The sequence below is a fragment of the Paeniglutamicibacter sp. NPDC091659 genome, assembly GCF_044756805.1.
GTDB lineage: Bacteria > Actinomycetota > Actinomycetes > Actinomycetales > Micrococcaceae > Paeniglutamicibacter.
Genome location: NZ_JBIVTO010000003.1, coordinates 230,686 through 329,770 on the forward strand (window position 1 = coordinate 230,686; position 99,085 = coordinate 329,770).

Sequence of the window (99,085 nt, forward strand, 5' to 3'; positions counted from 1 at the left end):
TCGGCGCCCTGATGGGCTTGTACACGCTGATCATGCGTTCGCGCCTGAAGGAGACCGAGCAGTTCGAGGAGCAGAAGGCCGCCAAGGCGGCGCAGGGCAACCGCGGACCGTCGGTGTTCTCGCAGATCATTGCCAACTGGCGCAAGGCGCTGCAGGTCATCGGGCTGACCGTCGGGCTGACCGTGGTCTACTACATCTGGTCGATCTCCACCCCCGCCTACGCCATCTCCACCCTGAAGATGGATCCGGCCGCGGCCCTGTGGACCGGCGTTGCCGCGAACATCGTCTTCATGATCGCCCTGCCGTTCTGGGGCAAGCTTTCCGACCGCATCGGCCGCCGCCCGGTGCTGATCATCTCCTGCGTCGGTGCCGCCGCCCTGCAGATCCCGATGGCATCGTTCGTCCGCGGCGAGGCCTGGCAGCTGTTCATCTCGATGTCGGTCATGCTCATCTTCATCGCCGCATCCGCCTCGATCGTCCCGGCCGTCTACGCGGAACTGTTCCCCACCGCGATCCGCACCGTCGGCGTGGCCATCCCGTACGCCATCTGCGTCGCAGCCTTCGGTGGCACCGCTGCCTTCCTGCAGGCGGGCTTCGCCGCCTGGTTCGGGTCGGCCGGCGCCATGGTCTTCTCGATCTACGCCATGGTCCTGCTGCTGGTCAGCGCCTTCACCGCCTACAAGCTGCCCGAGTCCGCGGGCAAGGACCTGAACGGCTAGGCCGCACCGACCCCGCCACAATGACCGGGCACGCACCCCACAGGGGTGCGCGCCCGGTCTCTTTCGGTTCAGCGGGCCGGGCCCGTCACCAATGGCCGGCTACCAGTTGGCGCGCCAGTACTGGGCGGGGAACGGGATGTTCTCGTGCGGTTCGCCAAGTTCGGCGGCCGCGATCGCCGGCCAGTTCGGGTTCTTCAACGCCGCCCGCCCGATCGACACCCCGTCGGCGGCTCCCGTCACCAGGACCTGTTCGGCCTGGGCTGGTTCGGTGATCAGGCCCACCGCCGTGACAAACGCACCGGGCACCGCGGCCTTGACGGCCGCGGCCAGCGGGACCTGGAAGCCCGGGCCGCTGGGCCCGTGGTAGGCCCCGATCCCGGCGCTGGACAGGTCGAAGGCGCCGACGCCCATCCCGAAGGCCTCGGCGGCGAAACGTGAGGTGTCCGCGATGCGCCAGCCTCCCTCGACCCAGTCGTCGCCGGACAGCCTGATCGCCAGCGGCTTGTGGGCGGGCCAGGCCTCCCGCACCGCGACGATGACCTCGCGAGCGTAGCGCGTCCGGTTCTCGTAGCTGCCGCCGTAGGCGTCCGTGCGCGTGTTGGTCAGCGGGGAGAGGAACTGGTGGACCAGGTAGCCGTGGGCCGCATGGATCTGCACGACGTCGAACCCCGCGGCGTCCGCTCGCCGGGCCGCGTCGGCCCAGTCCGCGACCGACGCGTCGATCTGTTCCTGCGTCATGGCCGTCGCCGGGGCCAGACCCAGCACGTCCGTGGCGGACGGGCCGATGGTTTCCCAGCCGCCGTCCCGGGAACGCAGGTTCCCGCGTTGCCCTGCGGCCGTGTGGCCCGGCAGCCAGGCGTAGGTGGATGCCTTCCCTCCCGCATGGGCCAGCTGGATCCCGGCGGCAGCCCCCTGGGAGTGGATGAAATCGACGATCGGTGCCCAGGCTTCGGCCTGTTCGTCGTTCCAGATGCCGGTGTCCTGGTCGCTGATGCGCCCCTGAGCGGTGACGGCGGTGGCTTCGGTGTACACCAGGGCGAACCCGCCCGCGGCCCGGGCTCCCAGATGGGTCATCTGCCAGGCGTGCGGCACCCCGTCGCGCTTGGTGATCGAGTACTGGCACATCGGCGCCAGGAACGTGCGGTTGCGCAGTGCCAGCCCCGTTCCGTCCGGAGTGCCCAGGGTGGCCGGTGCAAAAAGCTTGCTCATGTCAGGATCCAACCGGTTCGCCGGCAACGCTATTCCCCCGGGAGCGGGTGCAAATGACCTGCAGCAGGCCGCTGTCGGGGTGGCCCACAGACAGGACCGTGTGCGGTCCCTGGTCGCGGACCAGCACCTCGTACCCGGCCCGGGCCAATCGTTCTTCCAGGGCCGAAGCGGCACCGGTGTATTCAAGGGTGAAACCGACCTCGGGCACGTCGTTTTCGCGCACATCGACGTATCCGCCATGTTTGGCCCGGTACCTCGCCCGGCCCGTGGCTGCGTCGGCGGCATCGGGCTTTGCGCCGATGTTTGCCAGCGTGGAAGTTGCCCCGGCGATATTGGGCGTTCCCCAACGCGCCACCACGGCCAAGCCGTGGGATTCCAAGCCGGGCGCCTCAGGCGTTCCGGCCGTGAGCAGGGGATCGACGGGACGGGCACTGAAGGACACCCCGTCGGGTGCAACGATTTTCGCGACTTCCACCGAGCCGCTTGCGGTTTCTTCCGTTTCCATGAGCACCGGTGTTCCGTCGCTGATGGTCCATTGCGCAAATTTCTGTACATCGCGCACCTCGAACCCCAGCCGGGTTGCGAACGAGTCCGAATCGGCCAGCAGGATGCGTCCCGCGTCCGCGGCAAAACACCGGCCCCCGGAAACTCCCAGAGCCGTGGCAAGATCTGTGCCTGCGACCCGGATTTCGCCAAGCACCAGTGCCGTGAACAGCGCTGCCCATTCCGCGGCATGGGGTGTGTGCAGAATCGGCCTGACACGCAACATAGGTGTTCCTCCAGGAAATTGGTGGGGGCTTTACATGGCAACTGAGGATTCTGAAATCGTCGAACCGCAGGATCTTGATTCGTTGCCTTACATGGGATGTTAGCAACGCATCCCGGGATTGCCTGCCCCGGGGCGCGTTGCGGTTTTTCTGTTGCTCTGGCCCTGCGGTGTGATGGGATGGTTCCCATGGCAATAGACCTTGAAGAACTCCTGGTACCCAACGAGGACGCATGGCGATCCTGGCTGAACGAGAACCATGCTTCGCACCCCGGCGTGCAGCTGGTGCTCCACAAGAAGGGCGGCAGCGTCACCGAACTCACCTACGCGCAGGCCGTCGATCAGGCGCTGTGCTTCGGCTGGATCGACGGTCGGCGCAACGGCCGCGATGAGGAAAGCTTCAGCAACAGGTTCACGCCGCGGACCACAAAGAGCAAGTGGTCGGCCAAGAACGTGGAGACCATCGCGCGGTTGACGGAGGCCGGACTCATGGCGCCCCAGGGAGTCGCAGCAGTGGAAGCTGCCAAGGCCGACGGCCGCTGGGACAGCGCCTACGCGGGGCAGAAGGACGCACAATTGCCCGAGGACTTCGTGGCGGCGTTGGAAGGGCATCCGGCCGCGCAGGAAAAGCTGGCAACCTTGGGCGGCGCCGAACGCTTCGCGATCTACTACCGGCTGCACACCGTCAAGCGCGAGGAAACCAGACGGAGGAAAATCGCTGAATACATCGCCAAGCTGGACGCCGGACAAGGCATTTTCTAGCTTTTGGCCGACGGGTTCCTGTTCGTCGACTTTGGCCGTCCTCCATGCCTTTGGTGCCCACCCGTCACTATTGCCCAATGCCCTTCTGTCCTGGTCAATCCCGGTCTACGCTGGCATGGGTTAACACCTTCTAACTCAAAATGTTGTTCCGGGGCACCTGCCCGGAACGTATCCACGATGGAGGATTCATGCTGATCACCGATTCCGTAGCGCTTGTCACCGGCGGGGCCTCCGGCCTGGGTGCGGCGACGGCCAAGGCGCTCCACGATGCCGGCGCCTACGTGGTCCTGCTGGACCTGCCCTCGTCCAAGGGCGCGGAAACGGCGGCGGCGCTGGGGGAGCGGGCCCGCTTCGTGCCGGCCAACGTCACCAACGAGGACGATGTCCGCGCGGCAATCGCGGCGGCCCGGGAGATCGGCCCGCTGCGCGTGGTGGTCAACTGCGCCGGCGTCGCCACCCCGGGCAAGGTCTTGGGGCGCGAGGGCGTGCTGCCGCTCGCGAACTTCGAGAAGGTCATCGCGATCAACCTGACCGGCACCTTCAACGTGGTCCGGCTGGCTGCCGAGGCCATGGCAGCGGGCGAACCGGTCATCGACGAGGCAACGGGAACCCCCGAGCGTGGCGTCATCATCAACACAGCCTCGGTTGCGGCCTTCGACGGGCAGATCGGCCAGCCCGCGTACTCCGCCTCCAAGGGCGCCGTCGCCGCGATGACCCTGCCGCTGGCCCGCGAGCTGGCCCGCCACTACATCCGGGTCATGACCATCGCCCCGGGCATCTTCGAGACCCCGATGATGGCATCGCTTTCCGCCGAGGCGCAGGCCTCGCTCGGCGCACAGGTGCCGCATCCGGCCCGCTTGGGCAAGCCCGAGGAATACGCGGCACTGGTTTCCCACATAGTGTCCAACCAAATGCTCAACGGCGAAACCATCCGGCTTGACGGCGCCATCCGCATGGGGCCGAAGTAGGACGACGGTTTGACCGCGGAGGGCCTGTGGCGTTGACGCCGCGGGCCCTCCGCGTATCCGACCGGAAAAAGTTACTCGGGCTGCTGTTCCCCGGCGTTGACCGGGACGGCCAGTCGGTTCCCCGCGGCGGGAGCCGGGCAGACCGCATAGGGCGAGAAAGCCATCGGGTAGTTCAGCGTGCGGTTGAAATCGATGGTGACGGAACCGTCGGCGGCCGGGGCAGGGATGCCGACAAAGCGCCAGGCTGCGGTGCTCGCGCCGTTGGTGGCGTCGCCAAAGGTCAGCACCAGCGAGCCGTTGTCGTTTTGGGTCGCCGCAAGGCGATGGGTCTGCCCGGCGAGCTCGAATTCGACCTCGCCCACCAGCTCGGCGGTGAAGTTCGCGTCCTCGCGGAAGCTACCGATCGGCACCACTCGCGGGGACTCGAATGCGGTGAAACGGCCCTGGACGACGTACACGGGGTCGTACTCAAAGGTCGGCACGCCGGTGAACCCGCGCAGCGTGGGGTGGCTGCGGTTGCGGGTGCGGACCATGTAGCGCCCGTCGCGCACGCCCAGCTCGACCAGGACGTCGCCGACGCGCACAAAGTGGATCGATTCGCCCTCGTCCAGCAGCTTCTCCAGCGTGCCGGACAGCGGCTCGCCGTCCGTGTCGGTGACGTCGTCCCCGGGGGCAAACACCGCACGGGCGCCGTTTGCGTCGGCGCTCCAGAAGCCGGGCAGCAAATCCAGCGCCCCGGGCGTGCCGGGCAGCCACTGGTAGCTGCTCAGGGTCAACCAGCCGAACTCGACGGCCAAACCCTCATTGCGCATGCGTCGCCACTGGGCGAAATCTGTTGGTGCACTCATGGCTCCAGTCTGCCACCTCCGGCGATCCCACCCCGGGGCGAGCCCACGCATTAAGCTGGGGGACATGCCTTCATACCGTGCACAACTGAACATCATGGGCCTGCGCCCGGGACATGCCCCGGAAGCCGTCATGGACGCAGCCGTGGCGGCGCTGGCCGAACGCCACCACGTGGATGCGAACCAGCTCGATGTGGTCGCCGGGGTCCCGCGCATCACCGTGCGCTACACCGTGGAGGACGACGGGCAGCCCGATGCCCGCGGCATCGAATCGGCCGCGCTGATGCGCGCGTCGGTGGAGCGCGTGGCGGTGACCGAAAAGCTTGTGGTGTTGCGCCGGGTCAAGGGCCGCTGGGTGGTGCTCCGGCACTAAGTGCCGGGCGCTGGAACTCCGCGTGTCAGAACTCCGTGCGCTTGCCGCGGGCTGCCCGGTGCTCGGCATGGCTGATCTGGTAGCGGCGGTTCTCCGTGGCCACCAGCACCACGAATCCCGCCATGGCGGCCAGCACCGCAACCCAGACCGACCGGTCGGGGCCAACCAGCCGTGGCACCAACAGCCAGAACATGCCCCAGGCGAAGCCCGAGGCCAGGACGATGCGCCCGCGTTCGGTCCTGGAGAGATTTGTGGCAACGTAGCCCAGGCCCAAAACGATCAGACAGGCAAAGACGTCAGGGAACACGAACACGTTCCAGGACTGCAAAAGCTCGGCAAAGGACGCGGCCGACACCACCAGGAAGAAACCGGCCATCAGCCCCGCCGGGGCGTCGGTGAGCATGCGTTCCATGTCGCTCCGGGCCGTGTGGCTGTTCAGCTCACGCACCGTCACCCGCAACAACCCTGTGGTCAGGGTGGCCGCGCAGAAGGCAAGGATAAGGGACCCTGCGTTCACCGACACCAGCCACAGCACGGATGCGGCCAGCGCCAGCGGGAAGGTGCGGCCCACGGCGCGCTGGCGCACTGCCGAGCTCTGGGAGGGCAGCCACGCATACAACGCGGCCGCGAGCGACCAGAAGGCAATCACCGGCACCAACGTGTAGGCGGCGGGCGCCAGGGACAACAGCGTGTCGTGGCCGGGAACGGATCCCGACACCAGCGCACCGATTCCGAGGATCGACACGATGGCCATGATTGCGGCGGCAAGCGTGAAGAGTGAGCGCCGGATGGTGTCCTGCGCGGTGGCCTCCGGGTTGGGGGAGGTGTCGGGCAGGGTATAGGGGGCGACGTAGAGCGGTTCGACGAGGGCCTGCTGCCGGTCGATTGCGGCCTTGGCGCTTGCCACCAAGGCCGCAAGCTCGTCGGGAGTCGCCGGTGTCCGGGTCGGTGCCGGCCGTGGTGCGTCGACCAGCGGTGCCGCTGCGGATTCCTGGACGGGGATGACGCGTTGCTGTTCCAAGCGTTGCTGTTCGAGACGCTGTTGCTCAATGCGCTGTTGTTCGAGACGCTGTTGCTCAAGGAGCCGCTCTCGGCGTTCCTCCTCGAGGAGCTGCCGTTCGGCGAGTTCCTGCTCGGCACGGAAGCGGGCGGCGTGTTCTGCTTCGTCGCGTTTGGCCGCCTCGGCCAGGGCCTCGGCATGGGCGGCATCCATCAGCCTGGTCCGTTCGCGAGCCTCGACCATCCGCGCGCGTTCGGCCCGTGCCCGGACCAGCCGGGCCTTGAACCTTGTGGGGGTTGCGTAGATCTTGTCGCCGATCTGCTGCCACTCCGGTTCGGGCAACGAATCCAGCCACTGGTTGACCGGCGAGAAGCCTCCGGAGACAGCTGCCGCCTCGCGCGTGCCGAGCGGGGCGGGGGGATCCGTCGGCGGCGCAGTGCCCGGACCGGCCGCGGGAATCAGCGGGGCCGTGGATGGCTTGGGCGGGATCGTTGCCGCCCTGGCCATGGATGCTTCCCGTGGTGCCGGATCGTGCAGGGCGCGTGGATCCGCATCCTCGTTTTCGCCTGGATTGGAACCGGACTGCCGGTCCATGTGCCTGAAGGGCGGTCCCGAGTGAGATTCCGGGTGCTCGGGGTGCAGGAGTTCGTCGAGGTCCTGCGGAACTTCTTCATGGTGCGGTACTGGGTGGGCGATGCGTTCGGAGATCCGGTCCGTTGACGGCCGGTCGAGGGCGGGCACTGCCGGAGCATGTTGTGCCGGCGGGTCCTTGGCGATTTCCGTCGGCTCGTTTTCGGACCCGGACGTGGCGTTGCGCAGGCGGGCCAAGGCCGCAGACGCGGCAGTCGTGTGGGTGTCAGATGTGCTCATGCTCAGCCCCTTCGTCGCCTGTACATGGTCAGTACCCCGGCCAGTACGATTCCGACCAGCGTACCGAAAATCATGCCCACGATGGTGGAACCCCAGACGGGAAATCCCGTGACGCTGGCGCTCAGGCGTCCCAGCAGCAGCATCCAGATCGCCCACAGAACGGCTCCGACCGCCGCCAGGGGCGCAAAAACACGCCAGGTGATGCGGGCGATTCCGGCCGCAGCCATGGAGGCGCTGCGTCCGCCGGGCAGGAACCGCATGCCCAGCAGCGACGCGTAGGTGCCCCCGGTTCCGAGCTTGAGCATCAGGCGGGTCATGTTTCGGTGCAGCCAGCGACCCCACCCGTAGCGGGTCAGGAATCGCCCACCGTGTTTGAACAACACGTAGAGCGCAACATCCCCGGCGAAACAGGCGCCTGCGGTGACGGCAACCGCCGTCACCGGATTCAGCAGCCCCGCTGCGACCATCGGTCCGGTGCCCATGGCCAACACCTCGCTGGGAATCGGCGGAACCAACGCGTCCAGGGCCACCAGGATGAAAAGCACCGGGTAGAACAATTCCCCGCCGGCCAGCAGGGAATCGAGCAAGTCCCCGAGTGTCGATTCCATGCCGGCGAGCATCCCTGTGTCCGGACCTAGCCCCGGGCCAACCCGGGCCCACCCGGGGCCTGCGGCGCCGGGGACTCGGAGAGCTCGAGCCGGGAGGTGTAGGTGACGGGCTCCCCGCTGATCGGATCGACAAAGGAGATGGAACGGGCCAGCAGCTGCAGCGGTCGGGTGTAGTCATCCGGCGCCAGGTCCAGCAGCGTCGGGTAGAACGGGTCGTTCAGGATGCCCAGGCCCAGCGCCGCAAGGTGCACGCGCAGCTGGTGGGTTTTTCCCGAGTGCGGGCTCAGCCTGAACTTCGCGACCTTCAGCCCGGCGAAGTTTCCGGCGGAGGGCCCGACGCCCAGCAGTTCGACGAGCGATTCGGCGTTCGGTTCCCCGGCCTCCACCAGCGAGCGCAGCTGGCCCTTGATCTTGCTCATGCGGTTCCGGTAGACAAGCGGCAGGTTTTCCAGCGCCGTCTCAAGCCCCGCGGAATCCAGCAGGCTGTTGCCCGGGCCCGCGGCGCCCGGAACGAAGTTGCCGCTGCGGTCCTCCGCCCGCCCGCCGAGCCCGCCGACTCCCATGACTTCTCCCGCCGGCCGGCCGTCCACGTGCTCCAGGGCGCTGACGGCCTCATAGGTCTTGGAGATTTCGCGGCGTTCGAAGAGGGTCTGGTAGTCGCCGCGGGTGTCCGGGTTGGTGGAGAAAAGCAGCACGCCGGCGGTCGCCCGGTCCAGACGGTGCATCGGGATCAGCTCCGGGTTGTCCACCCTGTTGCGCAGGCGCACCAGGGCCGATTGCTGGATGAAGCGCCCGCCGGGGGTGGTGGGCAGGAAGTGCGGCTTGTCGATGACCAGCAGGTGCTCGTCGTGGTGAAGGATCGACTCGGTGAACGGGATTTCCGTCTCCACGGGAAGGTTCCTGTAGTACCAAATGAATTCGTGCGCGCCCAGCGGCGTGGACAGCTCAAGCGGCACGCCACCCAGGCCCACCACCTCGCCGGTCTCGAAACGCCGCACGATGCCCGCCTCGTCCACGTGCCCGAACCTGTGCAGCATGTAGTCGCAGACCGTCTCCCATTCCCCGGCGGAGGGGATGCGGAGCCGGGTTGCGTTGACGCCGTTGCGCACGGGCAGGGGGGAGAGCATGGCCATGGAATCCAGTGTGTCATGCTTCCGCCCGGGAGCCCGGCCGCGGACCGACGCAGCCCGGGCTGTCATCGGAGCAGCCGGGCAGGGTCCCCCCTGGACCTGTGATGCGCTAATACGCTGTTTCACTCGTGGGAACGTAGACGTTCTGGCAGTCCGGGCAGAAGTACACGTCACGTTCGGCACTGCGCGGGGATTCGGCAAGTGAATCCTTGTGCAGCAAGCCGCCGCAGCGCATGCATGGCAGGCCGTCCCTGCCATACACCCAATAGGGGTTCATGCCGTCGGTGCCGGTTGTCACCCGGCGCGCCCGGTCCTTGTTGGCGTGCAGCAGCCGGTGGGCAATGTCCACCAGGTGGCCCAGGTCCTCGACCGCGCCCACCGGGGTGCGCGGGTGCACCCGGGTGACAAAGAGCAGTTCCGAACGGTAGATGTTGCCCAGCCCGCTGATCAGCCTCTGGTCCAGCAACGCCAGGCCGATCGGCCGTTCGGGGTTGCTCATCAGCCGGCGCACCGCCTCGTCAGGATCCCACGAGTGTCCCAGCGGATCGGGTCCGAGGTGCCCAATGACCTCTACCTCGTCGGTGGTGCGCAGCACGTGCAGGAACCCCAGGTCGAAGCCGACCGCGGTGAAGGCCGGATTGCCCAGCACCGCGCGGGCCTTGAAAGCGGGGGTGCGCCAGCGCTCGCCGGTGGCATAGACATCCCAGTGCCCGTCCATGAGCAGGTGCGAGTGGATGCTCAGCGGAGGCGCCGCGACCTTTGCCGGCGGCCTGACGCGGATGAGCAGATGCTTGCCTCGTGAAACCACGGACTCGACCATCCAGTCCACGATTGAGAGTGTCGCGTGTTCCGGAACCCGGAAGTCGCTCACACTCAACCGCCGGCCGGCCAGCGCGGCTTCCAATCGACGTGCCGTGCGAAAAACCGTATCCCCTTCGGGCATTGTCTTTACCACCAATCGCCTAGTCGGGCACCCGACCCCCATAGTCGGGTGACCCTGATCACTAGACTAGCCCGAGATTCCCACGGGTGGGGGAAATTCTCCGGAACTCAGCTTCTAAAGCGAAGCCCACTAGGCGTGGAATAGAACCCAGCGCGGCGTAATGCAGCGCCCCAGGGTGAATCGGAGACCGGTTCGCCGTTGACCTTGAGAATCGCAAGCTTCTCGATGCCGGCCCGGCGCAGGGCCGCAACGAGCTCGACGGCCGCGGCGTCGCGCATGTTTTCCGCCGTGGCGGCCCCCGGGAAATCGAGGACGGTCTTGCCGCCGCGCTCCACGTACAGGGCCAACCGTCCGTCCAGCAGCACCACGATGGCCCCGGCCTTGCGCCCCGGGCGGTGCCCTCCGGGCGCCTGCGGCCAGGCCAGCGCGGCGCCGTAGGGGTTGGCCGGGTCTGTGGCCGCCAGCGCCAGGGCGGCGGGCGGAGAAGCCTCAGCCCCCGCATCGCGCACGAACGTGCGCAGCCTGTCGATCGTCGGGGAGGTGGAGAACTGCGCGGCCCCGAGCCTTTCGACGAAGTAGCCCCGGCGGGCATGGCCGGCCTCCTCCAGCCGGCCGAGCACCCGGTAAAGCTGGCCGAAGCCGCCGGGCACGGATTCGGCTGCGACGGATCCCCGCGTCACCACGCCGTAGCGTTCGAGCAGGAATTCGGCGCTCGCGTGCGCCCTGATGGTCGTGTCCCCGACGGGGTGCGGCAGCGCCGCCCAGCGGCCGGTGCCCGATTCCGGGACCCCGCCGAACCCGGAGCGCGGGCCCAGCTCGCGCCCGTGCAGGCGCATGACCGAGGGATCGCCGGCACCCGGGGCCTCGAACCCGGCCCGCCCCTGCCGCAGCATGGCCATCCGCCCGAGCCGAGCCGTGCGTGCCCGGGGCGCCAGTGCGGGTGCCCGGTGCGCGGACTTGCCGCCGGAGAGCAGCCCGCGGACGGGCGCGAGCGTGTCGGGGGAGACGGCGCCGGCCCAGAACAGCTCCCACAAGGCCTCGAGCACCTCCTCGGTGCGCGGCTCGGTTCCGGCCATGTCGTGCGCCCCGGGGACGATGGAGGGGCTGGCCGCCGGATCCGGCACCCCGGCCACCAGCCGGGCCAGTTGCGGCACGAAGTAGGCCCCGCCCGCATCGAGCACCACCAGCAGCCTGCGGGCCAGCGGCCCCAGGTTCTCGCGGTCCGGTTGCGGCAGGCTCAGCGGCGCGTTTTCCGCGGTGTGCAGCGCGACCCAGCCGTCGGTTCCGGCCAGCGCCCCGGCGCCCGAGACCAACACCTCCCCGGCGCTCATCAGCTCGTCGAGCATGCCCAGGGCGTAGTTGCGCACGCGCACCGGCAGCACGAAGGATTCGACGGCCGAGGCCGGGACGGGCACCCCTGCCAGCTGTTCGATGACAGCCAGCACCCCGTCGACGCCGGAAAGCCCCTGGCCGATGCCCTGCCAGGCCGGCAGGAACCTGGCGAACGTCGGCTGGTCGACGGGCTCGACCTCGGCGCGCAGGGCCGCGAGCGAGCGGCTGCGGATCATCCGCAGCACCCCGGCCTCGCAATACTCAAGCTGCGTGGAGCGGAACCCGGAGGCATCCTCCGCCAGCAGCTCGGCGGGCCTGAACGCCCCGGTCATGACCCGGTTTTCGGACACCAGCCGGTCCAGCGCCGCCTTGGCAACAGCGACGCCCAACCCCAGGGCTGCCGCGACATCCGCCGCGGTGAAGGGCCCGTGGGTCCGGGCAAAGCGCGAAACCAGGTCTCCGACGGGGTCCTCGACCGGGTCGATGAAGGCCAGCGGCACCCCGTGCGGCAGCGGCACGCCCAGCCCGTCTCGCAGCCGCGGCGCATCCTCGATGGCGGCGAAGACCGTGCCGCCGCCGAGCCGCACCTCCAGCGCCCGGTTGGCGCGGACCAGGCCCTGCAGGTGCGTTTCGACCAGGGCAAGGTGGGCGAGGCGGGCAGCCTCGGAGCCTGGTCCGGTCCCGGGGGCCTTGCTCCCGGCGGGCTGCGTCTCCTCGGACACGGACTCGGACAGGGTCTCGTCGCGCAGGCGCGCGGCAACGGCCTCGATGCCCAGCGGGCCGAGCATGCGCAGCAGGTCCGCGGCGCCCTCCATCCCGGCCAGCTGCCGGCCCGGGGCCAGCCGCTGCAGTTCGGCCTCGGTGCGGAGGATGACCTGCGCGTCCAGCAGCTCGCGCAGCTCGGTGCGTCCCAGCAGCTCGTTCAGCAGTGCCGGGTCCAGGCTCAGGGCGGCGGCGCGGCGCTCGGCCAGCGGGGAATCGCCCTCGTAGAGGAACTGCGCCACGTAGCCGAAGAGCAGCGACTGGGCGAAGGGCGAGGGCAGCCGGGTCTGCACCTCGCGCACGGAAATGCCGCGCGAGCCCATGAGCCCCAGCAGGTTCTTCAGCGCCGGCAGGTCATAGACGTCGTTGAGGCACTCGCGGACGGTCTCCAGGATGATCGGGAAGTCCGGGTACTTGCGGGCGACGTCCAGCAGCTGCGCGCTGCGCTGGCGCTGCTGCCACAGCGGGGTTCGCTTGGCGGGGTTGGTGCGCGGCAGCAGCAGGGCGCGGGCCGCGCATTCGCGGAAGCGGGAGGCGAACAGCGCGGAGTTGCCCACCTGCGCGGTGACGAGGTCCTCGATCTCCTCGGGTTCGAACGCGAAGAGCTCGGCGCCCGGCGGTTCGTCGTCCATCGCCGGGACGCGCAGCACGATCCCGTCGTCGGCGGCCATCGCGGAGCCGTCCAGGCCGTAGCGCTCGTGCAGGCGTGCCCCCACGGCCAGCGCCCACGGCGCGTGCACCGGCAGGCCGAAGGGCGAGTGCAGGATGACCCGCCAGTCGCCGAGCTCGTCGACGAAGCGCTCGACCACCAGGGTCTTGTCGCTGGGCACCACGGAGGTCGCCTCCGCCTGCGCGCCCAGGTAGTTCAGCAGGTTGCCGGCGGCGAAGTCGTCGAGCCCGATCGCGCCCAGCCGTTCGCGGGCTTCGGGCCGCGGCAGCTTCACCAGCTCGGCGGTGAACCTGCCCAGCGCCGCGCCGAGTTCCACGGGCCGGCCCTGGGTGTCGCCCTTCCAGAAGGGCAGCTTGCCGGGTTGCCCGAACGCGGGGGAGACCAGCACCCGGTCGTGCGTGATGTCCTCGATCTTCCAGCTGGTCGCCCCGAGCGCAAACACGTCCCCGACCCGGGACTCGTAGACCATTTCCTCGTCGAGCTCACCCACCCGGCGCCCGCCCTTGGCCCCGGAGTTTTCCTCCGAGCCCACCAGATACACCCCGAAGAGCCCGCGGTCCGGGATGGTTCCGCCGCTGATGACGGCCAGCCGCTGGGCGCCGGGGCGCCCGGTGAGGGTGCCGGTGTCGCGGTCCCAGACGATGCGCGGGCGCAACTGCGCGAACTCGTCGGACGGGTACTTGCCGGCGAGCATCTCCAGCGTCGCGGTGAACGCGGCGCGCGGCAGCGAGGCGTAGGGCGCGGCCCGGCGCACGGTGTCGAACCAGGCCTCGACCTCCAGGTCCTCCAGCGCGCAGGCGGCAAGGGTCTGCTGCGCCAGCACGTCCAGCGGGTTGGCCGGGATGTGCAGCGCCTCGATCTTTCCCTCGCGCATGCGGGAGACGGTCAGTGCGGTGGAGAGCAGGTCCGCGCGGTGCTTGGGGAAGAAGGTGCCGATCGAAGTCTCGCCGACCTGGTGCCCGGCGCGGCCCACGCGCTGCAGGCCCGAGGCCACCGAGGGCGGGGATTCGACCTGCACCACCAGGTCCACCAGCCCCATGTCGATGCCCAGTTCCAGGGAGCTGGTGGCGACCACGGCGCGCAGCACGCCGGTCTTCAGGTCGTCCTCGATCTGCGCGCGGGTCTCCTTGGAGACGGAGCCGTGGTGGGCCCGGGCCAGCGGGACAACTCCGCCGCCCTCGGCGTCGCCTGCCCCGGAGACCATTCCGGCCTGCGCCATCATGGCGGCGGGCATGCCGCTGCCCGGCTGGACGCGCTTGACCGGGGTTCCTGCCGTCATTTCCGCGCCGGTGGAACCGATCCCGTTCGGCGCAAAGCCGGATTCGGCGTCGGTTCCGGTCACCCGGGATTCGTGGATCTCGTTCAGCCGGCCGGTCAGCCGCTCGGCCAAACGCCGGGAATTGGCGAACACGATCGTCGATCGGTTCGCCTCGATCAAATCGACGATCTGTTCCTCGACGTGCGGCCAGATGCTCGCCTGCGGGGCCAGCCCGGAGCCCGGGCCCAGGTCGTGCGCGGCCGCGGCGGCCGGAAGGTCGGTCATGTCCTCCACCGGCACCCGCACGCTCAGGTCCCAGGTCTTGGTGATCGGCGGGGCGATCACGGACACCGGGGCTCCGCCTCCCACAAAGCGCGCCACCTCCTCGCGCGGCTCGACGGTCGCCGAAAGCCCGATCCGCTGCACCGGCGCGGCCAGCAGCGCATCCAGCCGCTCCAGGGACAGCGCCAGGTGCGCCCCGCGCTTGGTGCCCGCCACCGCGTGCACCTCGTCGAGGATCACGGTGTGCACCCCGGCCAGCGACTCGCGCGCCCGGGAGGTCAGCATCAGGTAGAGCGACTCGGGGGTGGTGATCAGGATGTCCGGCGGGTTGGTGACGAGCTTGCGGCGCTCGTTCGCCGGGGTGTCGCCGGACCGCACGCCCACGGACACCTGCGGCACGGCCAGCCCCAGGTGCGCGGCGGTGGCCTTGATGCCCACCAGCGGGGCGCGAAGGTTGCGTTCGACGTCCACGCCCAGGGCCTTCAGCGGCGAAATGTAGAGCACCTTGGTGCCGCCGGAATGGGTGGCGCCGGTTTTCGGGCGGCCGCCGGCTTCGGTCGTGCCGCCGGCCTCCAGCCCAGGCAGCGGGGGGGCCGTGATCTCGGTGGCCGCGCGCGCGAACGAATCCAGCGCCCAGAGGAACGCCGAGAGAGTCTTGCCCGATCCCGTCGGGGCGATCACCAGGGCGTGCCGCCCGGTGGAAATCGCATCCCACGCGCCGATCTGGGCGGGCGTCGGCGCGGCAAAGGCACCCTCGAACCAGGCCCGCGTGGCGGGCGTGAATCGTTCGAGGACGTGTCGCGGATCAGGTTGCTTGGCCATCGAGTCCCAGCTTAAGCGCCCGCGCCGCCAAAATGCCCCGCGGCGTCACTGACGTGAACTTTTAGACGTGGTGGTACTTGCCGCCGCCGGCGATTTCCTGGGCCCGGTAGAGCTGTTCGGTGAGGATCAGGCGCACCAGCTGGTGCGGGAAGACCAGCTTGGACAGGCTCCAGATAAAGTCGGCGCGGTTGTGCACCGATTCGTCGACGCCGTAGGCACCGCCGATCACCACGGTGATGTTGCGCGAGGTGTCCAGCGGGCGCTGCAGCGTCGTGGCCAGCGCGGGGGAGTCGATGTTCTTGCCGCGCTCGTCGAGCAGGATCAGGAAGTCCTTCGCGTCGACCTTGGCCAGGATGCGCTCGGATTCCTCGGTGCGCGCGGCGTCGCCCTCGCGGGAGGAGTGCGGCAGCAGCTGCCACTTCACGTCGAAGGGCTTTTTCATGCGCTTCTCGTAGCGGTCGATGCCCTCGGTCACCCAGGACTCGTGTTTCTTGCCGATGGCCAGCACGCGGATTGTCATGGTTCCATCTTCCCGCATCCGTTGCCTGCCGCCGTATCCGGGCGTCCTCCCAGCGAGCTTCGAGCCTGCGACAGGTTCGGAAGCTACGCTGATAAGCATGAACGCCCACAAACGCCGCGGATCCGGACGCGCCCCAAGCGCCGGTTCCATCCTTTTGCTGGTCCTTGCCGTGGTGCTGGGTCTCTTGGGCGTTGCCCGGCGCCTGTGGGTTTCCGCGCGGATGGGCGCAGGCCTTGGAAGTTGGGACGTGCCGACGCTTGAGTGGATGGTCGCGCACCGAACACCTTTCGGCACGAATGTTGCCTGGTTCTTCTCGGCGCTCGGAAGCACCTGGGGCATGACGACGATCGCGCTCATTGCCTCCGGGCTGTTGTGCTGGCGGACCCGCAGCTATTGGCCGGTGGCGCTGATCGGATCCACCGCGGCGGGCTCGGTTGCGCTGACCGTGCTGCTGAAGAACCTGACCGCCCGGGCGCGCCCGCCGCTGCCCGAAGCCCTCGAGCCGGTGCCCACGTCCTACGCCTTCCCCAGCGGCCACACGCTCAATGCCACCGCGATTCTCGGGGTCGTCGGCTACCTGCTTGTCCTTGTCCTGCGGAGCCACTTTGCCCGCATGTTGAGTCTGATCGCCCTTGTCTCATTCGTGCTGGCCATCGGATGGAGCCGCATCTATCTGGGACACCATTGGCTGACGGATGTGCTGCAAGGGTTGTTGATCGGCGGCGCCTGGGCGGCCGTCGTCATCGTGCTGCACCATTACGTGGTGCTGAAGAACCGCCGTTTTGCGCATTGGATCATGGTCTAGGTTTGCTCGCGGCCCATCGGACTGGTCGTCAACGACAAAAGCGGTCGTTGCCCTCGAATCGGGCTTGGCTCACGGGTAGTCTCAGGGCATGAAAGTCATTGTCCTGGGCGGGAACGGAACCATGGGTGCCCGCGTCGTCCGGCTTCTGGAAATCGCCGGTCATGAGGTCGTTGCGGCCAGTCGGTCAACAGGCATCGACGCGTACACCGGAGCCGGGTTGGCAGACTCGTTTGCGGGTGCCGACGCGGTGGTCGACTGCCTGAACATCGTCTCGATGAAGGCCGGTGCCTGCGTCGATTTCTACGAGACGACCGCCCGAAACGTGATCCGGGCAGCCGAGGACGCCCGGGTGGCACATCTCGTGTGCGTGTCGATCTTGAACGCGCGCAACTCCGAGATCAACAGGCGCATGGGCTACTACCGTGGCAAGGCGGCGCAGGAAGCTCGATACCAAAACGCCCGGATTCCAACCACGATCGTCCGGACGACACAGTGGTTTGAACTTGCGGAGACACTCATCAACCAGATGCGTATCGGTCCGCTTGCAGTGATGCCGCGCATGATGAGCCAACCCGTTGCCGCTGATGCCGTCGCCCGGCTGATCGTCTCCGTAGTGGAATTGGGTGTTGAGGCCCCTGCCGGCGTTGAGCTGGCGGGCCCGCAGCCTCGGGATCTGGCGAAATTGGCACGGAAGGTCGCGCACAACAATGCCGTGGTCCACAACGGCGGACCACATCCTCGGGTTATTGCCATCCCGGTGCCTGGAATCAAGGTCTTGAACGGCGGGTTGCTGCCAGGCGTCGGGGTCGCGAAAGACCCGACTTTGTTCGAGGAGTGGTTGGCCAACGGAAGAACCGCATAGGGCGATCGACAAACTTTGATTGCTGAGTGAATCACTAGGTAGTTCGCGATTTCCGCGTGAGGCAAATCTGCCTGTGGATAACCATTCCCGCGATATAAGGTTCGGGTCTAGGATGTCGATCAAATGACTCCGACCTGAATTGTAGGCCCGGCATGATTGGCAAAACCAAAAGCGTCATCGTCGCCTTATGCGCGGGTGCATTCGTGATGGGAACTGCGGGATGTACGGCGTCGGCAGATCCTGCCGGGCCCTCCAGTTCACCACCAGCAGCATCGACCAGCGCACCGAGTGCATCGCCCATTCCCACTGCCAAACCAACTCCAAAACCGATCCCGGCAAGTTCGAAGGGGCCAGCGCAGAACTGGCCGGTTCCGAAAATGCCAGAGGCCGCAAAGGAGAAATCAGAAGAAGGCATTGTTGCGTTCACGAAGTACTGGTTTGAACTGGTTGATTTCAGCGTATGGACCAACGATACGAAACCGATCAAGGCTGTTACTGAACGATCCTGCATCGTATGTGCTGAGCAGATTATTGATCCAACTGACCGAAATCACGAGTATGGCGGGTGGCACGCTGGAGGGAAAACTACGGTCGCTGTGAATATGGCTGTGCTACGTGATGGCGTTGGAATTGTCGGATTTTCAATGAAGCGTGACGAGTTAGAAATGTATCTGCCCAGTGGCAAGCTGACTGGAACCGTTCCCGAGACGGAAAAACCACTTCCGGGAACTCTGTACCTCACATATGACAAGAATTGGTCGGTTTCACGTATTGAATTTATTGACCCAGGTGGAAACTAACAATGTCTAGAATCGTTAGTTCGATCGTTGCGTTGGTACTGGTATCCACGCTGCCTGCGCTGAGCTATGAAAACCGAGCCCGCATTGGCGAAGATTGCTTTTGGGGCGCACATTTTGGTGGAAGTAGCGGGCACGTAAACTCATCGAGCTGCAACGAAGGAGGCCAGGCCAGTGTCCCTGGCTATGCGTCGGTACCGTCAAAGGCTCGGCAAGTAACCTTTGGGCCAAAACTGAAGTATCGCGTTGAGTATTTACGACAATGCGAGCCGGCGCTGATGCTGAGTCTCGGATGCGATGCAAACCCGGATCCTCCGTGTAGCGACGGGAGCTACCCGCTCATTCGCATGATTTATGCAATTAATGGGCCGCGCAAAGGCCAATTGGTGGGAACGAGTTCGTACTGCACAGTCGAACCAGCTATCGACATTCCCGGAGCCGAGCAAGACATCGCGAAAGTAACCCCAGAACGGTTCCGCGAGCTTCCGATTCTGGCTTCGACGATCAATAGCCAGCCTGAGAGTTTTTCGCTTCGAAATGGCCATGCACACCTGTATGCAGACTCGAAAAACCAGAATTTTGACATTGTGCTTTTTGACCAAGACGTACGAGTGCGCGCCATCCCAACTTCCTATTTGTGGTCGTATGGCGACGGTTCGTCCCGCTCCTTGGAGTTCCCCGGCGAACCACAAGCCAATCGCGGATTTGATGCGCCGACATCAACCAGCCATGTCTACAAGGAAACCGGAGACTTCGGTGTTGGTCTCACGACCAGATTCCGTGGGGAGTATTCCACCGAAGGCGGGCCGTGGACACCGATCCCAGGCGTAGCCAATGTGCCGAGCACAGCGGTGACCATGAGCGTTTGGCGAACCAAGAAAGTCCTTGTCGCAGAAAACTGCCAAGCGACCCCTGACGGTCCAGGATGTGCATCGATCTTTGAGTAATTGTTGACCGAAACCAAACGAAGAAGGTTCCATGGCCAAGCTCATCTACACGGCAATCACCTCGCTTGACGGCTACGTAGCCGATGCCGAGGGAAATTTCGATTGGAGCATGCCCGACGCCGAGGTCCATGCTTTTATCAACGACCTCGAGCGAGGTATCGGAACGCAACTGATGGGCCGGAAACTCTACGAGGTCATGATTTTTTGGGAGCCGCTTTACGGCCAAACGGACCTGCCTCCATTTATCGAAGACTTCGCCACCATATGGCACGATGCGGATAAGATCGTCTACTCCAAAACCTTGCGGGAAACTGAAAGCAAGCGAACCAGGATTGAATCGACCTTTGATCCGGCGGAGGTCGAAAGAATGAAAACCCAGGAAACTGCCGACCTCTCCGTGGGTGGCGCAGACCTTGCCGGTCAGGCACTGAATGCCGGTTTGGTCGATGAGATCCATTTCTTCGTGTCCCCGGTTGTTGTCGGAGGAGGCAAACGGGCTTTGCCGCATGACATTCGCTTGAATCTGGCCCTGTTGGGGCAGCGCGCTTTCCCGAATGGGGTCACGCATCTTCACTATCAAGTCTTGAAAGGTGACCCAGATTCAGGACCCGTTGCGGAAGCCGAGGCTTAATCGACTGAAGGGTTCCAACTCCTTGCGGAGTTGGAACCCTTCAAACTGGCGGTGACGGAGGGATTTGAACCCTCGGTACGGGGTTACCGTACACAACATTTCGAGTGTTGCACCTTCGGCCGCTCGGACACGTCACCAGACCTGAACACTCTATCGGAAGAATGGCGTACAACAAAAACGAGGGATCTTCGGGGCAGAATGTAGCCATGATGCCGACGACCGAAATTCCGCAAATTGCCACGGAAAAGCTCACTCCGGAGTTCCTGCGCGCCTGGTCATGGCATAGGCAGGGCCTTGACGGGGCACTCGTGGGGAAAAGTGCCGCAAGCGTGCTGGATCGTGTGGGATGGGCCCGTTCCGTGGGAGGTGCCAACACCTACCTGACGCTCTTTGCCAGGGCTGGCATCGGGAGGGAATCCGCCGATCGGTTGGCGGCAACGCAGGAAATCCATGAATTGCCCACGGCACGCGGGTGTACCTACGTTCTGCCTGCTGCCGACTTCGCCTGGGGATTGCAGTTGGGAGGAGCCTCCGCGGAAGCCTCAGTGAAGGTTCTCCTGCGGTTGGGCGTCGAACGGGAAGAGATTGAACGACTGGCCGAATCCGTGATGGAAGTCCTGCTGCGTGCCAAGGCGGCCGGTGAGCCTCCGATGGATCCGCGCGAGCTTAAGGACGTGTTGGGTGACCAGGTTCGCAACATGGGCGAGGAAGGCAAGAAGAAGGGTGCCACCACGACTTTGCCCGCGGCGCTGGGATTGCTGCAGGCCGACGGACGAATCCGACGGGTCCCGGTGAACGGCCGCTTGGACCAGCAGCGCTACTCGTACGTGGCGTGGGAGCTTCCGGCCACGGGGGAGACCGACGATGTGGTGCGGTCGCGGATGGTGGAGAGATTCCTGGGATGGACCGGCGGGGCGACGACGGGACAGATTCGTTGGTTCACGGCGTTCACCGTTTCGCAGACCAAGGTAGCGCTGGCCTCGATTGGCGCGGTGGAGGTGAAAACCGCCGGCGAAGACGTGCTGTGGATGATGCCGGAAGACGTGTCCGTGATGGCTGCGTTCGAAGTGCCGGCCAATGAGGACGTGCAATTGCTGGCCGGATCGGATTCCCTGATGTTGCTTCGCCGGAACTCATGCGACGCATTCGATGCCGTGGGACGGGACGCCGTCACGGGAATGGGCGGATCCGCGTTGGCGGCCGATTTGTCCGACCACCCGATCGTGGACCGCGGAAGAATCATCGGATTGTGGCAATACGATCCGGAGAATGAACGAATCGCGTGGTGGACGTTCGAGCCGGCGAGCGAGAAGGTCCTGAAACGCATCGCCGAGGTGCAGGCTTGGATCGGAGAGGATCTGGGGGACTTCAGGTCGTTTAGCTTGGATTCGCCGAAGTCGCGCTTGAAGAACATCGCCGCGTTGGATATGTTGCGGAGTAAATGAGCTAACAGGGTGCATCGCCCGGTAACCGAATAGGGGCCTGAAATATGTTGCTTGCAGGACGAATTCCCTTGCAGTCAGTGATGCGTCAGCTGTCCGAGGAACGCCAGGTGTTTCATTCCGAAGGCGACTTGCAGCATGCCTTCGGTCGTGCGATTTGGAAGCTTGATCCGCGGATCAAGGTACGCATGGAAGTGAGGCACCAAGGCAGCGATGACGCCCGGGAAGTCCTCGACATGCTCTGTTTCACGCATGCCGGGAGCACTGCCGTCGAGTTCAAGTTCCATCCGACCGCAGGGCAAGGCAAAGACCTCAGGGGCGAGGAATTCAACCTCCGCGGCCAGGGGCCGGATGAACTGTTGCGGGAGGGGTTCGCACAAGACATCTTCCGCCTTGAAAGGTTCTGCCAGGAACGACCCGCGGGCAACGGCCTGGCGCTTCTGGTCTCCAATGCTCCGGCACTGTGGATCGAATCAGCGAGGGCGGACCAGCGCGACCACCACAAGGGGTGGACCCTGCAAGGGAACTACGAGCTTCGATGGGACGACTATGCCCCTCCCGTGGAGGGGCTTGGGCAGTTCAGGTACCTGGCCGTCGAGGTTGAACCGAATCGGCTGCCGGCGGGCTGAGCAGGGCTTGTCCGGCCGTCCGGGTTCTAGCGCTTGGCGCGAAAGAAATCAGTGAGCAGCTTGGCGCATTCTTCTTCCCGGACACCGGGATAGACCTCGACCCAGTGATTGAGCCGCGGTTCGCGCAGGATATCGAACACCGAGCCGACGGCCCCGGCCTTCTCGTCCCAGGCCCCGAAGATGACCTTGGGGATGCGGGAGAGCACGATGGCCCCGGCGCACATGGCGCAGGGTTCAAGGGTGACCACCAGCGTGCAGTCCTCGAGCCGCCAGCCGTCGTCGTTCCCGGAGGCACGCAGCGCTGCGGCGGCCGCGCGAATGGCGATCACTTCGGCATGGGCGGTGGGGTCCCCGTGGGCCTCGCGTTCGTTCCGTCCGGTGGCAAGGACCTGCCCGTCCGGGCCCAGGATGACGGCGCCGATGGGCACGTCGGCCGTGGCCAGGGCGGCACGTGCCTCATCCAGGGCTAGTCCCATCAGGGCATGGTGGGCGGCATTTGGGGCGATCACCATGCCAACTTTAGTTTGGCCGAACCGAAGAAGTGCATTCCTCACGGAATGGCAGCGTCGGTGTCCACATCCGGGACGGCAATATTGTGGTTCAGTCGCAGGAGGTTTTGCGGATCGTAACGGCGCTTGAGCGCGGTGAGCCGGGCCAATTTTTCGGCGCCATACACGCCAAACGCGTCAAACCCATGCGGGGCCCGTTCGTCGTTGCTTGAGAAGTTCACGTATTGCCCACCGGTGGAGAAGCGCTCCATTTGGTGGGCGAAGCCGCGCACGAATTGCACGTGATGCTCGTCCTGTTCCTCGTCGGTCCAGAATCCGTAGATGTTGAGCCAGAACGCGGAGGAACGATCCGGAAAAGCGGTGGCCTCGGCGGGCACCCGACCCATGGCCCCGCCCATGATGTGGATGTCGAATGCGGTGCCCTGCCACGTCTGCTCGGCTCCCCGGGCGATCAGGACGTTGATGACTTCCTCGCTCAGGCTGTCGAAGGCGGTGTTCTTCCAGTAGGCGCGAACTCCCTTGGGGAATATGGAATCGGAGACGGACTGCCACTCCGGCCAGGTGACGGTCGAAACGTCCTCGATCTCGGGAGGAGCCAAGCGGGTGAAACGCTCCACGCAGGCAGCCCCGGCATCGTGGTCCGGATCCGCCCAGAGGAAGCCCACCACGAGGATGGGCTCATCGCCCATGTCCCATTCGGGCGGCGGCACCATGACGTTGGCGATGACGGTCATTTCATCGGGCAGCTCGGTTGCCCAGTCTCCCAGCGCCACCAGGGCCTGGTGCCAACGGGCACGGTGGTAGATCAGGTTCCCCGCATAGAGCGTCGGCGGCAGCGGGTGCGCCGTGAACGTGAAGGAGGTGACAACACCGAAGTTGCCGCCTCCGCCGGTGAGCCCCCAGAGCAGTTCGGGGTTGGCGTGGGCGTCGGCATGCACGGCTTCGCCTTCCGCGCTGATGAGGTCCGCGGCCACAAGGCTGTCAACCGTCAGCCCGTATGTCCGGGTGAGCCACCCGAACCCGCCACCCAGGCAAAGCCCCGCAACGCCGGTTTGCGAGATGACCCCGACGGGGACGGCCAGGCCGTGGGCGCTGGTTGCCCTGTCGAGTTCGCCAAGTGTTGCCCCGCCGCCGACCTGCACCAAGCGGCGTTCCGGATCGACGGTGACCTCGTTGAAAGCCCGCAGATCCAGCAGGAGCCCTGCTTCCACAGTGCCGTGTCCGGCCACGTTGTGGCCGCCTGAGCGCACTGCCAGCGGGAGCGAGTGCTTGCGTGCGAAGGCAAGCGAAACGGCGATATCCGACTCATCGGCCGCCCTGACAATGAGTGCCGGGCTTCGATCGATCATGGCATTCCAGACCCGTCGAGCCTCGTCGTATTCGGGGTCCGCCGGTGTGATGACGGAGCCGTGAAGCCGGGCGGCCAGCTCCTTGACTGCGGATGGCTGGGGGAATGCTGGCGCGCTCATGGTGTCCGCCTATATCCGTGGCCGGTTCGGCTGACCGGCATCTAGCCCATTGTCCGTCCGGCCCCGAAGGCGGTCAATGGTGGGAATCACGGGATAAATCGGCCCAAAAACGGGTTTTTGGGCTCCCGCGACTGGTAGATTTTGCTTCATGCGCGTACAGGTAATTGACCACCCGTTGGTGGCCCATAAGGTATCGGTCCTTCGAGACAAGAACACCCCGTCGCCGGTATTCCGGCAGCTGACCGACGAGTTGGTGACCCTGCTGGCCTATGAGGCAACGCGCGAGGTCAAGACCGTTACGGTCCAGATCGAGACCCCGGTGGCAGTGACCACGGGCATCGCCTTCGCCAAGCCGACCCCGCTGGTGGTGCCGATCCTGCGCGCCGGCCTGGGCATGCTTGAGGGAATGACCCGCCTGGTTCCGACCGCAGAGGTCGGCTTCCTGGGCATGGCCCGCAACGAGGAAACCCTGGACATCATCACCTACGCCGAGCGACTTCCGTCGGACCTGACCGGCCGCCAGGTGTTCGTGCTCGACCCGATGCTTGCCACCGGCGGCACGCTGATCGAATCGATCAAGTTCCTCTTCGACCGCGGCGCCGAGGATGTCACGTGCATCTGCCTGATCGCCGCACCGGAGGGCCTGGCCCGTCTGGAAGAGGCCTACGGCGACAACGACAAGGTGCACCTGGTGCTCGCTTCCCTGGACGAGAAGCTGGACGAGAATTCCTACATCGTTCCGGGCCTCGGCGACGCCGGTGACCGCCTGTACGGCGTGGCCCACTAGCCCGTAGCTTTTTGGGCCGTGGCGTCCGTTTCCGCCTCCCTGAAATGGGGGTGGAAACGGACGCCGAGGTGTTTAAGCCGGATGCAGGATCAAGCCTTGGACTGCCTGGCTGATTTTGCAGGCTTGGGCGAAACCCCGGAGGGCAACGGCAGACGCACGGTGAAGACCGTCTGTCCGGGCTTGGACGCAACGGAGATGGTGCCGCCGTGGGCCTCCGCAATGGCCTGCGCAATGGGCAGGCCCAGCCCGGTGGTGCCGTCCGCCCCTGACCGCGCGGAATCCGCGCGGGTGAATCGCTTGAAGACGTGGGGCAGGAATGCCGGGTCGATGCCCTCCCCGGTGTCCTCGACCCGAAGCACGGCCTCTTGGGCGGCGGAGTCGATGTCCAGCGCCACGGTGACGGTGTTTCCCGCAGAGGTGTGCTTGCGGGCGTTGGCCAGCAGGTTGGTGATGACCCTGCGCAGCGAGCTGGCATCTGCCGATACAACGACCGGGGTTTCCGGCACCAGTGTGACCCAGTGGTGGTTGGGGGTGGTGATGCGGAAGTCCTCGGTGATCTCCGAGGCGAGCTGCCCCAGGTTTACCGGTGTCTTCTTGAGCTGGTGCTTCTCATCCAGTCGGGCCAGCAGCAGAAGGTTCTCGACCAGCGAGCTCATCCGGGTGCTTTGTTCCAGCACGCGGTTCAGCGAGCGCTGGCCGTCCTCGCTGAAATGCTCGGTTGCGCTGATCAGCTCGGTGTAGCCGCGGATGGCCGAGAGTGGGGTTCGCAACTCGTGCGAAGCATCTGCCACGAACTGGCGCATCTGCGCCTCGGAGGCCTCGCGTGCGGCGAAGGCCGTTGCCACGTTGTCCAGCAGTGCGTTGAGCGCGTTGCCGACATCGCCGGATTCGGTGCCGGGAACCGAATCCTCCGGCGCGACCCTGACCTCCAGCGCCGCGGTGCCGGCATCGAGCTCCGCATTGGCCACCGATGAGGCAACTGCCGAAACACGCTTCAGCGGTGCCAGGGAGCGGCGGATGATGATCGAGCCGGCCAGCCCGGTGGCGGCCAAGCCGGCAGCCGAGATGATTAGGGTGAGCCAAGTCAGGGAGGCAATGGTTCGCTCGTTTGGTTCCAGGGGGAGGCCGGTGATCAGGATGCCGCCGTTTGCCGGATCGAGCTGGGCAGTAAGCAGGTAGTCGCCGATGCTCAGGTGCTTGACCACGGGAGGAGCGCCGACCACCAGTTGGGAAAGCGGTGGCGCATCCGTGCCGATGAGGTCCTTGCGCTCGCCGGTCTTTTCGTCCAGTACACCTGCCGCAAACAGGTAGCCGGAGACGATTTTGGCGTTGAGGGTTCCCGAGGCCTGGCCGGGCGCAAAAAGGGGCGCCGGATTCGTTTGGTGTCCCTGTGAGCGGGAGTATGCTTCGGCGCGGTCGGCGGCATAAGTAAGCTGCTCGTTGAGTTGGCTGGCCAGTGTCTGGCGCATGCCGGCGTTGATGAGCAGGCCGATCACCGCGCAAATCAGTGCGAGGGAGCCGACGAGGGCCAGCAGCAGCCGGCGCTGCAGGGTCAGGTGGCCGAAGCGCCCGGACACCGAGTGTCCGGCGGGCGGATTTGCCCGGGAGGGATCCTCGGTGGGCGCGTCGGGTGCGGGCGGGGTCCCGGGCAACGACGAAGGTTCCGTCGGGGTCTTGGCAGTGCCGGCGGCCGGGGGCGAAACGGAAGCCGACGGCCTGTCCTTCGTGCCGGGTTCCGTCTCCGGTGCCGGTTCTGCCGGCTGGGTGATCCGGGGCCGTGCGTGGTTGCTCATTGCGCGGGCTTAAGCATGTACCCGGCGCCGCGCACCGTGTGGATCATGGGGGGCCAGTCGGCCTCGATCTTCTTGCGCAGGTACGAGATGTAAAGCTCGACGATGTTGGCTTGGCCGCCGAAATCGTAGTGCCACACGTTGTCCAGGATCTGGGCCTTGGAAACCACCCGGCGCGCGTTGATCATCAGGTAGGACAGCAGGTCGAACTCCGTGGCGGTCAAGCTGATGGGAACACCGGCCCGCGTGACGTCGTGCGAATCGGTGTTCAGGACCAGGTCGCCCACGACGAGTTCGGCGGTATCGGCGGCACTGGCGCCGGAGCGTTCAACCAGCTTGTGCAGCCGCAGCAGAACTTCCTCGAGGCTGAAGGGCTTTGCCACGTAGTCGTCGGCCCCGATGCCCAGCCCTTCGATGCGGTCCTCGACGGCGTCCTTGGCGGTCAGGAAGAGCACCGGCACGTCGGGAAGGAACATGCGGACCTTGCGCAGCACCTCAGGGCCCTCGAAACCGGGCAGCATCCAGTCCAGGACCAAGACGTCCGGTGTGGAGGTGCGTGCCGCTTCGACGGCGCTGGGCCCGTCGTGGGCAACCGTTGCTTCCCAGCCGAGCATGCGCGTGCCCATGGAGACCAATTCGGCAAGGGAAGGTTCGTCGTCAACCACCAAGACACGGATGGGGGTTCCGTCCGGGTGGGTGAGGCGGGGCAACTGGGTGGGAGAAAAGCGTGAGGCTGGCATGTTTCTACTCTCCATCCGGGGTGTAGGACGCGACTGTGATGACTCTGTGAGCGGCCTGTGAACCGTGTTGACTACAGCTTATTGCCTGCCTTGCGGGGCATGCGCAGCGTTTCTAAACTGGGCGTTTGAATTGCCCGTTGTATGGATCCTTTTCCGGGTGTAAGACTGCCCACGCTTGCAGGGTTATACGCTTGATTGATCACTTTGCACATGCTTTCGCAAATGACCGGGCATACCGTGCCCCGCGCGGCTTGCCTGTTGCATATCTGTGCAATGTGATGCTGATCACTTTCAATACGGTTTGTCTCAGCATGTGGACGGAATCGAAGTTTGTTACTTGCGGGTTCCGTTTATTACGAGGAAACTGAACATTGTGAATAGCGCAGCAACAGCAATCCAGGGCCTCCGCGGAGGCGTGGTGATCACTCACCTCCAACGCTGTTGTCGAATGCCCAGCTGAGTGTCGAACCCATTTCGACGCTCAGTGAAACTCGCATCGGTCCCGACTCCGCACCGGCGGTTTGGGGACACCTAAGCATTCGCGCCATTCCGTGGCATTCACACGAGTTAGAGGTAAAGCAGCATGTCGGTAACGTCCGGATACGTCCATGTCTCCATCCGCAACGCCCAGTCCCGCGCCGCAGCAGCGCAGCGCACGACGACTCCCGGCGGCTACGCCCCGGCCGGCTATCGCCAGCTCCATGCGGTGCCAGCTACCCATGAGACTCGACCGATGACCGCTCCAACCCCGATCGTTGCCCCGAGCGGCACCCCGGGTCCGCAACCCGTGGCCAATGACACCACCGCCCGAGGCTTCGTGCTCTACGTCGGCCTGGACGAATCGGTGGCGCAGGCGCAGGGAACCTCCCTGGGCAAGCTGGCCACCCAGGTCCGAGCCTTCCTTGCCACGCTCTCCCCGGAGGCGCAGACCCACGCCGCCGTCGCACTGGCCCCGGCCAGCGCACAGGGCGAGAACATCGACGTGGTCCGCCACGCGCTGGGTGACCCGACGGTCAACCGCCGCCCGCGTGCCGACGCCCGTCCGGCAGCGCCGCGCCCCTCCGGCGTGCTGATCGACCTTTCCCGCCGCGAGGTCCACCTCGACGGCGAGACCCTGAACCTCACGTTCAAGGAATTCGAGCTGCTGAACTACCTGGTGGAAAACGGCACCCGCACCGTGGGCCGCGACGAGCTGCTCAGCAACCTGTGGCGCAACGCCGAAGAGGTCCCCAACGAGCGCACCATCGACGTGCACATCCGTCGCCTGCGCTCGAAGCTGGGCCGCCTTGCCAACACCGTGCGCACCGTGCGCGGCCAGGGCTACCGCTTCTACGAGCACCCCGAGGTCGTCGTCTGGGCCGCCCCGGAATACACCATCTAGTTCCAGGTTCCATCCCGTTGGGGGCGCCGCATCCGTTGATGCGACGCCCCCAACGGCGTTTAACCGGCCTAAGCTGGGTACATGAGTGACCACCACCTGAAACGACTCGTGTTGCTGCGCCACGCCAAGAGCGACTACCCCATGGGCGTGGGCGACCACGACCGCCCGCTGGCAGCGCGCGGAAACCGCGAGGCGCCGGCGGCCGGGGCCTGGTTGCGCGAGAACGACGTGGTGCCGGACTTCATCGTCACCTCCGACGCCCTGCGCACCCGTTCGACCTGCGCCTGGGTGATCTCCGAGCTGGGCGAAAAGGCCCCGACGCCGTACCTGGACTCGCGGGTCTACGGCGCCTCGGCGGCGCGGCTGTGCACGATCATCAACGAAACGCCGGAAACCGTCACCACGCTCATGGTGATCGGCCACCAGCCGGTGTTGCAGGAGCTGGCCATGCGGCTGGCAAGCGTCGACTCGGACGAGGAAGCGGTCTACGAGCTGGCCATGAACTACCCGACGCTTGGTCTCACGGTCCTGCAAACCGAAAAGCCGTGGGCGGAGATCGACGGCCGCGACATGCGGGTGACCAACTTCGTGGTGCCGCGCTAGACCGCGCCTTGCCCGCCTGCTTCCTGCCCGCCGACCAGGCCCTCGGTCCGGTCGAACACCTCGCGCAGGAGGCCGGTGAGCTCGGTGACGGCCGGCGAGCCGGCCATTGAATCGCGGTAGACCACCTGGATGGCGCGCCGCTGCGGCACGTCACGCAACGGGCGGGCCACCACCGAGGCATCCAGCGGGCCGCGGCCAAGCCGCGGGACCAGCGCAACGGCCACGCCGGCCGAGGCGAGTGCAACGAGCGTCGCGAACTCCGGGTCCTCGGCCACCACGTGCGGCACCACGCCCAGGTCCGCGAAGAGCCGCATGAGCGCCTCGTGGCAGATGGCCCCGGCCGGGGTCGCCGCCCAGGGCTCGTCGACGAGGTCGCTGCGGTCGACCGCGGGCCGGGACGCCAGCCGGTGGTTCGCCGGGAGCACCACGTCCGCCTCGTCGAACCCGAGGGCCTGCGCGCGCACGCCGGCCGGAATGGCCAGCGGGATCGAACTCCAGTTGTGCACCACCGCCAGGTCGGCATCCCCGCGCGCGACCTGCTGCACCGCTGCCTCCGGCTCGACGCTGCGCAACAGCGTTTCCAGCGGCGCGTGCCGGTCCCCGCTGGATTGGTAAAGGGCCAGTGCCGGGGCGACCAGCCCGCGCATCGCCGTGGAGAACGCGATGACCCGCAGCCTGCGCTTGGCCAGCACGGGGGACTCGACCAGCGTGGTCACGCGCTCCAGCTCGCGCAGCAGTGGGCCGCCCTCCGCGACCAGCAGGCGGCCGCGCTCGGTCAGCCGCACGCCGCGGCCCTGGCGTTCGAGCACCGGTGCGTCCAGGGTCCGCTCAAGCTTCTTGATCTGCTGCGAGACGGCCGAGGCGGTGAAGCCGAGCGCGTCGGCGGCGGCGATCACCGAGCCGTACCGTTCGATGGTCACCAGCGAGCGCAGTGCCTGAAGATCGATCATGAAGCGATGCTACAAGAAACCGTAAAGGATTCGAAGCTGGTGCTACATGGTCCGCGGGTGCCAGAGTGGGTGTGTGAAACCACGCGATACGCTCCTTGCCCTGCTCGTGGCCCTGCTCTGGGGACTGAACTTCCTGTTCATCGACCTGGGGCTGCGCGACACCCTGCCGCTGGTGTTCGTGGCGCTGCGCTTTGCCGCGGTCGCCTTCCCTCTGGTGTTCTTCGTTCCCCGGCCCAAGGTCGGCTGGAAGGTCGTCGCCGGCATCGGGCTGGCCATGAGCGCGGGCCAGTTCGGGCTGCTCTTCACGGCCATGCACCTGGGGCTGCCCGCGGGACTCGCGCCGGTGGTCCTGCAGGCACAGATGTTCTTCACCATCGGCCTCGGCGCGCTCTTCCTGCGCGAGTACCCCACCCGGAAGCAGATCCTGGGCTCCGTCCTGGGCATCGCCGGGCTGGTGGTCGTCGGCTTCGGCCGGGTTGCCTCGCTGCCCGAGGGCGCCGCGCTGGCGGGCGTGCTGCTTCCGCTGCTGATCTGCATCGCCGCGGGGTTCAGCTGGGGCATCGGCAACGTCATCTCGCGTTCCGCCGCCGGTGCCTCCGGGCTGGGCCTGGTGGTGCACTCGGCGCTCTGGGTGCCGATCCCGATGTTGGCGCTGTCGCTGCTGCTCGACGGGCCGGCGGCCGTGGGCGACGCGTTGGCCACCATGGGGCCGGAAACCTGGTGGGGCGTGGCCTTCACGGCGCTGGTGGCATCGCTGGTGGGATACAGCATCTGGAACACCCTGCTGGGCAGGTACCCAACTGCGAAGGTGGTTCCCTTCACCCTGCTGATCCCCGCGATCGGGATGGGCAGTGCCGCGCTGGTGCTCCGCGAATATCCGAACGCCCTGGAAATCGCCGGGGCGGCGGTGCTGGTCCTGGGCGTTGCCGTCGGGACGCTGCGCTTCGGGCCGAGGGCAAAACCGCTGGCGGCGGGGGAGGCTAAACCCGGCGCAGTGGTGCCGTGAACGCCATGACGGCCTCCACGCAGCCCTCCACGGTCCGTTCGGGGTGGAAGACGTGCCGGTCCCTGCCCAGGATCAACGCGGCGCCGAAGACCGCGGTGGCCAGCGCATCGAGGTCCACCGCGGGCGAGCCCGGTGCCGGCGGCCCGTCGACGGCCATCCGCTCCAGCGCGGCGCGCACCAGCGAGATGACCTCGTGGCGCATCTGGGCCAGCGACGCGGCCCATTCGCTCTGGGCCTGCCACTGCTCGGATATCCACAGCTGTGCGAACGAGGGGTACTCGGCGATGAACTCCAGCGCGCCGGCGACCATCAGCCGCAGGCCGCGGTCGGCGTTAGCGTCCCGGGCCCCGTCCTCGAGCCGCTCGAAGAGGATCGCGGCGCCGTAGTTCAGCAGCTCCCCGATCAGCTCGCCCTTGGACCCGAAGTTGTAGTACACGGTGCCCTTGGAGACCCCGGCGGCCTTGGCGATCTCGTCGACGCTCACCTCGCGGTGCCCGCGGGTGCCGATCAGCTCCATCGAGGCGCTGAAGAGGCGGTGCTTCGAATCGGTGACCCGCACGCGGGTGCGTGGGGACGGGGTCTCGGTCATGCGCTCAGCTCCGGGTGAAGGGTTTTCAGTGTCCACGTCTTATGCAACCGTACTGCGACCGTGCTGGCAACCAGACCCAGGATCGTGTAGCCGACCAGCCCCGCGACGATGGGCCCGAGCACGGACAGGTCCGCGCCGTACATCAGGTGGCGCAGGCCGGTCACGACGTGCCCCATGGGCAGCCAGCGGTGAGCCACGTGCAGGGCCTCCGGGGTGGTTTCCCACGGGAAGGTGCCGCCGGAGGAGACCAGCTGCAGCACCATGAGCACCAGCACCACCAGCTTGCCGGGGGTGCCCAGCAGCGCGCAGATGCCCTGGATCATCGCCGTGAACGCCATGGACGCCAGCAGGAACAATCCCCAGGTCATCCACGGGTGCGCGGTGTTCAGACCGAGGCCGAAGAGCACCACCACGTAGAGGATCGTGCCCTGGATCATCGAGATGCCCAGGAACGGCAGCCAGCCGCCGACGGCGATCTTCCAGTTGGAGGCGTTGGAGGCCAGCGCCCGCTTGGTGATCGGGCGCATGATCTGCACCAGGATGAAGGCGCCGATCCAGATGGCCAGGGTCATGAAGAACGGTGCCAGGCCCTCGCCGTACACGCCGGCCTTGGCCTGGTCGACGCGGGAGATGTCCACGGGATCGCCCATGACGGAGGAGATCTGTTCGCGCGTTGCCGCGTCGGGGTTGGGCACCTCGCCGCTGCCGTCGGCCAGCTTGGTGCTCAGTTCCCCGGCCCCGTCCTTGAGCTCGGTGGCACCAGAGCCCAGTTCGCCGACCCCGTCGCCGAGGTCCTTCACGCCGGCCACCAGCGTGCCGGTGCCCTCGTGCAGGGTGTTGGCTCCGGCGGCCAGGGAACCGGCACCGGTGTCGAGCTTCTTGGCCCCGGCCAGGGCGTCGTTCTGGCCGCCGGCCAGCGTCGAGGCGCCGGAAGCCAGCGCCTGTGCGCCGTCGTCGAGCTTCGAGGCCCCGGCCGCGGCGTCGGAAATGCCGTTCTTCAGGGCGGGCATGGCCCCGGCGAGCTGGCCGGTTCCGTCGGCCAGCGTGGACAGGCCGCCGGAGAGTTCCTTGGCGCCGTCGGCGACCTGCGCCGAGCCGTCGGCGAGTGCGGAGATCTGTGACCGGGCGGTGGCCAGCTGCTTCTTGGTGTCGGCCACCTGGGATTCGATGTCGCTGGAGCCGGCGGCCTGGTTGAGCGCGGCCTCGAGCTCGTCGGCCTGTGCCTGGGTGATGACGCCGGACTTGATGAGTTCGGCGGTGCGGGTATCGAGCGTGGCCTTGGCCGCGTCGAGGCGTGTTGCGGCATCCTTCTCCAGGGCGGTGATGGTGTCCGCAGCCTGGCTGACCTTGTCATCCAGTGCCTTGTTGCCCGCTGCCACCTGGGCGGCGCCGGCCGAGAGCTTCTTGGAGGCCTCGGCCGCGGTGTCCGCGCCGTCGGCCAGCTGCTTGGTTTTGGAGGGAAGTTCCTTGGTCTTGGACTTGAGCTCGCCCAGTCCTGCGTTGAGCTCCTTGGTGCCGTCCGCCAGCGTGCCGGCGCCGTCGGCGAGGTCGCCGGCTCCCATGGCCAGCTTCTGCTGGCCGGCAACCAGCGACGAGGTGCCCTCGTGCAGGGTGTTGGCACCGTTGCCCAAGTCCCCGGCGCCGGTGTCCAGCTTGGAGGCCCCGTCGTCGAGGGAACCCACGCCGTCGGCCAGGGTGCCCACGCCGTCGGAGAGCTTCACGGTTCCGGTGTGGAGTTCCCCGGCGCCGTCGGCGGCCTTGACCATGTTGGTGTGGATGTCGGAGAAGCCGGTGAGCAGGGCATCGGCGGTTTGCGTGCCGACCTCCTTGGCCACGGTGTTGTGGACCTGGCCGGCGAGCTTGTCGGCGAAGGTGCCGACCATGTAGTTGTTCGCGTCGTTGGTGGTGATCTTCAGGATGGCCTGCTGGGCCTTCTCGAAGTCGCCGGGCGAGGCGAGGTTTGCGGAGAAGTCCCGGGGGATGGTCATGGCGAAGGAGTAGTCGCCGCTGGCAACCCCGGCTTCGGCCTCGGCCTCGGAGTTCACGACGGTCCAGCCGAAGGTTCCGTCCTCGAGCAGTTCCTTGGTGACGTCGTCGCCGACCTGCAGTTCCTTGCCGTCCTTGGAAGAACCGGAATCCAGGTTCACGATGGCGGCCTTGACATTGTGCAGGTGCGCGTAGGGGTCCCAGTTGGCGTAGAGGTACAGCGCTCCGTAGAGCAGCGGGACCAGGCACATGGCGAGGATTGCCAGCCGCGGCAGGCGGCCGGAGGTCATGCGCTTGAGTTCGGAGAGCGCCAGGCGCAGCGTGGTCATCGGGTTTCCTTCGATGCTGTTGAAAAGACTGGGGGTTCCGGCAAGCCGGGAACTTCTTCCGCGGCTTCTTCGGTGATGGCTTCGGCGTCGGGAACCGCCGGAGGGTCGAACGCGGCATGCTGCTGGACGGAACCGGCGTAGGCGACGTCGCCCTCCCACCAGAGCGGAATGCGGGTTACGACGGCAACCACGGCGGGGGAGCGGCGGCCGGCGGCCACTGTTTGCAGGTAGTCGATCCAGGCTTCCTCGGGAATGCCATGCCGGTCGGGGGAGTCGAAGACGGCCAGTTCAACGTGGTGGTCCTCGAGCGCCAGGTGCGTCAACAGGGCCAGCCGGTCCAGCGGGTCGATCGCGTCGAGCCAGGAGTCGGCCAGGCGGTCCATCCTGTGGCGTTCCATCCAGGAATCGATGCTCTTGCGCCGCCAGAGCGGGCCGGGCTGCAGGGCCAGGTCTTCCGCCACCAGGTCGCGGACCTTGAGGTGGGCCTCCGGCTCGTTGATCTCAGGGGAGTCGACCAGGGCGCTGATTCGCCGCACGGAACGCAGCGCGGTGTCGCCCGACCAGCCAACGGTTCCCGAGGAGGGCCGCATGCGCGCACTCAGTCCCAAGGCCAGCGCGGTGCGGGTCGGTTGCGGTTCGGCTTGCACCAACAGCAGCTGCCCGCGGGCAACGGCAAGGCTTGTTGGTTCCAGCAGCGGTTGGTGGCGTCCGGCGATGGCCAGCGAATTAGCGATAAGCACAAATCCAGAGTAAATCAAACTGACCGGTCAGTACAAATAGTGGGCATGTCCGTTTCGACACTTTCCCGTGATTCGAAGGACGGGGGCGACACAATCATGTATCGATTGGCAACCGATGGCGCCCGCAGGGGCCCGCAGCGGGAAGATTGTCAGATGGGTATCCAGTATTGGGTCGGCGCCTATTCGCCCGATGGAGGCGGAACAAGCCAGGGAATTCGTGCGATCGAGTATCGCAACGGGTCGCTGCACGATCTTGGGTTGGCCCACCCGGCCGATTCCCCGTCCTGGATCATCGCGCACCCGGGGCTTCCCGTTATCTATGCGGCGCTCGAACACCGCGGCGAGATCGCCGCCTACCGGGTCGTTTCCCCCAACCGTGTCGAGTCGCTGGGCCGTCCGGTGGCCGCCGGGGCCCTGCTGTGCCACCTGACCCTCGATGCAGTTGGAAGCACGCTGATCGGCAGTTGCTACGGCGACGGGCGGGTCCTGGCCTACCCGATTGCCTCCGACGGATCACTGGGGGCCCCGCACCTTGCCGTGGCCTCGGAGGATCCCTACGCCAGGGAGGGCCACGCGCCGCGGGCGTCACGTTCCCACCAAAGCACCACGCTGCGCAACGGCCGCATCATCACCACCGACCTGGGCCACGATTGCCTGCGCGTCTGGGACTTGGTGGCCGGGCAGCTGGTGTTGCGCCAACGCATCATCCTGAACAAGGGCGACGGCCCGCGCCACCTGGTGGAGCACCCCTCCGGCCTGATCTACGTGATCACCGAACACAGCGTCGAAATCATCACGCTGGCCCCGAACCCGGAGGGCGGCTACGAGGTTCGCTCGCGCACCGCGTTGGGCGACGCTTTCGTCCCCGGGGAGCACTACCCCTCGGAGATCTCCCTGGATTCGCGGGCCAACCGGATCTATGTGGGGGTGCGCGGTGCGGGATCGATCGCGGTGATGGGGATCGGCGCCGACGGCGTGCCCCTGCCGATCGGCAGGGAATCGTGCGCCGGGGACTGGCCGCGGCACCATGTGCAGTCGGGGCAGGCACTGCTCGTCGCCAACCAGCTCTCCAACACCATCGTGGCGTTCGGCCTGAATGCCGAGGACGGAAGGCCCGACCGGCGGCTGAGCTCCCTGAAGCTCGAGAGCCCGACCTGCCTGGCTGCCCAGGCGCTTCCGTAAGGGGCGCCGGCCCGGTCCGCGGGGCGGCTCGAAGCCGCCGATGCTCGCCTTCGCGCGGATTCCGGGGGATCTCGGGAATACTGTGACCATGACGGTGCGAAAAGTCCAGGCGGGCGGATACACGGTGGTCACCACCGACACGGATGCGGATGACGCGGAGGGGCGCACGTTCCTGCTGGTGCACGGCATCGGCATGGGGATCTCCTACTTCGCCCAGCTGAGCACCGCGCTGGAAGCACATGGCCGGGTGGTCGCGATCGACCTGCCCGGCTTCGGGGACGCGCCGGAGCCGGACCATTCGTTGACCATGGCCGAAATGGGGGCGGTCCTCATCGACTTCGTCGAGGTCGAGGGTCTCGGCAAACCCGTGTTGGTGGGGCATTCCATGGGCACCCAGGTCGTCGCCGAGGCCGCGGCGCAACGCCCGGACCTGTTCCCCGAGCTGGTGCTGGTGGCGCCGACGGTCAACCAGCATGAACGGTCCATCCCCAAGCAGGCCTGGCGCATGGTCCAGGACCTGTACGGGGAAAACCCCCGGGTGTGGGTCATCGGGATGAAGAACTACGCCAAGACCGGCCCGCGTTGGTTCATCAAGAAGCTCAAAAGCATGATGGACCACGACGTGGAGGAGATCCTGCCCAGGATCAAGGCCCACACGCTGGTGGTCCGCGGGAACCGCGACCCGGTCTGCCCGCACGGCTGGGTCGAGGAGGTCACCGGGCTGATTCCAGATGCCCGGATGGTGGAGGTCGAGGGACGCGGCCACGAGACCATGGTCAAGGACGGCGCCTGCGTTGCCGGGTACATCGTCGAACACGTGGAACACGCGGCCCGGCCATGAAACGGGCGCTTCGCCCCTGGTGGTGGCTGCTGGACTACCTGTACGCAGGGTGGCGGCAGTTGGCCGCGGTCTTCAGGCGCGAGGCCCCGCGATCGTACGCCCAGGGGGACCCGGCGCTTCCGGCCATCGTCCTGCTGCCCGGGGTCTATGAAACCTGGCTGTTCCTGGAACCCGCCGCAAAACGGCTCAATGCCGCCGGGCACCGGGTGTTTGCCGTGCCCGGGCTGGGCATCAACAAGCGCTCCATTCCCGAATCCGCGACGATCGCCTCGAAATTGCTGGCCTCACTGCACGCGGAACACGGGGTGGACCGCTGCCTCGTCGTTGCGCACAGCAAGGGAGGACTGATCGGCAAACACCTGATGCTCGACTCCGAGGCCGCCGGCGACCATCCGGTGCGGATTCTGGGGCTTGTTGCCATCGGGACTCCGTTCTCCGGGTCCATTTATGCCAGGTACACGCTCTCGCGCACCATCCGCCATTTTTCACCCACCGATGCCGTGCTGCTCTCACTGAAAACGCAGGAGGCCCTCAACGACCGGGTGGTGTCCATCTACCCCGAGTTCGATCCGCATATCCCCGGGGGCAGTGCGCTCGCCGGTGCGCTGAACATCGAGGTGCCGGTGTCCGGGCATTTCCGGACACTGCGTTCCAGGGCCGTGCTGGATGCGGTCGATGAGGCGGTTGTGCACCTGGCCGGTGCCAACGGGCCGAATGCGGGTTGTTCCTGAAAGAACGGGGCGCCACAAATGCCCCGACCCGCGTCCGGCAGTCCGCCGGGGGGGGGGGGGGGAGCAGGGGGCCTGGGATCCTCCGGGGACCCGACGCCGGAAAGCAGAAGAGCCACGATTTCTCGTGGCTCTTCTTGTTGGTGCGCCCAAAGGGATTCGAACCCCTGACCTTCTGTTCCGTAGACAGACGCTCTATCCAGCTGAGCTATGGGCGCATATTCAATTCGGTGCTTGCCTTGCGGCTCGACCTCGAACAACTATACATAGCTTTGGCCCGCTGGTCGATCCAAACCGGCAAACAGTGCGCGACGTCACGTCAATGCCGGAGAAAATCCTCGAAATTTGCCTCGCCGGCCGATGGCTTTTCGCCCGGAACCGGAGCTGCCCCGGGCGGAAAACATCCAAAAAAGCTTCCCTGAAACGCCGGAGATCCTCCCGCATTTCAACGCCCACAGGGTTTTCCCAAGGTTGTGCCGGGAAAATCACGGGCATGGGAACTGGTGTGGAGCACAAGGCCCGGCCTGCAAAAATCCGGCGGCGACGCTTCATCATCATTCCCCTTGCATTTTTGTGCATACTCGCAATCGGGTTCGGCTACTTGTTGACCACTGTCAAAACGAAACCAAGTGTGCAGTTGGGTGCTCCCGCGGAGGTTCCCGGTGGCATAGCCATGATCACCGGCATCGTCCCGGTGGAACTGGATGGATGGCAGCCTCCCTCTCCTGTGGCTGTCCTCCAGCAAGGTGTCCAGGAGGGCGCACACAGGGTGCGTATCGAGGTGCAGTTCACGGCCATGGACGCGGCCGGTCTGCAGCTGGATCCGGCGGGATTCGTCGTCGACGGACTTGGTTCCGGTAGGCCCGGCCCGCTGTGGTCATCCCCTGAAACCACACTCGTGGGCGAGGGTGAATCCGTCAGTGCCACGATGGTTTTTGAGCTTCCGGACAAGGCGATTGCCTTGGTCCTCGAAGACTCAACCGGCAGTCGGCTCTCACTCGGCAAAGAGCATCATTCCGGTGGCTGATCGTCTGCATTTCATGAAATACCAGTCATCAATTGGGAGGTGACTCGAAATGTCAGTATCAAGGCGGGACCTGATCAAACTTGGCGGTCTTGGGGGTCTGGGGATTATCGGTGCAGGTTTGGTGACGGTGCCGATTTCTACGGTCTCTGCGAAGTCCGCGAGCCAATTGAAGGACGGTGACATGCCCCGGCCTTATGCGGCCGCTTTCGTTCGGCCGCCGGTCCTGAAACCGCAGTACGTCTCGAAGGCCTCCGATGGCGCCAAGGTGAACCATTACCGGATCACCATGCGCCAGGAAGCCGCACAGATCCTGCCGCGGAAGAAGACGTACATTCTGGGTTTCAACGGCATCTTCCCCGGCCCCACCATCGAGCTGGAGCAGGGCACCCGATCAATGGTTCACATGCGCAACCAGCTGCCGAAAAACCATCCGACGCTTGGCCACCTGCTCGCGACCTCCACGCACCTGCATGGCTCGGCGTCCCTGCCGCAGTATGACGGCTATGCCAGCGACGTGACCCTGCCCGGGTTCTACAAGGATTATTTTTACCCGAACTTCCAGGCCGCCCGCACGCTCTGGTACCACGACCACGGCGTCCACTTCACGGCCCAGAATGTCTATTCCGGCCTCGCAGCGCTATACATCATGCATGACAAGAAGGAGCAGGAGCTGCTGCCGCAGGGGACCTTTGACGTGCCGCTGGTCATCAGCGACGCGATGTTCGCGGCGGACGGCAGTCTTGGCTACGATGACCGGGACCGTTCTGGCCTCTGGGGCGACGTGGTCCTTGTCAACGGCAGGCCTTGGCCGGTGATGAAGGTCCTGCCCCGGGTCTACCGCTTCCGGATCCTCAACGCATCGGTCTCACGCTCGTACCGGCCGACGTTGAACACGGGGGATCCCGTCTATGTGGTGGCCACCGACGGCGGGCTGATACCGCGGACCCAGGCCGTCAAGTACTGGCGCCACGGATCGGCCGAACGCTACGAGGTGCTGATCGACTTCAGCAAGTACAAGCCGGGCCAGCGGATCGAATTGCGGAACCTGTCCAACGAAAACAACAGGGACTTCGACCACACGAACAAGATCATGGCCTTCGATGTCGTCGCTCCGCCGAGCGAGGAGGAGATGAAGCTGGACCCGAAGTGGAATTACATCCCCACCACGCTGGTGAACAGCCACGTGATGGAGCTGACCAAGGACGATGCGGACAAGAAACGCCAATTCAGGGTGCAGCGGGGCGACGACGATGGACCGTGGAGCGTCAGTGGCATGACTTGGGAAGACGTCATCGCCAGCAATTTCAAGTTCGCTGGCGCGGATCCCAAGCTAAACGCCGTGGAAATCTGGGAAATCGAGAACAAGTCCGGAGGCTGGTTCCACCCTGTTCACATCCACCTGATCGATTTCCAGATCCTGAGCCGAAACGGCAAGCCGGCAGCTGCCTGGGAGCGCGGGCCGAAGGACGTGATGTACATCGGCGAAAACGAGAAGATCCAGGTAATTATGCAATTCGGTCCGCACAAGGGTCGTTACATGGTGCACTGCCACAACCTCGTCCACGAGGACCACTCGATGATGTTCCAGTTCCGGGTGGGCCTGGGCGTGAATGACCTCGACCCCAATGATCCGATCCTCGCCGCGCCGGCCAAGATCGACCCGGAAACGGGGCCGGAATGAGTGCTGCCAAGACGGACCGCCCCGGCGCGCCGGCCGTTGCCGGTCGGCGCGGGGGAAGGGTCGTGGCCGTGGCCGTCGTCGCGGTGTTCATGGCGCTCGTGTGTCGGCTCTGGATCCTGGAGCCGGTCGCTGTGGAGTCGGACAGCATGGAACCCGCGGTCGGAGCTGGCAGCCTGGTGTTTGTCTTCAAGCCGGGGCCCGAACTCTTCGGCGTGCATTCCGGCGATCTTGTGGTCTTCCCGTCCCCGGCGGACGGTACGCCCGTGATCAAACGCGTGGTGGCCGTCGGCGGACAGCAGATCGAGGTCCAGGACGCCGTCCTGTATGTCGATTCGTCCCCCGTGGCCGAGCCGTTCGTTGACCTGGACACGATCGACGGCACCTACTACCCGCGCACGGAGGTTCCCGCCGGAACCGTTTTTGTCATGGGCGACAACAGGGAGCGATCCATCGATTCCCGCGACTACGGCCCCGTCCCTTTGGAAAGCGTTGACGGCCTGGTCCTGGGACCGAGGCCCTGAGACGCGGCCGGGACATTTGTGCGCGACTGCGCGTCTGAGTCGGGCGGCAACGGCAGGCCCCGAAGCGGGGCGGATGGAAACCAAAAGCAGAAGAGCCACGATTTCTCGTGGCTCTTCTTGTTGGTGCGCCCAAAGGGATTCGAACCCCTGACCTTCTGTTCCGTAGACAGACGCTCTATCCAGCTGAGCTATGGGCGCATATTCAATTCGGTGCTTGCCTTGCGGCTCGACCTCGAACAACTATACAGACGATTTCGGCTTGCGCAAAATCGGGGAGGTTTGGGCCGGTGATTGCGCAGTGTCTCAAATATTGAGGTATACCGGTCTACGTGACCTTCGTCACTAAAAAAGTGGACCCGCTGCGACGGAAGTCGCGAAAAATAGCGGTTTTAGTTCCAGCTTAACCCTGCACCATGGGTTTTTGGCGACCTGAGTCACAGGATTCGCTTTGGTTGGCCACCTAGCATCGAATTATTGCAAATTCAGCCCAATGGAGGGAATGGACATGAGCGAGAGCTCGGACCAGAAGGTCATCGATGCAGCACCGACTACGCATTCAAAGCTGGCAGCTTGGGTGCAGGAAGTCGCGGAACTGACGCAGCCTGACCATGTCTATTGGGTAGATGGCACGCAGGAAGAAAACGATCGACTGACCGCCGAACTCGTTGCTGCAGGCACCCTGAAGAAGCTCACGCACGAATCGTTCCCGAATTCCTTCGCTGCATTCTCCGACCCCAAGGACGTTGCCCGCGTCGAGGAACGCACCTTCATCTGCTCGGAAAACGAGCACGATGCCGGCTTCACCAACAACTGGATGGCCCCGGCAGTCATGAAGGAAAAGCTCAACGGGCTTTTCGCCGGCTCCATGCGTGGCCGCACCATGTACGTCATCCCGTTCGTCATGGGCCCGCTCGACGCCGAGCAGCCACAGTACGGTGTTGAGCTTTCGGACTCGGCCTACGTTGTCACGTCCATGCGCATCATGGCCCGCATCGGCAACGACGTGCTGCGCAAGATGGAAGCCGAAGACGCCTTCTTCGTTCCTGCGCTGCACACCGTGGGTGCCCCGCTGGCCCCGGGCGACGAGGATGTCGCCTGGCCGTGCAACGAAGACAAGTGGATCGTGCACTTCCCCGAAGAGCGCTCCATCTGGTCCTACGGCTCCGGCTACGGCGGAAACGCCCTGCTTGGCAAGAAGTGCTACGCCCTGCGCATCGCTTCGGTCATCGCCCGCGACGAGGGATGGCTGGCCGAACACATGGTCCTCCTCAAGCTGACCAACCCGGAAGGCAAGAGCTACAACGTGGCTGCAGCCTTCCCGTCGGCCTGCGGCAAGACCAACCTGGCCCTGCTGGATCCGACCATCGAGGGCTGGAAGGCCGAAACCCTGGGCGATGACATCAACTGGATGCGCATCGGCAAGGAAGGCGAGCTTCGCGGCATCAACCCGGAATACGGCCTGTTCGGCGTTGCCCCGGGTACCGGTTGGTCCACCAACCCCAACGCCATGCGCGCCATCACCAAGGGCAACAACATCTTCACCAACGTTGCGCTCACCGATGACGGTGGCGTCTGGTGGGAGGGCATGACCGACGAGGCTCCTGCGCACCTGACCGACTGGCTGGGCAACGACTGGACCCCGGAATCCGGTCGCGTTGCGGCACACCCGAACTCCCGCTTCTGCACGCCGATCGACCAGATCGACATGCTTTCGCCGGAGTACTACAACCCGGAGGGCGTGGAAATCCATGCCATCCTCTTCGGCGGCCGCCGCAAGACCACCATCCCGCTGGTCACCGAGGCCCGCAGCTGGACCAACGGCATCTTCATGGGTTCGACCCTGTCCTCGGAAACCACTGCAGCCGCAGCCGGTGCCGTGGGCGTTGTCCGCCGCGACCCGATGGCCATGCTGCCGTTCATCGGCTACAACGCCGGCGACTACCTGAACCACTGGGATTCCATCGAGTCCAAGGCCAACCCGGCACGCCTGCCCAAGATCTTCTTGGTCAACTGGTTCCGCCGCAACGCCGAGGGCGGCTTCGCCTGGCCAGGCTTCGGGGACAACTCCCGCGTGCTGAAGTGGGCCATCGACCGCATCGAAGGCAAGGCCGACGCCCGCGAGACCCCGATCGGCTACGTTCCGACCGGCGACTCCGTGGACCTGACCGGCCTGGACATGACCCCGGCCGAGGTCGAGGCCGCTGTCGCCGTCGACAAGGACGAATGGATCACCGAGCTGGCCAGCATCGAGGAATGGTACGCCAACTTCGGTGACGCCCTTCCGGCGTCACTGCAGGCCGAACTCGACGGACTGAAGGAACGCCTGGGCGCCTAGTCCCGGCATGTAGGCATCACCCGGCGGGCCGGGGTACGGATTGGTTTCCGCGCCCCGGCCCGCCGTTTTTGTGCCCGGGGGCGGGCAAGGCTCCGGGAAGCGGCGGGCGTGCGTTAGGGTTTGCCTCATGAGCGACAGTACAACCACCCTGATCATCCTTGCTTTGGCAGTTGCCGCGTTCATCTGGAACAAGCTGCCGGTGGAGGCCGTCGCGCTCGGCGTGGCCCTGGCGCTTTTCGGCACGGGCATCGTCAGCGCCGAGGAGGCCTACTCGGGCTTCGGCAGCGGGACCGTGGTGCTGATCGCCTCGCTTTTTATCGTCGCCGAGGCCATCGACGCCGCCGGCATCACCACCTGGCTGGGCGGGCTGCTGATCCGCTTCTCCGGCAGCAGCCGCACCCGTCTGCTGGTGCTGACCATGGGCATCACCGCGGTGCTCACCGCCTTCATCAGCGTCAACGGCGCGGTGGCGGCGTTGCTGCCGATGGTCGTGGTGCTGGCCGTGCGGCTGGGACGCGAACCCGCGCAGCTGCTGATGCCGATGGCCTTTGCCGCGCATGCAGGATCCCTGCTGGTGCTCACCGGGTCGCCCGTGAACATCCTGATCCTCGAGGCGGCCCTGGACTCCACCGGCCGCGGCATCGGGTTCTTCGAGTTCGGGCTGGTGGGCCTGCCGCTGCTGGCCGGCACGATCGGCCTGGCCCTCTGGCTGGGCCCCAAGCTGATCCCGCAACGCGACCCGGACACGCTTCCGCGCGACCTCAGCTCCCACGGGGAAACACTGATGCGCCACCACCTGGGGAACGACGGGCTCAGCCGCCTGGAGGTGCCGGCCGGATCCGGCCTCATCGGCCAGCCCAGCGTGGACCCGCTGGCCGACCACCCGGAGGGACTCTTCCTGATCGGCGTGCAGGACCGCTCCGGGAAGCCCGGCAGCGCGCCGCTGCTGGCCGAGGGCGACCAGGTCATCGTGCGCGGCGAGCAGGGCATTATCGACGCGTTTGCGGCCCGCCACGGCCTGGTCCAGGCCGCGGATTCCACCTGCGGGCTGATCAGCAGCTCCTTCGGCGTCGCCGAGGTAGTGGTGCCGCCGCGCTCGGACCTGGTGGGTACCGAGGCGTACCCGGGCATGATCACGGAGAGTGGCACCCTGGTGGTGCTCTCCCACCAGCGGCCCGGGCACCCGTCGACCCTCGGCCGCGCCCGCATCCACGCGGGGGACACGCTGCTGCTCCAGGGTGCCTGGTCCGCCCTGGATAGGCACACCGCCGACCACCAGGTCATGCTCGTGGACTCCCCGGATGCCGTGCGGCGCCAGGCCGTTCCGCTGGGTCCCGGGGCCGTGCCGGCGTTGGCCGTGCTCGGGGCCATGGTCCTGATGCTGACCACCAACATCGTCCCCGCCCCGATGGCCGCGATGCTCGCCGCGATCGCCATGGTGCTGCTGCGGGTCATCACTCCCGGGCAGGCGCACCGCTCGATGGCCTGGCAGACGCTGATCCTCGTCGCGGGCATGATTCCGCTCTCGCTGGCCATCACCTCCACCGGGACCGCGACGATGATCGCCGAAGGGATGGTCTCGGCCGTCGGCGATTCCGGTCCGTTGCTCCTGCTTGCCGCGATCTTCGCCGTCACGGCCGTGCTCGGCCAGCTGATCAGCAACACCGCCACCGCGTTGATCATCATCCCCATTGGCCTGTCGATCGCGGGGGAGTCGGGCATCAACCCGATCACGATCCTCATGTGCGTTTCCGTGGCTTCGGCGGCGGCCCTGCTGACCCCGGTGGCGACCCCGGCCAACATGATGATCATGCAGCCGGCCGGATACCGCTTCGGGGACTACTGGAAGTTCGGCCTTGCCGTCATGGCGCTGTACGCGGTGGTCGCGTTGTTCCTGGTCCCGGTGATCTGGCCGCTGGGTGCTGCGTAGCCCCGCGCATATACCCCCAATAAGACGAACTGACAAGGGGCAGTAAGGTATGAAATGCGTGGCTTCATGTTGAATCACCGGCTGGATGTGTCAGGATGAAAGCATGATTCTCGCGCGTTTGATCCTCGGGCTCCTGAGTTTGGCACCCATGACCGGGTACGAGCTGAAGAAGCACTTCGATTCCTCGATCAACCATTTCTGGAACGCGGACAAGGCACAGATCTACCGGACCCTGGCCCAGCTGGTCAACGACGGCCACGCCACGGTCCTGACGGTCAGGCAGGCGAACTATCCCGACCGGCAGGTCCACCACATCACGGAGCGTGGCCGCGAGACCCTCGTGCAGTGGCTTGAAGCGGACGTCACGGCGCACGCACCGCGCGAACCGTTCCTGGCACGGGTCTTTTTCGCTGCCGAACTCGAGCGCGACGGCGTGGTGGAATTGATCGAGGCCAGGCGCCGGGCCACACAGGATTTGCTAGACGAATACCTTTCACAACGTGAGGACATCGACATGCGTGCAGCAGCGGACCGACGAAGTTTCCTGATGGCCGCAACCCTCGATAACGGCATCCGCCACGCTGCGGCCGAGCTCGAATGGCTTGAAGCCGTCTCGGAGCACCTGCCATGAGCCGGCACCACGAACCAGCCGCCGGCGGCGCGGGAGCCGACGAGGAATTCATCGACCAGGCCCCGGAAACACCTGCCCCGGTCGATGGCGGGGCCGAGCCGAAGCCGGACAGCAAGGCGAAGACCTCCGGCGAAAAGGAATCGGCCGGGTCGCCGGCGCCGGAGAAGCCTGAACCCGCGAAAGCGGCTGTCGATACTTCCGCAACCGCCAAGGGTGCCGTGAAGGAAAAGCCTGTCCGCCCGCCCAAGGCGCCGAAGTCCGCAAAGCCCCCAACGAAGCCGGCCGTCGCACCGGCCGCTGCCAAGGCCGAGTCGGCCGCCGCCACGGTCGTCGAGCCGGCGTCCCCGGCGGAAAATCTGCCGCGCGACCCGGGTGGATACCCGGAGTTCCACGCCCCAACGCGCGCCAGGCGCGACGGCAAGGCCGCGCAAACCATCGTTTTCCTGCACGGCGGAAACGTCGCAAACTGGAGCTGGGATCCGCAGGTCCGGGCCTTCAGCGACTACGAGGTGCTGACCCCGCACCTGCCGGGCTTCGGCGCCCGCGCCGACGAGGACTGGGCCGGGCTGGACAGCGCGGCCGACGACGTCGCAGCAGTCATCGCAGACGAGGTCTCCAACGGCGGGGCACACCTGGTCGGCCTGTCGCTGGGTGGCGCCATCGCCCTGCGCGTCGCGGCCCGGCACCCCGAGCTTGTCGAGTCGCTGATGATCTCGGGCGTTCCCGCGGCCGGCGTCTCCGCGTCGATGCGTGCGATGAGTCGGATGCAGCTCAAGCTCTTCAGCAGCGAATGGTACTGGCGCTTCCAGGCCGGCGCCTACGGCATGGTTGCCGATGAAAAGGAATTGTTCGCCGACCACGGCACCAAGCTGCGCACCGACAACATGCGCGCCATCATGGACGAGGTCGATCCCGGCGGGCTGCCGGACAAGCTGGGCGACTACAAGGGCCCGGCGCTGGTTATCGCGGGAAGCAAGGAGCCCAAGCTCGTTGCCAAGTCCTTCCCGGTGCTGGAGCGGGCGCTGCCGCAGGCGCAGTTCAGGACGGCCGCCGGCAGGCATCACCAGTGGAACATCGAGGATCCGATCCTTTTCAACGCAACCGTCCGTTCATGGGTTGAAAAGGGCATCGCCCACCCGCGGCTGCAGGTGCCGAGCTCCTAGCCGCGTGACCAGGCCTCGCACAGTGGCTTGTCAAAACGCGAAGGGCCGCCACCGACAAAAATCGGTGGCGGCCCTTCGCGTCATGCGGCCCGGCTAAACATGCCTATCCATGCCGGGCCGGCCGGGGCCCCGGTTGCGGCTTAGGCCGCGAGCCAGAGATCCGGCCCGAACACCTCGTAGTGGATGTGCGTGGCGGGAATTCCCGCGTCGATGGCCTGCGAGCGGACGGCGCGCATGAACGCCAGCGGGCCGCACAGGTACAGCCTGGCGTCGGCCGGAAGGTCGAGGCCAGCCAGGGACATGTAGCCCTCGGTCGCCTCGGTGCCCTCATCCTTGGCGTTGATGTCCTCGAGCCACAGCTTCAGCTCGGCGTTGGGCAAGGCATCGACGGATTCGCGCATCTGCTCCTTCAACGCCCACGCGTCCTCGGTGGCCTCCGCGTGCAGCACGAGCACGCGGCGGTCGGAGCCGGCGGCCGCAAGGGCCGCCAGTGCGGAGGCGCTCGGGGTGCAGCCGATGCCGGCGGTGGCCAGCACGATCGGGGCGCCCGTGGTGTCGATCGTCAGGTCGCCGTAGGGATTGGAGAGCTCGATGACGTCCCCGACGGACAGGTTCCGGTGCATGAACGGCGAGACCTCGCCGCCCTCGTCGAACTTCGTGGTGATGACGCGCTCCGTGGTGGAGGTGACCGAGTCGCTCAGCGTGTACTGGCGGCACTGGCGAATGCCGTCGGACAGGGCCACGCGGACCGAGACGAACTGGCCGGGCGCGGCGACCGTGACAGGGGTGTCGTCGGCCGGAACAAAGCGGAAGGTGATCGAACCGGTGCCTGTCGCTTCCTTGGAAACGAGCTTCCAGTCGGTCCAGATCTTGTCGTTGGCCTGCATGGCGTACAGGCCCTTTTCGATCTTGATCAGCGCGTCGGCCATGAGCCAGTAGACCTCGGTCCAGGCCTCGGCGACCTCCGGGGTCACGGCGTCTCCCAGGTCTTCGACGATGGCGGCGAAGAGGTGTTCGTACACGATCGGGTACTGCTCCTCGACGATGCCCAGCGAGGTGTGCTTGTGTGCGATGCGTGCCAAGACCGCCTCCGGCAGGGTGCCCGGGTTGTTGACCAAGTGGCTGGCGAAGGCCGCGATGGAGCCCGCGAGGGCCTGCTGCTGTGTGCCGTTGTTCTGGTTGGCACGGGAGAAAAGTCCGTCCAGGAGCTCCGGGTGGGCCGCGAACAGCCGTGCATAGAACTTCGGGGTGATGTGCGAGATGCGCTCACCAATGATCGGCAGCGTGGCTTCAATGACCGGACGGGACTTCTCGGAAAGCATCTTGTGGCTCCTTGGCGAAGGCTGGCTTTATCTTGCATCTGATATGCAAGATTGATACTTAAGTTCTACACCCCGTAGAAGTTTGATGCAAATCGAAGGGCGGGACCGCCGGGAACCCGCGGCTGTGCGGGAAATTGGTGATGCGTCAGCCATCCCGGGGCGACGTGCGGATGGCCGCGAGGGGACCTCTTAGCGAACCAGCGGGAAAGGCAAAAGCTTTGTTGCCGAAACGGTAGCCAGGTCCTCGACGCGCAAGGAATCCAGCTCCGCATAGAAGGCCTCCCGTGCGCGGCGCAATGCCGAACGCAGAATGCAGTTGGCTATCAACGGGCAGGGAACCCCCGCCTCGGAAACGCAGTCGACCACGTCGTCGCGGTCGTCCAAATCACGCATCAGCCCGCCGACGCTCAGCTGCAGGCCGTGCGCGGTGATCTGCGATCCGCCATAGCGCCCGCGGGTGACGTCGAGCGCCTGCCGGTTGCGCAATTCGAGCACTGCCTTGGCCACGTGGTTGTAGGGCACGCCGATCTGCTCGGCGATCTCCCGGGTGGTGACCTGTTGGCCACGCTGGGAGCCGAGCAGCATGAGGGTGCGTAGGCACACGTCGGCAAAGGCGCTGAGTTTCACGCCTTCCATTCTCGCAGGTGTTTTTCCATGGGAACTGTGAGCGGGGAACTGTAGCTTTCCTGGCCCGCGAGTCGGCTGTGAAACCATGGCCGACTTCTGGAAATGTGCCGGATCGAAGCCTAGAGTTTGCCTTGGCCCGTGATCGGGAATCAATGAAAAGTCCAGAAGGAAGTGGCGAGCGATGGTTTGGCGCACTGTGGGAACCGTTGATGAATTACTTGGAGCGCTCCGCGACGGCGACCGAAAAATAGAACTGGCCAGCACGCTCTCGGGCATGGGATCGCTCACGCTGCCGCCGGGTGTTTCGCTGCGCGGCGGGGGCCTTGAATTCGCGGCCAAGGGATTGCGGCTCACCAGCAACAACACGATTGAGAACCTCTCGGTGACTGTGCCGGAGCACGAGATCGCGATCTACAACGACGTGTCGGTCAATGACATGGGAACCCTCACCCTGCGCGGAATCACCACGCGCGGCCAGATCTACCTGCAGGCCAGCTACAACGTGCTTTCCGGAATCGTGCATGCCAAAGACATCCACGTCGCGGCTGCCGACACCCGCGACCGATTCGACAGGCCCACGGGGTTCGGGGTCGAGGCCCTGCAGGGTGCCTTTACGCTTTGGAACAGGCAGCCCGACACCGCCGTGGTGCTTCACGCCCGCCTGGAGAACATTTCGGCGGGCAGCGCAGGGCAACCGGTCCGCGGCAGCGGGGTGTTCGTGGGTGGCCACATGGATGGTGCGGGCAAGCCCAACGGCGGGACGGTCGCAGTGGCGCTGCTGAGCACCGGCGAGGTGCATTCCGACGGCGGCATCGCCCCGGGAACCCCTGACCTGATCAGCGGCGGCGTATTCGTCATTTCCGGTGCCGAGGTCGAAGAGGTGCAGAACCTGGGAAGCACCACCACCTACGGCCCAAACGACATGGTGCTGGACAACTGGGGGAGCGTCAAGCGATGGAACGCGATGGCCCCGGTGACCTCGCACGGCCCCAGCGGCATCGGTTTCGTGAACTTCGGGGACATCGGCAGGCTGAACGTCAGCGCGGCCATCGAAACCCACGGGGTCGGTGCCCGTGGATTCAACGTGTACGACGGATCGTTGCAGAGCGCATCCTTCAAATCCATCACCACCCATGGCGACGGCGCCGTGGGCGTCCAGGTCAGCATGGAACTGCCCGAGCTGACGATCGCCCAGGGGATCATGACCAAGGGCGGCACCGGGCGGTCGCTGGTCAAGGGCGTGATGGTGGACCTTTCGGCGATCGCGCTCAGCGTGAAGCCGACGGGCCACGTGGGCAGGATCAGCATCGGCGGGGACATCAGCACCGAGGGTGTCGGGGTCGTTGCCGTGGAGCTCGAGGGCGGCGTCGACGTCATGGACATCGGCGGGCAGATCGAGGCGCTGGGCGCCGGTGCCGACGGCATCCGGCTCAGCGCACAAAACGCCGGCCGGCTGGTGTTGCCGGTGATCAAGGCGGAACACGGCAAGGAAAAGGTGGTCATTCCCTAGGGTGCGGCCTCCGGACAGAAAACCGTAGCCCGGGAGATCTCTTGGATCGTGCCCGGGCTACGGTTTTTTTGCTGCTGGGTGGAACTAGATCCAGACCTGGAGTTCGCCGGCTTCGGCGCTGGGCTCGGAGAAGTCCCATTCACCGGTTTCCGGGTCCGGAGAGGTGTACGGCTGCACGATGGCAACGGCGCCGCCGTCACGGTGCTCGGCCACCACGTGGACCGCGTCCTTGCCCTCTTCGAGCAGGGTCACGTCGGAGACGAAGGCAACGGCGTTGAAGTCGTCGCGCTGGGACTGCAGCAGCTGCACGAGATCGGCCATCATGACCTCGGCGTCGATGTCTGCCTCGGGATCTTCAGGGTCCTCGGTGGGCTGCACGGCCAGCAGGCGGAGCCCCGGCTCGGAGTCTTCCGCCGCCGGCTCGATGGCGATGGCGAAGGGCAGGAAAACGCCCTGCTCCTCGAGCTGTTCGCGGGCCACGCCCAGGGCGGTGCCCAAAACCTTGTTCAGTTCGAGCTGCGCTGCCGCGTCGAGTTCGGCGATCTTGTTTTCGGGGGTGCTCATGCGTTGTTCCTTACGATCTGCAGGACTCCGTCGCGGACGGATTCCATGGTCTTGCGGTCTACTGCTTCGCCGTTGAAACGGAGGAAGGGTTCGGTGTTCGACGGGCGCAGGTTGAACCAGAACGACCCGTCGGTGGCGGCCACGGTGGTGCCGTCCTTGCGGGTGACCTCGACGGGCTCGGACGCGTAGGCTGCCAGCACGCGTGCCACGGCCCCGGCCTTGTCCTCGACCTCGGAGTTGATCTCGCCCGATGCCACGTACGGCTCGTACTCGGCGGCGAATTCGCTCAGCGGGGTGTCCTGCTGGCCCAGCGCCGCGAGCACGTGCATTGCCGCGAGCATGCCGGTGTCGGCGTTGTAGAAGTCGCGGAAGTAGTAGTGGGCGGAGTGTTCGCCGCCGAAGACCGCGCCTTCCTCGGCCATGACGGCCTTGATGAAGGAGTGTCCCACGCGGGTGACCACCGGGCGGCCGCCGGCCGCAACAACGGCCTCAGGCACCGCGCGGGAGGTGATCAGGTTGTGGATGATCACGGGGGTTTCCTCGCCCGCAGCCTTGGCGCGGGCGATCTCGCGCACGGCAACCAGCGCGGTGATGGCCGACGGGGACACCGGGTCGCCCTTTTCGTCGATCACGAAGCAGCGGTCGGCGTCGCCGTCGAAGGCCAGGCCGATGTCGGCGCCGTGCTTGACGACTGCAGCCTGCAGGTCGCGGAGGTTTTCCGGTTCCAGCGGGTTGGCCGGGTGGTTCGGGAAGGTTCCGTCGAGCTTGAAGTAGAGGTCGATGATTTCCAGCGGAAGTCCCGGAAGGATGGCGTCGCCGAGCACGGCCGGGGTGGTGAGCCCGCCCATGCCGTTGCCGGCGTCGACAACGACCTTCAGCGGGCGGATGCCGGAGAGATCGACCAGCGAGCGCAGGTAGTCGGCGTAGTCGGCGAGCACGTCGACCTCGGAGACGGTTCCCTCGGGGCCTTCGGTGGAAACCGGCAGGCCCTCGTCGAGGTACGTCTGGGCCAGGTCGCGGATGTCAAAGAGCCCGGTGTCGGAGGACACCGGAACAGCGCCGGCCTTGGCCATCTTGATGCCGTTGTAGGCAGCGGGGTTGTGGCTGGCCGTGAAGACCACGCCGGCGCAGCCCAGGGACCCCGCGGCGAAGTACAGCTCGTCGGTGGAAATCAACCCGAGCATCTTCGGGTTGGCGCCGCGGTAGGCGGCTCCGCGGGCAAAGGCCGCGGCGAATTCCGGGGAGGACGGACGCATGTCGCCGCCGACCAGGACGTCCTGGCCGGACAGGCCCAGCACGTCGACGAAGGCGGCGCCGATGGCCTCGACCGCTTCGGCAGTAATGGAGGCCCCGACAATGCCGCGCACGTCGTAGGCCTTGAAGGACTCTGAAAGATCGATTTCCACACTCACAGTCAAGAGCTTAGCGGTTGGGGCCCGGCAAGCGCGGATTCTGCGCAGCGAAGGTGAGTAGCACCATAGGACTCGGGCGGCTGTGCGGGGAAGCGCGCTCCGAACTGTCTCCGGACACTGGGATACTGGGGAGCATGGACGCTTACTCACCCAGCATTGAAACGGATCTGCGAGCCCAGGCGACTGCAATTTTGCGGTCCCTGGTCGGCCGGGATGACGCCGATTTCCACGAGGGCCAGTATGAGGCGATCGAGGCGCTGGTTGACGGCGGTCGCCGGGCCTTGGTGGTGCAGCGCACCGGTTGGGGAAAGTCGGCCGTGTACTTCGTGGCCTCCCTGTTGTTGCGCGCCCGCGGTGCCGGGCCCACGCTCATCGTTTCGCCCCTGTTGGCACTGATGCGCGACCAGGTGGCGGCCGCGTCGCGCGCCGGGGTGCGTGCCGAGGCTATCAACTCCGCCAACGCCCTTGACTGGGAACAGATCGCGCAGAAGCTCGCCAACGACGAGCTGGATGTGCTGCTGGTATCGCCCGAACGCCTGAACAACCCGGTGTTCCGCGACACCCAGCTCCCCGCGCTGGTCGAGCGCATGGGTCTGCTGGTGATCGACGAAGCCCACTGCATTTCCGACTGGGGGCATGACTTCCGGCCGGACTACCGGCGCATCAAGGACCTGATCACCGCGCTGCCAAGCACCATTCCGGTGCTGGCCACGACCGCCACGGCCAACGAGCGAGTGGTCCACGACGTCCAGGAACAGCTTGCCGTGGGCGGGGCCGACGTCTTCACCCTGCGCGGGTCCCTCGCACGTGATTCGCTGCGCCTGGGAGTGCTGCGGCTTCCCTCGCCGCGAACCCAGTTCGCGTGGCTGCTCACCCACCTGAACGACTTCCACGGTTCGGGCATCATCTACACCCTGACGGTCTCCGCCGCGGAGGACATCACCCGGTTGCTCTCTGAGGCCGGGCACAAGGTGCTGGCTTACTCCGGGCGCACCGACACCGAGGAGCGCCACCGCGCGGAATTGGCGCTGAAGAACAACGAGGTCAAGGCGCTGGTCGCGACCAGCGCCCTGGGCATGGGCTTTGACAAGCCGGACCTGGGATTCGTTGTCCACGTCGGGGCACCCAGCTCGCCGGTGGCGTACTACCAGCAGGTGGGCCGCGCCGGCCGCGGCAGCATCAACGCCGACGTGCTGCTGCTGCCCGGCACCGAGGACCGCGAAATCTGGCGGTACTTCGCCACCAGCTCCATGCCCGACGAGGAACGCGCCCACGCTGTCCTGCAGGAACTGGGCGCGGCCGCGGGCCCGATGTCGGTTCCGGCACTGGAATCGCGGGTCAACATCCGCAGGACCCCGCTGGAGCTCCTGCTCAAGGTGCTGGCCGTGGACGGCGCGGTGGAACGGGTGTCCGGCGGCTGGATCCGCACCGGGAACCAGTGGTACTACGACGCCGAACGCTACACGCGCGTTGCCGCGGCCCGGGTGGCCGAGCAAAACGCCATGATTGACTATGAGAATTCACGCGGCTGCCGCATGGAGTTCCTGGCCAAGGCACTCGACGACCCCGCGGCCGCCCCGTGCGGCAAGTGCGACAACTGCGCCGGGGTCTGGTTCAGCGACGAAATCCAGGAATCGGCCAAGGACTCGGCGCAGACGGCGCTGGGCCGGGTCGGTGCCCTGCTCGAGGCCCGGCGCATGTATCCCGGCGGCATGGAAAAGCTCGGGGTCCCGCTCAAGGGCAAGATCAAGCCGGAATTCCAGGCCGAAGACGGACGGGCGCTGGCGCGCCTCACCGACCTCGGTTGGGGCGGGCGGCTGCGCGCGCTGCTGGAAAACAGCGACGAGCCCGATGCGCCGATCGCCAAACCCATGCTTGATGCCTGCGTCAAGGTCTTGAGCGAATGGAAATGGGAAACCCGTCCGGTTGCCGTGGTGTCGATGCCGTCGCGGAAGCGGCCCCAACTGGTGGGCTCCTTTGCCCACGGGATCTCGGAGATCGGCCGCCTGCCGTACCTGGGCCAGCTCGAGTACCGGGGCGGGGGACCGCGCGGCGAATCGGGCGGCAACTCCGCCTTCAGGCTCGCGGCGGTCTGGGACCAGTTTGTGGTTCCGGCCGAGATGGCCGAGCGGTTGGCCGGCGCACCGGGCCCCATCCTGCTCATCGATGACCTGGCTGATAGCCGCTGGTCGTTGACCGAAGCTGCACGTGTCCTGCGCGCCGCGGGTGCTCCGGGCGTGCTGCCCTTCGTGCTGGCCCAGGCCGGGTAGTTCCTGCTCTGGAACTGCGTCCGGGACGGGCATAAAATGAGCCGAACGTCAAGCGATTTGTTGCGTTCGTCTTCAATAAGGAAGTGTTGTCATGGCTGAGTTCATGGACGTCCACCACAATATGAAGGGCTTGTCCGAGGCCGATCTCAAGGCCGCGCACGAGGCCGATCTCGCAATCCAGGCCGAGGAAAACGTGCAGTTCAAGCAGGCATGGGCCGACCCGGACAGCGGCACGGTCTTCTGCCTGTCCGAGGCCCCGTCCGCGGAGGCGGTGCAAAGGATCCACGAGCGCGCAGGCCATCTGGCCGATGAGATCCACGCGGTCCCGCTTGTAGTCTGAGCCGGCTCCCGTCCCTGGCGGTTGAACAGGCACGAACCGCTACATGGCAATCGGCCCGCACCCCTTTATCCGCCGTTGCGGCGGAAAGGGGTGCGGGCCGATTGCGTTCGGCGGTAGCAGTGCTAGCTTCCGATGGGACGCAGGCGAAGGCCCTGCATGCCGCCGTCGACGGCCAGGGCCACGCCGTTGGTCGAACCCGAGAGCGGGCTGGCCAGGTAGGCGACGGCACCGGCAACCTCTTCCGCCGCAACCATCCGGCCGTGGGGCTGCCGCGCGTTCAACGCGGCCCGCTCGGCAACTGGGTCTTCCGCCGCATCCATGAGCCGGCCGATCCACGGGGTGTCGGCCGTGCCGGGGTTCACCGCATTGACGCGGATTCCCTCGCGTACGTGGTCGGCGGCCATGGCCAGGGTCAGCGAGTACACGGCGCCCTTGGACGCCGAGTACAGCGCACGCTGCGGCAGGCCCGCGGTCGCGGCAATCGAACAGGTGTTGACGATGGCTGCTGCCTTTGATTCACGCAGGTGCGGCAGGGCGGCGCGGGAGACCCGGGCCATGCCGACCACGTTGATGTTCAGCACGCGCAGCCACTCGTCGTCGGGATTGTCGGCGACGGTGCCCTGGGCGCCGATTCCGGCGTTGTTGATGACAATGTCGATCCCACCCAGGGCAAGGGCGGCCCCGGAGACGGCGTCGTTCACGGAGTCGGAGTTCGCGACATCGCAGGTGAAGGGGATATGTCGGGCATCGGCGGTTGAGGTGTTGATGTCCAAGACTGCAACCGCGGCTCCGCGGTCGGCAAGGGTCGCCGCAATTGCCGCTCCGATGCCGGAGGCACCGCCGGTGACAATTGCGCGCAGGCCGGCCATGTCCTGGGTCGTGGGTGTGGAAGTTGACTCGCTCATGCGTTGACCTGCTCTCGGAAGAATACCTGGCGTTGGCGGCCAAGGTGCTGGATTTCGAACTCCCCGACGTCGCCCTCGGCGAGATACGGGAAGCGGCCGGACAGTGCGACGCCCTCCGGCGTGCCGGTGAGGATGACATCGCCCGGTTCCAGGGCCATGTACTGGCTCAGGTGGTGGACCACGGTGGGCAGGTCGAAGATGAAGTCCGCGGTGCTCGAGTCCTGGCGGATGTCCCCGTTGATCCAGGAGCGGCAGCCCAGGTTGTGCCCGTCGATTTCATCGGCCGGGACCAGGAACGGGCCCAGCGGGGTGGACTGCGGCAGGGACTTGCCCTTGGTCCACTGTCCGGCCGCGCCGGGGATCTGGTATTCGCGTTCGGACAGGTCGTTGGCGATCAGCAAGCCGGCGATGACGTCCTTGGCTGCCTCCGCGGAGGGCAGGTACTTGGCGTGGGCGCCGATGACGATTCCCAGCTCGACTTCCCAGTCGTACTTCTGGGCAGAGGGCGGGATCGGGGCCGGGTCGAACGGGCCCGCAACGGTGTTGGCGGGCTTGAGGAACACCACGGGAATCGTCGGCGGTTCGGCGCCCGACTCGCGGGCATGGGCCGCGTAGTTCATGCCGATGCAGATGACGTTTCCGGGGCGTGCGACGGGCGAGCCGATGCGTTCGCCCGTCGGGGCGGCGCTGAAGGCCTCGTCCTCGGACAGGCTCCAGCCCAGTTCCGGGTAGCTTCCGGCGGCGAGCCCCGCACGGACCGCGGCAATGCCGTCTCCCGCGAGGAAGGCCCCGTTGATGTCGGGTGTGGTGTTGGAAATATCGAAGGCTCGTCCCTCGTTGTCCAGCGCGATGGGGCGTTCCGCTCCGGGTTCGCCGATTCGTGCAAACTTCATTTTGACTCCAAGCATCGGATGATTCGAGTGTGCTGATTCACAACTTTAGCTCAAAGTGAACCTTTGACAACATAAACATCCGATGTCTACTCTCGAAGTAGACGAATGCGATCTTGCCCGCCGGCCCGGCCGGCCCGGGCGAAAGCGGCAACCCCCACGAAACCGCGGGAACCACCACCTGGAGGACACATGAGCACCATTACGGCCTTGAGCACCACCGATGTCCGATTCCCCACCTCTCGGGATCTTGACGGCTCCGATGCCATGAACACGGATCCCGACTACTCGGCGGCCTACGTGGTGCTGGAAACCGACGCCGCGGACGGGCTCGAGGGACACGGTTTCGTGTTCACCATCGGACGCGGCAACGACGTGCAGGCCACCGCAATCCAGGCCCTTGCGCCATTCCTCGTGGGACGAAACATCGAGGAATTGCTGGGCGACATGGGAGCGACCTGGCGTTGGCTGGTTCATGACTCGCAGCTGCGCTGGCTCGGCCCGGAAAAGGGCGTCATGCACATGGCGATCGGGGCGGTCGTCAACGCACTCTGGGACCTCAAGGCCAAGCGCGAAGGCAAACCACTCTGGGCGCTGCTTGCTTCGATGAGTCCCGAGGAACTCGTTGATCTCGTGGATTTCCGCTACCTTTCCGACGCGCTGACCCGCGAAGATGCGCTGGAAATCCTCAACAAGGCGCTCCCGGGCCGCGCGGCGCGCACCGAGGAACTGCTGGCCAAGGGATACCCGGCGTACACCACCACCCCTGGATGGCTCGGATACTCCGATGAAAAGCTCTCCCGCCTGGCGGCGGAAGCCGTTCGCGACGGCTTCACCCAAATCAAGCTGAAGGTCGGCGCGGACCTCGCCGATGACATTCGGCGCCTGCGCACGGCGCGCGCGGTGGTCGGCCCCGACATCAAGATCGCGGTCGACGCGAACCAACGCTGGGATGTCGCCGAGGCCATCGAGTGGATGAGCCACCTGGCCGAATTCGACATCGCCTGGATCGAAGAGCCCACCAGCCCCGATGACATCCTGGGCCACGCGGCCATCGCCCGCGGAGTCCACCCGATCCCCGTGGCCACCGGCGAGCACTGCCAGAACCGGGTGCTCTTCAAGCAGTTCCTGCAGGCCGACGCGCTGCAGGTGCTGCAGATCGATGCAGCCCGCGTGGCGGGGGTCAACGAAAACATCGCGATCCTGTTGCTTGCGGCAAAGTTCGGCGTCCGGGTCTGCCCGCACGCGGGAGGCGTGGGGCTGTGCGAGGCGGTCCAGCACCTGTCCATGTTCGACTTCATTGCCGTGTCCGGAACCGCCGAGGACCGCTACATCGAATTCGTTGACCACCTGCACGAACACTTTGTCGAGCCAATCAACGTCCACTCCGGCGCCTACTGGCCGCCGAGCGTGCCCGGGGCCGGAACACAGATGATTGCCCAAACGCTTGCCGACTTCGAGTTCCCCAATGGTGTTGAATGGGCAAGTGACTTGGCACTCAGTGGTGCTCCGTCGATGAATAGCAACACAGGGACAACGGAGGCCTGAGACCCGATGGAAACCATTGCACTGAACACCCGGCTCAAGCCGGGCAGGGAAGCCGACTACGACCGGATCCACGCTTCGCTTGCGCCCCAACTGCACGCGGCACTCAAGACCGCCGGGGTGCAGGACTGGCGCATCTGGCGCAACGGCCGCGAACTGTTCCATCTGGTCCAGGTCGAGGACTACCGCGCCATGCGCCTTGAGCTCGCCGAGCACCCGGTCAACATCGCCTGGCAGGCCCAAATGGCGGAACTGCTCGAGGTCGGCGACGACTACTCCGGCGACGACAGCGGGATCCCGCTGGTCTGGTCGTTCGCCCAGGACCCGGCGGGGGAGCAACGGTGATGCGCGAGTCCCTGATTGGCCTCGGTTTCGGCGACCCTGATTCCGGGCGGAACCTCGGATTCGGCGCGGCGGCCCTAGGCAATCTTTACCGCCCGATGGACGATGCCGTCGCGCAGGCAACCCTGCAGGGGGCCTACGATTCCGGCGCCCGCTACTTCGACACGGCACCGCACTACGGGCTCGGGCTCTCCGAGTCCCGCCTCGGTGCGTGGATTGGCGGCGGCGTCATCCGCGAGGACCTCGTGCTCTCCAGCAAGGTCGGTCGGGTCCTTGAACCCAACGCCGGCTTTGCCGGGGAGCTCGATGGCGAGGGGTTCGCGGTCCCCGCCACCACCCGCAGGCGCTGGGACCCCTCGGAGGCGGGCATCCGGGCCAGCATCGAGTCTTCCCTGAAGCGCCTGGGCACCGACTACCTGGACATCGTCTTCCTGCACGACCCCGACGCCTACGACCTCGAATCGGGCATCGCCCAGGGCCTGCCTGCGCTCGAAAAGCTCCGCGCGGAGGGCCTCGTCCAGGCCATCGGAGTGGGCACGAACTCCACCGACGCCGCCGTCGAATGCGTGCGCCGGGCCGACCTTGACCTGGTGATGCTCGCCGGGCGGTACACGCTGCTGGAGCAGCCCGCCGCGGCCGAACTCTTGCCCCTGTGCATGGAAAGGTCTGTCGGCATCGTCAATGTGGGCGTGTACAACTCCGGCCTGCTGGCTTCCCCTGTGGTTCCGGAGAACGCGAACTACAACTACGAACCGGCCCCCGCGCACATCCTTGACCGTGCGCGGGCGCTGGCCGCGGTGGCTGCTGAGTTCGGCACGGACCTGCCCACCGCCGCCGTCCATTTTGCGATGCAGCACCCGAGCATCGTCTCGGTGATGCTCGGTGCTTCCACCTCGGAGCAGGCGCGGGCGAACGTGGCCCGTGCACATTCACCGGTTGACGAGGGCCTGTGGGATGCATTGGTCAAACGGGGGTTGCTCGATGGCGCGTTGGCCATCCGCTAGGCGGAACCCGAATACGGAGGGCGCCCCGCGGCGATCCTCCCGTCCACCCCGAGGGGGAAAATGATGGAGCGACTGGACGCACACCTGCACCTGTGGCAGCTTGGCGACCCCGGAGCGTACCCGTGGCTCACCCCGGAGCTGGGGGAGCTGTATGCCGACTTCACCCCGGCCATGGCGGAGAAGGAACTGCGGAACAGCGCCGTCGATGGCGCGATCCTGGTGCAGGCCGCCGACGCCCTGGTCGACACCGAGTTCATGCTCGGCGTTGCGGCCGAGCACGACTGGGTGCTCGGCGTCGTCGGATGGGTGGATCTCGGCTCCCCGCAAGCACTCGAGGACCAGCTGGAATCGTGGCGCGCGTCGGGCCCATTGTGCGGGGTGCGCCATTTGGTGCACGACGACCCGCGGGCGGACTTCCTTGAGCGGCCCGAGGTTTCGGCGTCCCTTGAACTGCTGGCCAAGCACGATATCCCGCTGGATATCCCCGACGCTTTCCCGCGACACCTGGACCAGGCCCTCCGTGTGGCCACGGAACACCCGGACCTGCGGATCGTGATCGACCACCTGGCCAAGCCGCCGCTGGGTTCCGTGGACGCGGCATTTGCCGCGTGGCGGGATTCCCTCGCGCGGCTGGCACAACTGCCCCGGGTTTTCACCAAGCTCTCGGGCCTGCGCATCCCGCATGCCGGCTATGACGTTTCCACGTTGCGGCCGGCCTTCGAGGTGGCGCTGGATGCCTTCGGCCCGGACCGCATGATGTACGGCGGTGACTGGCCGATGACGGTTCCGGCCGGTGGCTATGCGCCGACCCTGGAGGTGCTGGAAGCCCTGGTGGGCACGCTCGCCGTGGCCGAACAGGAGTCCGTCTGGGCAGGGACCGCGCGACGGGTCTACCCAAACCTCCGATGAAAGATCGGATGAATCAAGTTCGAATTTGATTGAAAATGCTATTGTTTGCAGCTTTTGGGTTGCATGTGATCTGATTCACGAGTAGTTTTTTACTAAACATCCGATGTTAGGAGGGTATGGATATGAGCGAGTACTTGCTGGAGATCGACGGGGTCGACAAAAGCTTCCCCGGCGTTCGCGCCCTGGCGAACATGCAACTCAACGTCCGCCCCGGTGAAGTGTTGGCGTTGGTCGGCGAGAACGGCGCCGGAAAATCAACGCTGATGAAGCTCCTGTCCGGGATCTACGTCCCGGATGCGGGAACCTTCCGCATCGGCGGCAACACGGTGGACATCAGCGGCCCGAAGCACGCGCAGGAGCTCGGCGTCAGCATCATCCACCAGGAATTCAACCTGATGCGCGACCTGACCGTCGCCCAGAACATCTTCCTGGGGCGCGAACCCATGCGGGGTCCGTTCATCAACGACTCGGCGCTCAACCGCCAGGCCCGCGAGCTTTTCGATCGGATCGGCGTGGACCTCAACCCGGTCCAGCAGGTTGCCGAACTGACCGTCGCCAAGCAGCAGATGGTCGAGATCGCCAAGGCGCTGAGCTTCGACGCGAAGCTGCTGATCCTCGACGAGCCGACCGCCGCGCTCAACGATGCCGAGGTCGAAACCCTGCACCGGATCATCCGCCGGTTCATCACCCCGGAAACCGGCGCCATCTACATTTCGCACCGCATGGACGAACTCAAGGTCATCTCCAACCGCATCACCGTGATCCGCGACGGCGAATACGTTGACACCCTCGACACCGAGACCACCACCATGCCGGAAGTCATCTCCCTGATGGTCGGGCGCGAAGTCTCCGGAACCGCCCGCCCGGCACACATTCCCGCGGGCAGCGAAACCCGGCTGGAGGTGCGCAACCTTTCCACCAAGGAACTGCTGCACGACATTTCATTCAGCATCGCCAAGGGAGAGATCCTGGGCTTCGCCGGGCTCATGGGCGCCGGCCGCACCGAAGTCGCCAGGGCGATCGTGGGGGCGGACAAGATCAGCTCCGGCACGATCATCCTCAACGGGCAGGCCGTGAGCATCCCGAATCCCGCCAGGGCCGCCCAGCTGCGCATCGGCTACCTCTCCGAGGACCGCAAGCACCTGGGGCTCATGCTGGAGGCCGACGTCGCGCAGAACATCATGCTTTCCTCCCTGAAGGAGATCAGCAAGTTCGGTTTCATCAACGGACGCATGCTCAAGTACATCTCCACGGAACAGGTCGAGCGGTTGCGGATCAAGACGCCGTCGATCCACCAGGAGGCCAAGAACCTCTCCGGCGGCAACCAGCAAAAGATCGTGATCGCCAAATGGCTGGTCAAGGACTGCGACGTGCTGATCTTCGACGAGCCCACGCGCGGCATCGACGTGGGTGCCAAGGACGAGATCTACCGACTGCTCAACGAACTTGCCGCCAGCGGCAAGTCGATCATCATGATCTCCTCCGAGCTGCCGGAAGTCTTGCGCATGTCGCATCGCATCGCGGTGATGTCGGAGGGCCGGATCACCGGTTTCCTCGAAAACGCCGAGGCCACCCAGGAACGCATCATGGAACTTGCCACGCAGAGTGAACGAGGAGTAAAAACAGCATGAGCACCACCACCTCGGTTGAAAACGGCAGCCGCTCGCCGTCGGCCAAGCCGCCCCTGAAACGCAAGGAATCGGACCTCATGGTCCGGGCCCGCGCCAGCATGCAGCAGCTGATGGCCTTCGGCTCGCTGATCGTCCTGGTCATCCTCTTCGGCGTCATCAACCCGCTGTTCCTGACCCCGTCGAACCTCTCCGACATCCTGCTCTCCACGGTGGTCATCGGATTGCTGGCGCTCGGCGCCACCTTCGTGATCATCACCGGCGGCATCGACCTCTCGGTGGGCACCGGCATGTCCCTGACTTCGGTCATGGTCGGCGTGACGCTGACCTACATGGGACTTCCACTCGCCTTCGGCGTGATCGCCGGCATCCTGGCCGGGGCGTTGATCGGCTTGATCAACGGCGTGCTCATCTCCTACCTGCGCATCCCGCCATTCATCGCCACGCTGGCCATGATGATGGTCGCCCAGGGCCTCGCCCTGGTCATCTCCGGCACCAAGCCGATCTACTTCAACGACACCCCCGGATTCAGCCAGCTGGCACTGGGCAAGTCGATCCCGGGCCTGATCATCCCCAACGCCGTCTTCATCTTCTTCATCGCGGCCGTCATCGCCGGCGTCGTGCTGTCCAAGACGCTGATCGGACGCTACACCTACTCGATCGGCTCCAACGAGCAGGCAACGGCGCTGTCGGGCATCAACGTCCGCCGCTGGAAGATGTGGATCTACACCCTCGCCGGCACCTTCACCGGCCTGGCCGGCGTGGTCATCGCCTCACGCCTGAACTCGGCGCAGCCGGGCCAGGGCGCGGGCTACGAGCTTCAGGCCATCGCCGCCGTCGTCATCGGAGGGACCTCGCTCCAGGGCGGCAAGGGATCGATCGTCGGCACTGTGATCGGCGCGCTGATCATGTCAGTGCTCACCAGCGGCCTGCGCATCATCAACGTCCCGCAGGAATGGCAATCCGTGGCCATCGGCAGCGTCATCCTGCTCGCCGTGTACCTGGACATGCTGCGCCGCAAGGACAAGAGCGGCGGCTAAGCGCAGCCTTTAGCCCGGCCGCACCAAGGATTTTCACCACCCCGGATCCCGTTGCCCTACCCGCACCATGTCCGGGACCGAAACACACCCACCATCACCACTCGCAGTACATCCCGCTTTTCCCGTCACGAAATAGGAGTACACGTCATGTTCCGCAAGAAGCTCATTGGTCTGGCAGCAGTGTCGATGCTGGCCCTGACTCTGTCCGCATGTGACACCAGCAGCACACCGGACGCCGGTGCGGCCAGCAGCAGCGACGGCAAGAAGCCATACGTGGCAATCGTTTCCAAGGGCTTCCAGCACCAGTTCTGGCAGTCGGTCAAGGCCGGCGCGGAGCAGGCAGCCACCGAATACGGCGTGGAGGTCACCTTCGAAGGACCGAACACGGAAAAGGACGTGGCACAGCAGATCGAGATGCTGACCACCGCCATGTCCAAGAGCCCGGCAGCCCTGGGCATCGCCGCGCTCGACTCGCAGGCAGCCACCCCGATCCTGGATGAAGCCAAGGCCAAGAACATTCCGGTGATCGCCTTCGACTCCGGCGTCGACTCGACGATCCCAGTGGCGACCGCCTCGACCGACAACAAGGCGGCAGCGGCCGAGGCCGCCAAGCACATGGCCGAACTCATCGGCGGCAAGGGCGAGATCGCAGTGGTCGCCCACGACCAGACGTCCACCTCCGGCAAGGACCGCCGTGACGGCTTCACCGAGTACATGGCGGCCAACAACCCGGACATCAAGATCGTCACCGTCCAGTACGGCGGCGGCGACCAACTGGAATCGGCCAACCTGGCCAAGACCATCATCAACGGCAACCCGAACCTCAAGGGCATCTACGGCACCAACGAAGGCTCCGCCATCGGCGTGGTCAAGGCCGTCGAGGAGCTCGGCCTGAAGGGCAAGCTCACGGTCGTCGGCTTCGACTCCGGCAAGGCCCAGATGGACGCGATCCGCTCGGGCCTGATGGCCGGCGCCGTCACCCAGAACCCCGTCGGCATCGGCTACGAGACCGTCAAGGCTGCTGCTGCGGCCATCAAGGGCGAGACCGTCGAGAAGGTCATCGACACGGGCTTCTACTGGTACGACGCCAAGAACATCGACGACGCGAAGATCAAGGCCAACCTCTACGAGTAGGCCCGCAAAGCTGCCGCCCACTGCGGAAGTTGCACGCTAAGAAGCACGGGTTGCCTCGGCCATGCCGGCCGGGGCAACCCGTGTTCAATATGAAAGCCCGGTTTCACCGTCTCCGCCCGTCTGGCGAGGGGAGAGTGTGAAGCCGGGCTTTCTTGTGCCAAAAAGCGTGGCCCGGGGATCCGCCATGTTGGATTCCCGGGCCACGGAGAAACCTTGCTATCAGCCGGCCGTGGACTGCTTGAGCCAGGTCTCCACGCCGGAGACGTGCGCCGTGACAAGGGCCTTGGCCAATTCGGTGTCACCGGAGCGAATCGCCGAAAGGATCGCTTGGTGCTCGTCCAGTGTGCGTTGAACCGCGTGGTCCTGGGTCAGCCCGCGCCAGATGCGAGCGCGCACGGTGTTGCTGGACAGTGCTTCCAAGAGGGTTCCGAGGTAGGCGTTTCCCGCCGCTTCGGCAATGATCGAGTGGAAAAGCAGGTCATGGGTGACCAGCTCCTGGATATCAGTGTCCGCGGTGACCGCGTGCACGGATTCCTCGAGCCTTGCAAGATGTTCTTCGCTGCGCCGCTGGGCCGCCAAACCCGCCGCGGAGGGTTCGAGGATCCGCCGGACCTCGAGCAGTTCAAGGATTGATGAATCTTGATGCAGCTCGACAACGAACGACATTGCCTCGGTGAGCAGGTGCGGTTCAAGGCTGGTGACGTAGGTTCCGTCTCCGCGACGCACATCCAGGACCCGGATGAGTTCCAGTGCTTTGACCGCTTCGCGAAGCGACGAGCGGGAAAGACCGAGACGCTCCGAAAGTTCCTTTTCCGGGGGGAGCCGGTCTCCGGGCGAAAGCTCTCCGCCAAGAATCATTTCTTTGATGCGCGTGATCGCTGCGTCTGTGACTGCCATGTACCCAGTCTAGACATCGGATGTCTGGACTGGAACCAAGATGACCGTATTGGTCGGCCTGTGGACTCTGTTGACAACCCGAAGTTTCCGGGGTCTCCGGCTTCGCCCTCGACCCCGGAGGGCCGTAGTCTAGAGGTATGGAAACTCTGCTTTGGGTCGTCGTTCCGCTGCTCATCCTCGGTCTTGGCTGGCTGTGGCTGACGCGGCTGCGCGCCAAGAACTCGGCCGAGGTTTCAGTCGCGATCACGCCGGAAACGGCCGAGTCCGCAGCCTTGAGGCTCACGGGTGAGGGGCACCGCGCCGTCTACAGATCCCTGGCGCAGGGCGATTTCATGGCAGCGGTTCAGAATTACAAGGCCATGACCGGCGAAGGATACAAGGCCAGCATCATCGCCGTGCGCAGTCTGGAGCGCTACCCGCAAATTCGCAAGGAACCTGTCGACGGCTTGACCATTTCCCAGCAGCTCGAGAACGAACGCCAAGCCGAACTCGCCGCCAACGAAACCGCCGACAAGGGCACGGACGAAACAAGCCCGAGCGTCGCTGCCTCGATCCCTTCGCTCGACGATTCGGCAACCTCCCCGGTGAACGAGGTTTCACCCCAGGAAGCACTATCCATTCCCAGCGCCCCCGCCCCCGCCATCGGGGACGATGACGCATGGGTTGTGCCCAGCGATTGGGCTCAGGAATTCGGTAGCGAAGCCGAAAAAACCTCAACGCAGTTCAAGGTTTCCTACCTCGTGGACGGGGAACCCCAGGAGTTTGCCAGCGAAGACCTGCCGCCGGCCGAGTACGACCAATTCATGTCATTGGTGCGCGACCATGACTTGCCGGGCGCCGCAACGCTGATTGCCAAGCATTCGGGGCTGGACCAGGGCGAAATACTGCGCATGCTGGTTTCCTCGCCGCTGGGCGGCGGGAACTCGTCATCGGCAAACATCGCAGACTTTAGTTTCGAGGGGCAGGGACCGGACGGAGCCGTCCACTTCAGTGTCAACGATCTGGCTGAGCCCGAGCGCACCGAGTTCCTTGAGCACCTTCGCATGGGCGAACTTGATGAGGCCACCGTGATTGTCGCCCGTTGCACGGGCCTTCCCGATGAGATGGTTCGAACCTTGCTCAACGCATTCGGCGACGGCGACAAGTAACTTCTCCGTGTAGTCCTCCGACACCAGGAACCGCGTTTTTCGGCCCATGATTTGGCCGGAAACACGCGGTTTTCTTGTTCTTGGGGACCTTCTTCGGAATTGCCCCAAGACGCAAAAAAGCCCCCTACCTAAGTAGGGGGCCATTTGGCGGACACGGGGAGATTTGAACTCCCGGTCGAGTTTAACCCCGACACTTCATTAGCAGTGAAGCCCATTCGGCCGCTCTGGCACGTGTCCTTTTGCTGTTTCCAGCTCCCCTAGACTACCTAAAGCGGGCGCTGCTTACAAAACGAGAATCGGCCACGTCACAAAAACGTTGGTTTCCCGCGGATTAATGACGGATCAGGACCCGATATTTCGCCACAGGAACTCGTAGCTGGTGGCCAACATGGTGGCAGAAGCTGCATTGTCGGAGGCTCCTGCATGACCGCCATCGAGGGACTCGTGGTACCTGACGTTCGAAACACCCATGTCCATCATCTTGGCCGCCATTTTCCGTGCCTGGACCGGTCCCACGCGGTCATCGCTCGTGGCGCTCCAAATGAGCGAGGCTGGGTATTCGGTTCCGGCGGGCAACGCGTCGTCAAGCCGGTGGTAAGGGGAGAACGTGCGGATGAACTCCCAATCCCCGGGCACGTCGGGGTCCCCGTACTCGGCGATCCACGAATGGCCTGCGGCCAACCGGGTGTAACGGCGCATGTCAAGCAGCGGGACGCCGCAGGAAACGGCTCCGAAGAGTTCGGGGTAGCCGGTGATCATGTTGCCCATGAGCAGTCCGCCGTTCGAACGCCCGGTTGCGGCAAGGTGCCTGGGCGAGGTCACTCCACGGGCCACGAGGTCCCGGGCGACGGCGGCGAAGTCCTCATAGGCGCGATGGCGGTTTTCGCGAAGTGCGGCACGGTGCCAGCGCGGACCGTACTCCCCGCCGCCGCGGATGTTCGCCACGACGTAGCTGCCGCGGCGCCCGTCGGGGGTGCTGCGGGTCAGCCAGCCAGGCCCCAGCGTGCCCACGTATCCGGGCGTCATGCTTGCCTGGAACCCGCCGTAGCCGTTCATCAGGACCGGGTTCAGCCCGTCGAGGGGCAAATCCGCCGGGGAAACCTGGAAGTACGGAACGCGTGTCCCGTCATCGGACACCGCAAAATGCTGGGACACCTCGAACTCCGTGGCGTCGAAGCGTGCAGGGGCGGCCTTGACGACCCTCGGCGGGGATGCCGGCGCGGACGTGGAACCGATGGTGCCGCGGGCAACCGTCGTCGGGGTCAGGAAACCGGTGATGGTGAGCCAGTAGTCGTCGGCGCACTCCGGGTCAAGGTCGTCGACGGACGAGATGCTGAAGCTGTGCAGCGGCGCCCCCGCCTCGATCGGAGCCAGGGCAAAATCGAGGGAGGGGTCGCAGACCAGGATCTGCGAGGAAACATCCTGCAGGACATTGAGCAGCAGGTAGTTGGCGGTGAAATCGATCGACTGGAGCGAGGTGCTGTCAGTGGGAACGAAGATCTCCCGCAGGGAGGGAGTCCCGGCCATGAATTCTTCGAGGTCGGCCAGCAAGAGCGACCCGGGCACGTGGGTTTTGCCGTAGCGGGTCCAGGAGGTTTGCGGGGAAAACAGCACCCAGTTCCGGTGGAGCGACACCCCGACGTCCGTGGGCACCTCGATATGGACCCACGAATCCCCATGGCGGAGGTAGGTCTTGGCGTTGTAGAAGTCGATCACGTCGTGTGCCACGTCGCGTTCGAACCCGGGAGTGGGGTCGTGCGACACGTAGGCGAGCACGTGGGATTCGTCGATGGCGAAAACCTCGGGTGCCTGTTCCAGCTCCTGGGAGCGCGACAGCCTCCGGACGGTGCGGGCGTACGACGAGCGCGTCAGGGACCCCTCGCCCACCTCGGTTGCCACAAACAGCGTGTCCTCATCCAGCCAGGAAACGTTGGTCTTGGCGACTGGAAGGTCAAAGCCACCGGGCACGAACGAACGGGTGGCAATGTCGAACTCGCGCACCCGGACCTGGTCGCCGCCGTCGGGGGAGAGCTTGATCAGGGCGCGGGCATAGTGGTTGCCCGGTTTCGGGCGCAGCATCTGCGCGCCGGAGAACACCCAGTCGACGTTGTCTTCGGCGGCAAGCGCATCGACATCGAGCAGCACCTCCCACAGCGGGTCCTCGCGCTGGTAGGAATCCCAGGTGGTGCGCTGCCAGAGTCCCTTGGGATGCTCGGCATCGCGCCAGAAGTTGTAGTAGTGCTCGCCGCGCTTGGTCACCATGGGAATGCGGTCGGTGGCATCGAGAACACTGAGGATGGCGTCCCGGCTCGCCTCGAAGTCCGCGTCAAAGAGCTCGGATTCGGTGCGGGCGTTCTGTCCCAGCACCCATTCCATGGCCCGTGGGGAGTCGAGCTCCTCGAGCCACTGCAACGGGTCGGCCGTCTCGTCCGAGGTGGTTCCGAGGTGTGGCTCGGACGGCGGAGTCGGTCCGCTCCCGGTGGCGTCGTGCAGCACCAGCGTCGATGCGTCTGCCGGCGTGGCATCAGGGATGGTCCGGGGCGAAGAAGAAGTCATGTGTTCAGTCTATGGAACTAGGCAAGACGCGTTTGAAATCTTTCCGTCGCAACAGGTGTCATCCCCAATTTGTAGAACTCTGTGGGTAGGTTGAGTGGACCTATCACGCCCATGGAAGGAAGATTGATGCAGTTTGGAGAACGGATCGCCGCACTGGCGACGAAGATTCAGCAACAACGCAGCATTATCGAAACAGAAGAAGCGACGAAGAACGCATTCATCATGCCTTTCATTTCGACGATCCTCGGGTACGACGTTTTTGACCCGTTGGAAGTGGTGCCGGAATTCACTGCTGATATCGGGATCAAGAAGGGCGAGAAAATTGACTATGCCATTGTTCGCGATGGGGAAGTCCAGATCCTGATCGAGTGCAAGAAATCTCCTGCGGGGTTGAAGTACGAACACGCATCTCAGCTCTATCGCTATTTCGCCGCGACCAACGCCCGGATCGCCATTTTGACCAACGGCGAGGTCTACCAGTTCTACACGGATCTTGATGCGCCAAACAAGATGGATTCGAAACCGTTCTTGATCTTGGACATGAACGACATCGACGAAACTCTGATCCCAGAGCTTCGGAAGTTGTCTCGAGATACCTTCGACCTCGATTCCATCATTAGCTCCGCGGGGGAGCTGAGGTACATCGGCGAAATCAAACGAGTGATTGCTGCGAATTTCCAAGAGCCCACACCCGATTGGGTCAAGTTCTTGTCCACCGGCGTCTACGAGGGTCAATTCACCCAGCGCGTACGGGACCAATTTACGGGTTTGGTTGCCAAAGCATCCAAACAATTCCTGAGTGACCAAGTGAACGAACGAATTAAGGCAGCGCTCGGCGAGCCCAACGTGCCCGCGATTTCATCGGCAGAACTTGTGGCAAGCGTGACGAGCACGCCCATCGTCGAGGCGGACCTTGAAGTGGATGACGGCGTCGACACGACGCTGGAGGAGCTTGAAGGATTCCATATTGTCCGCGCCATCGTCTGTAAGGACGTGAAAGCCAATCGCGTAGCCTACCGCGATGCGAAATCGTACTTCGCGGTTTTGCTGGACGACAACAATCGCAAGCCGATCGCGCGACTGCACTTCAACCGGACACAAAAATACCTAGGTATCTTTGGGCCGGACAAAATCGAGACCCGAATCCCGATTCAGAGTCTGGACGAGATTTATGAGCACGCCGAGGCCTTGCGCGCAACGGTTGAAAGCCACATGGCAGCGTAGCCGCTCAACACAGCCTTTCCTTGCGTTTGATCACTTGGGCACATCCGGATTGCAGGGTGTGCCCAAGTGACCCGGACACCCGCGGGGGACTAGGCTGAAACCCGTGAGTGAGCAGCAGAATTCCGGACTAGAACCGTACACAATCGCCGTCGTCGGTGCCGGGCCGCGTGGCACCTCGGTGTTGGAGCGACTTTTGGCCGCCTTGCGTCAGGCCGAAGGCCGAGGCCGGCCGATCCGGCTCCTGGTCTTCGACCAGTTCGAACCCGGTGCCGGACGTGTCTGGTCCACGGCTCAGTCGCGGCTGTTCCTGATGAACACGCCGTCGGTTTTCCCCACCGTCGCACCCGAGCGCACGCACCCGGACGAGCCCGGGTTGAGCTTTGAGCAGTGGCGGGCTTCCGGTGGCGACGGCGCGCTCCTGAGCACCGTCGAGGCCCAGGAAATCGCGGAACTGGAACGCGGGTCCTACCCGCCGCGCGCCCTGTACGGGCGCTACCTGCGACACGTCTTTGAGTCGGTCGCAGCGGCCCTGCGTCACCTGGAACAGGTCGTCGAGGTCCGCTTTGTGCGCTCCGAGGTCCTCAGCCTGGTCCGCGACGGCGCCCGCTACCTACTGGCCGCGCAACCCGTGGACGATTCCTACCCGCATCCACACGCCCAGGGGACACCCGTGGAATTCACCGCGGACGCGGTGGTGCTGGCGCTCGGGCACGTTCCGGCGCACCTGAACCCCGCCCAGTCGGCGATCTCCGAGGAAGCCGACGAGATTGCCCTGACCTACCAAGGCCCGAACGTGCCAAGCGACGTTCCGTGGGAAAAGATCCCGGCCGGGCAGACCGCTCTCGTTCGCGGCCTGGGCCTGAACTTCTTCGACGTGATGGTCGAATTGACCGTGGGTCGCGGCGGCGAATTCCGTGCGGTCAACGGCGGCCCGGGGCAGGCGCTCGAATACTGGGCCTCCGGATTCGAACCCAAGATCGTGGCGGCCTCGCGCCGCGGCACGCCGTACCGGGCCAAGGCCTGCATTGAGGACTTCATTCCGCAGTCGGTTCGCCTGGAGTACTTCGACAGCGAGGTGATCGTCCAGCGGATCGCCGAGCAACGGGTCACCAATCCGGAGGCCACCGCCGAATTCGGGGCCCACGTGTGGCCGCTGCTGCACCGCGACGTGCTGCTGGCCTACTACCGCACCGCCGCCGCCAGGACCCCCGGTCGCTTCACGCTCGACCCCGACGAATTCCTGCGCCGGCTCGTTTTGGTGCTTGACGCGGAGCACCAGGCCGGGTCCCGGGTGTGGCTGTCCGAGGCCCAGAAGCTGGTGGCCGACCACGCCCCGAAACTTGGCTTCCTTGACGTGCCGGGACTCGGGCACCCCTTCGCCGAACGCGGGTTCGGGTCGGCGAGGGAATACCAGAATGCCGTGCTGGAATACCTGGAAGCCGATGCGCTGTCTTCCGCAGGCGGGGAGAAGGACCCGTTGAAGATGGCCATCGGGACGCTGAACGCCGGGCGCATGGAGCTCAAGAACATGATCGCCGAGGGGCTGATCTCCGACGAGTCACGCCTGAACGAGGTCCAGGGCTGGTTCGAGCCCCTGGTTGAGGGACTCTCCTCCGGGCCGCCGGTGCAGCGCATCGAGGAACTGGCGGCGCTCGCGCGTGCCTCCGTCGTCGAGTTCATCGGACCGGATCCGGAATTCGGGATCGACCCCGCCTCTGCCGCGTTCATCGCATCTTCCCCGTGGGTCGATGCGCCCAGCTACACCGCGCCGGTCCTGGTCGAGGCCATGATGCCCGCCAACAGGGTGCTGCAGACGGCCTCGCCGCTCCTGCGCCAATTGCTCGACGACGGGCTTGCCGCGCCGCTGACCATGCGCAATGCCGCAGGCGAACCCATCCCGGGGCAGGGCCTTGACGTGGTGGGGGAGCCGTACCGACTGGTCGATGCCCGCGGGCTGGCGCACCGTGCGGTCTTCGTGCTGGGCCTGCAGCTTTCCTCGGTGCAGTGGGGCACCGCCATCGCCGCACAGGCGGGGGCGCCGCTTGACGGTGCGGCCCGGACCCTGGGCGACGCCCGGGACATCGCCCACGAACTGGTGCGGTTGAGCTACAACCACCCGCTGTAGGACGCCCGCAAGGCCGACGGCCGGCGAAGGTCCGGAAACACAAGAGAGGCAGTCCCCTTGATCAGGGAACTGCCTCTTTTTCTTGAGCGGATGGTAAGAGATTTGAACTCTTGGTACGGGGTTACCGCACACTGGTTTTCAAGACCAGCTCCTTAGGCCGCTCGGACAACCATCCAGACCAAAAAAGTATACGCCAGCAGAGGCGTGCCCGCGGACCACCTGCGATTTGAGCGCGGGCGTGTCGAAATGCGGCGCCCGGTTTCACGCCTGGCGGGTGCGATCATGGGGGAAAAGCGAAACGATCCAGGGAAAGCAGGCGACGATGCGTGCCATTGAATATCGGGGTGCAGGCGGAACTGAAGTCATGGCGGAAACCGAACGCCCGGTTCCCGTCCCGGGGGCCGGCGAGGTGCTGGTGAAGGTGGCGGCCTTCGGACTGAACCGGGCGGATGTGCAGCAAAGGATCGGGGTCTACCCGCCGCCGCCGGGCGCCAGCGACATCCCTGGCCTCGAGGTTTCGGGCATCGTGGAGGCCGTCGGCCGGGAGGCCGACGCATCTCTTGTCGGCAAGCGTGTCTGTGCGCTGCTGGCCGGTGGCGGGTACGCGCAGTATGTCGCGGTGCCCGAGGGCCACGTGCTTGAGCTTCCGGACTCGGTCGACCTGGTGGATGCCGCCGGGTTCATGGAGGTCGCGGCGACGGTCGTCTCCAACCTGTTCCTCGAGGCGAACCTGAGGGAGGGGCAAAACGTGCTGATCCACGGCGGCGCCGGGGGGATCGGCTCGATGGCCATCCAGCTCTGCACCGCGGCCGGCGCCACGGTGTTTGTCACGGCATCCAGCGACGAGAAGATCGCCCATTGCCTGGCGCTGGGGGCACACCACGGAATCAACTACCGGAACGAGGACTTCGTCCAGCGCACCGGGGAACTCACCGGCGGGGCCGGCGTCGACGTCATCCTGGACGTGGTGGGTGCCAAGTACCTGGCAGCGAACGTGCGGGCGCTCGCCGTGGACGGAACCCTGGTGGTCATCGGACTGATCGGCGGGGCCAAGGCGGAGCTGAACCTGGGTGCGCTGATGGCCAAGCGGGCCCGCATCGTCGGCACCACGTTGCGCGCCAGGCCGACCGAACAGAAGGCCCTGATCGTGGACGAGGTGCGCCGGCGGGTGCTGCCTTTGCTCGAATCGGGGCGGCTGGACCTGGCGATCGACCGCCGGTTTACGTTCGATGACGTCCGTTCGGCGCACGAATACTTCGATTCGGGGAATCACACCGGAAAAATCGTCGTCAGGGCCTGACCACGTTTTCCCCAAGGTCTACGGTGGGTGGTGAGTGCAGGGTGTCTTGCGACACAGGGGGGACTACTCCTGCGCCCACAACTCGCACCCCACCCATCTGTACCCCGTGAGAGGAAAACAATGAGTCAGCATCGCAGCACGGCGCCGGATTTGCCTCCGGCAGGTGTAGCCCCGGAGACGATCGAGGCGGAAGCAAGGAAATGGACGCCAACCAAGATCGTGATCTGGGTTGCCATCGCACTGCTGGGCGGCGTCGCCTGGTCGGTGCTGGCGTTCTCGCGCGGCGAGACCATCAACGCCATTTGGTTTGTCTTCGCGGCCGTCTGCACCTACCTGATTGCCTACCGCTTCTACGCCAAGCTCATCGAGCGCAAGATCGCCAAGCCCAATGACTTCCGGGCCACCCCCGCCGAGTACAACAACAACGGCAAGGACTTCATGCCGACCGACCGCCGGGTGCTCTTCGGGCACCACTTCGCGGCGATCGCCGGCGCGGGCCCGCTGGTCGGCCCGATCCTCGCCGCCCAAATGGGCTACCTTCCGGGCACCATCTGGATCATCATCGGCGTGGTCCTGGCCGGTGCGGTCCAGGACTACCTGGTCATGTTCTTCTCCATGCGCCGCGGCGGGCGTTCGCTGGGCCAGATGGCCCGCGAGGAGCTCGGCGTCATCGGCGGCACCGCCGCGCTGATCGCCACCCTGGCCATCATGGTCATCATCGTGGCCATCCTGGCCCTCGTGGTGGTCAACGCGCTGGGCGAATCCGCCTGGGGCGTGTACTCGGTGGGCCTGACCATCCCGATCGCCCTGTTCATGGGCGTCTACCTGCGCTTCATCCGCCCGGGCAAGGTCATGGAGATCTCCGTGATCGGCTTTGCGCTGCTGATGTTCGCGATCATTTCCGGCCGCTGGGTTGCCGAATCGGCATGGGGATCCGAATTCTTCCACCTGGACCGAACCACACTGGCGTGGTTCATCATCTTCTATGGCTTCATCGCCGCGGTGCTTCCGGTGTGGCTGCTGCTGGCCCCGCGCGACTACCTCTCGACCTTCATGAAGATCGGCGTGATCGGCCTGCTGGCCGTCGCCATCATCGTGGTTCGCCCCGAAATCAGCGTCCCGGCGATCTCCGAGTTCGCGGGCACCGACAAGGGCCCCGTGGTTGCCGGGCACCTGTTCCCGTTCCTCTTTGTCACGATCGCCTGCGGCGCCCTGTCCGGCTTCCACGCGCTGATCTCCTCCGGCACCACCCCGAAGCTGGTCGAAAAGGAACGCCAGACCCGCTTCCTGGGCTACGGCGGCATGCTCATGGAATCCTTCGTGGCGATCATGGCCCTGGTAGCGGCGATCTCCATTGACCGCGGCATCTACTTCGCGATGAATTCCTCCGCCGCGGCAACCGGCGGAACCGTCGAGGGCGCGGTGGCGTTCGTGAACTCGCTGGGCCTGACCGGCGTGAACCTGACCCCGGGCATGCTGACCGACCTGGCCGCGGGCGTGGGCGAGGAAAGCGTTGTCTCGCGCACCGGCGGCGCCCCGACCCTGGCCGTGGGCATCGCGCACATCATGCAGCAGTGGTTCGGCGGCGTGGGCATGATGAGCTTCTGGTACCACTTCGCCATCATGTTCGAGGCGCTGTTCATCCTCACCGCCGTTGACGCCGGAACCCGCGTGGCCCGCTTCATGCTTCAGGACACCATCGGCAACGTCATCCCGAGGTTCAAGGACACCTCGTGGCGTCCGGGTGCCTGGACCTGTACCGCGATCATGGTCGCCGGGTGGGGGTACATCCTCATCCTGGGCGTCACCGACCCGCTGGGCGGCATCAACACCTTCTTCCCGCTCTTCGGCATCTCCAACCAGCTGCTGGCGGCCATTGCGCTGGCGGTTGTCATGACGATCGTGGCCAAGCGCGGCAACTTCAAGTACCTGTGGATCGTGGTGCTGCCGCTGGCGTTCGCCACTGTCGTCACGGTGTACGCGTCGTTCCTGAAGATCTTCTCCCCGGTCCCGGCCGTGGGCTACTTCGCGCAGCACAACGCGTTCAAGGGCGCGCTGGAGCGTGGGGAAACCAGCTTCGGATCCGCCAAGAACATCGAAGCCATGGAGGCCGTGGTTCGCAACACCGGCGTCCAGGGCTGGCTCTCGGTGATCTTCCTGGCGCTTTCGGTGATCGTGATCGTCGCGGCCATCATCGCCACCATCAGGGCCTACCCCAACGGGGGCGGCCGCAACACCGAGGATCCGGAGTTCCCCTCAAAGTTCTACGCACCGAGCGGCATCATCTCCTCGCCGTCCGAGAAGGAACTCGAGGCCGCATGGAAGCAGGTTCCGGCGGAGCACCAGGTCATCCGGGGCGGTCACTGACCGTGGGCACCGGGCAGGAATCGGCTCCGGGAGCACAGCGCTCGGTCGTGGCGCGGGCATGTTCCGCGACGTGGCAGGGTGCCCGCTTATTCGTGCGCTACTTCGAGGGTGTGCTGGGCGCGGACAAGTACCGCGTGTACCTCGCGCACCAGGCGCGCACCCATCCCGGCGTGCAACCCATGAGTGAGCGCGAGTTCTGGCGCGACTACACCGACTGGCAAGAGAGGAACCCGCAGGGACGCTGCTGCTAGGCACAAATGCGCATCGGGAGATGGCGGGCCGCCGAACCACGTTCGGAAGCCCGCCATTTCGCTGCCCGGAAGGGGCGCCCGCCGGTCGCGTTCCCGAAACCCTCGGAAAGCTCCCTCCCCGCGGTAGGCCGCCCGTGGCAAGATGGTGCCATGACCGAGCAAAGCGCGCAGATCCCGGAAGACCAGCAGGCAGCAAACCCGCCATCGCCGGGCGCCACTCCATGGCCGTCGGTACCCGGTTTCGCCGCGGGGCAACACAATGTTCCGCAGGAGGTTAAGCCAATACCCATGGGGCGCGGCCCCGCGGACGGCCCCGCACCGGGAGCCAGGCCGGTTCCCTCCGCGCAGCCGGAACGCGACGGCCAGCAGATCATGGGTGTGGGGGAACCCGCGAAGCTCATGCGTATAGGCGGCATGATCAAGCAGCTTTTGGACGAGGTCCGATCCGCGCCCCTGGACGAGCAGGCCCGCGCCCGGATGGCGGACATCCACGAGCGCTCCGTGCACGAACTCGAGACAGGGCTGTCCCCGGAACTGGCCGCCGAGCTGCACCGGATCCGGCTGCCCTTCGGGGAGGGTGAAACACCCACCACCGCGGAGCTGCGCGTGGCACAGGCCCAGTTGGTTGGCTGGCTCGAGGGGGTCTTCCACGGGCTGCAGGCCGCCATGGCGGCACAGCAGCTTGCCAACCAGCAGCTGGCCCAGCGCATGGCCCTGCGCCAACTGCCACCGGGCACCCAGGTTGCCCCGGGCATCATCATCAACGAGCAGGGCGAACCCGAGCGCATGGGCCCCGACGGACTCCGCAGGACGGAAGGCCCCGCGGAGTCCGGGGGCAAGGAACCCCCGGAGGGAAGCAGCGGGTACGGCCAATACCTCTAGACTGGTATTCCAGACGAATGCGGCCCTCACGCCGCCAAGGCGCACGGCCTTGAAACCAGCAGAAGCAAGGGTACAAACGCAGATGGGGCTGTTCTCCACCGCGCGCAATGCGCGTCGTGACGCCAAGGAACTCGGCGACGGAGTGTGGCGACGCGCCTACGACCGGTTTGGCCGCTCGCTGGACCGGGTGCACCAGGTCCTCGAGGGCATTGAGGACGACGACCTGCACAACGCGTTGATCCTGATCGCCAACCATCTGGCGGAGCTGCAATCCAGGGTCCGCGTGATCTGCGTCGAGGCCCAGGCCAAGAACCCCAGCACCGGCGAAAACGTTCCGCACGAGCTCTATGCCGTGCACCGCATGCTGTCCAAGGCAGCCAACGACTTGGCAACCACCGCGCAGGTCGCCGCGATGTCACGCCTGGACGGCGAACGCTGGGGCTATGCCTCGGCCGGACTGGAAAACGTCGCCATGCGCGCCGACCTGGTTGCCGAGGGGATCAGCGCGGCCGAGGCCGAAATGGCCAAGCACCGCTAGACGTTTTGCAATGCACGTGAGCGAGGGGCTGTCGACCGGAGAATCCGGGCCGACAGCCCCTCGCTCGTCGCGAGTGGCGCTTATTTCTTGATGCCCGCGAACTTCACGATTTCCCCGGTGTAAGCACCACAAGTGCCAACCTCGGTGGTCGGCCATGCCGTGAACGTCGTGGTCGGGGTGGCCCCGGTGTCGAGGATGAACTTTGAGTCCCTGCCTTCGGAGAACCAGCCGTCCCGGGGCATGATTCGCAGCGGGTGTTCGGCCACCATGTCATCGGGAAGTACTTCGCCTTCGATCGATCCCGACGCTGTGGAGCCCGCGGGGAAGGACATGATCTTGTTTCCGGACTTTGTAACGGTGGCGATGCAGGAGTGGGCGTCGGCATCGGTGTACGAGTGGAACTCCGATGCCTTGAACCACGCGGGCGCGCTCTTGGGCGTTCCGGTATAGGAATGGGCCAGCTCAAAGGTTGCGAACTGGGCCAATAGTGCGCCGTTGAATTCGTTGTCGGGAATCCGCAGATAGGTTCCGTCCAGGGTCATGAGGCTCGAGGCTTTGTCCCAGGAGCCTGAAGCCAGTTTCTTCGGGTCCGAGACCATGATGCCGTAGGGGCCCGGAACGGGATTGACGAGGCTCAGGTCGGACTGCTTGGTCGCGACAACCACCAGATCGGCTGACTGCTGGTTCTTGCCCAGCAGGGAGGTGTCGCGGCCGCCGAGATCGATTGGAGTCCATGGGCCGTCGGCGTGGTCGGTGATCTCACCGTTGCCCGCGACAGTGAAGGTGTTCAGCAGCCAGCCGGTGCGCTGTAGCACTTGGGGATCCGTTGGAAGTGCGGGACGCAACCAGCCGGTGATGCGCTTTCCGTCGGCTTCCCTGAATGCCGCTCGATGGTCCGGGTCGTTGGCGTCGAATTCACTGCTGGACGGGGAAGGGGACATCGACGGTGTTGGGGCATCCGGTTGCGGGGCGGCCGGTTGTGGGGCATTGCCCCAGGGGCCGAGGACTGCGATGCCTGCAACGATTGCGGTGGAGGCGGCAACGGCCAGGTAAATGCCCCATCGACGTCCCTTCGAAGTGCGATGTGTCGATGAACCGGACATCCGGGTTTCTCCCTTCGTGCCCCGTGCAAGGGGTACGACCTGCTGTGAAATCGAAGGAACATAGGTGCCGGACGGTATGGCGGCACTGGTTGAACGGCTGTGCTCCATGGCTCTGGCCTGATCGTCGGTGAATGGATCCGATGCGCGCAACAGGAGTTCCGCGTGCGGGTCGAGTCCTCCATCCGAGCGGGGGGTTGAATGCGTAGTCATGACCGTGCCACCTTTCCCAAAGAACCAAGCAATGCTGAATCGGATGCAAGCGCCGTGGCGAATGCCTTGCGTGCACGGTGCAGGCGGACCCGGACGGCCCCGGGGCTGCTGTCGAGGATGACTGCGATTTCCTCTGCGGTGAACGAATCCCAGTAGGTGAGCAAGAGCAGCTCCCGTGCCGGTTCCTTCATCGTTGCCAGTGCCTGGGCTACCTGGGGGTTCTCAACCCTTGGGCGCATGTGTTCAAGAGCCAGTGCGCTGCGGAGCCTGGAAGCCTTGGCCGACGTCCGGTATGCGCCGCGCAGGAGGTTCCGGGCAATCGCCACCACATAGGCGGCCTCGGGTTGGGCGCCACCCAGCACCTTTTCCCAGACGATCACGAACACCTCGCCGGTGAGGTCCTCTGCCAGGTGTGCGGGAACGATCCGTCTGGCCAGATATCGGAAGACTGTGTCGTGGCAGTCGGCATGCACGGCGGCGAACCGTTCTTCGGGTGCCGGCCCGGGCCGCGAAAGCATTGTCACTTGGTCCATGCTCCTTCTATGTCCGAAAGCTGCCCGAGTGTTACACACCGCAGCCAAGAATTTTTCTCAAGTTTCAACGAAACCTTGAAACGGTTGCTTAACATTTCGCCCAGCGCTGATCACGGCGTGCAGTTGCCTGCGCTCGCAACGCGCGGTGGCAGGATGAAAACATGACGAACCTTGTTTCCCCAGAGCTCACATTCCACGACGGCAACACCATCCCGCAGCTTGGCTACGGCGTATGGAAGGTCGAAGACACCGTTGCCACAGACGTTGTCCAGCAGGCCTTCGACGCCGGCTACCGCCACATCGACACCGCCAAGATCTACGGAAACGAGGAGGGCGTCGGTCGCGCACTTGCCGCCACCGACGTTCCGCGTGAAGACATGTTCATCACCACCAAGGTCTGGAACGCGGACCAGGGCTTCGAAGAAACCCTTGCGGCCTTCGACGCCTCCATGGAACGCCTGGGCCTGGAATACCTCGACCTGTACCTGATCCACTGGCTGCAGCCCAAGCAGGGCAAGTACGTGGACACCTGGCGTGCACTGATCGAGCTGCAGAAGTCCGGTCGCGTGAAGTCGATCGGCGTTTGCAACTTCACTGTCGAGGCGCTCGCCGAACTCGAGGAAGCCACCGGCGTGCTTCCGGTCATCAACCAGGTCGAAACCCACCCGTACTTCCCGCAGACGGCACTGCGCGAGTTCGAGGCGTCCAAGGGCATCAAGCACCAGTCCTGGTCGCCGCTGGGCCAGGGCAGCGAACTGCTGAGCGACCCGGTGTTGGTTGCCATCGCCGAAAAGCACCAGGCGTCCCCCGCACAGGTCGTTATCGCCTGGCACCTGGAGCTGGGCAACATCGTGATCCCCAAGTCGGTCACGCCGTCGCGCATCGTCGAGAACTTCGAAGGCCTTTCCGTCCGCTTGGATGCCGAGGATGTCGAGGCGATCAACGCCTTGGACAAGGGCCTCGAAGGCCGCATCAGCGCCGACCCGGCCGTCAGCGACTTCGCCTAAACGTCGGTTTTCCTCCCGGCTGCGCCAGGGGGAAGCGTCTTGCCGTGGGGATCCGTTCAGGCGGGTCCCCACGGCAATTTAATGCCGGTGTCGGGCAGCAGTTAGGCCAAGATTGACCACGGCTGCACGGTGCGGTCATCGTCGGCCAAAAGGCTACCCGCCCAATCGTTGCGCAGTTCCCCGCGCAATGCGGCTCCCAGGCGAGCGATTCCCTCGAAGTGGAAGCCCAGCTTCTGGGCGACGCGTGCCGAGCCGAAGTTCCCCGCGTAGGCGTTCCAACCGATGCGGGCCAATCCCAAGCCTGCCGGAGCCGGCGCGAGGGAAAAGTCCAATACGGCGTTGCACGCTTCGGTCAGCAAACCCTGGCCACGGAACGCCGGGTCCATCCAGAAGCCCAAGTCGGCGGATCCGTTGCCTACCCGGTACAGGCCCACAACCCCGGCCAGGGTGCCGGCGGATCGGATGGTCCACGTGTACTCGGTGTCTTCGCTCCACGTCTTGTCGGTGTGTGTGGTTGCGTATTCGATTGCGTGTTCGCGCAAATAGGGAACCGGAATCGGCACCCAGCTCTGGGTTTCGGGATCCTGGCATGCGGCGAAGATGGCGTCAATGTCATCGGCTGCGGGTGGGACGAGGTCAAGGTTCTCGGTCTGCAGCGAAAGTTTTTCCATGGAAAAAGCCTATCGGCTCAACACTGTGAAGAACCCGCGTTGCCAAGCCCAAGCCTTGGTGGCGCCTGCATTGAGGTCGGTGTCCCAAGGAGTGTAGAGGCGGAAGCCGCGCTTGCCGGGCTTCTTGGCTGTGGCCAAGATGCCGGCCTTGGCCAGTTCGTGGGCGGGAAACTTGAAGCATCCGTAGCCGTGCTTGGTTTCGGCGGCGATCCAGAACTCGTCCACGTCGTCCCCTGCGGTGTAGGGCCGGGTAACACCCCCTGCATCGCGCTGCCACAGCGTGACAAACAACCCGGCCTTGGTGGGCGTGACCTTCGCGGAACGGAACACCACGTGGATTTCGGCACCGTGCGCGCCGTTGAGCGCAAGGCTACAACCCGAATAGGCGCGGGCCTCCGGATTCGGATCGGGGAAATACCCGGTGACGCCCTGGCCTGCCGGCAGCGGTGCATGGGCGAGGAGCTTGGCCAGTGCGGGCGGGACGAGCGACGTTCGATGAGGCATCGGAAGTTCCTGCTTCCAGGTTCGGCCCGGTGGCTTCGCCCTGGGGAAGGATTCGAGGTCGGTGTTAAATGAAAAACCCCCGGAATGCCGGGGGTAAATCAGAGCCTCCTGCCAGAATCGAACTGGCGACCTTTTCATTACGAGTGAAACGCTCTACCAACTGAGCTAAGGAGGCACCGTGGCGTATTAGCACCACAAGTGACTACTTTATAGGAGCGGATCGGCAGCGGTCAAAACGACGTGCCGACACGTTCCAAAGACTTCGGTCGCGCGGGTCTAGCAGGTGAGCCCGTCGGCGGGAACCTTGCCGTCAATCAAGTACGATTCCACAGCGTTGGAGATGCATTCGTTCGAGCGGCCGTAGGCTGTGTGCCCGTGCCCCTTGAAGGTCACCAGGACGGCGGAATCGAGCTGTTCGGCTAATGCCTCGGCCCATTTGTACGGTGTGGCGGGGTCCCCGGTGGTGCCGACGACGACGATCGGGGCTGCGCCTGCGGCCTTGAGCACGCCGGGGTTCCCCGTCGGCGGGTACTTCCAGTCCTGGCACCCTATGGCACCAAACGCCGTGTACTTGCCGAAGACCGGTGCAGCAGCGATTAACTCGCGTTCTTGGGCGCGCATGGCCTCGATACTTGGGTTCATGGGGTAGTCGAGGCAGTTGATTGCAGAGAACGCGGCATTTCCGTTGCTGGGGTAGCTTCCGTCTTCCTCGCGGCCGGCGGCAAGATCGGCAAAGAACTGGATGTCATCGACATTCCCGGCAATGACGTTTCGTAGGGCCTCGGTGAGGGCAAACCAGCTGTCATTGTTGTACAGCGGGAGGATGAAGCCATTCATGAAGTCGTTGATCGGCACTTTCCTGCCATCGGTGGCCAGCATCGGAGTGCGTTCGACCCCGTCGAGCACACCCCGGAGTTGTGTCAGGGCCTCCTCGAGGTTGCCGGTGAATGGACAGTTGCCCGAGTCCAGGCAGTCCTGCATGTAGGCGCGGATTTCGTTTTCGAATCCGACGGCCTGGTCCATGGTGATTTCCGGGTCGCTCAGCGTTGGATCCAGCGCGCCGTCAAGAACCAAACGGCCGACGTTGTGCGGGAAAAGCTCTGCATAGTGGGCGCCGAGGTAGGTGCCGTAGGAATAGCCCAGGTAGTTCAGCTGCTTGTCACCGAGCAGGGCCCGCATGACGTCCAGGTCCCGCGCCGCAGACTTGGTGTCGACAAAGCCAAGGGACGGGCCGGTGCGCTGTGCGCACTGCGCAGCGTATGTGGCGCTGGCTTTGCGCAGTATCGCCAAACCGGCATCGGTGCTGGTGTCGAATTCTTCCTGGCGGCTGGCATCCTGTTCGGCAGCTGTCTCGCATTTGACCGGGGTCGAGGATCCCACGCCGCGCGGGTCGAAGCCAACGATGTCGAAGCTGCGTTGTAGATCCTGCCCGAAAAGGGTGGTGCCCGCATCCTTGACGAGGTCAAGGCCAGATCCGCCGGGACCGCCGGGATTGACCAGCAGCGATCCCTGGGCGTCCTTGCCCGGGAGCTTGTTCATGGCAAGAGTCATGGTTTCGCCCTCGGGCTTGGAATAGTCCATGGGCACGGTGATTTTCGCGCACTCGAGGGCCTCGTCGCACTTGGTCCATTTCAGCTTCTGCTTGTAGAACTTCTCAAGGCCGGCGGGGATTGCGTCCGCCGCTGGCGGCCGGGTCGATGAGGTGGCGGAATCCGTCGAGCTTTGTACGGTCGAAGTCGGGTCGGCCGTAGTGACTGGACCACATGCCGTCAGCAACAGGGCCGCAGCGCCCAACGCTGCAATCACGGACACTGGGCGTCTGAAGGCTCTCATGCTGGCTCCTAAGGCTGGTGGGGCGGAATATTCGGTTATTTGCTGGGCCGCAGGGCGACCATCATGGCCTCGACGGCCAAAAGCGGTGCAACGTTTGCACCGATGCGGGTACGTGCCTCGGCGATGGCATCGATCTTGGCCACCGTCGCTTCGGGTCGCGACGCAGCGGCGTAGGACCGCAGGTCATCGGCCAGATAGTCGTTGACAAGTTCGGTGCCGGAGTTCATCTGCAGCATCAGGACGTCGCGGAAAAACGTGGTCAGGTCGATCAGCGAGCGATCCAGGGCATCGTGCGTGGAACGGCGGGCCCGGCGCTTGGCGTTTTCTTCCAGCGCCTTGAACTGGCTGCGCTGCTGGGGCGGAACCGGGGCGTCGGCGTCCAGCCCGAGGGCCGTGCGCAGTGCGGTGGCCTCGGCCTCGGCGCGTTCGGTCGCGGCGGCGGTGGCCTCGGCAGTGGAAAGGTCCACCAGCTCGGCCGCTGCCATCACCGCGTCGGCGACCCCGCGGACGCGCAGCGGCATGCGCACGGTGCGGTCGCGGCGACGCCTGGCGTCCTCGTCGCGGGCAAGACGCCTGGCAATGCCGATGTGCGACTGGGAGATGCGGGCAGCGAAGTCGGCCTGGGCCTCCGAAAGCCCGTCGCGGCGGACCAGCAGTTCGGCAACGGCGGCCCTGGTGGGCACCGAAAGCGACACCGAGCGGCAGCGCGAACGGATCGTCACCAGCACGTCGGCGGGGGAGGGGGCGCACAGGATCCAGATGGTGTGCGGGGGAGGCTCCTCGATGGACTTGAGCAGCACGTTGGTGGTGCGCTCGGTCATCCGGTCGGCGTCCTCGACGATGATCACGCGCCACGGGGCGGTGGAGGGACGGTCCTGGGCCTTGGTGATCAGCTCGCGGACGTCTTCGATCTGGTAGTTGACCTTCTCGGTGGCGATCAGCGCGACATCGGGGTGGGTGCCGGCCAGCACGGTCACGCAGGCCTTGCACTGTCCGCAGCCGCGGTTTGCCGCATCGGGGACCGTGCATTGCAGGGCGGCGGCGAAGGCCCGCGCGGCGTTCGAGCGCCCGGAGCCGGGAGGGCCGGTGAACAACCAGGCGTGTGACGGGTTGCCTTCGGCCACGGCGCGGGAAAGCGCTGTGATGGTTTTCCCCTGGCCCGGCAGGTCGTCCCAGACACTCACGACAGGTACCCGGAGGCTTCCGGAAGGGCGGCGACGGCGCTGCTGATGGCGGCGGCAAGTTCGTCGACGCTCTTTGTCGCATCGAGAACCACGTAGCGCTGCGGGTCGCGGCCGGCAAAGTGGAGGAAGGCCTCGCGGATGCGGGCATGGAACTCGTCAGGTTCCGATTCCAGCCGGTCCTCGGCCACGGGTGCCCCGTCGACTCCGGTGGTGCGTCGCGAACGGCCCGCCGCGGGGGCGACGTCCAGCAGCACCGTCAGGTCGGGGCCAAGCCCGCCGGTGGCGAATTCGTTGATGGAACGCACCGCATCCTCGCCCAGGGCGCGGCCGATGCCCTGGTAGGCCAGGGAGGAGTCGATGAACCTGTCGCAGACCACCATGGTGCCGGCGGCCAGCGCCGGGCGGATCACCTGTTCGACGTGGGCGGCGCGTGCAGCCGCGTACATCAGGGCCTCGGTGCGCGCGTCGACGGTGCCCTGCCCGTGGTCCAGCACCAGGGAACGGAGCTTTTCGCCGATCTGGGTGCCACCGGGTTCGCGGGTTTGCAGGACGGCGTGGCCGTTTTTGCGCAGCTCGGCGCTCAGCAGGGCAGCCTGCGTCGATTTCCCGGCGCCGTCCCCGCCTTCGAAGACAATGAAGCGGCCTGCTGATCTAGGATTCTGCTGCGTCGAACTCACCGTCCTAGCCTATCTCTATTGGGGTGGGACGGTGAGTCGTCCGGACGGGCAGTTGGGCCGTTGGTTCCCGAGTTGGCCGGGCCGGATGGCGCCGCTGCCGAGGCTGTCACAGCGCAGCGGCGGTTCGTCATCGAGCTGGGGGCGCGGGCCGGGCCCGGAGTAACCTGAAAAGCATGACTGCCAGTGACAAGACTTCCTGGGCCCCGGACACCATCGTGGTGGCAGCCGGACGCCCGCCGCACGAAACCGACCAGCCGGTGAACCCGCCCATCGTGCTTTCCTCGACGTTCTACTCGCTGGGGGAATCAGGCGCGGGGGAGAAGGTCTACGGACGGTTCACCAACCCGACGTGGGACCCGCTGGAAGCGACGATCGCACAGCTCGAGGACTGCGAACTGCCGGCCCTTGCCTACGCCTCGGGCATGGCCGCGGTCGCCGCGGGACTCTCGCTGCTTCCCGTCGGTGGAACGCTCGTGATTCCGCGCCATGCCTACAACGGGTCGCTGGCCCTGGTCGCCGAGCTGGAAAAGACACTGGGCCTGACGGTGCGCCGCGTGGAGCTGGCCGACACCGAGGCGACGATCGCCGCGTTCGACGGGGCGGACATGGCCTGGCTTGAATCGCCGACCAACCCGATGTTGGAGGTCGCGGACCTTCCGGAGCTGCTGAAGGCGGCGCGCGCCATGGGCGTGCTCACCGTCGTGGACAACACCTTCTCCACCCCGCTGCTCCAGCGCCCGCTGCAGCTCGGCGCCGACGTCGTGGTGCATTCGGCCACCAAGTACATGGGCGGGCACTCTGACGTGGTGCTCGGCGCCGTGGTGACCCGCAACCCCGAGCTGCACGCCAGGCTGCACGGGATGCGCACCCTGCACGGCGCGATCCCCGGACCGTTCGAGGCCTGGCTGACGCTGCGCGGCATCCGGACCATGGCGCTGCGCCTGGAAAAGGCCGAGGCCAACGCGCGCGAGCTCGCCGCCAGGCTCAGCGGGCACCCGGCGATCTCCCGGGTCCGCTACCCGGGCCTGCCCGACGACCCGGGCCACGCCCGCGCCGCGGCGCAGATGGACGGGTTCGGTTCCATCCTGTGCATCGAACTGGAAGCCGGCGCCGCCGCGGCCGACGCGATGCTGGCGAAGCTGCGCCTGTGGACCCCTGCCACGAGCCTGGGCGGGGTCGAATCCCTGGCCGAACGCCGCCGCCGCCATGCCGGAGAGCCGGAGTCGGTGCCGGAAAACCTGGTGCGGTTGAGCGTCGGAATCGAGAACGTCGAGGACCTCTACCGGGACCTGGACCAGGCGCTGGCGCGTTCCTGACCCCGAAACGCGGAACTCGGCGGGCAGCATTGCGGCACCCGCGGGGTTGATGCGGCTAAGCTGAAACCATGTTTTATGCCCTAGCGTTTGAGTTTTACCTGATGAAAGCGCTCAGCATCGTTGCGGCCGTCATTGCGATCATGGCCCTGGTCGATGCCGTGCGCCGTCCCGCCGCGAACTTCGTGCGCGAGGGCAAGCGGACCAAGCCGTTCTGGATGGCGATGACCGGCGCCGCGGTGCTGGTGTGCGGCCTGACGGCGCTTTCCGCCGGCGGCGGTGGCGGCGTCTTCCAGCTCATCGGCGCCTGCATCGCCTGCGTGTACATGGCGGACGTGAAGCCCGCGGTGTCGGGCAAGGGCGGCTACTACCCGTACTAGACGGGCAGCCTGCCCGCAAGGCGCAAGAATTCGGTCGCGGCGGCGACATCCCGTTTGCGGGGTGTTGCTGCCGCGATTTTTTGCGTTGATGGGTGGTTGACCGGCTGCCGGCCGGGCTCAGCCGGCGTGGGCGAGTGCGCCGGTGCGCGGGGCCACGGCTTCCCAACGGACGGTCATTTCGCCCAGGCGCCAGCGCGCCGCCGAATCGCAGATGGGCCAGCCGGTTGCGCGCAGCGTGCGGCACATTGCCACGAACCGCTGCTTGTTGCCGAACGACGCCAAGGGGGCCGCGGCCAGCCAGGCCGCGTCCGCGGCCCGCAGGAAGTCATGGATCCGCTCGCCCTCGATGTTGCGGTGGATCAGTGCCTTCGGCAGCCGTTCCGCGACATCCGAGGGAAGCGTGAAGGCCCCGAAGCGCAGGGAGATGCTCAGGGATTGCGGTCCGTCCCTGGTGACGGCGACCCAGGAACTGCGTCGGCCGATCTCGTCGCAGGTGCCCTCGATGAGCACCCCGTTCTCGGTGAGCCTGGAACACATGGTGTCCCAGATGCCGGCGACGTCGGCCTCGTCGTACTGGCGCAGGACGTTGAAGGCGCGAATGACGGTGACGGGGGAGGACACCGGGATCTCGAACCCGCCCAGACGGAATTCGAGGCCATCGACGTCAAGCGCGGTGCCGCGTGCCACGCGCTCGGGTTCGATTTCGATGCCGAAGACCATGGCCTGCGGGGAGACCGCGCGCACCCGTTCAAAGAACTCGACGGCGGTGGCGGGCGATGCGCCGTATCCAAGATCGACGGCAATGGGAGGTGCGCCGGTGACGGCGGGGCGCAAACGCCAGCCCTGGGGACCCGTCATCCAGCGGTCGACCCGGCGCATCCGGTTGGGGTTTGTGGTGCCACGGGTGGCATGGCCCAAGGGGCGACCGGTTCGCGACCGTCCGCCGAGCCGAGTCGCTTTCTGAACCATTGATTTAATCCTAAAGTGTCCGACACCGCGACGCCTAGGAGTCACGAAACAAAGTAAGGCACTTCACCCTCGATAGAATGGGTTCATGACTTACACCCTGATCCTGCTTCGCCACGGGCAAAGCGAGTGGAACGAGAAGAACCTGTTCACCGGTTGGTACGACGTCACGCTCACCGAGCAGGGCCGTGCCGAAGCCACCCGCGGCGGCGAGCTGCTCACCGAGGCCGGCCTGGCCCCGTCGGTGCTGCACACCTCGCTGCTGAAGCGGGCCATCATCACCGCCAACCTGGCGCTCGAGTCCGCGGACCTGAGCTGGATCCCGGTCAAGCGCAGCTGGCGCCTGAACGAACGCCACTACGGCGCCCTGCAGGGCAAGGACAAGGCGCAGACCTTGGCCGAATACGGCGAAGAGCAGTTCATGGAATGGCGCCGCAGCTACGACACCCCGCCGCCGCCGCTGGCCGACGATTCGGAATTCAGCCAGATCAACGATCCGCGCTACGCGGACCTGGGTGACGACGCCCCGCGCACCGAGTGCCTCAAGGACGTCCTCGTGCGCATGCTTCCGTACTGGGAAGACGAGATCAAGCCGGATCTGGCCTCGGGCAAGACCGTTCTGGTCACCGCGCACGGCAACTCGCTGCGCGCACTGGTCAAGCACCTTGACGGCATCAGCGACGAGGACATCGCCGGGCTGAACATCCCGACCGGCATCCCGCTGGTGTACGAACTGAACGAAGACTTCACCCCGGTGACCCCGGGTGGCAAGTACCTTGACGCTGCCGCTGCTGCGGACGCCATCAAGGCCGTTGCAAACCAGGGCCGCCACTAAGGACCCGATTTTCCCCGCCGCTGCGGGGAGCCGATGGGCTTGTTTTCCTTCCCCGCACGGGAAGGAAAACAAGCCCATCGGTGTTTAATAGATCGGTGTTTAAACGATCGGCGCGGAAGACGGAAAGGTGCTGAGGCTCTTCGAGCTGAACGTCGACATCGCCCGGATTGTCGGCGAATACCCGCAGACCCATGGTGGAGATGCCGGCCCGAGACGCCTCCGAATGCCGGAGCGGCGGTGGCCGATTGACCGCAACCGGACTTAATTTGTTAACGCAAAGAGATAAATCGGGTGCAAGAGGGTGCACGCACTGGTTGATGCGGTACTGTGCTGTCTCGACGTACCCCTGAATCACGTAAGGATCGCAATTCGTGGCAACTGACTATGATGAAGTCCGTCCGGACGTAGCCGAGGCCCGCAAGGCCTCCCTTGACGCGGTAAAGTCCGCCAACGCCCCTGACGCACGCAGCGTGGGATTGGATCTGGACGAGGCCGACACCTCCGACGGCGTTGAACTGCCGGGTGGCGATCTGTCCAACGAGGAACTGACGGTCACCGTTGTTCCGCAAAAGGAAGACGAGTTCCTCTGTGGTTCGTGCTTCCTGATTCGCCACCGCTCGCAGCTTGCCCGCGAAGCCAACGGCGTGGGCTACTGCCTCGAGTGCGAGGGCTAGCACCGGGCCTTTGGACCTACCGACAAACAAATACCGCTGGCCTTGCAATGGCCGGGGAAAAACCCCGAGCACAAGCAAGACCAGCGGTTTGCTGTCTTAAGCGGACAAGCGGATGACTAGAAGGCCTCGCTTACCGGCTCCCATTCGCCGGTGACGAGGTAGGAAACCTTGCGGGCAACCGACACGCCGTGGTCGCCGAAGCGTTCCAGGTACCGGCTGGTCAGCGTGACGTCGGCGGTCGTTGGAGCGGACTCGTTCCAATCTGCACCGGCCACGACCTTGAAGATCGAGGCGTGCAACTTGTTGATCTTGGCGTTGAGCTCGATGATTTCGCGGGCGATGGTCAGATCGCGAGTGTCCAGCAACGTTCCCAGCTTCTGCGCAATGACTATGTCGAGCTCCGCCATTTCGGTGAAGATGGGTGCCACCGACGCCGGAACGACCGGCTGCGGGAAACGCAGGCGAGCCAGCTGGGCGACGTGTCGGGCCAAGTCGCCCATGCGCTCAAGGGAAGCGCTCATGCGCAGGGAGCCCACGATCATGCGCAGGTCCGATGCGACCGGACCTTGCAGGGCCAATACGTCGATGGCCCGCTCGTCGAGCTGGGTCTGCAGAAAATCGATCTTCGCGTCCTCGGCGATGACTTCCTGGGCCAATTCGATGTCTGCATTGCGGAAAGACTCGAAAGCCCGTTCCATGGCCGAAGCCACTAGCTGCGACATCTGAATGAGCTCTTCACCGATTTGCTGCAAATCGGCCTGGAAAACCTTACGCACGCGGGCGTCCTTTCGTGATGGTGGCACCGTGTCCGGCACGGACGACGGAACTGTTCATGTCCATTCTTACAGCACCGGATGAACCAATTGGGGGTTCAAGGTGAACGTTTAGTGAATGAGTTTCGCGAATACGTGATTCTGCCCAATCCGGCATGTACGGGGCAGATAGGCTAGAGAGTGTGAACGATGTCTTGCTTTCCGTGATTGCGGGCCTGGTCGGTTTGGCCCTGGGTGTTGTGGGCATCATGGCGTACCGCGGCTCCGTCCGGAGCCGGCGTGGCCTGCCCGCCGTGGGGGAACCAACCCTGCCCGAGGGTTCCGCTGCCGTGCTCTCGGTCATCGGACGAGCCTTTGTCATCCTCGACGAGGTCGACGGGGTGGTGCGGGCCAATCCCGCTTCCTACGCCTACGGGTTGGTACGCGGGCACACGCTGATCCACGATGAACTGCGGTTGCTGGCACGCAAGGTGCGCGCCGACGGCGTCATCGCCGAGCGTGAATTCGAGCTGCCCCGGGGCACCATGGGTTCCTCGAGCCTGATCGTCCATGTGCGCGTCGCGCCGCTGGGGGACGAATACATCCTCCTGCTGGCCGACGACCGCACCGAAATCACGCGCACCGAGGCCGTCCGCAATGACTTCGTGGCCAACGTGTCCCACGAGCTCAAGACGCCGGTGGGCGCCATTTCCCTGCTGGCCGAGGCCATCGAAGGGGCTGCCGACGACCAGGTAGCGGTCCGCCGCTTCACCGCGAGGTTGCACAAGGAATCGGCGCGGCTCGCGGCCCTGGTCCAGGACATCATCGAACTTTCCCGGCTGCAGGGCACCAACGTGATGCTGCAGGGTGAAATCGTCGACATCAACGAGGTGCTGGCCGAGGCGGTTGACCGCAACAAGCTCCCGGCCGAGGAAAAGCGCATCAAGATCATGGTGGGCGGAACCGTCGACCAGCCGGTCTTCGGCGATCGAGACCTGTTGATGACCGCACTGCGCAACCTGATAGACAACGCGATCCGCTACTCGCCGGCAGACACCACCGTCGGCGTGGGCGTGCGCCACCGCGACGGCCTGATCCAGATCTCCGTCACCGACCAGGGGCCGGGCATTTCCGCCGATGAACAGGAACGCATCTTCGAGCGGTTCTACCGCATCGACGCGGCCCGTTCGCGGCAAACCGGCGGCACCGGACTGGGCCTGAGCATCGTCAAGCACGTGGTGGCCAACCACGGCGGCGAGATCACCGTATGGTCCCAGCCTGGCCAAGGATCGACCTTCACCGTTCGCCTGCCAATTTTGGACGAAACACCTGACCAAGACGCGGTAGCTCCCGCAGAGATTAACCCCAAACACAACACGGCCCAAGCGCGCACCGCGCGGCCGGAAGGAGGACGGGGATGACCCGTATTTTGTTGGTTGAGGACGAGGAATCGCTCTCAGATCCACTGTCGTACCTGCTGGAGAAGGAAGGCTTCGAGGTCCGCGTCGCCGATGACGGGCTTAGCGCCGTCACGGAATTCGAGCGCCACGGGGCCGACCTGGTGCTGCTGGACCTGATGCTCCCGGGGCAACCCGGAACCGAGGTGTTCCGGCAGATCCGTGCCACCTCGCAGGTGCCGGTGATCATGCTGACCGCCAAGGATTCGGAGATCGACAAGGTCGTCGGGCTCGAACTCGGTGCCGATGACTACGTCACGAAGCCCTATTCCTCGCGTGAACTTGTCGCCCGCATCCGTGCGGTGCTGCGCAGGCAGGGCGAGAGCGAGGAGCTGGTCAGCAACATCGTCGCCGCGGGCCCTGTCCGCATGGACGTCGAGCGGCACGTGGTTTCGGTGCGCAGCACCCCGGTCTCCATGCCGCTGAAGGAGTTCGAGCTCCTGGAGTTGCTGCTTCGCAACACCGGTCGCGTGCTCACCCGCGGCCAGCTCATCGACCGCGTGTGGGGCTCGGACTACGTGGGGGACACCAAGACCCTCGACGTGCACGTCAAGCGCCTGCGTTCAAAGATCGAACCGGATCCGGCGGCCCCGGTGCACCTCGTGACGGTGCGCGGGCTCGGCTACAAGTTCGAGGCCTAAACGCCGCTCGGCCCAAGAGCCGGAACCACAACCACATATCGCGCGTCGGCCCCGGGGACACGGTTCCCCGGGGCCGACGCATGCGTTGGGGCCACCTGCCGGGGCAACAAAAAACCGGGGTGTGTCCCGATCTTGGTGAAGATCTGGACACACCCCGGTTCTGTGAAGCGTTGGATTGCCGTGCGGCAAAGCGCGAAGTGGTTAGTGGTGCTCTTCGGACTTCGGCGACGGGGTCAGGTGGGTAAGTTCGCTCGGGTCGAAGCCGCCCGGGACGAACTCGCGGTAGGACTCCAGGGTGCCGTCGACAACCGGGATGCCGACTTCCTCCGAGGACCCGCCGACGCTGAGCGTTGCCTTGGCCTGCTTGCCCGGGATTACGCCGGCGGAGGGCAGGATCGTCTTGTTGGCTTCATCTTCAAGCTTGACGGACGTCTTGGCCGGAACGTTGATGCTGACCGAACCGGTAGCAAGCGCTACCGTCAGGGTCTGCGGGGTGGCGGTGTTGTTCACAACGGAACCCAGAAGGCGGGCCTCATCGGTTGCACTCTTGGTGACGATCAGCATATTGCGCACGTCAAGATCGGCAACATTCAGAATGATGCCATCGGAAGCGGCGTACTGGAAGGTCGTTGCTTGTTCGTTGATGGCGCCACAGCTGGTAACGCCAAGGGCCAACATGGCCAGGGCAGCTGCCGCAACGGCGCGGCGTCCACGGTTTTTCTGTGCGGTCATCACGGCACAAACTCCTCAATCAGTTTCGAGTTCGGGTGAGCTAGCGGGCACACAGGATGCACCCGAGGGAGCCACTCTCCCTCCTAGCCTAATCGCTTTTCCCCGGAATGCATGATTTGGCCCCCGGAGCAAGCGTCATCAAGGCGCTGATCATGACTGGAATCGGCACCGAAACCGGCAAATTGCATAGCACTAGTTTTGCCACTTGGGAAGAGCTAAATCCGCGCCATTACAAGGGAGTAGGGGAGTCGGTCGAACCATTTTCCGCAATTCCCGTGATAAACTAGTAAGTGGGAAAGGGGTTTATCCACATGGTTTTTGAGGTTGGCGAGACAGTTGTCTACCCGCACCACGGTGCAGCAATGATCGAAGAGATCAAGATGCGCACCATCAAGGGCGAAGAGAAGATGTATCTCAAGCTTAAGGTTGCCCAAGGCGATCTGACGATTGAGGTTCCGGCCGAAAATGTCGATCTTGTTGGTGTGCGCGATGTAGTTGGCCAAGAAGGCTTGGATCACGTCTTTGACGTGTTGCGGGCCGAGTTTACGGAGGAACCCACTAACTGGTCCCGCCGTTACAAGGCGAACCTGGAGAAGCTTGCTTCAGGTGACGTCATCAAGGTTGCCGAGGTCGTGCGAGACCTTTGGCGCCGAGACCACGACCGTGGCCTTTCCGCCGGCGAAAAGCGTATGTTGGCAAAGGCCCGCCAGATCCTGATCAGCGAACTTGCGCTGGCCAAGAAACTTGACGAAGACAAAGCCGAAAGCGTGCTTGACGAGGTTCTTGCCTCGTAGCAACCACAAATTTTGCAATGCTTGATCCCGATGGGGTCCGAAACATCGAAAGATGTTGCGGACCCCATCGGCGTTTTAAGCGTCCAAGCGCCTCCCTCCCGGGGAGGACACGGCAACACGGATAGGCTGGTGTGGTGAGTGCAGAAAACCCGAAAAGCGCCAAGCCGACCAAGCGCACGGCCGTCATCGTCGTGGCGGCCGGATCCGGAACCCGGCTGGGGTACGGCATGCCCAAGGCACTGGTTCCCCTGAACAACCGGACGCTGCTGGAGCATGCGCTCGACCGCATCGCCATGGCAACTTGCGCCGACGAGGTCATCGTCGTCTTGCCCGCGGGGGACAGCGAGCTGGGGGCGCTCTGCGCCAGGCACGAGTTGCGCCCGCGGACGGTCATCGGGGGAAGCACCCGCAACGACTCGGTGCGAGCGGGCCTGTCCGCGCTCGGCCCAGGCGTCGAACAGGTATTGATCCACGACGCCGCACGGTGCTTGACCCCGCCGGAGGTCTTCGACTCCGTGGCGGGAGCACTTGCCGGTGGCGCAACGTCCGTGATCCCGGTGCTGCCGGTGGTGGACACCATCAAGACCGTCTCCCAGGACACGGGGGCCGAACAACCGCACGTGACTGGAACCCCCGCCCGTGAGTTCCTGCGCGCCGTGCAAACACCGCAGGGCTTCCACGCGGCCACGCTGATCGAGGCCCATGCCCAAGCCGACGGCTGGGACAAAGCCCGGGCCGAAGAAATCACCGACGACGCGATGCTCATGGAACGGCTCGGGGAACGCGTGGACACCGTCCCCGGATCCCCGGAGGCCCTGAAAATCACAACCCCCATGGACCTGCTCCTGGCACAGTCGTTGCTGGGCTCGGGCACAACGGAAGGCGCCACCATGAACCAGCCCGACGATCAAGCGATGCAGGCGGCTGCCCCCATGCTCATCCCGCGCACGGGCATCGGCATCGACGTCCACGCGGTCGCCGACGCTTCCGAACCACGCGACATGTGGCTGGCAGGACTGCACTTCCCCGGGGTCCAAGGACTCTCCGGGCATTCCGACGGGGACGCTGTGGCCCATGCCGCCTGCGACGCGCTCTTTTCCGCCGCCGGGATCGGGGACCTGGGCACCCACTTCGGAACCGACCGCCCGGAATACGCGGGCGCCTCGGGAACCACCCTGCTCGCAGAGGCCGCACGCCTGGTGCGCGAGGCCGGTTTCGAAATCGGCAACGTGGCCGTCCAGTTCGTGGGGCGCCGCCCCAAGTTCGCGGCACGCCGGCTGGAGGCCGACGCCGTGCTCAGCAAGGCGGCCGGCGCTCCCGTCACCGTCACCGCCACGACCTCCGACGGCTTGGGCTACGAGGGCACGGGGGACGGGCTGACCGCCTACGCCACCGCGCTGGTGTATTCGGTCAAACGCTGAGCCCCGCGGGAGGTCCGCCTGTGAATCCGCGCGGCCTCGGATAACCTTGGGGAGTGAGCATCCGTTTTTATGACACCAAGCAGGCAACCACCCGGGACTTCGTCCCCCTGATCGAGGGCAAGGTCGGGCTGTACTACTGCGGTGCCACGGTGCAGGGCATGCCGCACGTGGGCCACGTGCGCAGCGCCATCGCCTTCGACATCCTCACCCGCTGGCTGGAAAACCGCGGCTACGAGGTCACCGTGGTGCGCAATGTGACGGACATTGACGACAAGATCCTGGAGAAGTCCGCGGCCTCCTTCGGCGAGGACTTCGAGGGCGACGAGGACTACTTCGCCAACGAACCCTGGTTCGCGCTGGCCTACCGCTTCGAGCAGGAGTTCGCCTCCGCGTACGACACCCTGGGCGTGCGCCGACCGACCTACGAGCCGCGCGCCACCGGGCACATCACCGAGATGCACCAGCTGATCAATACGCTGATCGAACGCGGCCACGCCTACCCGGCGCTTGACGGCTCCGGCGACGTGTACTTCGACGTGCGCTCCTTCCCGGCCTACGGCTCGCTGACCCACCAGAACGTCGACGACATGCAGGGCGCCCCGGACGCCGATCCGCGCGGCAAGCGCGATCCGCGCGACTTCGCCCTCTGGAAGGGCCACAAGGCCACCGACCCGGAAACCGCCTCCTGGCCGAGCCCCTGGGGCGCCGGCCGCCCGGGCTGGCACCTGGAATGCTCCGCCATGGTCACCAAGTACCTCGGCACCGCCTTCGACATCCACGGCGGCGGCCTCGACCTGCGCTTCCCGCACCACGAGAACGAGATGGCCCAGTCGATGGCCGCCGGCCACGACTTCGCCAACTTCTGGATGCACAACGGCATGGTCACCTACCAGGGCGAGAAGATGTCCAAGTCGATCGGCAACACCATTTCGCCGGCGCAGATGCTGGAACTGGCCACCCCCCGCGTGGTCCGCTACTTCCTGGGCCAAGCGCACTACCGCTCCCAGCTGGACTACCGCCCCGAATCCCTGGCGGAGGCCGGAGCCGCGGTGGAGCGCATCGACGGGTTCGTCGCCAACGCGCTGGCCCGCATCCACGGTGTCGGCCCGAACGACGACTTCTCCATCGACATGCACCACTTCGAGGTCACCGAGGCCTTCGCCGCCGCGATGAACGACGACCTCAATGTGCCCCAGGCCCTGGCCGCGCTGCACGAAACGGTGCGCCGCGGCAACACCGCGCTTGCCGCCGGCGACACGGACACCGCCGACGAGGCGATGCAGCAGGTCATGGCCATGACCTACGCCCTCGGCCTGGATGACACCATCGAACAGGGCGGTGCCGCGAACGCTGCACAGGGCGCTGCGCTCGACGTCTTGGTCGCAGCGCAGCTTGCCGACCGCGCGGCCGCCCGCGCGGCCAAGGACTGGGCCCGGTCGGACGCCATCCGCGACACCCTGGCCGCCGCCGGAATCGTCGTGGAGGATTCCGCGGACGGCGCCCGCTGGAGCCTGAAAGCGTAAGTTGCCCCACAAAGCGCATTATTTTTGCGCAACGTGTCGCTAAAATAGGTAGGCGGCGAGTGAAATCGCCGTGCAATCCGCCCCGACCCAAGGAATACACCATCATGTCTGCTGCACAGAAGCGCTCCGGCGCCGTACGCAAGAGCAAGAAGGGCCCCTCCGTCGGAACCGGCGGATACGGCCGCAAGGCCCTCGAAGGCAAGGGCCCGACGCCCAAGGCCGAGGACCGCCCGTACCACAAGGCCTTCAAGAACAAGGAGCTCGCCGAGCGCTCCGCCGCCAAGCGCGCACCGTCCAAGGGCGGCGCACCATCGCGCGGCCGCAGCGGCGGACGTGCCAAGGGCAGCGAAGAATTGGTCACCGGCCGCAACTCGGTCGTCGAGGCATTGCGCGCAGGCATCCCGGCCAAGGCCATGTACATCGCCATCCGCATCGACGTTGACGAGCGCGTGCGCGAATCCCTGAAGATCGCCGCCGAGCGCGGCATCCCGGTGATGGAAACCGGCAAGCCGGAACTCGACCGCATGACCGACGAGGCCATCCACCAGGGCCTGGTCCTGCAGATTCCGCCGTACGACTACAAGGATGCGTTGGAGACCGTCAAGTCGACCATCGCCAAGTTCAACAAGGGCCACGTCAAGAACGCCCCGTTGTTCATTGCGCTCGACGGCATCACCGATCCGCGCAACCTCGGCGCGATCATCCGTTCGGCCTCGGCCTTCAACGCCCACGCAGTGATCGTCCCGGAGCGCCGCTCCGTCGGCCTGACCGCCTCGGCCTGGAAGACCAGCGCCGGCGCCGCTGTTCGCGTTCCCGTGACCCGCGCTCCGAACCTTAACTCCACGCTCAAGGGCATGAAGGAAGCCGGCGTCTTCGTGATCGGCCTGGACGGCGACGGTGACGTTTCGCTTCCCGACCTCGGCCTGGCCACCGAGCCGCTGTGCATCGTGGTTGGTTCCGAGGGCAAGGGCCTGTCCCGCCTGGTCCGCGAAAACTGCGATTCGATCGTGTCGATCCCGATCAACTCCGGCATGGAGTCGCTGAACGCGTCGATGGCCGTGGGCATCACCCTCTACGAGGTTTCGCGCAAGCGCAGCGTCTAAGCGCCCTTGGCTTCCCTGCGCCGAACCGCGCAGGGCGGCATAGAACAAACGACGGTGGTTCCCGGATCCAACAAGGATCCGGGAACCACTCTCGTTTAACGGCTATTCCCAGGCAGGGTGATTCTCGGTAGCGTGGGTGGCGAGCCGGATTATTGCTTGAGCAGTTCAAATGCGCACGACCGACGCAACCACGATTTGGCCGGGCGGCGCCTGTGAGGGGAGCGGGGATGTTGCCATGGGGCAGTCGCAGATCGAATCCGATGACTATGCACCACACCGACTCGATGAATCGTTGGGTGCGCCGTTGCATGTGCAGCTCCCCGTGCTCGAAGCCGTCGACCGCGGGGAGTACAGGGCTCCGCATGCCGTGCTCGGACCCCACCTGAACCTGGTCGGGCACGTCGGAGTACGGACCCTGCAGCGCGGAGTCGGCGGCGTGAATGTTCTCAGCGGCGCCGGGACATTCCCCATGCACCGCGAGCTCGGGGACATCTGGGTTGCGCTGCTCGAATCCAAGGAGATCGGGCGCGTTCCCGATTACCGGATCCAGCGGATCGCGGTGGACGGGTCGACGGTGACCCTTGACGATCCTTATAGGCATGCGCCCCGGCTGGGGGAACTGGAGCTGTACCGGTTGCGGACCGGGGGCCCGGAAGTGCAGCGGCATTTGCTCGGCGCACACCTGCAGCACTACACATCTCCCATGGGGGAGGTTGAAGGCACGGGATTCGTGGTTCACTGCGAAGACGTGACGGCAGTGAGGGTTTGCGGGGACTTCAATATCTGGAATGGGTCGACCCACGCCATGCGGAGGCTCGGAAATAGCTGGATTTGGGAGATCTTCATTCCAGGCGTCGGTCTAGGCACCAAGTACCGGTTCGAGTACCTGGAACCCACCGGTACATGGGTTGAGTATGCCGATCCGCTCGGGCACTACTCCACCGAGGACCCCGACACCATCTGTCTGGTGCAGGCCGAGGGATTCGAAGGCGAGGAATGAGCTCCCCTGAATAGCGTAGGCGACCCCCAAGGAGTAGTGAGCCAGTTCACAGGAGTCGGTTCGGGCTAAATTGCCGTCTTTTCGAAGGCCGAGGGGCTGTGGCCCCCGTCTTTGCGGGGTTTCCGGGTGCCGGGCGGCGGGACACCTGCCGTTTGGACATCCGGGGCAAAGG

The 99,085-nt window shown here is 65.4% G+C and carries 90 protein-coding genes, 6 tRNA genes and 1 pseudogene (1 of these 97 cut by a window edge); 56 read left to right on the top strand and 41 right to left on the bottom strand.

Annotated features, from left to right (window positions below):
• A protein-coding gene (locus ACIQLF_RS08570) for an MFS transporter (RefSeq protein ID WP_400296844.1) crosses the window boundary here: on the top strand, positions 1-719 show its 3' portion. 655 nt of this gene lie to the left of the window's left edge; the window shows 719 of its 1,374 coding nt (coding positions 656-1,374); its start codon lies off the left edge, out of view; its stop codon occupies positions 717-719.
• Between the two features lie 99 nt (positions 720-818).
• Here the strand turns inward: ACIQLF_RS08570 and ACIQLF_RS08575 are convergent, their stop codons facing one another.
• Together ACIQLF_RS08575 and ACIQLF_RS08580 are read right to left on the bottom strand one after the other, a co-directional pair.
• A complete protein-coding gene (locus ACIQLF_RS08575; RefSeq protein WP_400296847.1) occupies positions 819-1,928 on the bottom strand; it encodes a tRNA-dihydrouridine synthase in 1,110 nt (369 codons plus the stop codon).
• 1 nt (position 1,929) lies between these two features.
• Positions 1,930-2,697: a hypothetical protein gene (locus tag ACIQLF_RS08580; protein WP_400296850.1), complete on the bottom strand. Its 768-nt coding sequence runs from the start codon at positions 2,695-2,697 to the stop codon at positions 1,930-1,932.
• A 186-nt stretch (positions 2,698-2,883) separates the two neighbouring features.
• On the opposite strand from ACIQLF_RS08580, the gene ACIQLF_RS08585 reads away from it, so the two are divergent.
• Positions 2,884-3,456, top strand: a complete 573-nt coding sequence (locus ACIQLF_RS08585; protein ID WP_400296852.1) for a YdeI family protein — start codon at positions 2,884-2,886, stop codon at positions 3,454-3,456.
• A 188-nt stretch (positions 3,457-3,644) separates the two neighbouring features.
• On the top strand, positions 3,645-4,424 hold the full coding sequence (locus ACIQLF_RS08590; protein WP_400296855.1) for a 3-hydroxyacyl-CoA dehydrogenase: 780 nt from the start codon (positions 3,645-3,647) through the stop codon (positions 4,422-4,424).
• 71 nt (positions 4,425-4,495) lie between these two features.
• Here the strand turns inward: ACIQLF_RS08590 and ACIQLF_RS08595 are convergent, their stop codons facing one another.
• On the bottom strand, positions 4,496-5,272 hold the full coding sequence (locus tag ACIQLF_RS08595; RefSeq protein WP_400296858.1) for a DUF1684 domain-containing protein: 777 nt from the start codon (positions 5,270-5,272) through the stop codon (positions 4,496-4,498).
• A 64-nt stretch (positions 5,273-5,336) separates the two neighbouring features.
• Between ACIQLF_RS08595 and ACIQLF_RS08600 the strand changes: the two genes are divergently transcribed.
• The gene (locus ACIQLF_RS08600) at positions 5,337-5,642 is read left to right on the top strand and encodes a hypothetical protein (protein WP_400296861.1); all 306 of its coding nucleotides are present in this window, start codon (positions 5,337-5,339) and stop codon (positions 5,640-5,642) included.
• A gap of 25 nt (positions 5,643-5,667) precedes the next feature.
• On the opposite strand, the gene ACIQLF_RS08605 is transcribed toward ACIQLF_RS08600, so the two are convergent.
• The 6 genes from ACIQLF_RS08605 to ACIQLF_RS08630 form a co-directional block, all read right to left on the bottom strand.
• Positions 5,668-7,512 carry a hypothetical protein gene (locus ACIQLF_RS08605; protein WP_400296863.1) on the bottom strand — a complete coding sequence of 615 codons (1,845 nt, stop codon included), beginning with the start codon at positions 7,510-7,512 and terminating at the stop codon, positions 5,668-5,670.
• A gap of 2 nt (positions 7,513-7,514) precedes the next feature.
• Positions 7,515-8,120, bottom strand: a complete 606-nt coding sequence (locus ACIQLF_RS08610) for a DedA family protein (protein WP_400296866.1) — start codon at positions 8,118-8,120, stop codon at positions 7,515-7,517.
• 26 nt (positions 8,121-8,146) lie between these two features.
• On the bottom strand, positions 8,147-9,247 hold the full coding sequence (locus tag ACIQLF_RS08615) for a pseudouridine synthase (RefSeq protein ID WP_400297076.1): 1,101 nt from the start codon (positions 9,245-9,247) through the stop codon (positions 8,147-8,149).
• 112 nt (positions 9,248-9,359) lie between these two features.
• Positions 9,360-10,235 carry a DNA-formamidopyrimidine glycosylase family protein gene (locus tag ACIQLF_RS08620; RefSeq protein ID WP_400296869.1) on the bottom strand — a complete coding sequence of 292 codons (876 nt, stop codon included), beginning with the start codon at positions 10,233-10,235 and terminating at the stop codon, positions 9,360-9,362.
• Positions 10,236-10,300: 65 nt separating this feature from the next.
• Positions 10,301-15,319, bottom strand: coding sequence for a DEAD/DEAH box helicase (locus ACIQLF_RS08625; protein WP_400296871.1), 5,019 nt, complete (start codon positions 15,317-15,319; stop codon positions 10,301-10,303).
• A gap of 61 nt (positions 15,320-15,380) precedes the next feature.
• Positions 15,381-15,839 (bottom strand): 23S rRNA (pseudouridine(1915)-N(3))-methyltransferase RlmH, encoded by a 459-nt coding sequence (locus tag ACIQLF_RS08630; RefSeq protein ID WP_400296874.1) that lies wholly within the window; start codon positions 15,837-15,839, stop codon positions 15,381-15,383.
• Positions 15,840-15,936: 97 nt separating this feature from the next.
• Between ACIQLF_RS08630 and ACIQLF_RS08635 the strand changes: the two genes are divergently transcribed.
• The 5 genes from ACIQLF_RS08635 (at position 15,937) to ACIQLF_RS08655 (ending at position 19,881) form a co-directional block, all read left to right on the top strand.
• Entirely contained in the window at positions 15,937-16,644 is a 708-nt protein-coding gene (locus ACIQLF_RS08635; RefSeq protein WP_400296877.1) for a phosphatase PAP2 family protein, read from the top strand.
• Between the two features lie 88 nt (positions 16,645-16,732).
• Positions 16,733-17,506: an SDR family oxidoreductase gene (locus ACIQLF_RS08640; RefSeq protein WP_400296879.1), complete on the top strand. Its 774-nt coding sequence runs from the start codon at positions 16,733-16,735 to the stop codon at positions 17,504-17,506.
• A gap of 152 nt (positions 17,507-17,658) precedes the next feature.
• Positions 17,659-18,306, top strand: coding sequence for a DUF6318 family protein (locus ACIQLF_RS08645; RefSeq protein ID WP_400296881.1), 648 nt, complete (start codon positions 17,659-17,661; stop codon positions 18,304-18,306).
• A 344-nt stretch (positions 18,307-18,650) separates the two neighbouring features.
• Positions 18,651-19,250, top strand: a complete 600-nt coding sequence (locus tag ACIQLF_RS08650; protein ID WP_400296883.1) for a hypothetical protein — start codon at positions 18,651-18,653, stop codon at positions 19,248-19,250.
• A 31-nt stretch (positions 19,251-19,281) separates the two neighbouring features.
• Positions 19,282-19,881, top strand: coding sequence for a dihydrofolate reductase family protein (locus ACIQLF_RS08655; RefSeq protein ID WP_400296885.1), 600 nt, complete (start codon positions 19,282-19,284; stop codon positions 19,879-19,881).
• 46 nt (positions 19,882-19,927) lie between these two features.
• Here ACIQLF_RS08655 and ACIQLF_RS08660 read toward each other — a convergent pair.
• Positions 19,928-20,018, bottom strand: a tRNA-Ser gene (locus ACIQLF_RS08660).
• A 69-nt stretch (positions 20,019-20,087) separates the two neighbouring features.
• On the opposite strand from ACIQLF_RS08660, the gene ACIQLF_RS08665 reads away from it, so the two are divergent.
• Positions 20,088-21,326: a DNA glycosylase AlkZ-like family protein gene (locus ACIQLF_RS08665; RefSeq protein ID WP_400296887.1), complete on the top strand. Its 1,239-nt coding sequence runs from the start codon at positions 20,088-20,090 to the stop codon at positions 21,324-21,326.
• Positions 21,327-21,433: 107 nt separating this feature from the next.
• Positions 21,434-21,952, top strand: coding sequence for a hypothetical protein (locus tag ACIQLF_RS08670; protein WP_400296889.1), 519 nt, complete (start codon positions 21,434-21,436; stop codon positions 21,950-21,952).
• A 26-nt stretch (positions 21,953-21,978) separates the two neighbouring features.
• Here ACIQLF_RS08670 and tadA read toward each other — a convergent pair whose 3' ends face one another.
• Entirely contained in the window at positions 21,979-22,464 is a 486-nt protein-coding gene (gene tadA, locus ACIQLF_RS08675) for a tRNA adenosine(34) deaminase TadA (RefSeq protein WP_400296891.1), read from the bottom strand.
• 38 nt (positions 22,465-22,502) lie between these two features.
• Positions 22,503-23,930 carry an FAD-binding oxidoreductase gene (locus ACIQLF_RS08680; protein ID WP_400296893.1) on the bottom strand — a complete coding sequence of 476 codons (1,428 nt, stop codon included), beginning with the start codon at positions 23,928-23,930 and terminating at the stop codon, positions 22,503-22,505.
• Positions 23,931-24,078: 148 nt separating this feature from the next.
• Here ACIQLF_RS08680 and upp point away from each other — a divergent pair, with 148 nt between their 5' ends.
• Positions 24,079-24,717: a uracil phosphoribosyltransferase gene (gene upp / locus ACIQLF_RS08685; protein WP_400296895.1), complete on the top strand. Its 639-nt coding sequence runs from the start codon at positions 24,079-24,081 to the stop codon at positions 24,715-24,717.
• A gap of 89 nt (positions 24,718-24,806) precedes the next feature.
• On the opposite strand, the gene ACIQLF_RS08690 is transcribed toward upp, so the two are convergent.
• Both ACIQLF_RS08690 and ACIQLF_RS08695 read right to left on the bottom strand, forming a co-directional pair.
• A complete protein-coding gene (locus ACIQLF_RS08690; RefSeq protein WP_400296897.1) occupies positions 24,807-26,510 on the bottom strand; it encodes an ATP-binding protein in 1,704 nt (567 codons plus the stop codon).
• The gene (locus ACIQLF_RS08695; RefSeq protein WP_400296899.1) at positions 26,507-27,247 is read right to left on the bottom strand and encodes a response regulator transcription factor; all 741 of its coding nucleotides are present in this window, start codon (positions 27,245-27,247) and stop codon (positions 26,507-26,509) included. The genes ACIQLF_RS08690 and ACIQLF_RS08695 overlap by 4 nt, the downstream gene beginning before the upstream one ends.
• 583 nt (positions 27,248-27,830) lie before the next feature.
• Between ACIQLF_RS08695 and ACIQLF_RS08700 the strand changes: the two genes are divergently transcribed.
• Together ACIQLF_RS08700 and ACIQLF_RS08705 are read left to right on the top strand one after the other, a co-directional pair.
• Positions 27,831-28,628, top strand: a complete 798-nt coding sequence (locus ACIQLF_RS08700; protein WP_210002176.1) for a winged helix-turn-helix domain-containing protein — start codon at positions 27,831-27,833, stop codon at positions 28,626-28,628.
• An 81-nt stretch (positions 28,629-28,709) separates the two neighbouring features.
• Complete coding sequence (locus ACIQLF_RS08705) at positions 28,710-29,231, top strand: SixA phosphatase family protein (protein ID WP_400296902.1); 522 nt, start codon at positions 28,710-28,712, stop codon at positions 29,229-29,231.
• Here the strand turns inward: ACIQLF_RS08705 and ACIQLF_RS08710 are convergent.
• On the bottom strand, positions 29,228-30,181 hold the full coding sequence (locus ACIQLF_RS08710) for a LysR family transcriptional regulator (RefSeq protein WP_400296904.1): 954 nt from the start codon (positions 30,179-30,181) through the stop codon (positions 29,228-29,230). The genes ACIQLF_RS08705 and ACIQLF_RS08710 overlap by 4 nt on opposite strands.
• A gap of 73 nt (positions 30,182-30,254) precedes the next feature.
• On the opposite strand from ACIQLF_RS08710, the gene ACIQLF_RS08715 reads away from it, so the two are divergent.
• On the top strand, positions 30,255-31,187 hold the full coding sequence (locus tag ACIQLF_RS08715) for an EamA family transporter (protein ID WP_400296907.1): 933 nt from the start codon (positions 30,255-30,257) through the stop codon (positions 31,185-31,187).
• Here the strand turns inward: ACIQLF_RS08715 and ACIQLF_RS08720 are convergent.
• Genes ACIQLF_RS08720 through ACIQLF_RS08730 form a run of 3 tightly spaced genes read right to left on the bottom strand, consistent with a single transcriptional unit; the run spans position 31,162 to position 34,831 of the window.
• On the bottom strand, positions 31,162-31,776 hold the full coding sequence (locus ACIQLF_RS08720) for a TetR/AcrR family transcriptional regulator (protein ID WP_400296909.1): 615 nt from the start codon (positions 31,774-31,776) through the stop codon (positions 31,162-31,164). The two genes, ACIQLF_RS08715 and ACIQLF_RS08720, sit on opposite strands and share 26 nt — an antisense overlap.
• Positions 31,773-34,091: a YhgE/Pip family protein gene (locus ACIQLF_RS08725; RefSeq protein ID WP_400296911.1), complete on the bottom strand. Its 2,319-nt coding sequence runs from the start codon at positions 34,089-34,091 to the stop codon at positions 31,773-31,775. Before ACIQLF_RS08725 ends, ACIQLF_RS08720 begins: the two co-directional genes overlap by 4 nt.
• Positions 34,088-34,831, bottom strand: coding sequence for an ABC transporter ATP-binding protein (locus tag ACIQLF_RS08730; protein ID WP_400296914.1), 744 nt, complete (start codon positions 34,829-34,831; stop codon positions 34,088-34,090). The genes ACIQLF_RS08725 and ACIQLF_RS08730 overlap by 4 nt, the downstream gene beginning before the upstream one ends.
• A gap of 153 nt (positions 34,832-34,984) precedes the next feature.
• Here ACIQLF_RS08730 and ACIQLF_RS08735 point away from each other — a divergent pair, with 153 nt between their 5' ends.
• The 3 genes from ACIQLF_RS08735 to ACIQLF_RS08745 all read left to right on the top strand — a co-directional run bounded on the left by ACIQLF_RS08735 (position 34,985) and on the right by ACIQLF_RS08745 (position 37,585).
• Entirely contained in the window at positions 34,985-36,013 is a 1,029-nt protein-coding gene (locus ACIQLF_RS08735; protein ID WP_400296916.1) for a lactonase family protein, read from the top strand.
• An 88-nt stretch (positions 36,014-36,101) separates the two neighbouring features.
• Complete coding sequence (locus tag ACIQLF_RS08740; RefSeq protein WP_400296919.1) at positions 36,102-36,854, top strand: alpha/beta fold hydrolase; 753 nt, start codon at positions 36,102-36,104, stop codon at positions 36,852-36,854.
• Entirely contained in the window at positions 36,851-37,585 is a 735-nt protein-coding gene (locus ACIQLF_RS08745) for an esterase/lipase family protein (RefSeq protein WP_400296922.1), read from the top strand. The genes ACIQLF_RS08740 and ACIQLF_RS08745 overlap by 4 nt, the downstream gene beginning before the upstream one ends.
• Before the next feature lie 138 nt (positions 37,586-37,723).
• On the opposite strand, the gene ACIQLF_RS08750 is transcribed toward ACIQLF_RS08745, so the two are convergent.
• Positions 37,724-37,800: transfer RNA gene (locus tag ACIQLF_RS08750), tRNA-Arg, on the bottom strand.
• A gap of 287 nt (positions 37,801-38,087) precedes the next feature.
• Here ACIQLF_RS08750 and ACIQLF_RS08755 point away from each other — a divergent pair.
• The 4 genes and pseudogenes from ACIQLF_RS08755 to lepB all read left to right on the top strand — a co-directional run bounded on the left by ACIQLF_RS08755 (position 38,088) and on the right by lepB (position 40,811).
• Positions 38,088-38,609: a hypothetical protein gene (locus ACIQLF_RS08755; RefSeq protein WP_400296925.1), complete on the top strand. Its 522-nt coding sequence runs from the start codon at positions 38,088-38,090 to the stop codon at positions 38,607-38,609.
• 286 nt (positions 38,610-38,895) lie between these two features.
• A pseudogene (locus tag ACIQLF_RS08760) lies at positions 38,896-39,258 on the top strand (multicopper oxidase domain-containing protein); the annotation flags it as partial.
• A 624-nt stretch (positions 39,259-39,882) separates the two neighbouring features.
• On the top strand, positions 39,883-40,290 hold the full coding sequence (locus ACIQLF_RS08765; protein WP_400297079.1) for a multicopper oxidase domain-containing protein: 408 nt from the start codon (positions 39,883-39,885) through the stop codon (positions 40,288-40,290).
• On the top strand, positions 40,287-40,811 hold the full coding sequence (gene lepB / locus ACIQLF_RS08770) for a signal peptidase I (RefSeq protein ID WP_400296928.1): 525 nt from the start codon (positions 40,287-40,289) through the stop codon (positions 40,809-40,811). Before ACIQLF_RS08765 ends, lepB begins: the two co-directional genes overlap by 4 nt.
• A 121-nt stretch (positions 40,812-40,932) precedes the next feature.
• Here lepB and ACIQLF_RS08775 read toward each other — a convergent pair.
• Positions 40,933-41,009, bottom strand: a tRNA-Arg gene (locus tag ACIQLF_RS08775).
• Positions 41,010-41,316: 307 nt separating this feature from the next.
• On the opposite strand from ACIQLF_RS08775, the gene ACIQLF_RS08780 reads away from it, so the two are divergent.
• The 4 genes from ACIQLF_RS08780 (at position 41,317) to ACIQLF_RS08795 (ending at position 46,870) form a co-directional block, all read left to right on the top strand.
• Positions 41,317-43,146, top strand: coding sequence for a phosphoenolpyruvate carboxykinase (GTP) (locus ACIQLF_RS08780; RefSeq protein ID WP_400296931.1), 1,830 nt, complete (start codon positions 41,317-41,319; stop codon positions 43,144-43,146).
• 127 nt (positions 43,147-43,273) lie between these two features.
• The gene (locus ACIQLF_RS08785; RefSeq protein WP_400296934.1) at positions 43,274-45,076 is read left to right on the top strand and encodes an SLC13 family permease; all 1,803 of its coding nucleotides are present in this window, start codon (positions 43,274-43,276) and stop codon (positions 45,074-45,076) included.
• A 103-nt stretch (positions 45,077-45,179) separates the two neighbouring features.
• Positions 45,180-45,707, top strand: a complete 528-nt coding sequence (locus ACIQLF_RS08790; protein WP_400296937.1) for a PadR family transcriptional regulator — start codon at positions 45,180-45,182, stop codon at positions 45,705-45,707.
• Positions 45,704-46,870, top strand: coding sequence for an alpha/beta fold hydrolase (locus tag ACIQLF_RS08795; protein WP_400296940.1), 1,167 nt, complete (start codon positions 45,704-45,706; stop codon positions 46,868-46,870). Before ACIQLF_RS08790 ends, ACIQLF_RS08795 begins: the two co-directional genes overlap by 4 nt.
• A gap of 140 nt (positions 46,871-47,010) precedes the next feature.
• Here the strand turns inward: ACIQLF_RS08795 and ACIQLF_RS08800 are convergent, their stop codons facing one another.
• Complete coding sequence (locus ACIQLF_RS08800; RefSeq protein WP_400296943.1) at positions 47,011-48,192, bottom strand: globin domain-containing protein; 1,182 nt, start codon at positions 48,190-48,192, stop codon at positions 47,011-47,013.
• Between the two features lie 189 nt (positions 48,193-48,381).
• The gene (locus tag ACIQLF_RS08805) at positions 48,382-48,828 is read right to left on the bottom strand and encodes an RrF2 family transcriptional regulator (protein ID WP_400296946.1); all 447 of its coding nucleotides are present in this window, start codon (positions 48,826-48,828) and stop codon (positions 48,382-48,384) included.
• A gap of 172 nt (positions 48,829-49,000) precedes the next feature.
• Here ACIQLF_RS08805 and ACIQLF_RS08810 point away from each other — a divergent pair, with 172 nt between their 5' ends.
• Positions 49,001-50,329: a hypothetical protein gene (locus tag ACIQLF_RS08810; RefSeq protein ID WP_400296949.1), complete on the top strand. Its 1,329-nt coding sequence runs from the start codon at positions 49,001-49,003 to the stop codon at positions 50,327-50,329.
• 84 nt (positions 50,330-50,413) lie between these two features.
• On the opposite strand, the gene ACIQLF_RS08815 is transcribed toward ACIQLF_RS08810, so the two are convergent.
• Positions 50,414-50,893, bottom strand: coding sequence for a hypothetical protein (locus tag ACIQLF_RS08815; protein ID WP_400296952.1), 480 nt, complete (start codon positions 50,891-50,893; stop codon positions 50,414-50,416).
• Positions 50,890-52,311 (bottom strand): phosphomannomutase/phosphoglucomutase, encoded by a 1,422-nt coding sequence (locus ACIQLF_RS08820; protein ID WP_400296955.1) that lies wholly within the window; start codon positions 52,309-52,311, stop codon positions 50,890-50,892. Before ACIQLF_RS08820 ends, ACIQLF_RS08815 begins: the two co-directional genes overlap by 4 nt.
• Before the next feature lie 128 nt (positions 52,312-52,439).
• Between ACIQLF_RS08820 and ACIQLF_RS08825 the strand changes: the two genes are divergently transcribed.
• Together ACIQLF_RS08825 and ACIQLF_RS08830 are read left to right on the top strand one after the other, a co-directional pair.
• Positions 52,440-54,575, top strand: coding sequence for a RecQ family ATP-dependent DNA helicase (locus tag ACIQLF_RS08825; RefSeq protein ID WP_400296958.1), 2,136 nt, complete (start codon positions 52,440-52,442; stop codon positions 54,573-54,575).
• Between the two features lie 91 nt (positions 54,576-54,666).
• Positions 54,667-54,915 carry an SCO4226 family nickel-binding protein gene (locus tag ACIQLF_RS08830; protein ID WP_210002133.1) on the top strand — a complete coding sequence of 83 codons (249 nt, stop codon included), beginning with the start codon at positions 54,667-54,669 and terminating at the stop codon, positions 54,913-54,915.
• Between the two features lie 122 nt (positions 54,916-55,037).
• Here ACIQLF_RS08830 and ACIQLF_RS08835 read toward each other — a convergent pair whose 3' ends face one another.
• Together ACIQLF_RS08835 and ACIQLF_RS08840 are read right to left on the bottom strand one after the other, a co-directional pair.
• Positions 55,038-55,820: an SDR family NAD(P)-dependent oxidoreductase gene (locus tag ACIQLF_RS08835; protein WP_400296962.1), complete on the bottom strand. Its 783-nt coding sequence runs from the start codon at positions 55,818-55,820 to the stop codon at positions 55,038-55,040.
• Positions 55,817-56,713 carry a fumarylacetoacetate hydrolase family protein gene (locus ACIQLF_RS08840; protein WP_400296965.1) on the bottom strand — a complete coding sequence of 299 codons (897 nt, stop codon included), beginning with the start codon at positions 56,711-56,713 and terminating at the stop codon, positions 55,817-55,819. The genes ACIQLF_RS08835 and ACIQLF_RS08840 overlap by 4 nt, the downstream gene beginning before the upstream one ends.
• 189 nt (positions 56,714-56,902) lie before the next feature.
• Between ACIQLF_RS08840 and ACIQLF_RS08845 the strand changes: the two genes are divergently transcribed.
• The 7 genes from ACIQLF_RS08845 (at position 56,903) to ACIQLF_RS08875 (ending at position 64,312) form a co-directional block, all read left to right on the top strand.
• Complete coding sequence (locus tag ACIQLF_RS08845) at positions 56,903-58,258, top strand: L-fuconate dehydratase (protein ID WP_400296968.1); 1,356 nt, start codon at positions 56,903-56,905, stop codon at positions 58,256-58,258.
• Between the two features lie 6 nt (positions 58,259-58,264).
• Positions 58,265-58,600, top strand: a complete 336-nt coding sequence (locus ACIQLF_RS08850) for an L-rhamnose mutarotase (protein WP_400296971.1) — start codon at positions 58,265-58,267, stop codon at positions 58,598-58,600.
• Entirely contained in the window at positions 58,600-59,601 is a 1,002-nt protein-coding gene (locus tag ACIQLF_RS08855; protein ID WP_400296973.1) for an aldo/keto reductase, read from the top strand. The genes ACIQLF_RS08850 and ACIQLF_RS08855 overlap by 1 nt, the downstream gene beginning before the upstream one ends.
• A gap of 60 nt (positions 59,602-59,661) precedes the next feature.
• A complete protein-coding gene (locus tag ACIQLF_RS08860) occupies positions 59,662-60,510 on the top strand; it encodes an amidohydrolase family protein (RefSeq protein ID WP_400296976.1) in 849 nt (282 codons plus the stop codon).
• A gap of 122 nt (positions 60,511-60,632) precedes the next feature.
• Complete coding sequence (locus tag ACIQLF_RS08865) at positions 60,633-62,141, top strand: sugar ABC transporter ATP-binding protein (RefSeq protein WP_400296978.1); 1,509 nt, start codon at positions 60,633-60,635, stop codon at positions 62,139-62,141.
• Complete coding sequence (locus tag ACIQLF_RS08870; protein WP_400296980.1) at positions 62,138-63,178, top strand: ABC transporter permease; 1,041 nt, start codon at positions 62,138-62,140, stop codon at positions 63,176-63,178. The genes ACIQLF_RS08865 and ACIQLF_RS08870 overlap by 4 nt, the downstream gene beginning before the upstream one ends.
• Positions 63,179-63,325: 147 nt before the next feature.
• Entirely contained in the window at positions 63,326-64,312 is a 987-nt protein-coding gene (locus ACIQLF_RS08875) for an ABC transporter substrate-binding protein (protein WP_400296983.1), read from the top strand.
• Between the two features lie 219 nt (positions 64,313-64,531).
• On the opposite strand, the gene ACIQLF_RS08880 is transcribed toward ACIQLF_RS08875, so the two are convergent.
• The gene (locus tag ACIQLF_RS08880) at positions 64,532-65,209 is read right to left on the bottom strand and encodes a FadR/GntR family transcriptional regulator (RefSeq protein ID WP_400296986.1); all 678 of its coding nucleotides are present in this window, start codon (positions 65,207-65,209) and stop codon (positions 64,532-64,534) included.
• Positions 65,210-65,346: 137 nt separating this feature from the next.
• Between ACIQLF_RS08880 and ACIQLF_RS08885 the strand changes: the two genes are divergently transcribed.
• Complete coding sequence (locus ACIQLF_RS08885; protein WP_400296989.1) at positions 65,347-66,357, top strand: hypothetical protein; 1,011 nt, start codon at positions 65,347-65,349, stop codon at positions 66,355-66,357.
• Between the two features lie 145 nt (positions 66,358-66,502).
• Here the strand turns inward: ACIQLF_RS08885 and ACIQLF_RS08890 are convergent.
• Together ACIQLF_RS08890 and ACIQLF_RS08895 are read right to left on the bottom strand one after the other, a co-directional pair.
• Positions 66,503-66,594: transfer RNA gene (locus ACIQLF_RS08890), tRNA-Ser, on the bottom strand.
• Positions 66,595-66,699: 105 nt separating this feature from the next.
• Positions 66,700-68,913, bottom strand: coding sequence for a prolyl oligopeptidase family protein (locus ACIQLF_RS08895; RefSeq protein WP_400296992.1), 2,214 nt, complete (start codon positions 68,911-68,913; stop codon positions 66,700-66,702).
• Positions 68,914-69,039: 126 nt separating this feature from the next.
• Here ACIQLF_RS08895 and ACIQLF_RS08900 point away from each other — a divergent pair, with 126 nt between their 5' ends.
• Positions 69,040-70,137: a type I restriction endonuclease gene (locus tag ACIQLF_RS08900; RefSeq protein WP_400296995.1), complete on the top strand. Its 1,098-nt coding sequence runs from the start codon at positions 69,040-69,042 to the stop codon at positions 70,135-70,137.
• Between the two features lie 103 nt (positions 70,138-70,240).
• Positions 70,241-72,262, top strand: coding sequence for an FAD/NAD(P)-binding protein (locus tag ACIQLF_RS08905; protein WP_400296998.1), 2,022 nt, complete (start codon positions 70,241-70,243; stop codon positions 72,260-72,262).
• A gap of 87 nt (positions 72,263-72,349) precedes the next feature.
• On the opposite strand, the gene ACIQLF_RS08910 is transcribed toward ACIQLF_RS08905, so the two are convergent.
• Positions 72,350-72,437, bottom strand: a tRNA-Ser gene (locus tag ACIQLF_RS08910).
• Positions 72,438-72,584: 147 nt separating this feature from the next.
• On the opposite strand from ACIQLF_RS08910, the gene ACIQLF_RS08915 reads away from it, so the two are divergent.
• From ACIQLF_RS08915 to ACIQLF_RS08935, 5 genes are all read left to right on the top strand, one after another.
• The gene (locus ACIQLF_RS08915; protein WP_400297000.1) at positions 72,585-73,562 is read left to right on the top strand and encodes an NAD(P)H-quinone oxidoreductase; all 978 of its coding nucleotides are present in this window, start codon (positions 72,585-72,587) and stop codon (positions 73,560-73,562) included.
• Positions 73,563-73,682: 120 nt separating this feature from the next.
• Complete coding sequence (locus tag ACIQLF_RS08920; RefSeq protein ID WP_400297003.1) at positions 73,683-75,929, top strand: carbon starvation CstA family protein; 2,247 nt, start codon at positions 73,683-73,685, stop codon at positions 75,927-75,929.
• Positions 75,881-76,180, top strand: a complete 300-nt coding sequence (locus tag ACIQLF_RS08925) for a YbdD/YjiX family protein (protein WP_400297006.1) — start codon at positions 75,881-75,883, stop codon at positions 76,178-76,180. Before ACIQLF_RS08920 ends, ACIQLF_RS08925 begins: the two co-directional genes overlap by 49 nt.
• A gap of 150 nt (positions 76,181-76,330) precedes the next feature.
• Positions 76,331-77,062, top strand: coding sequence for a proteasome activator (locus tag ACIQLF_RS08930; protein WP_400297008.1), 732 nt, complete (start codon positions 76,331-76,333; stop codon positions 77,060-77,062).
• Between the two features lie 49 nt (positions 77,063-77,111).
• Positions 77,112-77,600 (top strand): hypothetical protein, encoded by a 489-nt coding sequence (locus tag ACIQLF_RS08935; protein WP_387530947.1) that lies wholly within the window; start codon positions 77,112-77,114, stop codon positions 77,598-77,600.
• Between the two features lie 80 nt (positions 77,601-77,680).
• Here the strand turns inward: ACIQLF_RS08935 and ACIQLF_RS08940 are convergent, their stop codons facing one another.
• Complete coding sequence (locus tag ACIQLF_RS08940; RefSeq protein ID WP_400297011.1) at positions 77,681-78,913, bottom strand: hypothetical protein; 1,233 nt, start codon at positions 78,911-78,913, stop codon at positions 77,681-77,683.
• Positions 78,910-79,446 carry an RNA polymerase sigma factor gene (locus ACIQLF_RS08945; protein WP_400297013.1) on the bottom strand — a complete coding sequence of 179 codons (537 nt, stop codon included), beginning with the start codon at positions 79,444-79,446 and terminating at the stop codon, positions 78,910-78,912. The genes ACIQLF_RS08940 and ACIQLF_RS08945 overlap by 4 nt, the downstream gene beginning before the upstream one ends.
• Positions 79,447-79,607: 161 nt before the next feature.
• Between ACIQLF_RS08945 and ACIQLF_RS08950 the strand changes: the two genes are divergently transcribed.
• The gene (locus ACIQLF_RS08950; protein WP_400297016.1) at positions 79,608-80,453 is read left to right on the top strand and encodes an aldo/keto reductase; all 846 of its coding nucleotides are present in this window, start codon (positions 79,608-79,610) and stop codon (positions 80,451-80,453) included.
• Positions 80,454-80,554: 101 nt separating this feature from the next.
• On the opposite strand, the gene ACIQLF_RS08955 is transcribed toward ACIQLF_RS08950, so the two are convergent.
• The 6 genes from ACIQLF_RS08955 to tmk form a co-directional block, all read right to left on the bottom strand.
• On the bottom strand, positions 80,555-81,124 hold the full coding sequence (locus ACIQLF_RS08955; protein WP_400297020.1) for a GNAT family N-acetyltransferase: 570 nt from the start codon (positions 81,122-81,124) through the stop codon (positions 80,555-80,557).
• Between the two features lie 9 nt (positions 81,125-81,133).
• Positions 81,134-81,628 (bottom strand): MepB family protein, encoded by a 495-nt coding sequence (locus ACIQLF_RS08960; protein WP_400297023.1) that lies wholly within the window; start codon positions 81,626-81,628, stop codon positions 81,134-81,136.
• A gap of 102 nt (positions 81,629-81,730) precedes the next feature.
• Positions 81,731-81,803: transfer RNA gene (locus ACIQLF_RS08965), tRNA-Thr, on the bottom strand.
• A 101-nt stretch (positions 81,804-81,904) separates the two neighbouring features.
• Positions 81,905-83,461 (bottom strand): alpha/beta hydrolase, encoded by a 1,557-nt coding sequence (locus ACIQLF_RS08970; RefSeq protein WP_400297025.1) that lies wholly within the window; start codon positions 83,459-83,461, stop codon positions 81,905-81,907.
• Between the two features lie 35 nt (positions 83,462-83,496).
• Entirely contained in the window at positions 83,497-84,645 is a 1,149-nt protein-coding gene (locus ACIQLF_RS08975; RefSeq protein WP_400297028.1) for a DNA polymerase III subunit delta', read from the bottom strand.
• Positions 84,642-85,322, bottom strand: coding sequence for a dTMP kinase (gene tmk, locus ACIQLF_RS08980; RefSeq protein ID WP_400297031.1), 681 nt, complete (start codon positions 85,320-85,322; stop codon positions 84,642-84,644). Before tmk ends, ACIQLF_RS08975 begins: the two co-directional genes overlap by 4 nt.
• Positions 85,323-85,495: 173 nt before the next feature.
• On the opposite strand from tmk, the gene ACIQLF_RS08985 reads away from it, so the two are divergent.
• Positions 85,496-86,638 (top strand): trans-sulfuration enzyme family protein, encoded by a 1,143-nt coding sequence (locus ACIQLF_RS08985; RefSeq protein WP_400297033.1) that lies wholly within the window; start codon positions 85,496-85,498, stop codon positions 86,636-86,638.
• 68 nt (positions 86,639-86,706) lie between these two features.
• Positions 86,707-87,015, top strand: a complete 309-nt coding sequence (locus ACIQLF_RS08990) for a DUF2516 family protein (RefSeq protein WP_400297036.1) — start codon at positions 86,707-86,709, stop codon at positions 87,013-87,015.
• Between the two features lie 117 nt (positions 87,016-87,132).
• Here ACIQLF_RS08990 and ACIQLF_RS08995 read toward each other — a convergent pair whose 3' ends face one another.
• A complete protein-coding gene (locus tag ACIQLF_RS08995) occupies positions 87,133-87,984 on the bottom strand; it encodes a class I SAM-dependent methyltransferase (RefSeq protein ID WP_400297038.1) in 852 nt (283 codons plus the stop codon).
• Between the two features lie 85 nt (positions 87,985-88,069).
• Between ACIQLF_RS08995 and ACIQLF_RS09000 the strand changes: the two genes are divergently transcribed.
• Positions 88,070-88,816, top strand: coding sequence for a phosphoglyceromutase (locus tag ACIQLF_RS09000; RefSeq protein ID WP_400297041.1), 747 nt, complete (start codon positions 88,070-88,072; stop codon positions 88,814-88,816).
• Positions 88,817-89,187: 371 nt separating this feature from the next.
• Positions 89,188-89,490: a DUF4193 domain-containing protein gene (locus tag ACIQLF_RS09005; RefSeq protein ID WP_400297043.1), complete on the top strand. Its 303-nt coding sequence runs from the start codon at positions 89,188-89,190 to the stop codon at positions 89,488-89,490.
• A gap of 116 nt (positions 89,491-89,606) precedes the next feature.
• Here the strand turns inward: ACIQLF_RS09005 and phoU are convergent, their stop codons facing one another.
• Positions 89,607-90,266, bottom strand: a complete 660-nt coding sequence (gene phoU, locus ACIQLF_RS09010; protein ID WP_400297046.1) for a phosphate signaling complex protein PhoU — start codon at positions 90,264-90,266, stop codon at positions 89,607-89,609.
• Between the two features lie 179 nt (positions 90,267-90,445).
• On the opposite strand from phoU, the gene ACIQLF_RS09015 reads away from it, so the two are divergent.
• Both ACIQLF_RS09015 and ACIQLF_RS09020 read left to right on the top strand, forming a co-directional pair.
• Entirely contained in the window at positions 90,446-91,663 is a 1,218-nt protein-coding gene (locus ACIQLF_RS09015) for a sensor histidine kinase (RefSeq protein ID WP_400297049.1), read from the top strand.
• Positions 91,660-92,340, top strand: coding sequence for a response regulator (locus ACIQLF_RS09020; protein ID WP_400297052.1), 681 nt, complete (start codon positions 91,660-91,662; stop codon positions 92,338-92,340). The genes ACIQLF_RS09015 and ACIQLF_RS09020 overlap by 4 nt, the downstream gene beginning before the upstream one ends.
• Before the next feature lie 201 nt (positions 92,341-92,541).
• Here the strand turns inward: ACIQLF_RS09020 and ACIQLF_RS09025 are convergent, their stop codons facing one another.
• A complete protein-coding gene (locus ACIQLF_RS09025; protein ID WP_400297054.1) occupies positions 92,542-93,072 on the bottom strand; it encodes a hypothetical protein in 531 nt (176 codons plus the stop codon).
• A 311-nt stretch (positions 93,073-93,383) separates the two neighbouring features.
• Here ACIQLF_RS09025 and ACIQLF_RS09030 point away from each other — a divergent pair, with 311 nt between their 5' ends.
• The 5 genes from ACIQLF_RS09030 (at position 93,384) to ACIQLF_RS09050 (ending at position 98,913) form a co-directional block, all read left to right on the top strand.
• Positions 93,384-93,866, top strand: a complete 483-nt coding sequence (locus tag ACIQLF_RS09030) for a CarD family transcriptional regulator (protein ID WP_210002057.1) — start codon at positions 93,384-93,386, stop codon at positions 93,864-93,866.
• Between the two features lie 134 nt (positions 93,867-94,000).
• On the top strand, positions 94,001-95,287 hold the full coding sequence (gene ispD / locus ACIQLF_RS09035) for a 2-C-methyl-D-erythritol 4-phosphate cytidylyltransferase (RefSeq protein ID WP_400297057.1): 1,287 nt from the start codon (positions 94,001-94,003) through the stop codon (positions 95,285-95,287).
• A 53-nt stretch (positions 95,288-95,340) separates the two neighbouring features.
• Positions 95,341-96,810 (top strand): cysteine--tRNA ligase, encoded by a 1,470-nt coding sequence (gene cysS / locus ACIQLF_RS09040; protein WP_400297060.1) that lies wholly within the window; start codon positions 95,341-95,343, stop codon positions 96,808-96,810.
• Between the two features lie 104 nt (positions 96,811-96,914).
• Positions 96,915-97,913 (top strand): 23S rRNA (guanosine(2251)-2'-O)-methyltransferase RlmB, encoded by a 999-nt coding sequence (rlmB, locus tag ACIQLF_RS09045; RefSeq protein ID WP_400297063.1) that lies wholly within the window; start codon positions 96,915-96,917, stop codon positions 97,911-97,913.
• Between the two features lie 235 nt (positions 97,914-98,148).
• Positions 98,149-98,913: a hypothetical protein gene (locus ACIQLF_RS09050; protein ID WP_400297066.1), complete on the top strand. Its 765-nt coding sequence runs from the start codon at positions 98,149-98,151 to the stop codon at positions 98,911-98,913.
• Positions 98,914-99,085 lie beyond the last annotated feature (172 nt).

Bases quoted from the DNA above. Each gene is read 5' to 3' on its own strand.
- ACIQLF_RS08575 (WP_400296847.1), bottom strand. From the start codon at position 1,928: ATGAGCAAGCTTTTTGCACCGGCCACCCTGGGCACTCCGGACGGAACG.
- ACIQLF_RS08580 (WP_400296850.1), bottom strand. From the start codon at position 2,697: ATGTTGCGTGTCAGGCCGATTCTGCACACACCCCATGCCGCGGAATGG.
- ACIQLF_RS08585 (WP_400296852.1), top strand. From the start codon at position 2,884: ATGGCAATAGACCTTGAAGAACTCCTGGTACCCAACGAGGACGCATGG.
- ACIQLF_RS08590 (WP_400296855.1), top strand. From the start codon at position 3,645: ATGCTGATCACCGATTCCGTAGCGCTTGTCACCGGCGGGGCCTCCGGC.
- ACIQLF_RS08595 (WP_400296858.1), bottom strand. From the start codon at position 5,272: ATGAGTGCACCAACAGATTTCGCCCAGTGGCGACGCATGCGCAATGAG.
- ACIQLF_RS08600 (WP_400296861.1), top strand. From the start codon at position 5,337: ATGCCTTCATACCGTGCACAACTGAACATCATGGGCCTGCGCCCGGGA.
- ACIQLF_RS08605 (WP_400296863.1), bottom strand. From the start codon at position 7,512: ATGAGCACATCTGACACCCACACGACTGCCGCGTCTGCGGCCTTGGCC.
- ACIQLF_RS08610 (WP_400296866.1), bottom strand. From the start codon at position 8,120: ATGGAATCGACACTCGGGGACTTGCTCGATTCCCTGCTGGCCGGCGGG.
- ACIQLF_RS08615 (WP_400297076.1), bottom strand. From the start codon at position 9,247: ATGCTCTCCCCCCTGCCCGTGCGCAACGGCGTCAACGCAACCCGGCTC.
- ACIQLF_RS08620 (WP_400296869.1), bottom strand. From the start codon at position 10,235: ATGGGGGTCGGGTGCCCGACTAGGCGATTGGTGGTAAAGACAATGCCC.
- ACIQLF_RS08625 (WP_400296871.1), bottom strand. From the start codon at position 15,319: ATGGCCAAGCAACCTGATCCGCGACACGTCCTCGAACGATTCACGCCC.
- ACIQLF_RS08630 (WP_400296874.1), bottom strand. From the start codon at position 15,839: ATGACAATCCGCGTGCTGGCCATCGGCAAGAAACACGAGTCCTGGGTG.
- ACIQLF_RS08635 (WP_400296877.1), top strand. From the start codon at position 15,937: ATGAACGCCCACAAACGCCGCGGATCCGGACGCGCCCCAAGCGCCGGT.
- ACIQLF_RS08640 (WP_400296879.1), top strand. From the start codon at position 16,733: ATGAAAGTCATTGTCCTGGGCGGGAACGGAACCATGGGTGCCCGCGTC.
- ACIQLF_RS08645 (WP_400296881.1), top strand. From the start codon at position 17,659: ATGATTGGCAAAACCAAAAGCGTCATCGTCGCCTTATGCGCGGGTGCA.
- ACIQLF_RS08650 (WP_400296883.1), top strand. From the start codon at position 18,651: ATGATTTATGCAATTAATGGGCCGCGCAAAGGCCAATTGGTGGGAACG.
- ACIQLF_RS08655 (WP_400296885.1), top strand. From the start codon at position 19,282: ATGGCCAAGCTCATCTACACGGCAATCACCTCGCTTGACGGCTACGTA.
- ACIQLF_RS08665 (WP_400296887.1), top strand. From the start codon at position 20,088: ATGATGCCGACGACCGAAATTCCGCAAATTGCCACGGAAAAGCTCACT.
- tadA (WP_400296891.1), bottom strand. From the start codon at position 22,464: ATGGTGATCGCCCCAAATGCCGCCCACCATGCCCTGATGGGACTAGCC.
- ACIQLF_RS08680 (WP_400296893.1), bottom strand. From the start codon at position 23,930: ATGAGCGCGCCAGCATTCCCCCAGCCATCCGCAGTCAAGGAGCTGGCC.
- upp (WP_400296895.1), top strand. From the start codon at position 24,079: ATGCGCGTACAGGTAATTGACCACCCGTTGGTGGCCCATAAGGTATCG.
- ACIQLF_RS08690 (WP_400296897.1), bottom strand. From the start codon at position 26,510: ATGAGCAACCACGCACGGCCCCGGATCACCCAGCCGGCAGAACCGGCA.
- ACIQLF_RS08695 (WP_400296899.1), bottom strand. From the start codon at position 27,247: ATGCCAGCCTCACGCTTTTCTCCCACCCAGTTGCCCCGCCTCACCCAC.
- ACIQLF_RS08700 (WP_210002176.1), top strand. From the start codon at position 27,831: ATGTCGGTAACGTCCGGATACGTCCATGTCTCCATCCGCAACGCCCAG.
- ACIQLF_RS08705 (WP_400296902.1), top strand. From the start codon at position 28,710: ATGAGTGACCACCACCTGAAACGACTCGTGTTGCTGCGCCACGCCAAG.
- ACIQLF_RS08710 (WP_400296904.1), bottom strand. From the start codon at position 30,181: ATGATCGATCTTCAGGCACTGCGCTCGCTGGTGACCATCGAACGGTAC.
- ACIQLF_RS08720 (WP_400296909.1), bottom strand. From the start codon at position 31,776: ATGACCGAGACCCCGTCCCCACGCACCCGCGTGCGGGTCACCGATTCG.
- ACIQLF_RS08725 (WP_400296911.1), bottom strand. From the start codon at position 34,091: ATGACCACGCTGCGCCTGGCGCTCTCCGAACTCAAGCGCATGACCTCC.
- ACIQLF_RS08735 (WP_400296916.1), top strand. From the start codon at position 34,985: ATGGGTATCCAGTATTGGGTCGGCGCCTATTCGCCCGATGGAGGCGGA.
- ACIQLF_RS08740 (WP_400296919.1), top strand. From the start codon at position 36,102: ATGACGGTGCGAAAAGTCCAGGCGGGCGGATACACGGTGGTCACCACC.
- ACIQLF_RS08745 (WP_400296922.1), top strand. From the start codon at position 36,851: ATGAAACGGGCGCTTCGCCCCTGGTGGTGGCTGCTGGACTACCTGTAC.
- ACIQLF_RS08765 (WP_400297079.1), top strand. From the start codon at position 39,883: ATGACTTGGGAAGACGTCATCGCCAGCAATTTCAAGTTCGCTGGCGCG.
- lepB (WP_400296928.1), top strand. From the start codon at position 40,287: ATGAGTGCTGCCAAGACGGACCGCCCCGGCGCGCCGGCCGTTGCCGGT.
- ACIQLF_RS08780 (WP_400296931.1), top strand. From the start codon at position 41,317: ATGAGCGAGAGCTCGGACCAGAAGGTCATCGATGCAGCACCGACTACG.
- ACIQLF_RS08785 (WP_400296934.1), top strand. From the start codon at position 43,274: ATGAGCGACAGTACAACCACCCTGATCATCCTTGCTTTGGCAGTTGCC.
- ACIQLF_RS08790 (WP_400296937.1), top strand. From the start codon at position 45,180: ATGATTCTCGCGCGTTTGATCCTCGGGCTCCTGAGTTTGGCACCCATG.
- ACIQLF_RS08795 (WP_400296940.1), top strand. From the start codon at position 45,704: ATGAGCCGGCACCACGAACCAGCCGCCGGCGGCGCGGGAGCCGACGAG.
- ACIQLF_RS08800 (WP_400296943.1), bottom strand. From the start codon at position 48,192: ATGCTTTCCGAGAAGTCCCGTCCGGTCATTGAAGCCACGCTGCCGATC.
- ACIQLF_RS08805 (WP_400296946.1), bottom strand. From the start codon at position 48,828: ATGGAAGGCGTGAAACTCAGCGCCTTTGCCGACGTGTGCCTACGCACC.
- ACIQLF_RS08810 (WP_400296949.1), top strand. From the start codon at position 49,001: ATGGTTTGGCGCACTGTGGGAACCGTTGATGAATTACTTGGAGCGCTC.
- ACIQLF_RS08815 (WP_400296952.1), bottom strand. From the start codon at position 50,893: ATGAGCACCCCCGAAAACAAGATCGCCGAACTCGACGCGGCAGCGCAG.
- ACIQLF_RS08825 (WP_400296958.1), top strand. From the start codon at position 52,440: ATGGACGCTTACTCACCCAGCATTGAAACGGATCTGCGAGCCCAGGCG.
- ACIQLF_RS08830 (WP_210002133.1), top strand. From the start codon at position 54,667: ATGGCTGAGTTCATGGACGTCCACCACAATATGAAGGGCTTGTCCGAG.
- ACIQLF_RS08835 (WP_400296962.1), bottom strand. From the start codon at position 55,820: ATGAGCGAGTCAACTTCCACACCCACGACCCAGGACATGGCCGGCCTG.
- ACIQLF_RS08840 (WP_400296965.1), bottom strand. From the start codon at position 56,713: ATGAAGTTTGCACGAATCGGCGAACCCGGAGCGGAACGCCCCATCGCG.
- ACIQLF_RS08845 (WP_400296968.1), top strand. From the start codon at position 56,903: ATGAGCACCATTACGGCCTTGAGCACCACCGATGTCCGATTCCCCACC.
- ACIQLF_RS08850 (WP_400296971.1), top strand. From the start codon at position 58,265: ATGGAAACCATTGCACTGAACACCCGGCTCAAGCCGGGCAGGGAAGCC.
- ACIQLF_RS08855 (WP_400296973.1), top strand. From the start codon at position 58,600: ATGCGCGAGTCCCTGATTGGCCTCGGTTTCGGCGACCCTGATTCCGGG.
- ACIQLF_RS08860 (WP_400296976.1), top strand. From the start codon at position 59,662: ATGATGGAGCGACTGGACGCACACCTGCACCTGTGGCAGCTTGGCGAC.
- ACIQLF_RS08865 (WP_400296978.1), top strand. From the start codon at position 60,633: ATGAGCGAGTACTTGCTGGAGATCGACGGGGTCGACAAAAGCTTCCCC.
- ACIQLF_RS08870 (WP_400296980.1), top strand. From the start codon at position 62,138: ATGAGCACCACCACCTCGGTTGAAAACGGCAGCCGCTCGCCGTCGGCC.
- ACIQLF_RS08875 (WP_400296983.1), top strand. From the start codon at position 63,326: ATGTTCCGCAAGAAGCTCATTGGTCTGGCAGCAGTGTCGATGCTGGCC.
- ACIQLF_RS08880 (WP_400296986.1), bottom strand. From the start codon at position 65,209: ATGGCAGTCACAGACGCAGCGATCACGCGCATCAAAGAAATGATTCTT.
- ACIQLF_RS08885 (WP_400296989.1), top strand. From the start codon at position 65,347: ATGGAAACTCTGCTTTGGGTCGTCGTTCCGCTGCTCATCCTCGGTCTT.
- ACIQLF_RS08895 (WP_400296992.1), bottom strand. From the start codon at position 68,913: ATGACTTCTTCTTCGCCCCGGACCATCCCTGATGCCACGCCGGCAGAC.
- ACIQLF_RS08900 (WP_400296995.1), top strand. From the start codon at position 69,040: ATGCAGTTTGGAGAACGGATCGCCGCACTGGCGACGAAGATTCAGCAA.
- ACIQLF_RS08915 (WP_400297000.1), top strand. From the start codon at position 72,585: ATGCGTGCCATTGAATATCGGGGTGCAGGCGGAACTGAAGTCATGGCG.
- ACIQLF_RS08920 (WP_400297003.1), top strand. From the start codon at position 73,683: ATGAGTCAGCATCGCAGCACGGCGCCGGATTTGCCTCCGGCAGGTGTA.
- ACIQLF_RS08925 (WP_400297006.1), top strand. From the start codon at position 75,881: ATGGAAGCAGGTTCCGGCGGAGCACCAGGTCATCCGGGGCGGTCACTG.
- ACIQLF_RS08930 (WP_400297008.1), top strand. From the start codon at position 76,331: ATGACCGAGCAAAGCGCGCAGATCCCGGAAGACCAGCAGGCAGCAAAC.
- ACIQLF_RS08940 (WP_400297011.1), bottom strand. From the start codon at position 78,913: ATGACTACGCATTCAACCCCCCGCTCGGATGGAGGACTCGACCCGCAC.
- ACIQLF_RS08945 (WP_400297013.1), bottom strand. From the start codon at position 79,446: ATGGACCAAGTGACAATGCTTTCGCGGCCCGGGCCGGCACCCGAAGAA.
- ACIQLF_RS08950 (WP_400297016.1), top strand. From the start codon at position 79,608: ATGACGAACCTTGTTTCCCCAGAGCTCACATTCCACGACGGCAACACC.
- ACIQLF_RS08955 (WP_400297020.1), bottom strand. From the start codon at position 81,124: ATGGAAAAACTTTCGCTGCAGACCGAGAACCTTGACCTCGTCCCACCC.
- ACIQLF_RS08960 (WP_400297023.1), bottom strand. From the start codon at position 81,628: ATGCCTCATCGAACGTCGCTCGTCCCGCCCGCACTGGCCAAGCTCCTC.
- ACIQLF_RS08970 (WP_400297025.1), bottom strand. From the start codon at position 83,461: ATGAGAGCCTTCAGACGCCCAGTGTCCGTGATTGCAGCGTTGGGCGCT.
- ACIQLF_RS08985 (WP_400297033.1), top strand. From the start codon at position 85,496: ATGACTGCCAGTGACAAGACTTCCTGGGCCCCGGACACCATCGTGGTG.
- ACIQLF_RS08990 (WP_400297036.1), top strand. From the start codon at position 86,707: ATGTTTTATGCCCTAGCGTTTGAGTTTTACCTGATGAAAGCGCTCAGC.
- ACIQLF_RS08995 (WP_400297038.1), bottom strand. From the start codon at position 87,984: ATGGTTCAGAAAGCGACTCGGCTCGGCGGACGGTCGCGAACCGGTCGC.
- ACIQLF_RS09000 (WP_400297041.1), top strand. From the start codon at position 88,070: ATGACTTACACCCTGATCCTGCTTCGCCACGGGCAAAGCGAGTGGAAC.
- ACIQLF_RS09020 (WP_400297052.1), top strand. From the start codon at position 91,660: ATGACCCGTATTTTGTTGGTTGAGGACGAGGAATCGCTCTCAGATCCA.
- ACIQLF_RS09025 (WP_400297054.1), bottom strand. From the start codon at position 93,072: ATGACCGCACAGAAAAACCGTGGACGCCGCGCCGTTGCGGCAGCTGCC.
- ACIQLF_RS09030 (WP_210002057.1), top strand. From the start codon at position 93,384: ATGGTTTTTGAGGTTGGCGAGACAGTTGTCTACCCGCACCACGGTGCA.
- rlmB (WP_400297063.1), top strand. From the start codon at position 96,915: ATGTCTGCTGCACAGAAGCGCTCCGGCGCCGTACGCAAGAGCAAGAAG.
- ACIQLF_RS09050 (WP_400297066.1), top strand. From the start codon at position 98,149: ATGGGGCAGTCGCAGATCGAATCCGATGACTATGCACCACACCGACTC.